Below are 115,343 nucleotides of genomic sequence, written 5' to 3' on the forward strand. Positions count from 1 at the left end.
AACTGCCGCCCACGACCAGCACGAGCACACCGAACCGGCGTCACATCAGCACCCTGACCAGCTACTTCAAGATGGCGCAGCTTCAGTGCTCAGGAGAGTCGATCAGGGGAGACCACAGTGGGAGGGCGCAGTGACGCCCCGAGGAAGGGAGACCTGCGCGAGCAGGCACTCCTGGACGCCGCCGAAGCGCTGCTCGAGCACACCAGCCTCGAAGAGCTCACAGTCGAGGCCATCGCCAAAGGCGCCGGGATCTCACGCGGCTCCCTCTACTTCGCTTCGGCAACAAACACGAAGTCCTCGCCGCTCTCGTCGAGCGCACCATGCGCACCATTCGAACCGAGGCCGACACCACGGCACGGGATTCGCCCGGACCATGCCCCAGGTACTCCAGCGGGCCGGAATCCCCGATGACAACGGCCCCGACGGAGCCGCCGCCCTGGCACACGCACTGTGCTGGATGACAGAACGAAACTTCTACCGCGCCGCCTGCTCGCCCGAGAACGACTTCGCCCGCGCCACCGCGACCACCGCCGAGACCTGGCGCCGCGTCATGAACAGCTGAACCCGCCCGGTCAAAGCCAGGCCGAGAGCACCACGCACGGCCAGGCCGCGGACCAGGCGCAACCACCGAGCCGTGTCCGTCCCGAGTTCCCGCCGGCTTTGAAGGGCGTATCGGACACTTCAAGGTCGCTTGAACTGCACAACATACGTCGGCGCACCTCAACCGCCGTGTGCCAGCTCCCGTTCGGCGACCGCGCGGAAACTGTGCGGCGGGCGGCCGGTGAGGCGCAGAACGGTGTCGGTGGTACGGTCCTCGGCTCCCTCGGCAATGGCGCGGTCCATTCCGGCCAGCATCGTGGCGAACTCCAGCGGTATCACTGCGGCCAGCCGGTCACGCATGGCGTCGTGGGTCAGGTGGTGGTGGGCCACGGGGCGGCCGGTGACCTGGGCGACGATCGTGGCGATGTCGTCGTGGTTGAGTGCCTCGGGTCCGGTCAGCACCAGGTCGGTATCGGGCGCGTCGTCGTGGGTCAGGGCATGGACGGCGACGGCGGCGATGTCGTCCGCGTCGACGAATCCGACCCGGCCGGTCCCGGCGGCGGTCAGGATGACGCCGTGCTCGCGGATGCTGTCGGCGTGGGCGTGGGTGCCGGTGAAGTTCTGCATGAACCACGAGGGACGCAGCACCGCCCACTGCTCGAACAGGCCGGGCAGAGCCTGGTGCACCACCCCCACCGCCGCGCCGCCCTCAGGAATCGCCGAGGAGCTCAGGAGTACCGCGCGCTCCACGCCGGCGGCGCGAGCCTGGCGGAGGAACGGGAGCATGACCACCGCCGGGTCCGGGTCGCCGACGGGCGGCACGAGGTAGACGCGGTCGGCTCCGGTGAGGGCGTTGCCGAAGGTGGCGGGGTCGTACCAGTCGAAGCGGAACGGCTCCGCGCCCGGGAGCGGGGTGGCACGACGGCTCGCGGCCTTGACCCGGTGACCGGCGGCACTGAGCCGCGCGGCGGTACGGCTGCCCGTGGTACCGGTGGCGCCGATGACCAGGATGGTGGGGGTGGCGGTCATCGAGCGCTGCTCCTGGTGAAGTCGATGGCGGGCTCGTGGACGGCGAGGGGGTTCCAGTAGTCGCGGTAGGAGGTGAAGCGTCCGTCCTGAACGGTCACGAGGGCGATGTAGGCCATGTCGAAGGGGGCGCCCGACTCGACCAGGCGGCCCACACCGCGCATCTCGACCACGATGGTCCCGGGGTCGGTTGTCCGGTGGATCCGCAGATCGGGGAAGTCGTGCAGGTCGATGTGATCGGGGTAGTCGCGCATGTAGGCGGCGATGGCTTCCCTGCCCTCCAGCCGCTCGGGCCAACCCGGAGGAGCGAAGGGGAACTCCATGACGCCGCGCTCGGACCACAGGCCGACCCAGGCGGGAATGTCCTTGTCCAACAGCAGGCGCAGGCTGTGGCGGTACAGATCTTCCGGTGAGGTGTTTGTGGGCATGGGTTCTCCGTCCCGTACGATACGGACCAGCGGTCCGCTTCCAAGAAAGATACGGACCGCCGGTCCGTATCGCAACCGGAGGCACCCCATGCCCGAGCGCAAGCCACGCAAGGACGCGGCCCGAAACCGGGCGGCCGTCTTCGAGGCCGCCGACACCCTCTTCGCCCACTGCCGGAGCCCCGAGGACGTGACGATGGCCGACATCGCGGCGGCCGCCGGCGTCGGCAAAGGCACGCTCTTCCGCGCCTTCGGCGACCGCACCGGACTGATCCGCGCGCTGTACGAGGCACGGCTGGCCCCCCTCGCGAACGCCGTCGAAGAGGGCCCTCCGCCACTGGGCCCCACCACCCCGCCGCTTCAGCGCGTACCGGCCCTGCTCGACTCCGTCCTGTGCTTCAAGCTCGACAACCGCCACCTCGCACTGGCCCTGGAGGGAACCGGCACGGGCAGCCCCTACCGGACCGCGCACTACGAGCGATGGCACGCCCTGCTCCGGGACCTCCTGGACCGCATCCCGGGTGCGGCCGACAGCGACTTCACCGCGCACGCGCTGCTCGCCGCCACCCGGGCCGACCTCGTCGCATACCTGACCGACGAGAAGCGGGCGCCACGCGAGGAACTGCGTGAACGACTGGCGGAGTTCACCACCGGAATCCTCGGCGCCAACGACGGTGCAGGAGGGTTGGCCGACGAACGGGGACCGGCCGACGCACCCTGACCGCCGCCCGACACCCCGCTCGATCCGCTCCTGCCCGGCCCACTCGGGATGCCGCTCGATGAGCAGCGCCCGGACCTCGGCGACGATCTCGTCCTCGCTCATCGCGGAGTCGCGCTGGGCGCCAGGTCTCGTCGCACAGTTCGCGCAAGTAGTCGCGGACGTCGGCGAACGCCTGCGGGCCGCCGAGGTCTCCGTGGCCCGGTCTATCCTCGACCACCTGGTATCGCCCTTGGTGTGGCCCCGCCCGGTGGGCCGCGGCCGTACGGTCCGGCTCCGAGGTCCAGGTTGTACCCATAGTCGTAGACGACTTCGGGGGGTGGGCACCGGGACGCCGTCGAGGCGGCGGGCGACGAGCTGGCCGAGGCCCCGGAACATGTCCAGGTAGCCCGCGACCCGCCCTCCTGGCCACCCACAAAACCGACCAAACTCAACGTCCGCTTCCTGCGGCCCGTCCGTCCGGGCCGGATCATCGGGAAGGGGCGGGTGGTGCACCGGGCAGGCGACATCGCCTTCCTGGAAGCCACCCTCACCGAGCCCGACGGAGTGGCCATCGTGCCACGGCCTGCGCCATCCCCCTCGACCGGGCACCGACCTCGGCGTGACGCTCACAGCGGTCACAGGCGCGCCAGGCTTCGACGGCGCGCCGGTATGCGCTGACCGCGTCGCGGTCGGTGTGACCCTTCGCCGTCCGGCCGCTCGCCGCGGATCGGCGTCAGGTCGCGTACTGATACGTCGGGTAGGTCAGGTAGCCCCCGTCGCCGCCTTGGTAGTACGTGGTCTCGTCGACGGGAGCGATCGGAAGCCCGTTGCGCAGTCGCTCGACCAGGTCGGGGTTGGCGATGAAAGCGCGGCCGAAGCTGATGAGGTCGGCACCCAGCCCGAGCCAGTGGTCGGCGTCATCCTGGCCGGTCTGCTTCGGGCCCATCGGAAGCACCGGGTTCATGATGAGGGCGCCTGGCCATGCACGGCGCAGGCTCACCAGCACCTCTTCGTCGACGGTGGCTTCGAGATGGACGTAGGCCACCCCGAGGCGAGTCAGCTCGGTCAGCAGGGTGGTGTAGAGCTCGGGAACATCGGTCTCCTCGACGCCCCAGAAGGTCCCGCCCGGGGAGAGGCGGATGCCGGTCCTGGCTCCGCCAACGGCTTCGACGGTTGCGGATGCCGCCTCGACGGCGAACCGGATCCTGTTGGTCACCGAGCCTCCGTAGCGATCCGTGCGCAGGTTGGCGTTCGATGAGAGGAACTGCGAGATCAGGTAGCCATTGGCGCCGTGCAGTTCCACACCGTCGAATCCGGCCTCGATCGCCCTGCGGGCGGCTTGGGCATACGACTGGGCGTGCGCAGGTACTTCGGCGGTGTCCAAGGCGCGCGGCGTGGGCGCGGGCTGGGGCCCGGCCGGAGTGAATACGTCGCCGGTGGCAGGGACACCCGAGGGGCCGATGGGCTGCACACCGGTGGTGTCGGGATGCGAAACGCGTCCGCCGTGCATGAGCTGGGCGAAGATCCGGCCGCCGTTGGCGTGCACGGCCGCGGTCACCGGGCGCCACGCGGTGACCTGCTCATCGGTGTGCAATCCCGGTGTGCCCGGGTTGGACTGTCCGATCAAGCTCGGCTGCACGCCCTCGGTCACGATCAGTCCCGCCGTCGCCCGCTGGGCGTAGTACGTCGCCATCGACGGTGTTGCCAGGCCATCGGCGGCGGCGCGGACCCGCGTCATCGGGGCCATGACTACCCGGTTGGGCAGCATCAGGTCGCCAAGCCGGTAGCTGTTGAAAAGGCTCATCACGCAAGAACTCCTCGTTCCGTGGCGCCCAGGTCTCGGGCACGGCAGTTACGCTAGAACCTCACATCGATGTCAGAGGCAAGAGTTGTGCCGCAGGTCACAGACGGGAGGGCGGCGTGCGCATCGGGGAACTCGCGTCACAAGCCGGAGTCAGCGTCCGGTCCGTGCGCTATTACGAGGAACAGGGGCTGCTCACCAGCATCCGCAGCACCAGTGGACAGCGGCATTACACGGACGACGAGGTTCAACGGGTCATGTTCATCCAGCGGCTGTATGCCGCGGGCTTGTCCAGCCGTACCATCGCCGAACTGCTGCCTTGTGTCGATTCCCCCAGCGAGGAGAACTCCGATGCCGCGCTGGAGCGGATGGCGCAGGAGCGCGATCGGCTCTCCGAGCACATCACCCACCTCATGGGCACGCGGGACGCACTCGATGAGCTGATGGCCGCGGCCCGAGCGCACCGGGAGATTCTGCGCACGACAGTGGCCGACTGATCCGTTTGCTTCCCTCTCCCCCAGCCTCCTGCCGACTCACCTCAGGGCTTGCTCACCGGGACGCACGCGCGGCACGGCGGTTCCAGGCCTCGCCGAGTTCGTCGGTCAGGGTGCCCGGTTCGGGCGGGCCGTCGCCCGCTCAAGGCCCAACGGGCAGTCGCCACGCGGTTCGACAAGCGGGCCTTCTTCTTCCACGGCACGGTCACCCTCGCATCGATTCGGGCATGGCTCCGCTAATGACCGCCGGCAGTCTTAGGGCCGATGGCAGACGGCCTCGATGTTGTTCCCATCGGGATCGCGGACAAATGCTCCGTAGTAGGACTCGTGGTACTCCGGCCAGAGCCGGGGCGCGTGCAGGACCTCGGCATCTACCGCGAGGGCCGCTGCGTAGAAGGCGTCCACGGCGGCGCGGTCGGCCGCGGCGAATGCGATGTGCAGTTCGCCCGCAGGCGCGGGGTCGGTCGCGGGGACCAGCCACAACGGGTGGCCTGTGACCCCGAAGCTGATGTTTTCACCGAACTGCTTCTTGCGCTCGCCACCTAGTGGAGCGAGTACGGCGTCGTAAAAGGCGGCGCTGGCTGAGATGTCGTTTACCTGGATGGCAATGTGATCCAACATGCGTCAACTCTGTACCACCGAAAGGGAGTTGTCGCGGCCTTTTATTTCAGACACTCCCCGGCTGAGCGCAGCAGCTCATGCCTGTGCTCCCAACCCATCGGACACGCTCCAGTGTGCGGTGGTCATGGATCCCATGAGCAGGACCGCACGACGCCTGCTGAACCCCCGGCCCAGGCTGGCCCTCACGCGGTTGAGTCGGCCTGAGACGACGCTCGGCAGTGGTGTGCGGCCGTCAAGGGACCGCAGCGCCGTCGCCACGACCTCCCCGGGGAACTGACGTCTGGAGCCGCCGTACGCGGCGTTGGTGCCGATGACGTCGAAGAACTCGGTGCTGGTCGCGCCGGGAGACAGCGCTATCACGCGCAACCCGGTGCCACGGGACTCCCGCCACAGGGCCTCGGCGAAGCTCAGCACGACCGTGCCGCAGGCGTGGCCCCGCCTGCCCCGGCGGAGCCGGAGGACGAACAGTCCGACACAGGTCCCGTGGCCGGGGCCGGCCGCCAGGGGGCCGGACCTGCACAGATCCTCCAGCGGATCTGTAATGGTTGTAATGCCTGGCGAAGTTACATCAGCCTGTTGGTATGACCAGGATGACGCCCAGCCCACAGGGCACTGATCCATCCCGCCCGACCAGCGGAGAAGTGGTTCCTCACCAGCACGACGCAGGTGCCGGCCGCCGCGCGAACCGGGCGGGAGCCACCGCAGGCCCGCAATCGGCCTGGCCCGCCTTTCGCCGGCTCGAGCGCGTGCGCTTGGCTCGCCGCGTTCCGACGGCCAGTCGTTGGCGGGGGTGCTGACCGTTGTCTAGTCGCCTCGAGGCACCTGCCGGTTCTCCGATCATGGAGATGGCCCGCCGGGCGGCCGAGTACCGTGCGGCCGGCCGTCGCATCATTGACCTCACGCTCGGCGAGCCGGACTTCGCCCCACCTGCGCACGCCGTTGCTGCCGCCCAGCAGGCCGCCGTCCGCCCGATGGTCTACACCCCTGCCAACGGGATACCGGAACTGCGCCGTGCCGCGCGACGTGCGCTGCAACGAGACCGCGCTCTGAGGTACTCGGATGCCGAGGTGGCCGTGGGGTGCGGCGCCAAGCAGGTGATCTTCAACGCGTTCTTCGCCACCCTGCGCCGGGGCGACGAGGTGATCATCCCGGCGCCCTACTGGGCGAGCTATCCGGACATGGTTCGCCTGTGTGGTGCCGTGCCCGTGATCGTTCCCTGCTCGGCCGAGTCAGGGTTCAGACTTTCTCCCGACGCGCTGGAAGCGGCCGTGACCGAGCGCACGCGCTGGGTCGTGCTCAACGCTCCCCGCAATCCGTCGGGCGCCACCTACAGCCATGACGCTCTGGCCGGCCTCGCCGAGGTACTGCGGTGCCACCCCTCGGCGCTGATCCTTTCGGACGAGATCTACGCTCACATCCGCTACCACGCCAAGGACTACAACAGCATCGCCCAGGTCGCGCCTGACCTGCGCGAGCGGATCCTGCTCGTCGACGGCGTCTCCAAGGCGTACGCGATGACCGGCTGGCGTGTCGGCTGGGGGTTCGGGCCGACCGAGTTGATCCGCGGCATCACCGCCGTGCAGACGCACAACTGCACACAGACCTCTGCCGTGAGCCAGATCGCGGCCGTCGTCGCACTGCAGGGACCGCAGGATCTTCTGGCGGAGCGGCGTGAGACATACCGTCGGCGGCGCGATGCGGGCTTGGCGATCCTGAAACGGAGCCGGCACCTGGACACGGTGGAACCCGACGGCGCGTTCTACCTCTTCCCGCGCCTTGCGGTCGGCGCCGACGTCGCAGTAGCGGACGCCCTCCTCGAAGCGGGATGCGCGACCGTCCCGGGCAGCGCCTTCGGCGCGCCGGGCCACCTGCGGCTCTCCTTCGCCACCGACATCGCCACCCTGGAAGAGGGCTGCCGCATCATCGTCGCCACGCTGGATGGGATCTCGGCGTGATCGCACTGACCGTAAGGGCGCTCGTTCCGATCGTCCTGCTGATCGCGTTGGGCTACGCGCTCAAGCGATCGATGATCACAGCCGAGAGTTTCTGGTCCGAAGCCGAGCGCCTCAGCTATCGCGTCCTGTTGCCGGCCCTGTTCCTGCACAGCCTGGCGACGGCCGACACCGACGATCTGCCGGTGGGGGCTCTGGCAGGCGCTCTGATCGCCTCCACGGTGGCAGTGGCCGTACTGGTCATCGCCTGCAAGCCTCTGATGGGGCTGAAGGGTGATGCCTTCACCTCGGTCTTCCAGGGCAGTATCCGGTTCAACAACTACATTGGTGTGACGATCGCCGCCGGCCTGTTCGGCACCAAGGGCGTCGCCTTCGCCGCGGTCTGCAACGCGGCGATCGTGCCCACCGTCAATGTGCTGTGCGTGCTGGTCTTCGCGTGGTTCGGGACCGCGCGCCTGCACTTCTCGGGCATCGTCAAACAGCTCGTGACCAACCCGCTCATCCTCGCCTGCGCAGGAGGCATCCTCCTACAGGCGCTCGGTCTGAGCCTGCCGCCAGGCATCGAACCAGCACTCCAGGCGCTGGGAGCCGCCTCGATGCCGCTGGGGCTGCTCTGCATCGGTGCCGCGCTGCGCTTCGGCACGGCACGGTCGTGGGTGGCCCCGATCCTCACGTCGTCGTCCGCCAAGTTCGCGCTCATGCCGACCGCGACGTTCCTGGCGGCGCAGCTCATCGGCCTGGGCTCCCAGGCGCTGATCATCGCCGTGCTGTTCCAGGCCCTGCCCACGGCATCGTCGTCGTACATCCTGGCACGGCAACTCGGTGGCGACGCACCGCTGATGGCCGGGATCACCGCGATGCAAACCGTCCTGGGCATAGCCGCTGTCCCGCTCGTCGTGGCGCTGGTCCCGGCATAGCGCCGGCCAGACGCTAGCGTTGCTTGTTGCGGTGGCGGCGGACCGCATCGGTGTTGGCGCAGCGGGCGCAACAGTAGGCACGGCGGCCGTTGCGGCTCGTGTCGACGAAAGCGGTCCTGCAAGAGCCCAGCGCACATACGCCCAGCCGTTCCCCCTCGGCCTCCATGGTGAAAATGGCCAGCCCCCCGGCAGTCACGGCTTTCACGCGGCTTTGGAGGTCCTGGCCGTCCGGAGCAAAGTGCAGATGTGGTCGCAGGTTGTCGTGCGTGGTCAGATACACACTCCCTGCGCCATCCGCGAGCAGAGCGTTGATGTTCTGGCACAGTTCGGTCTGCGAGGACGCCTCGAAGACCAGCCTCATCCGCCGCGACCACGCCCTGATCTCCTCACCACTGGAGCCAGTGACACGCGGACGACGGATCTGATACTCCCGCAACGCCCGTTCCAGCACCTCAGGCGCCCATGAACCACTCGAATCAAGATTCACCAGCGCCACGGCCAGATGAACCCCAACCATGTTGTCATGCTCAAACTGCATTTAACCATTGCAGCACAGAGCCTGTGCTCCGGCTACTCGCGCCACCACCTCCTGCTCCCGCAATCGGCCATCGCGTTCGGTGTCGATCCGCTCGGTGAGCTTGTCGGCGTGCTCGCCGAGCACGCTGTGCAGGAGGCGGGAGAGAACGGGCGGCGGTGCCGGAACACTGTTCTTGGCTGGCTTCTTGCCGGTGTACAGCTCCGGTCAATGTCCGCAGGCCGCGTGCGAGTGGCTCGGTCGGCACGCGGCGCCGGTGGCACTGCAACGTCTTCGCCGCGGTGATCGAGGCGTGCGTCGTGCGGGTCGCCGCCGTCGTCGCACTGGCGTCGTGGACGATCTCGCCCCCGATCATGGTGAGCGTCCGGCTGTCCGGCGGCACCACCGCACCGCGCGTCAAAGCGCGACCGCACCTGTGGATGCAGCGGATGATGACGAACGCGCTGCCCGCCCTCCGGACGTGGGCGGACCAGGACAAGGACTCGCTGAGGTCCATCACCCGGGCCGACGTCCTCGCCGTCCTGGCCGACAGCGGAACCCCACGCGTCGATATGCTCCAGGGTCTGCGGCACATCCTGCGGTCACTGAAGAACCAGCGGGTCATCTTCACCGACCCCACCATCCGGATCTTCTGCGGCATGCCGAGCACCACCATTCCCCTGCCCGTCGAGCCCGACGGCCTCCGCAGAATCCTGCACGGCCAGGAGGCGCCGAGCGCGGCCCGCCTCGGCCATCTTCCACGCGCTCGCCTCTGGGCAACTGCGCAGGCTAAAGACCACCGACCTGCGCGATGGGCGGCTGTTTCTGCCGAACCGCACTGTTCTCTCGCCGAACCCGTGCGTACTCGTCTGGCGGCCTACTTGGACTACCGGAACCGGCGCTGGCCCCACACCGCCAACCCCTACCTGTTCGTCTCCCAGACCACGGGCTGCGGCGTTGAGCCGGTCAGCAGCATCTGGATCAACGACGTGCTCGGCATGCCCACCAGTCGGCTGCGGGAGGACAGTCTCCTGCACAAGGCCAAGGCCACCGGCGGCGACCCCCGCCGCATCTGCGACTTGTTCGGCCTGTCCGTCGGCGCAGCCCTGCGCTACACCGGCACCATCGACCAGCCCAGCTTCAAAGTTTTGACAGGCGTGATCCGGGCCGCGTCACCATGACGGATGCGTTCCGGCCCACCAGCTCATGGACGAGGGCATTGCCCTGCTCTCCGCTACCCGCTCCAAGACCAAATCCATGTTCCTGACCTACCAGGCCAGGCCTACCTCCGCGACGGTGAGCCCGACGTTGCCGCGGAAACAGTTACACGCTCCCCGACCTGGCCAGCCGGATCGACGCCCCCAGGAGCGTATCGATGATCCGTGACCTCGAACCGGAACTGTCGCGATGCGCGCAGACAGCTCCCGTCGCCGAGCTGTTCGAACGGCTCCGAGCCGTCGGCTGAAGCTTCGTCACCGCTGCCCCCTCCTGGAACAGGACCGACCCGGCCAACGCCAGCTTTGACGAGGACGACGGGGAGTAGGAGAGCCTGGGGGCCGCACGTCTCTGCGGCCCGCCGGATCGGCGGCAGAGGATGAGGCGCCAGGCTGGGAAAGCCCGGGAAGTGTTGGGCCGCCAGGCCTTTCGGTCCTACGCTTGAAGCCGGTCGGCGGCGGGGTGGCGTTCCTCCTGTCCCGTAGGGCGGATCAGGCTGCCCGCGGCGGGTGCAACCCGGGGAGCGCTGTGGACTGTGCGGTGCTGGCTGGGTGTGGTTCCGTAGTGGTCCAGGAACACCTGCCTCATGGTCTCGGCGGAGCTGAACCCGCAGCGCCTCGCGATCGAAGCCAACGGCAGTGCTGTGGAGACGAGGAGTTGTGAGGCCGCCTCGGCTCGGGCGGTCCGTACGAACTGGGCCGGTGTCTGTCCGAGGTGGTCGAGGAACAGCCGGGCCAGATGACGTCCGCTGACTCCCGCGTACGCGGCGAGCGCTGTGGCGCTGAGGTCGCTGTCGAGGTGCTCGGTGATGTGCTCGACGGTCTGTTGTACGGTCCGGTGCTCCGGAGCCGGCGCGTCGACGAACATGCTGATCTGTGCCTGGTTGCCGGGTCGTTGGAGGTAGGTCACCATCATCCGGGCCAGCATCCGTGCGAGGGCCGGGCCGTGGTCCTCCTCGACGAACGCGAGGGTGAGGTCGAGCGCTCCGGTGACCCCGGCCGACGTGCAGACGTGCTCGTCGCGCAGGTACAGCGGCGCGGCGTCGACGTGGACGGCCGGGTGACGCTGCGCGAGGTCGTGCGCGTACGCCCAGTGGGTCGTGGCGCGCCGACCGTCGAGCAGCCCGGTCGCCGCCAGCAAGCTCGCGCCCGTGCACACCGAGGCGACCCGGCGGCCGATACCGGCCAGACGGCGCACGTGCTCGACCAGCCGGGTGTTCTGCGCCGCCACGGCGTGGCCCGGCCCGCCGACGACCAGCAGCGTATCGACCGGGCCGCGGGTACGCTCCAGCGCCGCCTGCGCGCCCAGGACCAGTCCTGAGGAGCAGCGCACCGGGCGGCCCTGTGGGCTGACCAGGCGGACCTCGTAGGGCGGACTCACACCGAGGCGGTTCGCCCCGTCGAAGGCGCTGGTCACGCAGGCGACCTCCACGAGTTCCACATCGTCGTAGGCCACGACCACCACACGGTGGCGGACAGCTGTCGTCATGCCTGCGACACTACCCAATCCGTCTGGAGGACAGGTATCCCAGGATTTCGGACATGGACTCCGCGGGCTTCTGTCTCTGCTGGCGGCGGTGGGTGAGGGTTGTCAGGGCGGCAGCTCGCCGCCGGTAACCGGCCACCCATCGACATTCAGGAGTCCTGTCATGACCGAAAACTTGCCCGCACCGTCCGCGGCCCCGGTGAAGACCATCGCCTTCGTGCTGTACCCGGGGCTCACGCCGCTGGACATCGTCGGCCCGCTGCAGGTCTTCGCAGCGCTGGGTGATCTGGTCCCCGGTTACCTCACCGTCGTGGTCGGCGAGCGAATCGAGCCGATGAGCAGCGACACAGCGCTGTCCCTGGTGCCCAGTCACACCTTCGAGGACATGCCCGAGCCGCACACCTTGATCGTGCCCGGCGGCCTCGTCCCCACCCTTGCCGCGATGGCCGACGAGAGCCTGCTGCGGAACCTGCGCGAGACCGCCGCGCGGAGCCAGGTCGTCGGCTCGGTGTGCACCGGCTCACTGCTGCTCGCGGCGGCAGGGCTCCTGGAGGGCCGCCAGGCCACCACCCACTGGATGTACCGCGACTTGCTCGCCCGCTTCGGGGCGACGCCGGTCGTCCGGCGCTGGGTTGAGGACGGGCACTTCATCACGGCCGCCGGGGTCTCGGCCGGCATCGACATGGCACTGCACCTCGTCGGCCGCCTCGCCGGCAACGAGGTCGCGCGCATGGTCCAGCTGTTCATCGAGTACGACCCCGAGCCGCCGTTCGGCCCGATCGACTGGACGGCTGCCGACAGCGGCCAGTACGCCCCCTTCGCCGGGCAGCTGCTCGAGAACGCCCTCACCGACTACCCTGCCCTGCTGGCGCACCTGAGCAACTGAGCGTCGCGGTCCCTCGCCGCCCCCTCGGCGATCGACTGCGGGTCCGCCTGGTTGACCCTTGCCGGAGCGCGTCCTGCTGGGCCTGCCGTCGCTGCCGCGGGACATCCGGGCCTACGCCGCTGCGGAGCAGAACGCGATGAAGTGGACGTGGCGGATCCTCGGCTTCTCGCTTGTCGTCTTCTTCCTCTCTGCGATCCTGCAAGGCGTTGTGGGCGGCATATAGCTGCTGCTGCGCGGCAGCCCCCGCAGCACGCGCGGAGCCCTCTCACGCACCGAGGGGGCTCCACGCATCGCGAGCCGCCGACGCGACTCGGCTGAATCAGCAGGTGCCGTCAAAACTCGTTCAGAACTCGTCAACAAAGAAGTGATCGAAGCCATACGAGGTGCGGCCTGGCCCTCGGTTCGGCGGGCCCGGACGAACCCGAGCCCGCTCCGGTACCGTTCTGGACGCACCACCCGCGAGTTCGGCTACGAGCCCCCTTCGGAAAACTCGAACCCACTGCCTTTTGCCTTCTCCTTAAGTCGTTCAAGTAAGTGTCGGTTGTCGCGCTGCCGTCCGCCGTGGCGGAACACGGCCTCGTACGCGGTGAGCGCGGTACGTAGGGCGCGGTCGCCGATGACGTGCGCGTGCAGTTGCCAGCCGGCCGGGTCCAGTACGAGGGCCAGGTTGGTGATGGTGTCCTGGTCGAAGTCGAGCCTGCCGCGGCAGGTGCCGGGTTCCCAGTGCGGGTCGGCGTCGGTACCGGTGTTGACCAGGTAGGGGTCGAGCATCGCGGCCGTGTGCGCCGGGTACTCCATGACACCGTCCATGAACACCTTGGCGGTGCCCGTACTGACCAGGTCGGAGCCGGCCAGGTTCTTCTTGAAGGCCCGCAACGTGGCGAGTGCGGCTCGGGGATCCTTGGCCTGCTCGACGGAGAGGAGGTAGGCCAGGCCTGTGCGCAGTTTCAGCTTGTTCGCCGCGGCGAGGGCCGAGTACAGCTCGACGAAGCCGTCTTCGGCCGCGGCGTCCATGACCGAGGTCACGCCGACGGCGGCCAGCATCGCGAACGCCTCGCTTGCCGCCGCCATTGCCTGTGCCGGGGTGGGATGCGGGATGACATCGCGCACCAGGCGTCGGGCGGCGTCCTTCAGCAGGCTGGTGGGCTCACCGGAAGCATCGCGCACGATGGTGCCGCCGTCCGGGTCCGGCGTGTTCTTGGTGATCCCTGCCAGGGCGAGGGCGTGGGAGTTGACCCAGGCGTTGTGGCTGTCCGAGGAGTGGACGTAGAGGGGCCGTTTCGTGGCGAGCGAGTCCAGGTCGGCCTTGGTCACGACGGTCCCGGCCGGCAGGACGCCGCTGGAGTGCCAGTTGTCGATCTGGAGCCAGCCGCCGGGCTCCTGGTCGGCGGACGCCTTGAGGGCGGAGGTGATGACGGCCTGGATCTGCGGAATCGTCAGCTTGGTGTCCGCGAGACACACGTTGTGCAGGGAAGGGCCCGCGACAATGGGATGGGCGTGCCCGTCGTGCAGGCCCGGCATCACGAAGCCGCCCTTGAGGTCGATCGCTTCGGTGTCGCGGCCGGCGGATCTTCCCGCTGGTGGTCATGGGGATGGTGCCGACCCGCACGAGGTGCACGCCGGTCGGCCGAACACCGTGTTCGGCGGCCACCGCCGCCAGCAGACTGCCGCGCAGGGCGTCGAGTTCGGCCCGGTTCTGGCGGCTGTTGCGCACCTCGGCGACGACCATGACGTGTTCCTCGGACGTGCCCCGGACCCCGAAGGCGACCGACCGGTGGACGGACGGATGGGCGCGGTCGACCGTGCGCTCGATGTCCTGCGGGTAGAGGTTCCGGCCGGCCACCACGAGCAGACCGCTTATCCGGCCGGTGACGAACAGTTCCCCGTCGCGCAGATAGCCGAGGTCACCGGTCCGCAGATACGTCCGCGGACCGGTGCGGTCAGCAGGCGTCGCGCCGAACGTCGAGCCGGTCAGCTCGGGTTTGCGATGGTAGCCGGAGGCGACGTTGGGGCCATGTACCCAGATCTCTCCGACCTCGCCGACGGACAGCACCCGGCCGGAGTCCGGATCGACGACAAGCAGCTCGTGGCTCTCCGCAGGGCCCCCGCAACCGACAATGGGGACCGCATGGTCCACCCCGCCCACCACCCGGCCACGCGACAACTCCTCCCGGTCCACCCACTCGACGCTGATGGACGTCTCGGGCGCTTTGGCCGTCACGAGCAGCGTGGCCTCGGCGAGCCCGTAACACGGGATCAGTGTCTTCTCCCGATAGCCCCGGGGCGCGAACCGCTTCCGGAAGGCGTTCAAAGTCTCGAGCACGACCGGCTCCGAGCCACAGAAGACCTGACGGAGTGACGACAGGTCCACACGGGCCAGATCCTCCTCGTCCACAGTGTCTGCGCAGAGCTGGAAGGCGAAGTTCGGTGCGACGGTGATGGTCACTCGGTGCTCGGTGATCGCCTGAAGCCAGCGAGTCGGCTGCTGGACGAAGTGCTCCGGCGTCATCATCAGCAGCGGCCAGCCACCGTGAAGCGCCAGCATGATGGTCCCGATGAGTCCCATGTCGTGATACGGCGGCAACCAAGTCAACCCCACGCGATCGTCCTCCGCGCCGATGTGCCGGCCGATGGCGTGGCAGTTGCTCATCAGGTTGGCGTGCGTCAGCTCCACGCCCTTCGGGTCGCCCGTCGAGCCGGACGAGTACTGGATCAGCGCTGTGTCCGTCGGCCGCACAGGATCGTCCGGCGCCGTGGAGGGACTGTCAGCCGCCTTCGAGGGAGGTTCGTCGTCCAGCGGCATCAGCCGCGGCATCATGTCTCCACCGGCCGCCATCCCGGCGAATCGCGCCTCATGGCGGGAGTCGGCCAGGATCGCACCAGGCACACAGTCGGCCAGGATCGAACGCAGCCGGGTCACGGCTCGCCGATTGGTCGGAGGAGCAGCCGGGACAGCCGTCGCGCCGACCTGGAGTATGCCCATCAGCCCCGCCACGAACCGCAGTCCGGGCTGACCGGCCAACACCACGCGGTCGCCACGGTGTCCTCCGGACCTCAACCGCGCCGCCACAGCGTCGGAGTGCCGCTTCAGATCGCGATAGGTCCACGATTCAATGCGGTTACCCATCCCGTCAGCCAGAAAGCGGAACGCTGGGCGGTGGGGCGTGAGGCGTTCCCGAACACCGAGGATGCCGGTGAGTGTCGCATCCGGCCGGGACATGTACAGCGCGATCTGTGAGGACGCTCGATCCTGCTGACGTGTCGCGACCTCATGCTCCACCGAACCCCCTCCCAGAGCTGCCGGGCTGGGCGCTCACACTACTCAAGTTGAACTCGTGGAGTCCGATGATCTGGTCACGTTGCGATCTACGCCAAGGGCGGTGGCGAGAAGACAGCAGTCGATGAGCTGAGGCCATACTGTAACTTCTTCAAGTTCCGCCTGACTACACGGATGAAGTGGATCAGGTCGGCCAAGTCGCGTTCGGGTAGCGACCGGACGCCCTCAGCAGGGTCAGCTCAGCGCGCAGAGCAGCCGCATCCCGCCGCGTCGCCGAGAAGTTCGCGTACGAGTCCCACGGCGCGCGGCGTCGCCGTTGATCAGCGCCTCGTCGAATAACGCTGCTGCTTGAAGTGAACGGAGCCAGGCGGCGCTTGCGCCGCCGGACCCCCACCTGACTCGATCCCGGCACGCCACTGGTGTCCGGCGCGCCAACTGCCGTGCTTGCCCTGGCTCCGGTCGGCTGGTACTACAGCCGTAGATCGTGATCTTCAGCTCTGATTCGCGGCTTGTCTCCGGTAATGGCCGGTGCGGGCTCGGGCCTGGTGACGGCGTCGCCAGGCTGACCAGCTGAGCCGGTGGGCCACGTCGTGCATATGGTGGGCGGCGAGCATCGTGAACAGGCGCTGGATCTCGTTGCAGGTGAGCGGGATCAGCCCGTCCGGGGCGGGATGGCGAGTGTGTTCGTCGGCGCGCACGACGGCGAGGAAGGCTTGGGCGAGCATGGCCAGGGTGACCCAGCGAGACCACGAGGTGAAGCGGCGGAGTTGGTGCTCATCCAGTCCGGCCAAGCCCTTTCCTGACTGGAAGGTCTCTTCCACCCGCCATCTTGATCCGGCGACGCGCACCAGGGTGGCCAGGGGCACGGGGGGGCGGGCGAGAAACAGCGGTAGTAGGCGAGTTCACCAGTGGTGCGGTTGCGACGGATCAGCAGCCGGTGGCTGCCGGGCCGCGCTTCGGCCAGGTCGATGACGGCCCAGTCGTAGAAGCGGTGGCCTTTAGCGCCGGCTCCTGCCGACAGCTTCTGCCAGGCCCGTTTCGGTACCTTCGCGCCCAGGACGTCCGCGCGGAACCTCCCGGCACCGGTGGTGACTTCAGCGGAGCAGGCGACAACGAGCACGTAGCCGACCTTGCGCTCTTCCAGCGCGGACCGCAGCTTCGGGTTGCCGCCGTAGGCCTCGTCGCCTGCGACCCAGCCCACGCGGTGCCCAGCATCCAGGAACCGGCCGATCATGCGGGCAGCCAGTTCCGGCTTGGTCGCGAAGACGGTGTCCTCGCTCAGGCCCGCGGCCCGGCAGCGGTCCGGATCCGCAGTCCACGAGCGTGGGATGTACAGCTCACGGTCCACCGCGGCGTGCCCGCACCCTCCCGCGTAGACAAGGCAGACGGCAACCTGCACGTTCTCGATCCTCCCGGCGGTTCCGGTGTACTGGCGCTGGACCCCGACAGTGTGCGTGCCCTTCTTCACGTCCCCGGTCTCGTCGACCACCAGCACCGCATCCTCGTCGTGCAGCTGCTCCAGCACGTACTCACGCACGTCATCACGCACGCGGCCAGCATCCCACCGGGCCCGGCCGAGCAGGTGCTGCATGCCCTCCGGACTCGCCTCCCCGGCCCACTCGGCGATCGACCAGCAGTTCTTACGTGGCAGGTCCGACAGCAGCCCCAGCACCAAGTCCCTCACCCGGCGCCGGGGCTCAACCCGCACGAACCGGCCCGCTATCCGGCCCATCAGCGCCTCGAACGCCTCCTGCCAGCGGGCAAGGTCTACGGCTGGAGTGCTAGGAGCGCGTCCGGCACAGTTCTTGACCCACAAGTGCGGTCATGGCCTGCTGGGTGTCCTGGCTTCCGTCACTGGTGACGTACACCACGGCGGTCCGGGCCCCGTCTCGGGTGACGCCGCCCCAGGTGACATAGCCGAGGAGTTCGCCCCGATGGCCGAAGTAGCTGCCGCCACAGGGCAACGGGATCTCGGCAAGACCGAGTCCGTACCTCACGCCCAGCTCGGGCGCGAGCATGGTGGTCGTCATCTCGTCGAGCTGCGCCGGAGCCAGCAGACGACCGCCGAGCAGCGCGGCGTAGAACTGGTTCAGATCATGCGCGGTGCTGATGATCGAGCCGGAGCCGACGGCCATACTCGAATTGAGCTCCGTGACGTCGATGCCGGCGTCGGTGCCGAACGCCGCGTAGCCCTGAGCGTGCGGGCCCAGGATGGACGGGAAGACGCCGGGCGTACTGGTGTCCCTCAGGTCCAGGGGGCGGATGATCCGGTCCTTCACCTCCCGTGCCCAACTCCGGCCGGTGACCTTGCGGATGATCATCGCGCCGAGAATGTAGTTGGTGTTGGAGTACGACCAGCCAGCGCCCGGGGAGAACTTGGGAGGGTGCCGCATCGCCAGACCCACCAGCTCTTCGGGGGTGTACGTGCGGAACCGCTCGGCCCGATAGCCGTCCGCGCTTTGCAACGCGGATATCTCCGGCCCGACATCAGGGATGCCGCTGGTGTGCTGCAGCAGCTGCCGCACGGTGATCTGGCTGCCGTCGTTGCCGTTACCCCGGACCACTCCCGGCAGCCACTGCTCGACGGTGTCCTCCAAGGACATTCGCCCCTCGCCGACGAGTTGCAGCACAACCGCGGCGGTGAAGGTCTTGGTGGCACTGCCGATCCGGAACCTGCCGTCCCGCGGCATCGGTGTCCTTGTGTTCATCGCGGCCGTCCCGGCGTACGCGCTGTCGCGTGCGTCCGGTGACGTCACCTCGGCGTGCACACCGACGGCCCCGGTGGCGTGGATCGCCTCCACCTGCCGTTGGAGCGGATCGGCCGACCGCGGCTTCGCCGCCGCCGTGGACGCGGTCGATGAGGCGAGGACGGCTGTAGCCAGGCTGGTCAGGACGAGCAGGCCTCGCCGACGCCTTCTTAACCCATGCATGACAACCCCTTCTCTGTTCAGGTTGCGCGCGCGTTCAGGGACCGCGCAGGCTGTGGCCCGCGACTGTGTTGCCCCCGGAGCCGGCGGTCGGCGACCATCCCACCAGCGGAGGAGGGATCGCCCCATCCGGCTTTCCCGCTGACGTACCGATGCGCTGTCCTCAGGGCGGTGCCGGGGGTTACCCCCTATGGATGCCGAGGCTCCCCGGGTCGGCCCCGACCAGCAAGATCACGATCTACGGCTGGAGTACTAGGCGTAGTCGAGCTGGATCAGAGTGCATACAGTGGAGGCGATTTCATCCGCGGTGCGCTGGTCCTGGCGGTCCATGGAATGCAAGTAGCTGATGATCGCCATAATTCCTTCAGCCTGCGAACGAGCGTCGTGGCGCGATGGCAGAATCCCCTCCTCTCTGGCCGCTGCGATGATTCCACGCATGCGGGTGAGAAGCACCTGCCTTTGTATCCCGGCTTGGCCTCCGGCTTCGGCATGGCTGGCATCGCAGAGCGCCCTGGAGTTGGCAAGGGTGTAGACCAGGACCGACAGTTGATGGCGTACGGAACCAAGTGCCTCGTCGAGCGAAATGGTGAATTCGATGGAAATTCGCTGGGCGATTTCTCCCATCATCTCGTGCTTCTTGAAGTACTGCGAGACGAGAGGCTGGGCTACGCCTTCGCGGTCGGCGATTTCCTTGGTCGTACCTGCTTCATATCCGCGTGCGAAGAAAACGCGGGCCGCTGTGTCGAGGATGCTTCGACGCCTCCCCTTCCATTCCCGTGCAGCTATCCCGGGATACCAACGGCGGGGGCTGTCAGGGCTCACAAGATCTGCGACAGTGGCGGCGACGTCCGTCGCTGTCTGCTGAACAGGGCGGTAGCGTTCTTCCACCCATTCCAGCAGTCCCGTCAGATCGTTCTGCACGTCATCGGGATTCTGGCTTTGCGGTGGATCCTGTTCGCCAGAGCGCAGCTGAGCTGAGTGCGCTGCTGCCGGGTAGTGGTCCGCCAGCCCTACCAGGCTACAGAATGCGGCGATCACCTGGTCGGGGCTGTAGTTGTACTGGTCTCGCTGGTACCACCAATGGGTCCAGCTCAGCATCCCGAGGATTCCCTCGGCGAGTAGGTAAGGGGAATGCTGCGGAGGAAGCACTCCTTGATCTTGTGCCGATTCCACCACGCCTACGACGCGGGCTACATAGGCGCGCTCGCGGGCGCGGGCTGCCTCAGCGTCGTCAGAGGGAATAGATCTGAACTCCTTCCAGTAGACTGCGAATGGACGTTGGTTGACATCCATGGAGCGGATGAATGACTGGATGATCGCGGCGAGTTGGAGCCCTGGGGGGTCGAAGGTGTCCTCTTGCTGCTTGGTCTCGCTGTGTCGGACGAGGGGGTGCGTGATGCTCTCGGCAGGCTGTCGTTCCGCTATACCGCAGCCGATGAGGTCGCGGAATGCGGCGGCGACTTGCTGTGGGGTGTGGAGGCCCGGCCGGTACCACCAGTGGCTCCACGAGAGCATGCCCAAGATTCCCTCAGTGAGGAGAGCCGGGTCGTGATCTGGAGGGAGGATCCCCTGCTGCTGGGCTGTGGCGACCACGCGGCTTACCCGCGCAACGTAGTTCTTTTCAAGTGCTTGCGCCTGCTCGGCCTCCGCTTCCGGGATCGATCGGAATTCCTTCCAGTAGACCGCGAAGGGTTTCCGGTTGATCTCCATGGACTCCATGAAGGAACGCATGATGCGTGCCAGTTGCTCTTCGGGTGCGTAGTCACCTGCCAGCGCCTCTTCCAGCGACCTGGTGAAGTCGGAGGATACCTGTCGGGCGATTTCCCCCATCAGGGCGCCCTTCTTGAAGTAGTGGCTGACCAGACTCTGGCTGACGCCCGCAAGGTCCGCGATCTGCTTGGTGGTTCCCCGTTTGAACCCGTTGCGGAAGAAGACTTCAGCGGCGCAGTCGACCAGCTGCCGACGTATCCCTTCAAGGGAGTCAGGCTTAGCAGCTGACGTAGATGCAAACGAATCCGGCTGCATTTAGGCACCGCTTCCAGGGACGTGGCCGCTTGAGTGGGCGCGGGCTCGTCGGACCGGCAAGCGGCCGGTCGGAGGAGACGACTGTAGCTGTGGCATCGGTGAGTCCGTGGGGGGCGTCGGCTGGTTCACGTCGCTTGGATTTCGCACAGTGCTCTCAGCGTGCGTTCGCCTGCAGGATCCTCGTCAGTGGAACACGGCAGAACCACTACCTCCATGTCCGGGCAGGTCACTGCATAGGTCTGGAGCTTGTCCCGGACGGCCTGCTGGTCGCCGAATATGCCGATGCGTTCCACCAGTTCGAGTGGTACTGCGTCATGCACCGCATTGAAGCCCGGACGGCTTTGTGCGAACTCGACGAGATCGCCGAACCCCTCGCGGCGGAACATTTGTGCGTACCCCGGAGCCGCCAGGTACCCGGCCACCAAGCGGCGGACCTGCGCGACGGCCGCCCGCCCCGCCTGAGCAGGCACGTCAGGGCCTTCGGTGAGGGCTGCCGGAACCCAGACGGCACAGGAAGGCACCTTTGGACCCCGCACGGCCACAGCCTCCTGGCGCACACGCTCCACCAGGTCCGCGGCCGTCTCTGCGGTAATCAACGCGAAGACGACGCGGTCCGCGTGCGCGGCCGCGGACCGAAGGGTGCCGGGGCCGAAGGCGGCGACAGTCACAGGGAGCGGCGTGGTCCTGGCGGGTCGAGGCAGGCGCGGTCGATAGCCGCGGGTCCGGATGACCTCGCCCTCGAACGTCGCCGATCCCGATTCCTCGAACTCCCGCAGGACCTGCGCTGCCTCTCGCAGGGCGGTGGCAGCCTTGCGGTGCTCACGGCCGTGCCAGTGCGTGACCATCAGAGGGCTCCCCGCCCCGATCGCGATGCTCACGGGCCGTCCGCTTCCGAGGTGGGAGACGCTGCCTGCTGCTCTCACCAGCATCGCCGGATCCCGCACGGCGACCGGCACCGGACCCATCGTCAGGGGAATGCTGTCCGTGATCAGCACGATCGCGGTAGCGAGAGCGACGACATCCCAGGTCTCTCGCTCCCCAATCCAGAGGCGAGAGTACCGGAGCTGGTCCGCCACCCTGGCAGTCTCCAGGGCCTCCTCCGGCGGCCGGTCCGGCCAGAGCCCCAGCGCGACAGACAGGCGCGGCATCTGCCCGTCCCGTAACGGGGTGTCTGGACGTGGCCTGTCGGCCGAGCCGGTCGGGTCACTTGAGTGCGGCATGGCATTCCAGCGGTCGGTCGGTCAGAACAGGGTACGGATGGCGCCCGTTGGAATGACGGTATGCCCAGGAAGGATGGTACGACGGACGATACGTAGGGTCTGGTCGTCACCACGGCGGACCAGGTCCTCCCGGCGCGCCCACAGTGTGAAGTTCTCGTCATGGCGGGTGCAGTGGTAGGCCACTACTGAATGCACACGCAGATCCCGGGCGTGCTCGGTGTGTGCGACCTGGATGTTGGAGATGACACGCACGTGGTGCGGTGCGGGGTTGCCGGCCGGACTGCTGGGGTCCACCAGTGCCCTGGAATGCGCCACGAGCTCTTCCTTGGCGGTGAACTCCAGCAGGGCTGTGTCGCCGCGTTCGTAGGGAGGGAGGGGGTCCTGTCGGTACCGGGATTCGATGACGGGCATCCAGTAGTCAAAGTCAGGATCGTCTGCTGCGATGAGGCCAAGCCATTCGTCGAGGTCCTCGGCGTCCAGGAGCCGCGCCTCCTCATAGAGAAGGTCTTCAACCTCTGCCCGGAGTGCGAGGTTCGCAGGCCGGGGGTGGCGCTCGATTCTTCCGGCGGTCACTCTGCGTCTCCTGCGGCGTGGTCTCGTGCGTCCTTTGGTGGGGAGGGCGCCGTCATCAACTGCGAGTAGTGCTCCAGATAGCCCCGGGTGTTGGCGTCGCTGATCTGCCCCTCCGTGATCCGCAGACTTTCCGGGAATGCCGGGTGGGCGACTCGTTCGCGGCTGCCGAGTCCGCAGTAGAGCCGGTGCGAGCGAGTGGCCCTGCCTTGGTGCGAGCGAGTCACACCCTGAAAGAGGGAAACGTCGTCGGGCTCGAAAGCTCCGGTTGGACTGAAGGTCCGCTGGTTGCCCCTGCGCCACGCAGCCTTGACCTCTGGTGGGGCGTTGCGATTGACCAAAATGAACGTCTCGAGCATGGTGATCCCCGGCCCTCGTGGGTGCCACACCCTGAACGTGTTGATGCCCGGCGCGAAGGAGAAATTCGGGAAGATATTTGCGGAACTGATGGCAGCGACCATCTTGCTTCGTTCCGGCCCCAGCCGCTCTTCAAACTGCTTCTGATGTTCCTTCAGGTATTGCAACACAGCGGGTGAGTTCAGCGTGGCCGCGCCTCCGAGAGGGTATCTCTCCGACCACTCCCAGCCGTGCCCGTTGGCCATCGCCTGGTAGCTGGGGTTGTCCTGGCCTCCTAGCTGAGGGACCTGGCGGCGCATCATGGCTCGCGCTCCAGCTACGTGTGTGGGCTGGGCGTGCAAGGCATCACCTACGAAGTTGAGGGCGCCCTCTTTCCAGTTGCATTTGATGACGGATCGTACCGGCATGGGTATGAATTCTGTACCCCCGGGGTCATTGTCGAGGATTGCGTCCAGCAGGAAGGTGAAATCTCCCAGGTAGGACTTGAGTGGCGGAGCGGCAGGGTCGAGGGTCCCAAACACCAGCCCCTTATAGAAGTCGACTTGCGCGACTGGCACCAGGCCGAAGTTGGAGGGATCAAAGTCGGGGGAACAGTCGAAGGCGTGCCTTTCGTGTGTGCCGGTCAGTTCCCCCGCCAAGTTGAAGGACCAGCGGTGGTATGGGCATATGAAGCTCTTGGCCCGGCCGCGCTGGGGGCCCACCAGGAGGTTGCCCCGATGAGGGCAGGTGTTGAGGAACGCCCGGATCTGGTTGTCGTCGCCGCGGACGACCACAACGCTGTCTTGCCCCATGAGAGTCGTGCGAAATCTCCCGGGCTCAGGAACCTGCGACTCGTGAGCCAAGAAAAGCCAGCAGCGTGCGAAAATATTCTTCATTTCCCGCTCATAGATGCCGGGATGGTGGAATATGTTCCGGTCAAGCCGGCCGTTACTCAGCCCCTCCAATGCCAGGATCTCGTTGAGATCGCTCGCTTCACTCACAGTCTTCCCCTGTCCCTTCAGGATCGGCGTCCACGGCAGCCCGATCCCGGTGGCTCCAGTGCGTCGTCGGCTCATATCGCCTGTGATGGCGGCTGGGTGCGGGTTCGCACACCGTCGGATTCGCGCCAAAGAGCCAGTTCGTTCTGCCGTCGACTCGGCTGCCCCGTGGATCGATGGACAACTCGCCGCGGTGGTGTCTCCTTGTGACCAACAGCGGCTGTTGGTCGTCCCTGTTGTGTCGCCTTCATGGCGCCGATGGAAGGGGAGAGCAGGATCTGCTCCGCTTCGCCCGCGGAAGGGCAGGTACCGCGCTGGCCTGCCGCTTCATGCTTTCACCCTTCCGTCGACGTGCCCCGGCAGAGCACGATGGCCACCTGGGCACGACTCGGTCGCATGCGGGAGAGGCGAGGCTGGCCCGAGAATGTGACCTCCAGGGCCTCGCTGAGGTTGTTGGTCAATCAATAAGGGGATCCTAACCAGCCTCCCAAGCGCCGGGAAGGCCGTCGGCAGACCACTTGTGGCCAACGTGGCAACGTCCTGTCGTCGCTTGCACCACGGCTGGGTAGGGTGCTGATCATGACAAGCTCGCAGCGGCTGCCTCCGGCGATCTCAGTGCGGCGGGATTACGGACGAGACGACTGGACCATCGCCCACAGCTTCTGTGAGGCGGTGACCGCCGCACCTGGTCGCATCGCGCTACGCTGCGGCGACCGATCGCTGACCTACCTGGAATACGGCCGGTGTGTGGCAGGTCTGACCGCCCACCTGAGTCGACTCGAGGTAGCCGACAAGCGGGTGGCTATCGTCCTGCCGAACGGGCCCGAGATCGCCGTGGCCATCCTGGCGGCCTTCTTCGCTCGTGCTCAAGTCGCTCTCCTGAACTCTCGGTACCCCGAGGCAGAACTGAAACCGCTCCTGGACGATGCCGACCCGGCAGTGTTGATCACGGGCTCTGACACGACGAGTGCCTCCACCGCGGCCCGGAGACTCGGCATACCTGTACTCACGCTGGGCAGCGGAGACCTCAACCTCACCGCTTGGTCCGCGCAACCCGAGCTGCACGTCGACAAGCTGCCACGACCCAGGCCATCGGATTCCGCAACGCTGATGTACACCGGTGGCACAACCGGTAGGCCAAAGGGCATCGTGCACACGCACCGGACCCTGCTTCTCACCGTCGAGGCCATGGAGTACTGCTGGCCCACGGACCGCACCACCCCGGAGGTGTGGGCCGCGATCGCCCCCATGACCCACATCTGGGGGCTGCTGATGGGCGTGCTCAATCCCCTCTACGGCCAAGCCACCGTCGTGGCCTTCACCGGACCCTTCCAGCCCGACCAGGTGGTCGCGGCCCTGGAACGGCACAGGGTCACTGTGCTGGGAGGCGGGCCCGCAGCGATCTACAGCGCGCTCCTCGCCGTCGAGGGAATCGCGTCTGCCGACCTGTCCAGTCTTCGGGTGTGTCCGGGCGGCGGGTCCGCCTTCCCGCAGGAGCTTCACCGCGCCTGGGCGAAGACCGTCGGGGTTCAGATCCGCGAGGCCTACGGCATGACGGAGCTCGCGCCCATTACGTGCCCGGCCGGCAGTGCTCGCGAAGGCTCCGTGGGGCAGCCCGCCCCTCTGATCGAAATGCGGATCTGTGACACCAGCAGTCACCAGCCCCTCCCCGCGGATGAAGTCGGCGAGGTTCATGTGCGCGCTCCCCACATGCTGGTGGCTTATCACAACGGGGCCCCAGCGACCGCGCGCGCTGATGGATGGCTGGCCACTGGTGATCTCGGGCGCATGGACGACGAGGGCTACCTGTACATCGTCGGCCGTTCCAAAGACATGATCATTGTGGGTGGCTTCAACGTTTACCCGCGTGAGCTTGATGAAGTGCTCGCCGCTCACCCGCACGTGGAGTATGCCGTGACCGTGGGTGTGCCGGACCAGCGGAAAGGCGAACGGCCTGTCTCGTTCGTTGTGCCCGCTCCTGGGCGGGCCCTCGACGTCAGGGAACTGCACGCGCTCTGCGCGGACAAACTCGCCAGCTACAAGCTCCCCATAGAGATCATGGTCGTAGACTCCATTCCACTCACCGCGGCGAACAAGCCTGACTACCAGGCCTTGCGGGCACGTTGGGCGGCGGCTTCGCGCGCGGCCGCGCAGCCAGGCTCGAGGGACACCGGAAAGTGATGGAGGCACGACTCGGCCACGGCCGCCGGTCGAGTACATCCATCGCGGAGGAGGTGTTCGGCCACGCCTGCTCAGGTGCGATCCGGCATCGTGATCGGCAGGAAGGTGACTGACCGGTACCCGAGGTGCTCGAAGCGCTGCGGTTTGCTCACCACGACACGAACGAGCCACCTGTTGCGGGACTCCAGAAGAATCCGCTCCACAGATCCGCCCGATGGTCCATGTGCTGATTCCCGCCGCCGCTACCTGCCGCATGGGCAGAACGCGCACGTTCCGCGCCTCAGGCCTCCTCTGCATCATCTGGGTCTGCATTTCTCGCCTCGACATGGTATCGAAACTTGCGGAATTGCAACTTTGGAGCATGCGGACAACCCCCGTTGGTCCCCCGCTGGCGTGCAGGAGGGCACGTATGTCCTCCGAAGTCCAGACTGTTCAGCTGCGGCTCCGCCTACCTCTGCGTCTCAGGTGCAGTCTGGAAGGGCAGTTGCTCCCGGCCCGAATGGTCGATGCGCGAGTCCCAGCCGAGTCCCCCGCACCGCCCGGCGCCGCCAACTGCCGGGCGGCCGCCACGGGGTTGAAGAAACGTTCACCCCCGTGGCCAGGTGCCCAATGGCTCGGACGTGATGTGGCGGCGTGAGCGCATGCAGTATCGGTCACCGCTGCGCCGCGAGACGGAGGCAGCTCTGGTGAGCGACATCCACTCGCGGCGCATCGGGTTGAGTCGACACCGTACCCCCGTCACGGTGCGACACATGTCGAGCACGACAGTTCACCCCCTCACTCCCGTACTCGTCGCGTTGGCCCAGCGCGAGGGTCTCAGTCGCGAGCCCCTCGGGCCTTATTGGTCAACCAATAACCGAATGTAGCAGTAGCCTTCGATCCCGTAAACCTTGTGACACGCAGCGCATCGAGAGGAAAGAGTCCGATGAGGAGCGGATGTGCGTCGGCCCGAAGGCCAAGGTGATCCTGGGGAGCGCATGCGGTGTCCGTGACCAGGTACGGAAGGGGTGAGAGCCAGTTCAACTACCGTGTCTACGGTGCCCGGAAGAATCTGGCGCAAGCTGACCGTTCCAGCTGCCGAGCGGGCCCCGAACCTCCTCGACCGCGACTTCTTCACCAATGCTCTCAGCCGCTGCTGGGTCGTCGGCCTCATACACGTCGCCACCTGGAGCGGGGTCGTCACCGCCGAGTGGGTCGACTGGTACTGCCACGGTCGGCCCCCGCTCCCGCCACGCCTCGATCCGCTCCATGGAGCGGTACGCCAGCCCCGGCGTCGTCGCGGTCGCCCAGCGCATCGCCGAACGCGACCAGCCGCACGACGGCAGATGTAACGCCCGTGGTTCGACTACGCGCGTCCCCCAACAGCGCCCCCACCGTCGCTGCCGAGACCCCGCCTTTCAGTCCTTGAACGGGTGCAGATCAGCTACTGCGAGGGTTTGCTCCGCGCCATGCGCCTCGAAGGTGCACATGCGTTGGAAGCCGAGGCGGGTGGCGAGCTTGAGCGAACGCTCGATGGTCGTCCCGGGGCACCACCAGGACCGGCTGGTCGGGCAGTTCGCCGACGGCGGCGCGCGGTACAACCGCAGCAGCCTCGAACGCCAGACTCGCACCCCAACAGCCGTGCCGGAGCAGGTAGGTCAGCTCCAGCTCCGCGCCTTTCCTGGTGACGTGTCCGGGAAGGTCGACGGAACGTCGGTCGAGCATGGCTGTCCCGATGAACCGGTCGGTTGCCCTGTCGGCGATGACGCTGATGCCGTTCGCGTCGAAGTACTGCTCGACGACGCTACGGGGTCACGGGCCGCCGAGGTGGGCACGGACCTGTGAATCGGTCTGGAGCTCGATGAGGCCGTCGATGTCGGCGTCGTGCGCCTTTCGCAGCCGGAGACGATCCGTGGTGAACTCCGAGGCAGACAGTGCGGGCAGCGCGTTCATGAGATCCATCATGGTCCTGCGAGGTGAAGGCGCTGTCCAGGGTGGGGCCCGTGATCAGTGCTCGTTCACCCCTGCCCCGCGACGACCGCCGCACCGAGTTGCAAGGGTTCTGCGCAGCCACCGAGCCCGGGGGTCGCCGGCCGATGTGGGAATGCCGGACGGCGGTCGGCGGCGCACGCCGGGCCTTCGGCGCGAGGAGGCCGCGGTGCTGGCAGGGGTCGGAGTGTCCTGGTACACGTGGCTGGAGCAGGGGGGCGACATCAAGGTGTCCGAGCAGGTTCTCGACGCGATCGCCCGGGTGTTGCTGCTGGATGCCTGGTCCCCGCGTCCCGGCTCAATTCGTGACCGCCACTGGAATTTCACCGCCGTCAACGACGCGGCGCTGGTGCTTTGATGCCACGCTGCTTCCCCTGCTCGAGCACCCCGGGCATCACCTGGTCCTGCGCAACCCACGCCCCGGCCCAGAGACCCAGAAGCGGCTGGAGACCTTGATGCGGCAGCACAGCCTGGTGGTGCCACACCCAGGATAAGCGGGCACTGCCCGGTGCGCTGCGATGGCCCCAGGATCGATGGCATGAACGGCAACAACACGCAGATGACGGCAGTGACCATCCACGAGTTCGGCGAGGCCGACGTGCTCCACGTCGCCACCATGCCGATCCCCGAGCCTGGGCCGGGCCAGGTCGCCATCGACGTGGCGTACGCGGGCGCCAATTTCGCCGAAGTCCTCTACCGGCGCGGCGTGGTCGACGTGCCGCTCCCCTTCGTGCCCGGCATCGAAGTGGCAGGCCGGATCCGAGCCGTCGGCGAGGGCGTTGAGAGCCTGATCGTCGGCCAGCCGGTGGCCGCGCTCACGATCGTGGACAGCGGTGGCTACGCCGAGGTGGCGGTCACCTCCGCGGACCTTGTCACACCGCTGGACGGCCTCGGCATCGGGATGGGTGTCGCCGCGGCGCTGCCCTCCAACAGCACCACCGCGTTCCTTGTGCTCGACCGAGTGGCCCGGATCGAGCCTGGCGAGAGCGTCCTGGTCCACGCGGCGGCAGGCGGCGTGGGAAGCCAGCTCGGCCAGGTCGCCCACCTGCTGGGCGCGGGCCGTGTGGTCGGCACCGTGGGCAGCGAGGCCAAGATCGAGGCCGCCAAGCGCTTCGGCTACGACGAGGTGATCCTGCGCGAGCAGATCGCCGACGCCGGCGAGTTCGACATCGTGGTCGACATGGTCGGCGGCCCGACCCGCCGCGCCGGCCTGGACCGGCTGGCCCCCAGGGGACGCCTGGTGGTGATGGGCAACGCCTCAGGCGCCGACGACATCGGTATTCCGGCCAACGAACTGTGGTTCACCAACAAAACCGTCTCCGGCTTCAACCTGGCCGCCTACTCCGCCGCCTTCCCCCAGGAGACAGGCCAGGCGCTGCGCCGCGCGGTGGCGGCCGCGGCCACGGAGGATCTGCGGGTGCAGGTCGACACCCTGCCGCTGGAGCAGGCCGCCGATGCCCACCGGCGCATCGAGTCGGGCAGGTCCACGGGCAAGCTCGTACTCGAGGTCGCGGTGTTGTGACGTGGGGTCACACCAGCTGCCGCGTTGGGCGGTCTGGTTCTGGGGATACAGAGCCAGCTACGCCACCCGGGGCATTGATTCACAGTGCCCGCGACAAGTGCATCTCGTGCGGTAAGGAACACGTGCACGGCTGCGACGAGTGAGTGGGAGATGTACATGCCGAAGTACCTGGTGACGGCCAGTTACAGCATCGATGGCACCAAGGGGCTGCTCGCCGATGGAGGTACGGAACGCAGGGAGGCTATTAAGCGGGAGCTCCAGTCGTGTGGGGGGACGCTGGAATGGATGTACTTCGCCTTCGGAGAACACGATCTATACGTCGTCGTCGACATGCCCGATAACGTGTCGATGGCCGCTACCTCCATCGCGGCACGGGCAAGCGGCGCTGTGCACTCCAAGGCTGTACCGTTGCTCAGCCCCGAAGATCTCGATGCCGCGACGAAAATGCAGGTCGACTACAGGCCCCCCGGCGCCTCAACCTAAGGCGACGCAACTAGCCACTGAGGTTCTCGACCCAGGGTGACGGGGATCATCTCGCTGGTGGGTGAATCCCGGTGTCATGCGGTATCCCGATGTGGGCGGTCTGACCGCGAAGCAGCGGGCTCAGCGGGAGTGCGCTTCGAGGCTGCCGAGCTATTCGCGCAACGGGTGACGCCAGCTCAGGTCGCACGGCGACTACGGGCCTCCCGCATGTCCGCCTCTGCCTGGCGCGCCTGCTGGCGGGAGGCCGGCATGAAGGCGCTGCGGTCCAAGGGGCCGTCCGGGCGGCCATCCTGGATGAAGCCTGGATGGCGGGAGTGGCTGGCCGCCGAGCTGGAGAAGGGGCCAGCCTCGCATGGCTGGGTGGAGGATCAACGGTGGACGCTCGCCCGCATCGCCGCGGTGATCGCGCGGCGTTTCCACGTGCGGTTCAGCCCGGCGCAGGCATGGCACATCCTGCCCCAGATGGGCTGGAGCGTGCAGGCCCCGCAGCGCCGGGCGGCCGGACGCGATGAGGACGCGGTGGCCACGTGGATCAAAGAGACGTGGCCGCAGGTGGAAAGAGGGTGAGGGGCCAGGACGCATGGCTGTGCTTCGCGGACGAGTCGGGGCAAGTGCTGCGACCCCCGAAGGCACGGACCTGGTCCCTGCGCGGTCACACACCTGTGGTCACGGTCCGCGCCGCCGGCTCGGGACGTATCTCCCCGGCCGGTCTGGTCTGTCGCAAGGCCGGTCAGCGGACCCGGCTGATCTTTCGCATACTGGTGCACCACAGCCGCAAGGGCGATAGGAGGGCTTTCGGGAGAAGGACTTCGCTGCCTTGCTGGACGGGGCCCACCGGCAGCTCGGCGGCTCCGTCGTGCTGGTGTGCGACAACTACACCCATCACGTCGACGCTGTGATGCGTGAGCTGATCGCGGCGCGCAGCTGGCTGACGGTGTTCCACTTCCCCTCCTGCACACCGGACCTCAACCCGGCCGAGGGCGCGTGGGCGCACCTGAAGAACAGCCTGGGCAACCTGGCCCCGTGCAGCATCGATGAGCTCGCCGCACTGTCCCGCACTCGCCTGAAACGGATGCCGTACCCGCCAGGCCTGCTGATTCGGGCTCATCGCGGAGACCGAACTGGTGTCGGCCCCACCATGACGTCACCCCGAACCGAAAGCCTCCGTAGCTGGTGCAGTCACCCCGGCGGCCTCCCGCACACCGCCAGCGAGCACCGCGCACGTGAACGCGATCACAGGGGCCTTCCAGCCCCAGGAGGCGAACACAATCACTGGTACGACGAACATCGAATGGACGGCGGAGACAGCAAACGCCCCCCGCGCCCAACCTCCGCCGATCACCGGCCGACGTACGGTCGCCCAATGGCACCACCACAGTCCGGCAGCCACCGCCGCGATGCCGGCCATCACAACAGCGCCCAGCCGGGCCAGATCAGCATCGGTCACACTGTCAGGGTCCAGTGCAGTCGAGCCGGTCGTGTGCACGCTCAGTGCAACCGCAGTCCATCCGAGGGCCGCCGCACTCAGCAAGGAAGCCAGAACTGCTGCGCGCCGCCGGTCCCAACTCGTTCCAGAATGCATAGAGTTCGATTTCATGACTCATTCTAGCCACCGCTCGGAACAGGGACGCGATGGCGGTAGTCCTGACCCAACCCTGGATGGTTGCGGCGCTGCCAGGGCGCGACCCGGCCGCGTGAAGTCCTGTACACACGGTGGATGACCTGCTTGGACAGGTCCCCGACCTTCGGATAGGGCAGCACCTGCTCGTGGGCGCGACACCTTCCGAGCCTCTCAGGGGACACCGTCCCGGACAGTGTCCCCTGACAGTGGTGCCGACCACGGTCGAAGGACAAGGCTCCGCGCCTTGAAGTGTGACGAGGCCTGCGGTCAGCCTTGGCGTCGGCCGCACCGACCACACGTCAGTGACGGTGGTAAAGGGTCAGCACTTGACTTCGCCGTAACCGCTCAGCTGCCTGGGCCCACTGCCCCGCCGTCTACTTGCTGCGACTCCATCGCTCTTCCCGGTACCAGAACGGCAAGGGTGCTGCGCGCTTCACGCCGCAGCGTGCGGCGACGAGCAAAGGTCGCAGTAAGGGCGAGGATGGAGATCGTGCCCCCGTAGAACACAGCAACAATCGTGGAGAGGAGCCCGATCGTCATCGGGCACGCACCTTTCTTCCCCCGTTCGGCCCACCCAACTCACGATCCGGGGGCGGGCGTTGATGCGTTACCTCTCCACCATACGGGTGCTGTCAACTCTCCGTCCCGCTGGGCGGCGAACTGGACGGGCAGTGCGGTCGAGGTGCGGATGAACGGGTTCTTGCTGTGGCTGATCTCGGCGGCGGGGACGGCCAGCCAGCTCGTATGAGTGGCCGGGCCGGAGGACCCCTATGAAGGGCCGGGTGGCTCACAGGGTCTGTCCTGTGGATCTTGACCACATAGCGGTCACACTCCGATGAAGCTCACTGTTTCTGTCACGTCCGCCCGCCCGGTACGCAGCCGTGGCACGCCTTCCTTCTCGAATCCCACCGCGACGCCGCAGAACAGTACGAGCCCGTCATCGGCTCCGACTATCTGGCTGACAGTCTTGCGATACATCGTCCACATCACCTGCGGACAGCTGTGCAACCCTTCCGCCCTTAGCAACAGCATGACGGTCTGCAAGTACATCCCCGCGTCCCCCCACTGGCCGGGCCCCATCGTCCGGTCGAGGTAGCAGAACAGGACGACCGGCGCCCCGAACGCCTCCGAGTTCAAGGCGGCGATCTTTTTGGGCCTGCCGAGGTCATCGCGCTCGATTCCCAGCGCTTTGTACCGCTGGTCGGCCGCGGCGGAAAAGCGGTCCAGATACGGCGAGGTCAGTTCGGGCGGGTACATCGGGTACTCCCGCTCATCACCCGTGTCGCCCGCCAGCGCCCTGGCTGTCGCGCGCCGCTTCAGTTCGGCCAAAGGCTCGCCGGTCACGACATACACATGCCATGGCTGGAGGTTCCCACTCGACGGAGCCCGTGTCGCTGCAGCCAGCACTCGTTCGAGTATCTCTTTGGGTACGGGCTCATCGCTGAACGCCCGCACGGCCCGGCGACTGTCCACGGCCTCATATACATCCACGTCTTCTCGTCCTCTCGCTCAACGACGAACACCTCTCCACCGTCTTCAAGCGGTCCGTATGGGGGCGTGCACTCCGGGCCTCCGGGCCTCCGGGCCCATCTGACGCGCGTTTGGGCCCGGTGTCCGGCCGAAGCCACTCACATTCGGTGAGAAGACCTAGCTGTTGCGGGACATCACGTTGGTGACACAGGGCAATGGAGGCGAAACCGAGGTGCCAGCCGGCGTGCTCACCTCAGCCTTCGCGATCAGCATGATCGTCGGCGCCCCCCTTGTGGCCGCGCTGGCCCGCAAGTGGCCCAGGCGCTCCAGCCTTCTCGGGTTCATCCTCGCTTCTTCGGCACCGTCACCGCTGCCGCACTCCTCATCTGGCTCCGCTCGTGATCGAGGAGACAAGGCATTGAGCGTCGCGGTATTGATCCCGGACCTCGGGGCGTTGCTGGAAGCCGGCTGACGTGTAGGTGGCGACGGCGCCGACATTGGAACTCGGGGTACAGACGATCGCGCTCGACGAGCCCAGCTCCTGGAGTGCGGCCGCCGCGGCGACGGTGATCGCCCCGCCATAGCCGTGACGTCGATGTTCCCGGTGCACGCCCATCGGTTCGAGCAACCCGGGCCTACCCGGACCTGCCGACCACACCGTCACCGCCGCCACCGCGTTGCCCTGGTCGTCGAACGCGACCAGACCCCGGGCGTCGGCGTACGGCAAACCGGCCGCCATCGCGTGCCAGCGCTCGTCCGTGAACCTCGACCCGTCGAACGCTGCCCGATGTACGGCGGCATACACGTGCGCCTGCTCCGGCCCGACCACCTCGATCCGCACGCCTGGATCCTTCACCGGCTCCGCGAGGTCGCGGCGCAGCGGCGTCCACGGCTCATCAGCATTCCAGCCATCCTCGAACAGCAGATCGTGGACCAGTGCACCCCTCGGCGCCTCGACGTTCACCTTCCCCTCGGGCAGTACGCCGCGCTCCGGCTCGGTCACATCGTCAACCAACTGCTGCGCCAGCTCCTCGTCCCGCTGAGCGTCCGGTGCGATCGTCAGCCGCAACAGCCCGGGACCGTCCAGCAGCCCAACGGCGAGAATCTGTCCGTCCCGGCTCCACGTCCTGACCGCCGCGGCGGTCGCTTCCGCACCTGACCGCCAGAACCAGCCCAGGTCCCCCGGATGCAGTTGCATCGGCGCCCCCTCGTACTGCCACTCCCGCAGCACGCCCACAGCCTCGCTCAGCCCGTCGACTCCCGGCTTGCCCAACACAATCGCCATACCTCCGATCACACACCACCGCACCGACAGTCCGCACCCGGTTTTCGACGGGTCGGCGTGGTGCGGGTTCGAGGACTCGGGAAGGCAGCCGACGATCGAAGAGACACGGCCCAGTCATAGTGCCCACCTGGTATCGCAGGCATTCCCTGTGCTCAGGCTGGGCGGGACGAGTTGTCAACCGTTTTGGTGCGCCCGCCGCCCCGGGTATGGGGCGGCGTGCGCGGGTGAAGCTCGCTTCAGTTCCTCAGCCAGGACCTCGGGACCGGCCTTGCTCCCGGCGTTCTCGCCGCTGATACGGCCGCCGGATTCCTCGTCCTGGAAGACCTGGCGCCCCGCGTGAGCCTCGACCAACTGCTTCGACGGGACGGCGCGCCAGCGCACGGCGACCGACTGGCCGCGTTCGCCCGCGCCCGCGGTGCGCTCAGCGCGGCCACCGCGGGGCGAGCTGCGGCCTACTACGTCCGCCGGGCTGAGCTGGGACCGGTCGACCCTGCGGCAGACCAGGCAGGACGGCTCGCCCCGTTCCGGGAGGCCGGAGTCAAGCACGCCTCGGCCCTCGGGGTGCACCTCGAAGGCCGGGCCGCATATGAACTTGCTGCAGTCACCGATGAGTTGGCTGTGCCCGGCCCCTTTCTCGCCCTGAGTAACCAGGATGCGGAAGCCAACAACATCCTGCTCCACGCCTCCGGACCGGTCGACGCCCGCCTCATCGATTTCGAATTCGCCGGCTTCACACACGCATTGACGGACGCCGTGTGCCTGTATGTACCGGGCCCAGCCTGGCTGACGGTGGGCGATCCCACGACTACGGGGCTTGCCGACCAGTACCGTCACGCCCTGGCCCTCGGCATCCCGGAGGCCGAGGATGACCAGCGGTACGGAGACAGCCTCGCCGCTGCCTGCGTCTCCTGGGCGCTGGTTCGTCTGCAACGGTTCCCTCTGCTCGACACCCGCTCACCAGGTGACCACAGCCGACTCCAGCTCATCGCAACACTCGAAGCCGCTGCTCACACCTCCGAAACCCATCAGGCCCTGCCCCGCCTCACTGCCTGGATCCGCCGCATCGCCGCCGTACTACGCCGCCGCTGGCCCGACGCGGACCAGGACTTCACCGACCCGGTAGGGTTCCCGCCCTACCGGGCCCGGCTCTGACTCCGAGCGCTCTCGCACGCTTCGACCGCGGCTGGACGACCGGAATCGAGCAAGCAAGGAGCCGATGCTGGGCGGGAGGCGATGAAGACAAATTCCCTGCCCGGCCGACCGGGGGCGTCGCGCACGTCATCCACCACAAACCCGTGGCGACCAGATCTTGCTCGACTTCCTGACGGTCACGGAACCTCAGCGTCGACTCCGACGTCAGCACCTGCCCGTCCGCGGCGCATACGTAGTTCCAACGGAAGCTCACGAGCGGCCCGGCCACCTCCAACAGCTCCACCCAACTCTTCACGGCACCAACGCCAGGCACATCTGTGACCTTGTGGCAAGCCTCGCGGTTCCATGCCTCCCAGGCACGCCGCGCCCGGTCTCGCGTCTCGAACACCAGATGCCCGCCCGGCCGCAAGGCTTCGTAAGGACCGTGCAAGGTCGCCTGCCATGCCTCGGGCTCAGCGATCTCTTGTGTAGTGCGGCGATTGCCTAGTTGCTCCTCGCGCCACTGCCGCCTGGGCGGCGCTGGCAGCGACGGTCAAGGAGGTCAGTCCGCGATTGTCCCAGTAACCACCCAGGCCACGATGACGAGGACGACCGCGGAGGTCCAGGCGACCGGCGCCACTCCGGGCCGCCGGGAGAGGCAACCCCAGGTTCCCACGAGTGCGGCCAGCGGGGCATTGATGGCCGGGATGGCCATGACGAGGTTGAGAGTGGACTCGTCGCAGAGCGCGTGCTGCTCGTAGTCGCAGTTGGCCGTGCCCATCGGGGACAGCATGCCCATCATCAACAGCGCCCCTGACAGCAGCCACAGCACGAGGACACCGAGGACCCGCAGCACGATGTCAGCCGCGCCGGGCCGACCCTCGCGTGCCACGTACGCCGCGGCGTCCCGCTCCGCCTCGACCTGCCATCCCCTTCGATCGTTCATGGCCGCCATGCTAGGAAGCCGCCCGCAGGACCGACATCCGCTCTCGTACTCAGACGAGCCACATGAGGACGTACCCACCTAGCTAGGGAGCGCCTTCGATCATCCGATCGTTCGGCCCGGTGGAGGGGCTGTTGGGGAGGCGGCCCGGGAGGCGGGCGCGTGGCACCGCTCGTGATCGCCGACCGCTCGCCGTCCTGGCCGTGGGCACCGCCGCCGCTCTCGCGGTGGCCGACGACTCCATACGCCCCGTCGTACCGGGCTCCGGCGGTACGCTCAGCCACGGCGTCAGCGACCACGCCGCTGAGATCAAGCCGGTTGCCGGCGCGAGCCGGCTGATTGCGTCGGGGGCCGGACTGCGCCGAAGGCTCTGACCGTCCTCGCGAGCGCGGGGCCCCTCTCTGAGACCTCGGGGCGGGCGCCGTGACATGTCAGCCGTGGGCGACTTCGTGAGCGGGGTCGTTGCCGGGCCGCATTCCCGAGGGGCCAGAGGGCTTCAGCTTCGCTCGAACGCTTCCGTCACTACGGCGGTGGAGCTGCCGGAGGTAGCTCCACCGCCGCAGCCGGGCGAGCATTTACTGGTGGGCGCTGATCACACCGCCGGAGCTGAGCACGATGTCTACGCCGTTGGCGTCGAGCCCGGCGTCGTGCTGGTTCGCTTCCAGCGTGCCGTACACCGCGCCGTCGTTGCCGAGGATCTGCGCACGGTACCGGAGGTCGCCGATTTTCGTGACCTTGGCCGTCCAACCGCCCGCGAGCTTGAATGTGCCCGGTCCCTGGTGTCCGCCGCCCATCCAGGAGTGGACCTGGCCGCCGAGCGTGAGCACGACGAACATGTCGTTGGCGTCGAGCCCGGCGTCGTGCCCCTTTGTCTCCAGGGTGGTCACATCCGTCTAACACGGGTGTGAGTAGTGGAAGGACGCGCACGTTGCCTGTTCCCTCTCGTGCGGGGACCAGGAGGCCATGGGGGCGGCGTGCAGGATCGAAGTTGGTGCGAACAGCCGACGGAATACAAGGCCGGTCGGCCGCCGGTGTGGCACCGGCGGCAGCTACGTCGACTCCACCGTCACCGTCATCGTCGCGGCCATCGCGCCATCAACGAGTGGCTCACCGCCCTGATGTAGCGGGATCCACGTTCCACACCTCGGGCAGATCACCGCCGCAGAAGACGCAAACGAAGTCGTCCTCGCGCACGATGTTGTGCTCCTGGCAGCTAGGACAGCGCCGGAACACCACTTCGTGGGTGAAGCCGGACGGATGCCCGAGCGCTGCGCGATGCAGAGCCTGAGCAACCGCGGACCAGGAGCTGATGTCTGGGCAATACCCGGTTGAGTGGTTACTGACGTCGCCCACAGCCCATCGGCCTGCCACGCGGGTGAAGCTGACCTCGCCGGCGCTCAGGACCGGCCCTCCGCCGGCACAGGCCACATGTTCGCTTCGCCACGGCGCCAGCCGAAGCACGCCGTCCGTGCCGACTACATAGGTGAACGGCTCGACCAGCTCCGCCGCCGACCGCTCAGCGATCCAGTTGTCGAAGTCAGTCGCCGAACCGATACGGCACCCGCCGCTGCCAGGCCGGACCGCAGCTTTCAAGTCGGCCGGTCCCACATAGCGATAACTCCGTTCGCGCACGCTCACATGAGCCAACCTAGAGCACCTCCGATACACGCTCCAGCTAGTCACCGGCGACCGGTTCCACCAGGTCGTCCAGCGCATGACCAGAGACCTCATGGCCACCAGCACCATGGCCCAAGGCACGCCCGGGCGTTTCTCATGGGCCGCTCCTACAACCCTGTGCCCAGCTGCGCCCTGCACTACAAGAGCAAGCGCACGCCCGAGGCGATCAGCACTTGACGGAGCGTGCCCCCAGACCATCGGGCCTCTCTGCACCATCGGGACGACAGGATGTGAACCTGCGCCCCCTTGCCCCCAGCGGCGCGCACATTCTCCAGGACTCGTCCAACACGCAGATTCCAACGACACAACACGACCTGCTGCAGCACCAGGAACGTCAACGGAACTTCGGCGTCCCGACCCTTGCAGCCCCTGCTGAACATGCCTTCACACGTCCCACTCCTATCCGCCCTGCGGCACAAGGGAGTTATCCGGGGGCCGCCACCGGCCCGCCTGCCCCACGGCTTGTCACACCCCACTGACAGATGGGGCCATGAGCAGCGAGAGGGGTCAACTGACGGACGCCGTACCGGCCGGCTTGGCGCGGCCCCTGGCCATCGGCCGGGCGGCGGTACGGGCAGCACATCGAGGGCATGACGCCCGGACACCACCTGCGGATTGAGGTGTTCCGGCTGGCCGAGGCGATCCTCGGCGGCGCGGAGGTACCACGCGCGGAATTCGCGGCATCGCTGCATGTACGGCGCGAGCTTCTCGATCGAACCCTGATCATCAAAGAGGCACACGCCCACGTACAGTCGACAGGGGCGGGGGCCGCTGCCCTGACAGCCGATGACCGCCACACCCGGGGCAGCCGACGCCCCGCCGGTTCCGAGAGGAGTCTCCCTTGCCGTACGCCACGACCCCGGATGGGCTCCGCGTCGCCTACCAGGTTCGCGGCAACGGGCCCCCGCTCGTCCTGCTGGCGGGCCAGGCCAACAGCCACCACTGGTGGGACGGCATCCGCGACGACTTCCATGCTGCGCACAGCACCGTGACGATCGACTATCGCGGCACCGGCGAGAGTGACGAGCCCCGAACTGCCTACAGCACACAGGAGTTCGCGCGGGACGTGATCGCGATACTCGACGATCTGGACATCGACCGTGCGGACGTCTACGGCACCTCGATGGGCGGGCGGGTGGCTCAGTGGCTGGCCATCCGCCACCCGGGACGGGTCGGTGGGCTCGTCCTCGGCTGCACATCCCCCGGTGGCCCGCTCAGCTTCGAACGCAGCAACGAGATACGCCGGTCACTGGCCGTGCCCGACGCGGCCGCGGCACAGCAGGCCCTGGCCGCGTTGATGTACACCCCGGCCTGGCTCGCCACCCACTCCGGCCCCTACCAGACCCTGGGTGACCCCACCATGTCAGCCCGTGCCCGTCGCGGGCACCTGACCGCAAGCCGCGACCACAACGCGTGGGAGGAACTGCCCGCCATCAGCGCACCCACACTGATCCTGCACGGCAGCGATGACCTCCTCAACCCAGCCGCGAACGCCGCACTACTCGCCGACCGCATCCCTGATGCCCGGATGACGCTGATTCCGGGGGCCCGGCACGCCTACTTCGAAGAGTTCCGTGCCAGCGCGAGCCCCCTCGTCCTGGACTTCCTCACCCGGAAAGCACCCGAGGCGTGACCAATCGATCATGGCCGAGCTCTGCACTGGATACGCAATTGCTCGGCCAATGAGCTGAGGACGCTACCCACTCCGAAAGGTGAGCAGCGCCCTGTGAACGCCAAAACGGTCCAACCCTCTACAGAACTCAGGCTTTAGGGCCGCTTCGACCGGCCGAGCCCGGCATCTTCCACAACACCAGAGCGTATACACCGCCCATGATAAAGGTGCCAAGAAGTTGCCCCCACAGGGGCTCGATGACCTTGTTCACCGCTATCAGGCTGATACCCCATGCGAGGGTGAGGAACACTCGACCAGCCATCATTTCAACTCCCAACTACGCGAGCGCCCATAGGCATCCAGTCCTGCCAGAGACAATTTTGCACGGCAGCTCTCTGCAACCTTGCCAGCCAGGTCCTTGTTGACGAACTTGCCGACCGCAAGCTACCCGCTCCGGTTATCGCACCCTTGACCAAACGTTGTGCATTAACTGCCCCCGATCTCAAACACAAGTGAGTCGCGCGATGAGAGCACCTCGCGGCCGCGGTCACAAGCGACCCTAATGATCAAGGGAGTAGACGTAAAGGATCTTGAGGAACACTTGAGGCCCGTTTTACATGCGCTTAGGGCTGTTGCCGAATGCAGTACTTATTCTTCCCATTCGGGAGCGATGCAGAACAAACCACTCGGCGCACCAGACCTCGCCGCCGCCTCCCACGCAGCAGCCCGCAGAGCATTCGCGATCCTTGACGGCACGCTGCTGCCCATCGACCGCATCACCGCAGACCAGCCGTACTACTCGGGAAAGCACCGCAAGCACGGGATGAATGTGCAGGTCATCGCCGACCGTTCGGCAGGCTGCTACGGGCCTCGCCAACGCTGCCCGGTGCCGTGCACGACATCAAGGCCGCCCGCACCCACGGCATCATCGACGCCCTGACGGACGCCGACATCCTCTGCTGGGCTGACAAGGGCTACCAAGCGCCAAGATCCTCCTGGTACGGCACGTAGTAGTCCCAAGCCGAAGCACCCATCCTGTACCCCCTCCGAGTCAGCTGCCAACGCGGCACTACGACACAGGAACGTTAGCGGTCGCCGCCGACAGGCCATGAAGGCTGACGACAGTCCTCCTGCACCGACTGCGGACACATACCGAAGAAGAGAGCAGTTGATCACGATTGCCGAGGGCCGGAACAGCGGCAACAGCCGTGACGGGAAGCGGGCCGAGACGGTGCTGACGGACGTCGGTCCGGTCGAGTCAGGTCTCAGGTTGCCAGGATCGTCACCCTGTCGAGCCGGACCACCGTCGGTGCCGAGGCAATGGCGCCGACCACGTCCTTCGACCGGTCGTCCGTCACCTCTCCGAAGATCGTGTACTGCCCGTTCAGGTGGGGCGCCGAAGCGAGGGTGATGAAGAACTGCGAGCCGGTGCTGTCCGTGCCGAGATTCGCCATGGCGAGTTGGAAAGGCCGCTCGAATCCCCGATCCGGATGGATTTCGTCGGGTATCCGGTATCCGGCGCTGCCGTGCCCGGTGCCCAGCCGGTCGCCGCCTTGGACGACGAAGCCGGGCACTCGCCGGTGGAAGACCGTGCCGTCATAGAAACCGCCCTCGCCGGTGGCTCCCGTCACAGGGTCGGTCCAGGTGCGGCTCCCGGTCGACAGACCGACGAAGTTGTCCACCGTGTAGGGGGTTTCGTCGGGGCGCAGGGCGAGGTGGATGTCGCCGTGTCCGGTGTGCAGGACCGCGGCCAGGGATCGGTAGGTCCTCAAGGAGGAGGAGAAGGGTCGACGGGCAGGTGTCCGGCGGACCCGCACCGGAGAGTCGCGCAGCGGGTCGTTCAGGGGGGCGAATGCGTTCCGATCGCTGCGGTCGCCGCATCCGACCGTGCCCGGTGCGCTGATGTGCAGGCCGGTCGCGCCCCATCCCGATGGGTCCGCAGGGATCTCGGCCGGGGCGGCCGAGCGCGAACCGAGCCATACCGGATGGCCCTCCACCGAGTCGAGGCGGTGTGCCTGTCTCAGCTCCCGCACCTCCGCCGAGGCGTGAGTCAGCAGCGTATCGAGATCGGTCGCTGCCTGGGCATCCAGCACCGTGCGCATGGCCGTCGTGTCGTGGTACTTGTCGAAGAGCGAGCCGTTGTTGTGCTCCAGGGTGAAGCACTGGTCGACGAAGACCCCGTCGGGCAGCTCGTGCTGGACGTAGCGCCGCATCATGGCGGCCACCGGTGCCCACGCCTCTCCGCCGAACTCGACGCCCGGACCGGCGAACGCGTCCGTGGCGAGCCGCAGCGCCAGGCCGTGGCCCCTCTCGCGACGCAGCCGCTGCCAGGTCACGCGGCTGTCGCCCTGGTTGATCTCCGTGATGAAATCCGCCAGTTCCTGCGGGTAGTGCTGGGTCCGGGCTCGTTCGTAGTGTCCGAGCTCATTGCCGATCACGTTGTCCAGGTGGCCCGCCAGTTCGGCACACAGGTGGGGCAGCCAGCGGAACAGCCGTGCTCCGGCCGTGCGGTCGCCCGCCGCGGTCAGCCACTCCAGCAGGTAGAAGTCCGCGGCGAGCGAGGACGGGTCGACGGAGTCGACGAACCAGCGCGGGCTGTGGGCGGAAAGGTCCGCGGCCATCAGGGTCAGGGCTTCGTTGCGGTCGATGTCGCCGTCGAGGTGGCGGGGCCAGTGCCGTTCGGCCACGGAGTACAGCCGCGCGTAGCGCCACTTGGCGCCGAGTACATCGACACAGGGACGGTGCGTGGGGTCCAGCGCGCGGACCAGATGGCCTGCGGTCATCTCCACGAGGATCTTGGTAAGGATGACGCGCAGCCGGCGCTGGTAGGGAGCGCTGCCGGGCAGGCGGCGGACCAGCTCGGTGGACAGGTGGCCCTCGGGGATGGCCCCGGATTTCAGCTGTGCCCAGCCCACCATGGTCAAGACGGCGTCCGCGAGCGTCGATCCGCGGAAGCGGCGGCAGTCGACGTAGATGCCCGTGACCTTGCCCGCGTCGATCAGGAAGCCCGTGGCGGGTGGGGCGGGGGCGAGCGGCACGAGGTGGAGATCCAGCGTCCGCTCGGTCTCGGCAGTGCCCAGCGCCGCGCAGAGGGGAGCCAGGTAACGTTCGGGCGCGAGGAATTCGTTGATCTCCGCCGACGCCTGTTTGCGGATCTCCTCGAACGCGGGGAGCGCCTCGGCGAGGGTCGGGGCCGCCGCGGTCAGCGCGGTGGTGACGAGTTCCGTCCCGGGGCGAAGGCGGTCGTCGTCGACGAGGGTGGTGAGGTCTTCCGGCCGGCGGGCGGCGGCCAGGAACGCGGGGAGGCCGGAGCCGACGGTCCTCGCCCATGACCGCAGTCCGTCACGGAACAGGTCCGTCTCCGCAGTGACCGGTCTGGGCAGGAAGTTGGGTTCCCAGGAGCCGGTGCGTCCGATCAGCTCGCGCTGCAGAGCGAGAGCGAGGTCGAGGGTGGTGCTGCGCTTCTGATGGAATTTCACATCGCTCCCCACTGTCCGCCCTGCTCGGTGAGCAGACCCGCTTCCCGCAACTCGGTCGTGATCCGACGGCACCGCTTTTCGGTCAGTGCGGCGAAGGCAGACGCCTCCTTCGACAGGCCCAGCGCGTACTCGGTGACCGACGGTGCGGAAAGTCCGTGACTCAGGCCCCAGACCAGCGCCACGTCGGGCGGCAGGCGGAAGTGCCGGCCGGCGGGCTCGACCAGCGTCACCATGTCGTCGTAGGCGCGCGGGAAGAACGTCGGGGACCTGCGCAGCGGACCGCTCCCCGCCGGCCAGGCCGGCCAGTGGGAGACGCCGACGCCCTGCCAGCCGAGGGTGGCTGTGGCGATCAGACAGGTCTGCGCGAACGACGTCAGCGCGGTCAGGCCGGCCTGCGGGTCGACGGCCAGGGGGTCGTCCCGCAGAAGCCGTTGGAACTCTGCGAAGGGAAATCCGTCGGGGCCGCTGCGAGCAAGCTGCCGCCACACCCACTTCTCGCCGAAGTAGAGGTCCCCGCCCGCCGCGGCCAGCGCCTTCCCCGCGCACACCAGGGCGCGCCGGCCGGCGAGCGCGGCCCCGTCGAGGTCGTTCGGGTGGTCCGAGCGTTGGAGTCCGAGGCAGTCCTCGATCGCGAAGAACGCGGCGAGTATCCAGACGTTCATGACCAGCCGGGACAGCCGCAGGGGATGTTCGTCGAGCCGTTTCCGCAGCGCGGCCAGCGCACCCGAGTCGGTCACGATGTCCCCGGTGAGCAGTCGGACGGTCAGCGCGATCTCTCGGTCCGACAGTGTCCGGCCCGCATGGTCCGAGCGCAGGTCCGTGCCGAGGACCCGGTCGACGAGCGACTCCAACGTGTCCAGCCGGACATGCGTGACGTCGACACGGATGGTGTCGGCGAACATCTGCTGCCGTTCCTCCCCTGCCGGGGAGCCGACCAGATAGACGTCGATGTCGCTGGTGGCGCTGCCCAGTCCGACCACCGAGCTCCCGGCGACGAACGCGGCGGACGCGTCCGTGGACGCGGCCAGGCGGGACGCGATGCTCCTGCCCAGGCGCACCCTGTCGCGGGCCGATGCCGCTGCTGTCATGCGCTCTCCTCCCTTGGCACGGTTCCGCGACGGCTACCAGCCGGGGTTCTCCGGCAGCGCGAGCCCGAGGTACTTGCCGTCGTCGGACACCATCACGCCCGCGCGACAGCACTGTTCGAGGAAGGCCGTCACCTCGTCGTCGGTGACGGACAGGCCCAGCGCCGCCAACTGGCGCCAGACCGCCGCCGCTGCGCGGGGTGCGTCGCCGCAGGCCTCGTAGGCGTCCGCCTTCCAGCCCGTGAGGACGGCCCGCCGGGGCTGGTCGGTCCTGCGGTCGATCAGCGTCAGCTTCCCGGGCAGCCGCTGGTAGACGAGGCTGGGCTTCGCCTCGGTGAAGCGGGTCTGCCAGTGCGAGACGGCGGCGTTCAGCGCGGCCACCGTCTCGTGGGACACCGTGCCGGACGCTTCGTAGTCGAAGAAGTACGCGATCTTCTCGAGGTCCAGCGAGGCGGGGTAGACGTGGCTGTAGCTGGCCCGGGGCCGGAGGTTGTCGATGGGGAAGGACGGATCGGTGAAATAGGGGCTGAAGCGTTCCAGCCAGATCCTCCCGCAGCCTCCGGGCGGCTGCAGATGGTGCAGGAGCGGGAGCAGGGACAGCTGCTCGGCGTAGTCCTCCTCGGTCTCTCCCGGGAATCCCGCCAGGATGTTCCACGCCACGTCGATCCCGTAGTAAGCGGCCCACTTCAGCAGCCGGATGTTGATCAGCTTGCTCGCGCCCTTACGCATCAGCTGGAGCACATGGGTGCTCAGGCTCTCGATGCCGGGCTGAATCCGCAGGATCCCGGCGCTCCTCAGGGTCGCGAGCTGTTCCCGGGTGAGATTGGCCTTCACCTCGAAGAAGAGGTTCACATCCCAGTGCTCCTCGGCAAGCTGCGCGCACAGCGAGGAGAAGTACCCCATGTCGAGGATGTTGTCGACCGTGTCGACGTGCACCACCGGGTAGTCGCGCAGCAGCGCTCTCAGCTCGGTGAACGCGCGCTCGCCGGACTTGGAGCGGTACGCCATGCCGAGCGCGTTGAGGCCGCAGAAGGTGCAGTGGTGTTTCTGGCCCCACCAGCATCCCCGGGAGAACTCGACCGGCAGCCGTATGGGGGTCCGGCCCAGCAGCCGAGCGCGGTCGAAGCGCTCCAGCCAGGCGAAGTAGTCGCGGTAGTCCGGGGTGGGAAGGTCGTCGAGGACCTGCGGGCGCTGGGCGTCGGCGGTCGGCGGCGCGTCCGTGGCGGGATGCCGCAGGACGCCGGGGATGGGGTTGTCCGTGCCGTCGGCGATGTTCTTCAACAGCGCGGGGAGCACGAGGTCGCCCTCGCCGGTCACCACGTGGTCGAGCCAGGGAAGCTTTCTCGCGTACTCGGCTCCCATCTCCCCGTCGAAGTTGGCGCCCCCGTAGACCAGGGTCACGCCCGGGTGGAACTCCTTGATCTTCCTCCCCAGCGCAAGCGAAGCCGTGTTCTGCAGGAAAGTGGAGGTGAACCCGATGACGTCGTACTCCCCCCACACCGGCCTGGCCGCGCATTCGGCGATCCAGTCCGGCAGCCTCTCGCGGCGCAACTCCACGAGATCCTCAAGGCCCTTGCCGGTGAGCTCGTCCCAGATGGACTTCACCTCCGGGTACGCGGCGAAGTAGTCGTCGTCCGGGGTCACTTCGCCGAATGCGGCGTAGGAGAACAACCACTCCCCCATCAGGTGGAGCCGCTCGGAGGCAACGTTGGCGATCGTGTCGTAGGCCTTGCTGCCGAAGAAGGAGGCGAACTCGATGTTGAGGTAGTGGCTGTCGCACTCGTGGCCGGCCCGGCGGGTGATCGACTGCAGCAGTCCGCACTGGATGGAGGGCGCGTGGATGCGCGCCCAGGGCATGTTCACCAGGGCGACGCGCAAGGCTCTGCCGGGCGGTGAAGCGGACGCCGCGTGGTCCGCTTCGGTCCGCACAGCCAGGGGCAGGCGGATGATGCTCATCGGTTCCCCCTCGGGTATGGGCACATCGGTCACTCGAAGTCGTCGTGGCCGTGTCTGCTCGCGCGCCGGGCCTGGACGAGGATCGACAAGGCGGCCAGGACGGTGAACCCGAGACCGGCAGCGACCTCGAGGCCCAGGTCGCCGAGCCAGGGCCGGCCGTCCATCCCCGCGCGGACGGCGTCCAGGCCGTGCCGGCCCGGCAGCACCTGACCGATCGCGTCCACCCATCCCACCCGGCCGGGCGGGACGAGCGCGCCGCTGCACAGCATGACGAGGTAGGACAGGACGTTCGGGGCCACCACGTCGGCCCGTTTGCCGACGGTCATCGTCGCTCCGGCGAGCCCCAGCACGCTCAGCGTCAGCGCGATCAGTGCGTACACCCACGCCCAGGGCAGCAACCGCAGGGCGAAGTCCGTCATACCGACCAGGGGCGCCGCGATCGCGCCCTGGACGACGAGGAGGCCCCAGCCCATGACGGGGTAGGGCAGCACCCGCGCGATCTGGGTGATGGTGGGCGACAGCGCGCCGGTGCGCACCCGCGCGAAGGTGGCGTACTGCTTGTCCAGGACGGGCACAGCGACCACACCGTTGACGTTGGTGCCGCTCAACACCAGTACGAGCGATCCGGCGAAGGCGTACTCGCGCTGTCCGGGACCGGCGAGGACGCCCGTGAGCGTCGTGAAGAACAGGATCTGCAGGACCCCGCGCGGCAGCGTCGCGCCGAGCAGGCCGGCCGGCGTCTCGAGCGCGCGGTACTCCAGCCAGCCCATACGGGCCGCCTCGGCGGCCCGCCAGGCCAGCGAGGCGCGGGCCGGGGCGCCACGGTGCGCCGGGGCGGTGTCAAGCGAGGTCAAGGGTGCCCTCCTTCCGAGACCTCTCGACGGAACGGCGGTAGGCGAAGCCCGCGGCGGAGAAGTAAGCGAGCGTCAGCAGCGCCGCCACGCCCAGCGGGGCGACCGTGACGCCGCCGGTGGCCCCGTCGATCAGACAGTCCTTGATCCAGTGCAGGCTGAGCAGATCAGGCGCCCAGCGCAGCCAGGCGGGCAGCGCGTGGGGCGGGATGAGCAGCCCGCCCACGGCGAAGACCGGGTACATCAACGCGTGGGACCACACCAGCCCGTTGCGGGTCACCAGGAACAGGCAGGACACCAGCGCCCCGAGAGCGGTGCCGGAGCACACCAGCACCATGAGCGACACGGCGATCCACACCGGATGCGACACGCTCAGCGGCAGCCCCAGCGCCGCCGCGGTGACGCCGGTGCTGACGAGGATCGCGCCGACGCTGGTGACGGTCGCGCCCAGGCTCTTGCCCAGCAGCACCAGGTACGGCGACCAGACTCCGGAGACACAGCGGGCGAGGGTGCCGAAGCTGCGCTCCCGGCGCAGGACTCCTCCGCTCATCCACACCGTGGAGCCCCACAGCGCGGTCAGCATGACCGCCACGATGAGCTCGGCCGCGCCGTCGGGTTCGGGACGGCCGGTCTCCACCGCGATGACCAGGAACACGGCGGGGAGCATGCCGGAGTTGACCAGCAGCAGCGGATTGCGCTGCATGGCCCGCTGCTCCATGCGGAACGCGGTCACGAACATCCACAGGGCGCCGCTCACCGCACTCCACCGACCTGGCTGCCGTCGGCCAGGCGCGCGGCCACCTGTGCGTAGACGTCCTCGAGCCGCACCGGGTCGATGCGCACATCCAGGACGGTGACATGCGCCAGCGCCTGCTCCAGCAGGCCGAACGAGCCGACGCTCCAGTCACGGACGTGCAGCCGGAGGGTCCACGACCCGTCGGCCACGTCGACGCCGCCGACGGCGATGTCGGGGGACGACACGGCGCCGCCGTCGGGCGGGCGGCCGGTGCCGCGTACGGTCACCGTGGCGGTGTAGCCGGCCTGCCGGGCGAACTCCTCGACCGGCAGGTCCGCCGCGAGGGTGCCGTCCGCGAGGATGATCACCCGGCTGGCGAGGCGTTCGATGTCGAGCAGATAGTGGCTCGTGAGCAGGACCGACACGCCGGTGTCGCGCAGTGCGGCGACGGTGCCGCGCAGCCGGTCGGCCTCCACCGGGTCCAGGCCCACGGTCGGTTCGTCGAGCAGCAGCACGCGCGGCTCGGCGATCATGCCGATGGCGATGTGGAGCCGCTGGCGCATGCCCTTGGAGTACGTCTCCACCGCGCGGTCGGCCGCGGCGACCAGGCCGACCTCCTCCAGCGCGGCGTCCAGCTTGGCCTTCAGGCCGGATCGGCCCACGCCGGCGAGCATGGCGAAGAACCGCAGGTTGTCACGGCCGTTCAGCTTGGCGTAGAGGCCACGATCGCCGCCCAGCACGACGCCCGTCATCCGGCGTACTGCGCGCAGATCGCGTGTGACGTCGTGCCCGAAGATCCGGGCGGCGCCCGTGGTGGGCAGCAACAGGGTGGCGAGGATCTTGGTCAGGGTGGTCTTGCCCGCACCGTTGCTGCCCAGCAGGCCCACGATCTCGCCGACCCCTACCTGGAAGCTGACGTCCCGCAGGGCCACGATCTCGCGTCCGCGGTCGGTGAAGGTGCGGCCGAGCTGTTCCACGACGATCGCCGGCTCGCTCAACGTCCTGCCTCCGCCCGGTGCATGTCCGCCGCCCCGTGGGCGAGGGCCGCCCGCGCGGCGGCGAGTCTGACCAGGGGGACGCGGGGCGGCGAGCACGAGATGTGGTCGAAGCCCGCCTCGGCGAAAAACCGCACGGCCGCCGCATCGGCCGCCTGTTCGCCGCAGACGCCGAGCGTGATATCCGGACGTACGGCTCGTGCCTCATCGGCGACCTGGCGCGCCAGGGTCCCGACCGCCTCGACGTCCAGCAGGGCGAAGGGGGATGCGGCGAGGAGGCCCATGTCCTGGTAGGCGGGCAGCAGATGCTGTTCGGCGTCGTCGCGGGACAGGCCCCAGACGAGTGCGGTGAGGTCGTTGGTGCCCAGGGACAGGGAGTCCGCACGGCGCGCGATCGACCGGGTCAGCAGCGCGGCCCGCGGGGTCTCGATCATGGCGCCCAACGAGATGCCTGCCTCGGCCGGGGAGGTTCCCAGGTGGGCGCAGACGTCATCCAGCATGCCTCGGACGAAGTCCAGTTCCGCCGACGCGCTCACCATGGGAACCAGGAGTTCGGGTCGCGGGTTGCGGCCGGCGCGACGCAGCGCGAGGGTCGCTTGCGCCAGCGCCTTGATCTGTACGGCCGTCAGCATCGGGAGCAGGACGCCCATCCGCACGCCGCGGACGCCGAGCATGGGGTTGCGCTCGTGCAGGCGACGGGTGATGTCGAGCCGGTCCCGGTCGGCCGGCGCGGACGTGGCCGCCGTGGTCAGAGAGAGTTCTGTCAGGTCAGGGAGAAATTCATGACGCGGCGGGTCGAGCAGACGGATCGTGACGGGCAGTCCGTCCATCGCCGCGAGGACATCCGTGATCTCCGCCCGCAGGAGCATGTGCAGTGTGGCGAGGTCCTCCGTCATGTCGGGGCCGGGCCGGGCCATCAGGACTCGTTGGAGCACCTGGTGGCGCTCGCCGAGGAACATGTGCTCGAGCCGGCAGAGTCCCACCCCGCTCGCGCCCAGCGCTCGCCCGGCGGCGGCGTCGGCGCCGGTGTCGGCGTTCACCCGCACCGCGATGCCGGGCAGCGCGGACAGCGCGTCGCCCAGCCAGCCGGGCAGCTCCAAGGCCGCCCGCCGTTCGGCGGAGGACCGCTTCCGCCCGCCGAGGTGGAGCACTCCGGCATGGCCGTCCACGGTGACCAGATCACCGGCGCGGACGCTGTCGCCGCGCGTGGTGCGCAGAACCTTGGCCTCGGCGTCCAGGACGCCGTCGACGAGGGCGGCGACGGCCGGCAGCCCGAGTCCGCGCGCCACGACCGCGGCGTGCGACGTCTGTCCGCCCCGCTCGGTGACCACGGCCGTCGAGGCCAGCAGGCCCGGGAGGTCGGGCGGCCTCGACTCGGTGAGGACGAGCACGGGCTGTTCTCCATCGGCCCGCGCGGCGACTGCCTCGGCCGCGCTGAAGACGACGGTGCCGGAGGCAATGCCGGGAGACACACCGAGGCCGCGCGCCGCCGCGGGCAGTTCGAGGGATGGCACGGCCGCGGAACGCGCCTGATCGACGTCCCGGGGCTCGACCAGCGACACGGCCTGCGCCCGGGTCAGCCGACCCCGTTCGTATCGGGTGGCCACGGCGTGCAGGAGTGCGGCGCCGTGCAAGGAGGCTCGGGTGATTCTGACGATGATGGGCCTGCCGTGTTCGACGACGAACTCCACCCTTGCCGGCCAGTCGAGTTCGGTCTCGGCGGCCTGCACCGCTTCCCGTAACGAGCGGCCCCAGGGCCGCGTCTCGAGGAGTTCGTCGAGATCCACGCCGCCCGCCGTCAGCAGCTGGGCTCCGGATCCCCCGGCGAGAAAGGAGCCGGTCACGCCGGACCGGCCGGTCGACGGATCGCAGGAGTGTGCGAGGCCGCTGCCCGAGTCGGGGCCGCACCACAGCGGCTGCCGTCCGAGTCCGACGTGGGCCGCGTTCGGCTCCGCTCCGGTCAATGCCCGTACCGTGACGATGACTTGCTCGACAGGATCGTCCGGCAACGCGGCGTCAGGATCGGCGAGGGCCAGGGCGGCGGCCAGGGCGGCCCTGCGTTCGGCGGCGAAGCCGTCACCGGCGAGCCCTGCCAGCCACTGTTGGCTGGCAGGGCTCATACCGAGAAACGACAGGCAGCTTCCCTTCAGGCAGGGAAGCCATGCTGTCAGGAAGAGGGGGCGATCCGCACTCCCGAGGCGATGGTCGGGATCGAGCTCGGCGATCGCCTCATGGAGCGTGGCGTCAGCGGCATCGACCGGCAGCCGGAGCACTGAATCAGCAAAAAGACCGACCGGCAGATGATCCATGACCACGTACTGAATCCCCATCCCCCAGGGCAAGGTCCGGCACCGATTCCGGTGGTGAACCTCTGGTGACAACGGCCCCCTGCCGAGCCGGGGGCGGGTCGACGAGTGGACGCTACCGCTTCACGAACTCCGGGCGGACACCGAGCAGGTACACCCGGTCGTCCAAATCGGCGGCATCCTCCGGGATGATCGGAGAGAATTCCAGCTCAGCCAGGTCGGCGAGCTCCTCTGCGTTCGAGCTTGATATGTCCATCATTTGACGCTAACAGCGAGCCACTCCTGCCACAAGGTCAATTCTGCGTCGTCGCAAGGAAGTTGACGAAATATCGCCTCCCACGGGGCACACACACCAGCCACATATCGCTGCGTACCCAGGAACACACCAAGGGTGTGACCCACCGACATTTTCCGGCCATTCCATGGAGGGATCCACAAGCCCTCCGGGCTATGCTCACGTGGGTGCGGATTACCAAGTACGCCCACTCCTGTGTCCGGTTGGAGCACGACAGTGGCGGCACCCTGGTCATCGATCCCGGCGTCTGGAGCGAGCCCGAGGCACTCGCCGGCGCGGACGCGGTCCTGGTGACCCACGAACACGACGATCATGTTGACCTGTTGCGGCTGAAGGGGCTGGGTGCGCCCGTCTACGCCCCCATGTCAGCGCGGATCCCGGGCCTGGACTTCACCGGAGTCGTCGCCGGTGAGGAATTCACTGCGGCGGGCTTCCGGGTGACCGCCCAGGGCGGGCGGCATGCGCGCATCTACGGCGATCTGCCGGACTGCGCCAACCTGGGCTACCTCGTGGAGGACCACCTTTACCACCCCGGGGACTCCCTCCACCCTCCCGACCGGCCGGTGGAGACCCTGCTGGTCCCCCTGCAAGGGTCATGGATGAAGACGGACGAGGCCATCGACTTCGTCCGCGCCGTCGACCCGGCACGGGCCTACGGCATCCACGACGGGCAGGTCAACGAGCGGGGTCTGGGCAGCCTGAACGGCTGGCTCGCCAACGAGTGCGGCGGCCGCTACCGCTGGCTCGCGCCGGGGTCGTCCGCCTGATGACCGAGCCGTCCGCCCCCGCCGTCTATACCGTCGCCGGTCCGCGAGGACCGGGACGCCTGAGCACCATGGCCCGACCTCGGGGCCACGGGCGTCTGGCCGGCGACATGGCGGCCCTGCGCGGCGCCGGCGCCGACGTTGTCGTCTGCGCCCTCCCCGACGCCGAACGCACCGAACTGGGGCTCGCCGACGAGCCCCGCCTCGCCGAGGCCGCCGGGCTGCGGTTCATCGCCCTGCCCATCCCCGACTTCACGGTCCCATCGATCCCCGTCGTGCTGCCGGTACTGCGGGAGCTCACCGAGGAGCTGCGGGCGGGCGCCCATGTCGTTGCGCACTGCCGCTGTGCCATCGGACGGTCCTCCCTGATCGCGGTCTGCCTGATGATCCTGGAAGGCATGGCACCGGAGACTGCTTGGACGGCCATGGAACGGGCTCGGGGGACGAGGGTGCCGGACACCGAGGAACAGCGCGCATGGACACTGGAGTTCTACCGCCTCGTCTCCCCGGGCGGGCAGCACCCCGGCCAGGACCGCGTGGCCGCACCGCTGGACCAACTGTCCCCGGCAGACCCTCAGCCTCCGGATCGTTGATCGTCGGCCTCGGGGCCGCCGACGGCCGACGCGTACGGTGAGGGGATCGTCGGCCGCCGCCGAGCGGCCGACCAGGGAAGGGGCGCCGCGCATCTCGAATATGCCGTCAGGAGCGGGGCGAAGCTCGCGCCGGGCAGGTCCTGGACGGCGGCGTAGCGGGTGGGCGCAGGCCTGGCGATCCTGGGCGATGAGCCGGGTGCTCAGGTGGAGGAAGACGCCGAATCGGAAGCCGATGTCGTGCCCTGGAGGTTGGTGGCGGCCCAGCCGGAATGTGCGGCCAGGGCGCGCCGAGTTCACTGCCCGCTTCCGCCGTGAGGCAGCCGGTCGGGCGCCGTGCGCAGATGCGAACGCACCCCTTGCAGGCCGAACAGGATGAGAAGCTCGACCGCGCCGCCATCAGCGCTGCCCAGCCAGTGGGACAGGGACGTGTCGAACTCGGCTGCCTCACCGGGCGGCAGTGTCAGGTCGCGGTCGCCGATCACGAGTCGCAGGCGTCGTTGCAGGTCCGGACAGCCGCAGTGCCCTCAGACACGAACCTGCTCGGCCTGCTCAACCACCTGACTTTCGCCGAGCGCTCGCTGTTCCTCGAGGACAACATCACCGACTGGCAGATGGACCCCGGCTTCGCCGAAGGGGTGATGATGTCGCCGATGCTCTCCGGGTCGGGCCCGGCGTCCATGACGGTGTGCCGGCACGGGTGCAGCCGGCGGAAGGCGAAAGACCACAGCCGGAGCGCCTAGAGGTCCCGATAGAGGCGTTGGACTGTGTTCGGCGGGTCCTGGCGGTCGGCTGCGAACAAGAGCGGACAGGAGCGGACAGTCTCAGGCACCTGACTGGCCTGGAAAGTGGACACCGGCTCGCACGACGGTGTGCGCCATGAACCTCAAACGCGCACGTCCGGCCCTGGCGCCGCCCGCCCGTCGGCCGGGAGTTGTGCTCGCGGCGCTCGCCGCGGGCCAGTTCATCATCATGGCCGCCACCTCGATCGTGAACGTGGCGCTGCCGCACATCCGTGCCGGGGTGGGTCTGTCGGACAGCGGAACCACCTGGGTGGTCAACGCCTACAGCCTGGCGTTCGGGGCGCTGCTTCTGGCGGGAGGGCGGGCGGCGGACCTCCTTGGCCGCCGTCGGGTGCTGATCGCTGGTCTCGCGCTGTTCGCGGGTTCCTCGCTGGCGGCAGGACTGGCCGTCTCCTCAGGTGTGTTGCTCGCCGCCCGAGCCGTCCAGGGTATCGGCGCCGCCGCCATCGCCCCGGCCTCACTTGCCCTGGCCATGGATCTGTTCCCGTCCGGCCCCGGGCGGGGCAAGGCACTGGGGGTGTGGGGCGCGGTCTCCGGCGCGGGAGGAGCAAGCGGAGTCCTGCTGGGAGGTGTCCTCACACAGGCGTGGGGCTGGCCCTGGATCTTCCACTCCGTCGCCCTCGGGACCGTACTGGTGCTGGCCGCCGTGGCGGCCCTCGTCCCGCGGGCGGCCGGCCGGAAGTCCGGGCGGTTCGATCTGCTGGGCACTGCCACTGTCAGCCTCGCTCTGACCTGCCTGGTCTGGGGCCTGACCACCGCACGCGGCACCGGCTGGACGGACGCCCGGGTGCTGGGCGCGCTTGTCGGCGCTGCCGTGCTGCTCGTGGCCTTCGTCGTGATCGAGCGTCGTCGGCCGAACGCGCTGGTACCGCCGCGGCTGTTCACCACCGGCCGGGTCACGGCGGGCAACCTGCTGATGGCGCTGATGGGATCCGTATGGATCGCCCTGTTCTTCTTCCTGTCGCTCTACCAGCAGCAGGTCCTGGGAATGGATCCCCTGGCCACGGGGGCGGGCCAACTCCCCTTCGCCATAGCCAATATGCTCGGCGCCACGCTGGCACCGCGGATCTCCCGGCGGATCGGCGCCAGGGCGACCGTGACCGCGGCCCTGCTCACCGAGGCCGGTGGAATGCTGTGGCTGTCCCAGATCAGCGCCCACGGCACCTATCTCACCGACGTCCTCGGCCCCAGCAGCCTGATCGGCCTGGGCCTGAGCATCGCCTTCGTCCAGATGACCGCCCTGTCCATCGAGGGCGTCCCTGCGCAGGACGCCGGGCTGGCCGGCGGGCTGGTCAACACCACCCGCCAGGTCGGCGGCGTGATCGGCCTCGCCGCTCTGACCACCCTGGCCGGCTCCGTCACCGCCGCCAGTCACCAGTCCCAACTCGAGGCCGTCACCGCCGGCTACCGCACCGCCTTCGGCGCCTCCGCCGCGATCCTCGCCGCCACCGCAATCCTCGCGCTGCTCCTCACCCGCTCCGCCGGACGCCGACGGATCGCGACCGCCACCGCCACCCCCGCCTCCCAGCTGCAAACCTCCGACATCTGAATCCCCCGACCCAATAGCTCAGCCGTACCACCGGCACCTGTCCAACAGAAGAGGGAGCACCACCCTGACCACCATCGACGAAACCGCCCCCGTCATCGTCCGCCTGAGCACCGAGATCGACGCCCCGATCACGACGGTGTGGGAACTGCACACCGACATCGCGGCCTGGCCCACCTGGAACACGGACATCGAGCAGGCCGGGCTCGACGGCCCGCTGATGCCCGGCACCTCCTTCCGCTGGCGAACCCACGGCATGGATATCACCTCCACCGTGCTCGAACTGGTCCCCGGCGAGCGGATCGTGTGGGGCGGTGACGTCGACGGCATCACCGGCATCCACGTGTGGACGTTCGAGCAGAGCGACGGCCGCGTCGTCGTCCGCACCGAGGAGCCCTGGAGCGGCCCGCCGGTCGAGGCCGCGGCCGACGACCTCGGAAAGGCCCTCCACGACTCCCTGAAGAACTGGCTCTGCCACCTCAAGGCCCGTGCCGAACAGCTTGTCTGACACCACATCACATCGACTCAAGAGAAGAAGTTCCCACCATGACCGCTGAGAAGAAGCCGTACCTGACCGGCCACTACACCCCCGTCGCCGACGAGATCACCGCCACCGAACTCACCGTCGAGGGCACTCTGCCCCCCGAACTGACCGGCCGACTGCTCCGCAACGGCCACAACCCCAAGCCGGGCGTCACCCCGACGCACTGGTTCAAGGGCAGCGGCATGGTCCACGGCATCCGTCTCCGCGAGGGCCGCGCCGAGTGGTACCGCAACCGCTGGGTGCACACCCCCGCCCTCGACGGCGCCCCCTACATGACCGAGCACGGGCCCGACCTGACCGCCAGCACCGCCGGCACCCACATCATCGAACACGCCGGACGGCTGCTCGCGCTGTGCGAGGCGAACTTTCCCTTCGAGCTCACCCCGGAGCTGGACACGGTCGGCGCGTATGACTTCAACGGCAAGCTGCGCACCGCCATGACCGCGCACCCCAAGGAGGACCCGGTGACGGGCGAACTCCACTTCTTCGGGTCCTCGCCGTTCCCGCCCTTCCTGATGTACCACGTCGCCGACGCCAAGGGCGAGATCATCCACAGCGCCGAGATCCCGGGGGCGACCGCCTCCCTCAAGCACGACTTCGCCATCACCCGCCACCACGTGGTCTTTATCGAGGGCAACGTCACCTTCGATCCCAACGAGCACTCCGGCATCCCCTATGGCTGGAGCGACCAGCAGCCCGCCCGTATCGGTGTCATGCCGCGAGGAGCCGACGGCGCCCGGCACATCCGCTGGTTCTCCATCGAACCGGGCAACATGCTCCACGTCTCCAACGCCTACGAGGACGGCCAGGGCCGCATCGTCCTGGAAGGCCCCACCGTCGACCGCGAAGGCTTCCTCCTCTCCTGGAACTGGTGGATCGGCGCCCCCGGGCGCGGTACCGAGCCCAACGCCCGTTCCTACACCCGCCGCTGGGTCATCGACATGGCCGCCAGTACCGTCGACGAGCAGATCATCGACGATCTCGCGGTGGAGTTCCCGACCCTCAACGAGGACTACCTGGGCACCGAGAACCGCTACCAGTACGCCATCTCCTTCCCCGACGAGAAGGGCTCCGGCGGCTACGGCATCGTCAAGTACGACCGCACCACCGGCGCCCGCCGCATCCACCAGGCCGGCGACGCACGGCTGCCCAGCGAAGCCGTGTTCGTCCCGGCCGCCGGAGCCACCCGCGAGGACGACGGCTACCTGCTCACCGTCGTCTCCGACCTCAAGCAGGACGCCTCGCAACTGCTGGTCCTCGACGCCTCCGGCCTCGACCAGGTCGCCACCGTCCACCTGCCCCGACGGGTGACCGCCGGGATCCACGGCTCCTGGATCCCCGACACTGCCCTGGACGGCATCGCGGGCTGACCACCATCCCGCCAGTGAACAGCGGGCGGCGCGGTGCGCGCCGCCCGCGCCGCCCACCGGTCGGGGCGCTCCATAAGGGCGCGCCGGCCGATCGACGCGCCCAGGCGCGTGAGCCTGGCTGGAGGCCCCGGCAACGGAGCACGGCAGGGAAGAAGGCGGCGGCCAAGAAGAGTGCGAGGCACAAGCCGGCGTCGTGAGCTGCATCGCCCCTCCCCCTGATCCCGGGCCTTGCCCTGACGGGGCATGGTCCAACGGGCTCACCCGCGGTGCCGTGCCTCAGCTCGCTCGGCGATTCCTCAGGAAGCCGGTCCCGTCTCCGGTGGCCATGTGGTCCATCCACTGCTGGATGAGGTCCGCGACGAAATCGCTGTTGCGATCCATCATGAGCATATGGCTGTTACCGGGGTGGCCCATAGCGGGAAGGTCGAAGTAGTCGGCCCGCGTGCCGGCACTCGTGACCCTCTCGAGGTACTCCGGCCAGCTCGGAGACAACTTCGCGTACAACGGCGACTGTTGGATGAAATCGCCTGCGACGATCAGTCGGGGCGTCGCTCCGACTTCCTCGGCCCCCAGCGGGACGGGCAGCCCGTTCGGTTCGAGAAGAACCAGTGCGGCCACGAGTTCCGGGTCACGTGCCACAGCGCGGGCAGCTATCCCGCCCCCGTGGCTGTGAGCAATGACGGCGCAGCGACCGGTTTTCGCGATGAGCGCTTCCAGAGCCTCGACGGCCGGATCTGTCGTCGTCGTCCAGCGAGGCACGATCTGGCAGCACGCTTGGTCGAAGTGACCGAGGGGGAACAAGCAGCCGGGGTATGGCTGCAACGCGTCGTAGCCTCCGGAAGGGCCGACGCGGAATACGTCCCATGCCTCCTCAGCTGAACGAAGGAGCGGGCGCTGCTCATATGCCATACCGGGCAGCGGCCACCACCCTGCCCGTCCCCGCTCGGAGGTGTCGATCACGTAGACGGGATGACCGTCGCGGAGGAAATGTGCTGCCCAGCCGTCACGGCCGTCGGGGGTGCTCTCCCAGCAGGAACCCGTCATCCCGCCGCCGTGCACCAGAATCACCGGAAGATGGCGCTCCTCGGCAGGAATGTAGTACTGGACATAGGCGTGTTCGACGCAGTAGGTCCCGTTCGGATCGACGATGTACTCGGGAAGGTTCTCCGACAGGGCAACGACGTAAGTCGGCTGCCCGCTGACCCGAACTTGCCGCCCGCCCACCGTGAAGCTGCCCATGGCCGCCAGTGACAAGGGTCCGGCTGAGGCCGCGCATCCCATCACCCTCGACCTCCTTGTCGAACCATGATCAGCGACCGCGCAGCACACATCACATACTGACCACCGACGCACGCTCCTACCACCTACGATCGCACTGTCATGCGTCCGGCACATCATGAGGCCACCCTCGGCGCGCAGCTGTAGGAGACCGTCGATGGCGGCGTACGCCTTCACGGCAACGCTGCGGGTCTCTCAACAGTGCCGATCTACACGGAAAGACCTGGTTGCCGAAGGCAGGAGTTGAGTCCGCGAACGCGGCCACGTACGACGCCACGCACTGCCACGGTGTGATCACTGGCGTGACGACGTGGCCGTCACCGGCCACCGGCGGGTCGAGGAGCAGCACCTGAAGCAGACGCTCGGAACGCGCCCTGGTGAGCTGCTCAGCCGGTATCGGTGGCCAGCCCTCGAGATCCCGGCCCACCTCGAACAACACGTTCAGCATGTCCCCGGCGGGAGGCCGCAGTGGGGTCACGGGCAGCACGGCAAGGATCGCGTCGTGCCTCGGCGGGCCACTGTCACGGAGGGGACCGTCCGCAGCTGACCTGGTCCGACCGCGCACTCCTCGCGGCCCTGCTACACCGCCTCCCCGAGCGCGGCTCCGCCTGATCATCTCTCCGCCTGTCGGCCCGAGCAGGCAGGTCCGAACCCCCCGATCCTCCGCCTACCCGGCGCGGTAGCGACTGAGGAACATGGCGATCGCCTCCTCGACGACCACGTCGGTCGCCGGGATGGCCGGCCGGTCGGCGGGGATCGCCATGACGTGGGGCCACAGGACGAACTCCTGGATGAGTCCGAGGAACTGGTGAGCAGCCAGTTCGGGGTGGGGGCACGCGATCGATCCGGCCTCGTCCATTCCCCGCAGGCAGGCAGTGAATGCCCTGATCAGCGGCTCCTTTCCGATCCGGTAGAACTCCTCGGCGATCCATGGGGCGCGGCGGGACTCGGCGATCACCATCCGGGTGAAGGAGACCTGGCCGGTGGTGTCGATGAACTCGAGCAGGGCCTGGGTGAACTGGCGCAGGAACACGGCCGGATCGCCACCGTTGTCGGGGGCCGCCAGGCGCGACGGCAGGGCGCCGGGGTCGAGATTGCCCCAGTGGTACTCCATGACGGCACGGAAGACAGCGTCCTTGCTGCCGAAGCGGTTGTAGACCGTCTGCCGGGCGACCCCGGCCCGGGTGGCGATGCGTTCGAGGTTGACCCCGTCGTACCCGTCCTCCAGGAAGAGCTCCTTCGCGGCCGAAAGGATCTTCGCACGGCTACGCGCGCGCACCGCGCTGTTCACGGAGACCGGCCGCGAAGAAGTGGGACTGGCCACTGTCGAACACCTCCATATGGACTGTACAGACCAGTCCAGGTTATGCCTCCGACCTCTTGTGGGTCCACTTTTTAGATTGTACTGTCCAATCTAATTTTTCGGGGAAGGCCCTCCTTCCGCACCCCGAGGGAGATCAGATGCACCCTCCGCAGAACCCCGACGTCCCCTCCATCGCCGCCCGGCTCGACCGGCTCCCCGTGACCTCGCTGCACCGGCGCTTCACCCGCCTCATAGCACTGGGGAACTTCTTCGAGATCTACGAGCTCTTCCTGTCCGGAGTCCTCGCCACCACGCTCAAGACCACCTTCGCGCTCAGCGGGCTCGGCCTGTCGCTCGTCCTCGCCTCCGCCTTCGTCGGCGCCTTCATCGGAGCCGTGCTCATCGGCCGGTGCGCGGACCGCATCGGACGGCGCACCGCCTACATGATCACGCTCAGTCTGTACTCGGCGGCGACTCTCGCCTGCGCCTTCGCCCCGAGCCTGTGGACCCTGGTCGCCTTCCGCTTCGTCGCCGGGATCGGCCTTGGCGGCGAACTGCCGGTGACGGACTCCTTCCTGGGCGACCTCCTGCCACCGGCCCGGCGCGGCCGGTACACCGCACGGGCCTTCACCGCCGCATACCTCGCCGTACCCGTCGTCGGCCTCCTCGGCACCGTGCTCGTCGACGGCGCGCCACTCGGCATCGCGGGATGGCGGTGGATGTTCGCCATCGGCGCCCTGGGCGCCCTCCTCACCTTCCTGCTGCGCCGGGGGCTGCCTGAGTCACCGCGGTGGCTGGAGTCGGTCGGGCGCACGACTGAGGCCGACGAGATCACCACGCTCTTCGAGAAGGCCGCCGAGGCGGAGGGCTGGACGCGTCCGGCCGGGACGGAAGGCGCCGCCGCGGACCATGCGCTCCCGAACCAGACTCCCCGCCCCCTGCCCGTCACAAGCCTCTTCCGCCCGCCCCTGGCGCGACGCACCGCCCTCATGGCCGTGCTGTGGATCCTCGCGCCCATCGGCTACTACGGGTTCAGCAGCCTCGCCACGCTCGTCCTCGCCTCGAAAGGGCTCGACGTCAGTAGCTCACTGACCTACCTGACCTTCTCGTTCATCGGCTACCCCCTCGGCTCGTACCTCTCGATGCTCGTCATGGAAAAGGCCGAGCGGAAGTGGATCCTGTGCGCCTCGCTGGCGGGGATGGCGCTGTCGGGGCTCGCCTACGGCAACGCGACGACAAAGGTGGCGATCATCACGGCGGGTTTCTGCTTCACCATGGTGGCCAACGTCATGTCCAACGCCGGACACATCTACCTGCTGGAGCAGTTTCCGACCAGCGTGCGCACCACCGGGACCGGCTGGGTGTACTCGCTGAGCCGGCTGTCCACCGCGGCGGCCCCCTTCTATCTGATCCCGCTCCTGGACTCCTTCGGAGCGGGAGCCGTCTTCGCCCTGGTGGCCGCCGCGATGCTGCTGGCTTCCGTAGCCGTCGCGTTCGGCGTCCGCACGACAGGTCTGTCCGTGGAGACCATCGCGGGCCCCGCCCCGTCGACCGCCCCGTCACCGGCCCCGGCGCAGCCCGCCACCCCCGCCACACTCAGCGCCCACGAAACGCACTGAGCCTCAGGGCCCCTCACCCGCACACAAGGAAGGGATACCAACATGTCCGAAGTCCACTGGAACCGCCTGACCGCCCCGGTCCTGCGGGACCTGGCCGCCCAGGACGCACCGGTTCTGCTGCCTGTCGGCGCCACCGAGCAGCACGGACCTCATCTGCCCACCGGCGTTGACGACTTCCTCAGCGCCGAGGCGTGCCGCCGGGCGGCCGCCATCATGACGGCCCGGGGGTGCCCGGTGGTCGTCGCACCCTCCCTGTGGTGCGGGCTGTCCGACCACCACATGGAGTTCGGCGGCACGTTCACCCTGACGCTGCCGACCTACCACATGCTCCTTCGCGACCTGTGCCGTTCCATCCTCATCGCCGGATTCACCAAGGTCCTCATCGTCAACGGCCACGGCGGCAACGTCACAGCCCTCAACGCCCTCAGCAATGAGCTCTCCCGAGAACTGTCCGCCTCCATCGCCGTCACCAGCTACTTCACGGCCGGCCAGCAGCGCACGACGGAGGTCCTGGAGAAACAGGACACGCTGATGCACGCCTGTGAGGGCGAAACCTCCATGCTGATGGCCATCGCCCCGGAACTGGTCGATCTCGACCGGCTGGAGGAGGCCACCGGCCCCGACATCGCCCTCCAGTCGGCCCCGGACCACTTCGTCCACCTGCCACGCTCCTTCGCGAGCGTCACGGCGACGGGCGTCGCGGGCGACGCCCGGCCCGCCTCACCGGAGAAGGGCGAAGCCATTCTCGATGCCGGCGCTGCAGCCATCGCACAATGGCTGATGGCTTGGGACTGAGGGGGCCTCGCGATCTGCCGCGACTTCGGCACCGCCACGACATGGTCGACGTCGAGCTGTTCGAGCAGTTGCCGGAAGGACCAGTCCTGTCCATAGGCCTCATCAGCGGTCACCCATGCGGCGGGCAGCCCCGCGGCGATGCAGCGGCGAGGCCCCTGGCCAGCTCGTCCTGGGACGCGAAGGCGCGCTTGTCGGGGTCGTACAGGCTGATGCCGAGGGCGGCCTGGACTGGCTCGGTCGTCAACTGCCATCCGCTCGGCAATGCCTGGCAGGAGTGACACCGCCGAGCAAAATGCCATCCTGTAGCGCGTGTTGTCTACGTACACTGACGGGCATGGCATGCCGCATCAGTGAGCTGGTCCTCGACGCCGCCGACCCCGACGGGCTCGCCGTGTTCTGGAGCGCGGTCCTCGGCTACGTCGAACTCGGCCGGGAGGACGACGGAAGCATCGAGATCGGGCCGCCCGACGCCGGCTTCGGCGGCCCGCAGCCCACCCTCATCCTCAGCCCCAGCAGCGACCCGCGGACCGGGAAGCTCCCACTGCACATCGACGTCAACGCCACCGACCGGGACCAGGACGCCGAGCTGGAGCGGCTGCTCGCTCTCGGCGCCAGGCCCGCCGACGTCGGCCAGACCGGCACCGAGAGCTGGCGCGTCCTGGCCGACCCGGAAGGCAACACCTTCTGCCTCCTGCGCCCCCGCCTCCAGCCCCTCTGACCACGCGCGTGCTGGCGTCACCGCCCTGCGCTCCGCCTCCGAGGCCCAGGTGTGGGCGTAGAGGAATTCTTCGGCGAGGCGGTTGCAGCGATCGATCTTCCCGCTGTGCCTGGGTGTTTACGGAGTGAAGCGCTGATGGCGGCTGCCGGCGAGTGCGGCGGTGAAAGCCGCCACATGGCTCCTCGCGACAACCGACGGTATGGATACTTGACTCACAACGGCCACGCTGGAGCGTGATCAAACAACCGATCCTCGGCGAGTCACAACGATGAGTTGTGCACGCCTAAGATGAATCAGTGGACACCGAGGCATTGCGATCGTTCGTCCGGGCGGCCGAGTTGGGACAGTTCCAGCATGCGGCCGATGAGCTGGGCGTGACACAGCAGGCAGTCTCCAAGCGGATCGCCACCCTGGAGCGCGAGCTGGAAGTCCGCCTGTTCACACGTACCGCCCGAGGAGTTGAGCTGACGCTCGATGGTCAGGCGTTGCTCCCCCACGCGCGGAGCATCGTCGCGGGTGTCGAGCGCGCCATCACCGCGGTCAGGCCGGGCTCCCGGGCCCTTCGGATCGACGTTCTCGGGCTGCGAAGCGCGCAGGCCGTTGTTCTGCACGACTATTGGCGGTCGCACCCCGAAACCAATCTCGACGTGGTGACCCTCAGAGTCAACGACCCTCGCGCAGCGGTCGCCGCCGTCGAAGCAGGCGATATCGACGCCTCGTTCCGTAGCGTCACCGACCCGGCCACACTGCCGCCCGACGTGCAAATGATTCACGCCTTCGACTCCCCGCTGGAACTTCTCGTCGGCCCGAGACATCCGCTCGCCTCCGCGCGAAGACTGACGCCGACGCAGCTGCGCAAGCACCGGATATGGGTGCCGGGTATCGCACCCCGAAGCGAATGGGCAGAGTTCTACGATCAGCTCGCCACTGACTTCGACCTACGCATCGATGCGGCAGGCCCGCACTTCGGAGACGAAGTACTCCTGGACACCCTCGCGGACTCCGCGGGCGTGGCCACCCTCGTCGGGGCACGCGACCGGTACATCTGGCCGACGAACTACGACCTACGCCGCATCCCTATCGTGAATCCGACCCTCGCATACCCACTCTCGCTCATCCTCCCCAGACTGAATCCACATCCAGAACTCCGTGGAATCATCACCCACCTTGGGACCCTGCCAAGGCTCCCTGAGACGGTCTGGCTCCCGTCCTGGGCAACGACGCCACAGCGCGGCGACAGCGACACCGCGAATGCGCGCAGGTCCCAACCCCGGCAAAGGTGACTCGACCAGCTGCTGACAGCAGCCTCCACCAGCGCCTTAGAAAGCCTTATCCAATTTCCGGTACTACAGAAGGATCGTGGCATGTCCAGCGACCGTCTCATGCGCATCCACAGCGCCGAGTTCCAGGCCATGGCCGAGAGGGTCCTGAGGGTCACCGAGCTCACCTCCCGCCTGAACATCCTGCCCTTTGAGGATGAAGCAGGCAAAGCGGAACTGTTCGAACAGATCCTCGGCAAGCCGCTGCCGACGAGAGTCACGATCTATCCGCCCTTCTTCACGGACCACGGCCTCCACCTCGACCTCGCCGAGCGCGTGTTCATCAACCAGAACTGCACGTTCCTTGACTACGCCGGCATCCGGCTCGGCGAGCGCGTGATGGTCGGCCCGAAGGTCACGTTCATCACCGGCGGCCACCCGGTCGATCCCGAGGAGCGGCGGCTGTACCTCACCGGCGCGCCCATCGACGTGGCGGAGAACGTATGGATCGGCGCCGGTGCCACGATCCTGCCCGGCGTCAGCATCGGCCGTGACGCCGTGGTCGCCGCCGGCGCGGTCGTGGCCAATGACGTTCCGCCGGCGAGCCTGGTGACCGGCACCAAGGCAACCGTGCACCGGCGGTGGTGACGACTCTCCGTAGCCACACCAAGCCCCGGGCTACGGGCGGAGTGACCACGTCGTACCACACCCCCGAGCGGTCCCGACGCCCATGGCTCACCGCCGCTCGGGCGCTGGATCTCATCACGCATTTCGCACATATGCGCGATTCCAGCGGTCCAGAGCCCCTCGTCGAACGCTGAATCGTCACCAGCCGTGGGCAGCGAGCCGCGCAGCGTGCGCAGGCACGCGGTGATGCCGCTCCCCCCTCGCGCCGGCCCGCATGTCAGCGCACGGTAAGGGGCGCATCAGCCCGCCGGTGAAGCATGGCTCGTGTCCGCAGCCCAGGATCACGAGTATGGGGAGGCAGCGGAAATGAGTGACGGGGTGAACACAGCACTTCCCGTGGATGAGTCCGTGCCCGATGCCCTCCGCTGGGAGAGTGGCACGGCATCGTCCCCGGTGCAGCGCCCTTCGGCCCAGCCATGGCGGAACGTGGACCACCCCGGGCAGAGGGCTCCCCGGGCCATGCTGGCCGTGCCCTCGCGGGAGCCATTTGTGCGCACCTGCCGCGCCTTCGCGACGAAGGTGCTCTGCCGCTGGGGCGTTTCCGGAGCAGCGCGGGACTCCGCCGTACTGGTCATCGACGAGCTCGCGGTCAATGCCGTCCAGCACGGCCACGCCGACACCACGGTCGTCCTGAGCCGGGTCGGGGACATCCTCTTGATCTCGGTCACCGACTCAGGGACCGCGGTGCCCCATTCCTGGGACGGCACGGACAGCGATGAGCACGGGCGCGGTATGGCGATCATCGAATGCCTCACGGAGTGGACCGAGGTGCACCACACCACGGCAGGGCGTCGTGTGCGCGCGGGACTGCGTCTCTAGCGGGACCTGGCGCGACCCGGCCGAGCCGGTCGAGCCGGTCGACCGGGCAGGACTCCGCGTCGTCAGCCACACGTCAGTGCCGCGTCAGCGCTTCCTCAGGCCGGTCCTGACGATAGGGGTATCAGATCTTGCTCGCCCATGCACCGGTCACTGGTGGATGGGCGGGCTGCTGGCTCCGAAGGAGAGGGCGACGATGGCGATTGATCCGGTCAAACTCAATTTGCGGCGTTGGATAAGCGACAACGCCGAGAGCTTTCAGCCCCCCGTTGGCAACAGGGAGTTGTGGAAGGACGGCTCCCAGTTCATTTTCATGGTGTCCCGGGGGCCCAACTCGCGCAACGACTTCCATATCAGCCCGAGCGATGAGATTTTCTATCAGCTCACCGGTGACATCCAGGTCGACTATCAGGACGAGAACGGACACTTCGAGAGCGTGACCGTCCACGAAGGCGATGTCTTTCTGATGCCTGCGATGGTGCCGCACTGCCCGCTGCGTCCCGCCGGGACCTGGGGAGCGGTCATCCAGCGGGTGCGCACCGAGCAGGAACCCGATTGCATCCTCTGGTACTGCAAAGGCTGCGGTGACCGGCTCAATGAGACATGGTTCGGTCTTGAGGACATCGAGATCCAGGTCAAGGCCGCAATCGAGCGGTTCAACGGCAGCGAGGAACTGCGGACCTGCGCGAGCTGCGGCAGGGTACACGATGTTGCCGGGCCGTTCGTGATGCCGCAGAGTGCCGCAGCAAGCGGCCCTCGACCGGACGGAGAACGCGGCCATGACGCGTAGTCAGGGAAGCCAGGGTGTCGTCGCCGACCAAGCGGTGCCACGTGGCAGGTATCCGCACCTCCGCCGAGTCGGCGACTTCGTCTTCGTCTCGGGCATCAGTTCACGACGTGCGGACAACACTCATATCGGCGCGGAGGCCGATGAGTTCGGCACCGTGAAGCTGGACATTCGCGCACAGACTCGCGCAGTGATCGAGAACATCGAACGGATACTGGCCGCCGAGGGCTCGGGTCTCACCGACATCGTCGATGTCACCAGCTTCCTGGTCAACATGAACGACTTCGCCGGATACAACGAGACCTACGCGGAGTTCTTCGACTTCGACGGTCCCACTCGTACCACCGTGGCCGTCCATCAACTCCCGCACCCGCACCTCCTGATCGAGATGAAGGTCATCGCCTTCAGCCCGGCCGAGGGCTCGCGGTAGCACATCCGGTTCATCAACGAAGAACGAAGGAGGAGCGACCCCATGGGTGCGCGCACTGCACAGGAGTATCTCGAGGGCCTCAACGACGGCAGAGAGGTCTGGATCGGTGGGGAATCGGTCAAAGACGTCACCTCCCACCCCGCCCTGCGCCGCGGAGCGAGCTCGATCGGCGCCTGGCTCAACCGGCAGCACGAAGCGGAGCTGCGTGACGTTCTCACCTTCGCCTCACCCGAGTCCGGTGATCGCGTCGGAACGTCCTTTCTGCGCCCCGTGACCCAGGAAGACCTGGGCAGGCGTTCCGCCGCCTTCCTGGAAGCCGCACGGTGGAGTGGCGGAATGCTGGGGCGCACCCCCGACTATCTCAACTCATCGTTCATGGCGCTGGCTTCCGCCTCGGAGTTCTTCACCGCGGTCAACCCCGAGTTCGGCCGGAACATCCAGGCGTACTTCCGCCACCTGCGGGAGAACGATGTCGTGCTCACCCACACCCTGGTCAATCCGTCGGTCAACCGACGGCTCACCGATCAGGGAATCCCCAGCGCGCAGGTCGCCTTGCACATCGTCCGGCACACCGACCGTGGCATCGTGGTACGCGGGGCGCGGCTCCTTGCCACGCTCGGGCCGCTGGCCGACGAGCTTGTGGTGTTCCCCTCCACCTCGCTCAAGGACGACCCGTCGTCGACCCGTTATGCATTCGCCTTCGCCGTGCCCTGTGCCACCAGCGGCCTGCGCTTTCTGTGCCGGGACAGCTACGACACGGGTCGGTCGGTCTTCGACGCCCCACTCTCCGCCCGGTTCGAGGAGATGGACGCCGTCGTCGTGTTCGACGATGTCGAGGTCCCCTGGGAGCGGATCTTCCTGCTGGAGGACCCGTCCTCGTGCAACACGGTGCATTCCGCCACGAATTCACTGATCCACATGATGCATCAGGTCGTCTGCAAGAACATCGCGAAAGCCGAGTTCATGGTGGGGCTGCTGTGCGCGATGACGTGGGCCAACCAGCGTGACCGCGCCCCGCAGACACAGGCACAGATCGCCGAGGCGATATGTGTGGTGGAACTGATGAAGGCATGTCTGACCGCGAGTGAGGCAAACGCCAAGGCCGACCAGTGGGGCACGATGACGCCCGACCGGATGCCGCTGGACGCCGCCCGCAACGTCTTCCCGCAGCAGTACCAGCGGTTGGTCGAACTGGTCCAACTCCTCGGCTCCAGTTCGCTGATGGCCACCCCCGGCCAGGCCGACCTGACCTCGGCGATCGCCGGTGACATCGACACCTACTTCGCATTGGACAATCTCGAAGCCCCGCAGCGCATCGGGCTGTTCCGGCTCGCCCAGGACGTCGCCGTATCGGGCTTCGGCGCACGACAGGCTCTCTACGAGCGCTTCTTCTTCGGCGCACCGGAACGGGTGGCCGGCATGCTGTTTCAGGCGTACGACAAGGAACCCCTCACCAAGAGGATCTTCGACTTCCTCGGCCGCCCGGACAGCATCATCGACCTCGCCGAAGGGCAGCGGGACACGGCATCGGAGGCCGACGATGGACGCTGACTCCTTCCGCCGGGCTCTGGGCAACTTCCCCAGCGGCGTGACGATCGCGACCACCACCGATGCGGACGGCGAGGCGTGGGGCATCACGGTCAGCGCCTTTTGCTCCGTGTCCCTGTCACCACCACTGGTGCTGTTCTGTCCGGCGGTGTCCGCACGCTCCCACGACCTGCTGCGACAGGCCGAGCGGTACGCGATCAACGTGCTGCGCCCCGAGCACCGCACGCTCGCCATGCGGTTCGCGACGGCCGGCGCCGAGAAGTTCGCCCGAGCCGGATTCCGCACCGAGGGCGGAGTTCCCGTCCTGCACAGCGCGCTGGCCAGCCTGGTCTGCCGGGCATCCGCCCGGTACGACGCCGGCGACCACAGCATCCTCGTCGGCGAGGTCGAAAGCGTCCAGGTGAACGACGGGCTGCCCCTGGTGTACTTCGACCGCGAGTTCCGCGAACTGTCAGCCGCGCCGCTCCTCGCGCCACCCGGCCGGGTGGACCGCTACCGCGACCAGCCGCTCTTCGACACGGACGGTAACGACGGAAGCAATGCCGCGTGACAAAGTGACCGCTGACCGGGGGTGTTACCCTTCCCACATGCGAGTTCAGCTGCTCGGACGACTGGAAGTCCGCGAGGCGGAACAGCTGGTTCCTCTTGAAGGGCCCCGGCAGCGGACCTTGCTGGCCCTGCTCGCGCTGCACAGCGGAATGGTGGTCTCGACCGATCGCATCCTCGACGAAGTCTGGGGCGAGGGCCCGCCCGCTCACCCGGCGAACACCATCCAGGCCCAGATCTCGCGGCTCCGGGCGCTGCTGGGCAGTAAGCGGATCGCCACCGCAAGCGGCGGCTACCGACTGGACGTGGACCGCGAAGACGTCGACATCTACCGGTTCGAGGCCCTGGTGGCGGCCGGCCGCATGGCGCAGAAGTCCGGTGAGCCGACAGCCGCTGCCGCCACCCTGTCCGAGGCGCTCGCCCTGTGGCACGGGCCCGCCCTCGCCGATGTCCTGGACATGGACTGCGCCCGGGCCGAGGCCGGTCGCCTCGACGAGCTGCGGCTCATCGCGCTGGAGAGCCGCATCGAGGCAGACCTCGCCGTAGGCCGCCATGCCGAGGTCATCCCGGAGCTGTCCGCACTCACCGAGGCACACCCGCTCCGGGAACACTTCTTCGCCCTGCTCATGATCAGTCTGTACCGCGCCGGCCGCCAGGCCGAAGCCCTGCGGGTGTTCCGGAAGGCCCGCGCCCAGCTCGTCGACGAGCTGGGGGTCGACCCGAGCGAGGAACTGCAACGGCTGGAGCAGCGGATCCTCATCCACGACGCGGGCCTGCTCGGCCCCGCTTCCTCGCCGGTCCCCCGGCAAGCGCCCGCAGCCTCGCGCGCCACAGGCAATCTGCGAACCCCCCTGACGAGCTTCGTCGGACGTCATGACCTGCTCGACCAGGTACGGCAGTTCATCCGTTCTTGGCGGCTGGTCACCTTGACCGGGACCGGCGGGAGCGGGAAGACCCGCCTTGCCCTGGAAGCGGCCGGCGCCGCCGACCTGCCGCTGCCCGACGGCGTATGGGTGGTGGAGCTGGCGCCGGTCTCCGAACCGGACCGGATCGCCAGCGCGATCTTGCAGGCTCTCGACGTCAGGTCGCAACCGCCTCCCACCATGCAGGCGGCGCCCGCTCCGGGCACCGTACGGCCCGCCGTCGAGCGTCTGCGGCAGTACCTCCAGGAAAAGCAGCTGCTGCTGGTGCTGGACAACTGCGAACACCTCGTCGAGGGCGTCGCCGAGCTGGCGGAAGCGCTGCTGCGGGACTGCGGACGACTGCGCATCGTCACCACCGGCCGGGAGCCGCTCGAGGTCCCCGGAGAGATGCAACTGCCCGTACCGCCCATGCGCTACCCGGGCCCGGCCGAACAGGACCCCGAGGCCATCGCCCGCCACGAAGCGGTACAGCTCTTCGTGGAGCGCGCCCGTGCCGTCAGTCCCGGCTTCTGTCTGTCGGAAGGGAACGCCGTACAGGCCGGGGAGATCTGCCGCCGACTGGACGGTATTCCGCTGGCCATCGAACTCGCCGCCGCCCGCACCAAGACGATGTCGCCCAAGGAGATCACCCGCGACCTGGCCGACCGCTTCAGCCTGCTGACGGGAGGCTCCCGCACCGCGACAGCGCGCCACCGCACCCTGGCGGCGATGGTCGACTGGAGCTATGAACTGCTGTCCGCGGCGGAGCGAGCGGTCTTCGACCGGCTGTCGGTGTTCTCGGGCGGTTTCACCGTGGACGCGGCAGCGGCCGTCTGCGCCGACCTCCCGGAGATGGACGCGGCGGCCGTGCGGGACTGCGTCGACCGCCTGGTCAACAAGTCCCTGGTCAGCGCAGAGGTGGGAACGGGCGACCGCGCGCGTTACGAGATGCTGGAGACGATCCGGGAATACGGCATCGCACGGCTGCACGCCACCGACGACTACGGAACGGTACGCGATAAGCACGCCGCGTACTTCCTCGCGGTCGGTGAAGAGGGCGGCCGCCGGGTACGCGGGCCCGACCAGCCCGAATGGCTGGCCAACCTGCAACGCGAGACGGGCAACCTCGACACCGCCCTGGACTGGCTGCTCGAACGAGGGGAAGCCGAGCCGGCGCAGCGGATGGCAGGCGCGCTCGCCTGGTACTGGTGGATCCGCGCCGAGCATCAGAGCGGCACCCGGCGACTCCTCGCCGCCCTCGAGCTGGACGGCAGCGAAACATCGCCCACCGTCCATACACTCGCTCTCGCCTGGGCGTCCCACCTCGCGCAGAACGCACACGACCTCGATGCCGCCGTGCGCCTCGGCCGGAAGGCCCTGGACGTCGGGACCGCGGCCGGCAGCTCCGACTCCGATCTCGCCCTCGCCTCGGCCTTTCTGGCGCACGCGCTGATGCGCCAAGGCAAGCACGCCGAGGCCGCACCCCACATCGCCCGTGCCTTCAACGGGCTGAACGAGGCCACCGACCATTGGGTACTGGCAAGTTCCTATATCGTGGCCGGACTCGGCGCCTTCTGGCAGGGCGATGTCGAACGCGCCACCGAGCTGTTCACCAACGCCCTGACGCACTACCGCCGCAGCGGCGACCAATGGGGAGTCCTGCGAGCCCTGTTCCGCCTCGGCGCGGTCAACGAATGCCGCGGTCACTACCGCGAGGCGACGGCGCTCGCCGACGAGGGGCTCGACCTGGCCCGGCGCCTCGGGCTGGCCGAGATGGTCGCGGCACGGCTGGCCGACCTGGGGCGGCTGGCCATCCTCCGCAGCGATCCGGACACCGCCCGTGACCTGTTGCACGAGTCGTTGAACACCGCTGCCTGGATCGGCGCCGAAGAGCCCGCCGCCGGCGCCCGCAACAGTCTTGGCATCCTCGTTCGTGCCGAGAAGGACCTGGAACGGGCCAGTGCCCTGCACACCAGCGCCCTGGAGTCCTATGAACGCATGGCCCTGTCCAGAGAAGCGGGGCTGTCCCGTATCTGCCTGGGCCTGGTGCTGGTCGACCTCGGGAAGACGGCGGAGGCGCGGGAGTGCTTCGAGCGCGCCATCGCTACCGGCGAGTCGGTGCACGACCCCTGGATGCTGGCCATGGGCGCCGAAGCCCTGGCCCGGGCGGTCTGCCGGACCGACCGGCAGCGCGCCGCCGACCTGCTGGCCCGGGCGCGGCAGATCCGCGACGAGACGGGAATGCCCACTCCGACCTGGCTGGCCGACGACGTGGACCGCACCGCTAAGGCCGTGGAGAGCCCGGCGCCACCGCCACCGACGCCGAACCGAGTGACTCGATCACCGCACGCACCTGCGCCCCCGGACGCAGCGGAACGGCCGCGGTAGCACCACCAGCGAGTACCACCCACCCCGCCCGCAGCGGCATCCCGGCCCGCCCGGTCAGCCGTGCCGCGGCCACCAGCGAACGCCAGGGGTCCCCCAGGATCGACGCGGTGGCCCCGACCTCGACGGTCCGGCCGTCCACCTCCAGAAGCACGCCGAGGCAGTCCAGCGACGGCGGCACGGCCCGCCAAGCGCCGAGGACGAAACCGGCGGCGGAAGCGTTGTCGGCCACCACGTCCGCCAGGGTGAAGCGGAAGTCCGCATAGCGGGAGTCGATGATCTCCAAGGCGGGGGCGACCGCAGTCACCGCCGATGTGATCGTCTCCGGCGGTGCGCCGGCAGGTACGTCGCGTCCGATCAGGAACGCGACCTCGGGCTCAACCCGCGGATGAATGTAGTGGTCCGGTGCGATCAGGTCGCCCTCCGGGACCAGCATGGCGCTGGTCAGACGTCCCCAGATGACCTCGTCCACGCCCATCTGTGCCATCTTCTGCCGACTGGTGAAGCCCATCTTCACCCCCACCAGACGTTCGCCGCGGTTCAGCCGACGGGCGACGGCCAGCTCCTGCACCGCGTAGGCGTCCGCGACACTCAGCGGAGCCCCTTGTGAGGGCTGCGAGGTGACCTCACCCCGCCGGGCCGCCTCATCGAGCTGCGCGGCGAGCCTTTCCCCGGGAGTCAATTCACTCATGGCGACCTCTCACTCGTCGTCTGCGGTGTGTGCCTGGTTGCCGCGGTCGCGTGAGGGATTTCCCTTCGCGAACACCGCTCGTACCGAACCGAGCCCTGAGACATGTGCTTCGTAGACGGTTCCGGGCGAAACGCGGACCATGGGGCCGAGCGCACCGGAGAGGACCACATCGCCGGCGGAGAGCGGGTGGTCGGTGGTGGCCAGTCGGCGGGCAAGCCAGGTCACGGCGTTCACCGGGTGTCCCAGACACGCCGCACCGGCGCCGACGGACACGGGTTCGCCACCAGCCATCAGGACCGCTCCGCTCTCCCGCAGATCCAGTCCCTCCAGACGCCGTGGGACCCCACCGAGAAGAAACAGGCCACTGGAGGCGTTGTCGGCGACCGTGTCGACGATATCGATGTCCCAGTCGGCGACCCGTGAGTCGACCACTTCGATCGCCGTCGCCACGTATGCGGTCGCACGCAGCACGTCGGCCGTCGTCGTCCACTCATCGGCGAGGCCGGTTCCCAGGACGAAGGCGACCTCCACCTCGATACGCGGGTCGATCAGCCTCGTGAGATCGATTTCCTCCGCGTCGCACACCGCCATATCGCCGAACAGCACCCCGAAATCCGGCTGATCGACACCCAGCTGCTGCTGAACTGCCGGTGAGGTCAGCCCGATCTTGCGCCCGACGAGCCGTCGTCCGTCGGACAGCGAGCGCCGCGTGTTCGCTTCCTGCACCGCATACGCGGCCTCGATGTCTCCAGCACCCAGCAGTGTGCGGATCGGCGCACAGGGACGATTGCTCACACGCGCGTTCCAGAGCCGTTGTGCCGCTTCCGCGATGCCGTCGCTATCAGTGCTCGGAAGCATGCTGAGGGCTCCTTTCAGCCTTTCCATGGCTGCCCGGATCCAGGATCGGACGCCGGACATCCACACCCTGCTCCCCGGCTCTGCTGCCGGCCTGACAAGGCGCTGACACAGCGGCCCGGCTGCGCGCCCGGGTGCGTCAGCCCGTCGTCAGGTGCACCTCAGCCAAGGGGCCGACCATGGTCGCCACTCTCGACGCGCACAAAGGCCAGGGACGGATTCCGACCACGTGGTCGTGAGGTCTCGCGTCAAGAAGGAGGAGATGTGCATCCGTTGCTACGCCTGAGTGATGAGGTCGAACAGGCCCTGCGAGAAGGGCGGCCGGTGGTGGCGTTGGAGACCACCGTCATCAACCACGGACCACCGTACCCGGGAAACCTGGAATTGGCGCTGGCCACCGGCCGGGCGGTACGCGAGGGGGGCGCCATACCCGCCACGATCGGCATTGCCGACGGGCACTTCGTGGTCGGGATGAGCGAGAGCGAACTCGAACGGTTCGCCGACACCAAGCACATTCCCAAGGCCAGCACGCGGGACATCGGGCTGATCCTGGCCTCCGGCGGCCTCGGGGCCACCACCGTGGCTTCCTCGTTGCTCATCGCCGACAACGCCGGGATTCCGGTGCTCTCGACCGGAGGCATCGGAGGAGTGCACCGCAATGCCTCGGTCACCTTCGATATCTCCCCCGATCTAGTGGAGTTGACGCGCCATCAAGTTGCCATGGTGTGTTCGGGCGCCAAGAGCATTCTCGACGTGGGGCTCACCCTGGAATACCTGGAGACGCTGGGGGTGCCGGTCATCGGCTATCGGTGTGCGGACTTCCCGGCCTATTACTGCACCTCCAGCGGGTTCCCCAATCCGCAGCGGGCCGATGACCTCACGACATTGGCAGCGGCCATCGACGCGCACTGGGAGGCCGGGGCGGCGGGATCGGTGGTTGTCACCTCGCCCATCGAAGCCGAGGACGCGCTGGACAGCGACCGCATCGAGCAGGCGGTCCGAGGCGCCGTGCAGCAAGCCGAAGCCAACGGTGTGCACGGCGCGGCCATCACCCCATACCTGCTGAAGGTCGTATCCGCCGCGACCGAGGGACGGAGCGCGGCGGCCAGCCGCTCCGTGCTGATCAGCACGGCGAAGCTGGCCGGACAGGTGGCCTGTGCTTTTGCGGACCGCCAGACAGCTGAGCGCAGTACGGACCGTGCTCGTGGAACAGGACGGCAGGCCGGCCGGGCCGGCAATGTGTGGAAGCGAGTGAGATGATGACCAGCCCCAGAACCAAGGCCGTTGTGGACCAGCGCCGACGTCTCCGGCACGCCGACTCCACCCGTACGAGAACGCTGATCACCAGCTGCCTGGCGGTGTGTCTCGCCCAGATCGCGCTGGCCATGCCCGCGACCCTGAACGGGCTGTTCCAGGAGAGCCTGCACCCGGTCGGCTCCCAACTCACCTGGATCTCCGACGCCTTCTTGTTGCCCGTGACCGTACTGGAGCTGACCTTCGGTGTGCTGGGCGACCTCTTCGGCCGCAAGCGGCTGCTGGTCGGCGGCGCGGGACTGCTGGCCGTCGGCGAGGTGGTGGCGGCGACTGCCGTTGGTGTCCCCCAGCTGTGGGCAGGCCAGCTCCTCGGCGGCCTCGGCGCCGCGGCGTTGTTCCCCACCACACTCGCCATGGTCGCGGTCGGCACCCACACGCCGCGCGACCGGGCCCGGGGCATCGCGGTCTGGACCGCCTCACTCTCCACCGGTGGCTTTGTCGCCCCCGTTCTCGGTGGCATCTCCGGAACGTACGGTTCATGGAAGCTTTCCTTTGTGATCGTCGCCGCACTGGCCGTGATCACCGCGCTGGTCTGCTGGCTGCTCGCCGAAGACTCCCGCTCGCCGGAGGGCCGCTCACTGGACTGGGGCGGCCAGATCACCATCCTCATCGGCCTGTTCGCCCTGCTCTATGCGGTGATCCAGGGGCCGACCGACGGCTGGGGTTCCCCAGCGTTGATCGGTGCCTTCGTCATTGCCGCGGTGTTCCTCGCACTGTTCGTCTTCACGGAGCGCCGGGCCCGCACGCCTCTGCTGCGCCTTGACCTGTTCCGCAACCGCGCCTTCTCCATCGTCTCGCTCATCACCGTCGTCGGGATGTTCAGCTTCCTCGGCACCGCCTATGCGACCAGCATCCGCATCGGGGTGATCCAGCACCAGAGCCCCCTGCGGACGTCAGTGGCCTTTGTCCTGCTCGGCGGGTTCGCGCTGGTACTCACACCGCTCATCTCACGGCTGCTGGAGCGGGCGAACCCGCGCTGGCTGCTCTCCGGCGGCCTGCTGCTGATGGCCACGGGCGACTTCTGGATGGCGACCCTGGACATACAGGAGACGTCGCTCGGCGCGCACCTCGCCCCCCTGGGCCTGGCGGGCATTGGCTATGCGTTCAGCATCGCGTCGCTCACCGCCGTCGCCGTGAACACGGTGCCGATCCGCTACGCCGGTATGGCCAGCGCATCGACCAACCTGCTCCGGGACTTCGGTTTCACCCTCGGCCCGGCGCTCATCGGCGCGGTCGCCCTTGGCCATGCCGCCTCGGCGTTTCAGTCCCACCTGTCGGCCTCCTCGCTTGACCCAGCGGTGAAATCCGCTGCCACAGAGGTGGCCCAGGCCGGCGGCCCCCTGGCGGTGAACTCGGTTCCGCTGGACTCCGCACCAGGTCAGGCGGCATCCCTTGCCCGGGAGACGCTCGGCCAGGGCTACTCGCTCGGGTACGTGGTCTGCGGGACAGCCGCGTTGGTGGCGTGCCTGCTGGCCGTGACGGCCCTGCGGGGTGGCTGGAACGACACCCAGAACGCAGAGGGAGCGCTCGCGTAGCACCGCAGCGGCTGTGGCCCACGATCCACTGGGCCGGTCAGGTGGTGTGTACCTGAGGTACGCACCCTCCCTGGGGTGACGTGCGGGGCCGCCACGGTCGTCCCCGGCGCGAACCTCGCTCTGCTCCTGGGCTCGGTGAGCAGTGGCCGGCCGTCTATGACCAGACCGGCCCGCGCCGGCGAAGACATAGGAGAACCCGAATGACCACATCGGCAGCGTCCTCCTCCGAACCCTCCCGCAACGACAAAACGGCCCTGACGAACGTACGGATCTTCGACGGTCGGCAACTGCAGGCTCCAGGAACGGTGGTCATCGACGGCGACCGGCTCGGCACCGACCCTGCGGGCGCACGGGTGGTCGACGGTGGCGGTGCCATTCTGCTGCCCGGCTTGATCGATGCTCACGTCCACGTGTCCGGTGCCGAGGACCTGCGGCGACTGTGCGAGTACGGGGTCACCACGGCCCTGGACATGGCCGCTTGGCCCCCGGCGCTGGTCGACTCCCTGCGGAACATGCCGGGGCTGACCGACATCCGTAGCGCGGGCATCCTCGCCATCAGTGCGGGCGGTACGCACGCCACGATGCGTGGGATGCCCGAGGACAGCATCGTGACCGGGCCCGCCGACGCGGAACGGTTCGTCGTCGCCAGGGTGGCCGAAGGCTCGGATTACATCAAGGTCGTCGCTGATCGCCCCGGCGCCGAGGGACTCGACCAGCCGACCCTCAACGCATTGGTGGCGGCCGCCCACGCTCACCGCAAGGCAGTTGTCGCACACGCGGCTGACTCCGGTGCCTACGCGATGGCGCAGGAGGCGGGCGCCGACATCATCACCCACGTACCGATGGACCAAGCACTCGACGCGGAAGCCGTGGCCCGTATGGTCGCTGACGAGCGCGTCACCGTTCCCACCCTCACCATGATGGAGGCGATCGTCGAAAAGGCCGGGAACATGGCTCCGGCCTACGGTCCGGCGCGTGCCGGCGTCACTGCCCTCTACCAGGCGGGCGTACCCGTCCTCGCAGGCACCGACGCCAACCGCACCCCCGGCTCGCCCGCGAACGTCCCGCACGGCATGAGCCTCCACCACGAACTGGAACTCCTGGTGGACGCCGGACTGACCACTGTGGACGCCCTGCGCGCCGCGACCGGACTGCCCGCACTGCACTTCGGTCTTGCGGACCGAGGCGTCATCGAACCCGGCCTGCGCGCCGACCTCGTACTGATCGACGGCGACCCGGTCGCGGACATCCGTGCCACTCGACACCTGCAACGCATTTGGTGTGGAGGTGTTGAACACGGTCCGGCGCAGGGGTGATCGAGCCGGTGTGCTGCTCGCCGTGGGGCCCTGCCGGTGGCCCATCCCACTCACGGGGGCCTGGCGTTGATGGGGTTACCGGAACGTGGTCGCCGGCTGTGTTCGCTTCGGCCTTGATCGCACCCAACGCTTGTTGAGCACGCAGAGCCTCATCTCGCTCCCCGCGCGAGCCGAACGTGTACTCCCATCCGCTCCAGGTCGCGAACCTGTTGCAGCGAGTACCCCGACTCTCTGGCGACATCGACTGTCCGGAGCAGTACCCGTTGTGAACCGCTCACCGGCCCGTCCATCAGCCAACCCCACATCAGCACTTGAAGGTGATGCTTGAACCATGAGTAGGGAACGGCCGCCGACCGTGTGCTGCCGCACCCGGTATACGGCGCGCTCAGCTGGATCTCTTTCGTCAATCCCGGCGAGAGGACAACGGACACCGTTGTACAGCTTCTGCGCGCCGCTCATAACGCCGCTCGTGCCCGGTTCGCGCGGCGACACGAACCGGGGCAGCCGCCACGCAGTCGGGACACTCCAGCAGGATGAGACGAGGCCTCCCCGCCCCTCCGGACAGGGCCACTTGCCCTGCTGACGGGTCCGGCTGGCGGTCGGAGGCGAGCGTCATCATGAAGCCGCGCAGCAGGAAGGCTCCTTCGGCCTTGACCAGGAGCTGGCCACCGTGGTCGAAGCGGTAGAAGTAGCCGTCGGGACCGGCGTTGACGCAGCTCGGCGAAGGTCGTGATGCCGAGGTCCTTGTGTACGGCCACGACCCAGACGGTCCCGCTGCAGAAACCACACCCAGGGCCCACAGGTCCGGTGAGGACTCGTCCGCGTAGATACCGCGTCCGTCCAGCGCCGCAGCCGCGAAGGCGGCCGGCGTGGTCAGCCTTTGTCACTTTGGAACGGTTGGCAGCAATAACGTCGTCAAACCCCGGTCACGGGGTGCACCGGGCCTCGATGAGCTTGTCCTGACCACCATGCAGTGTGCACTCGGGTCATGATCCAAGAAGTGCGCGAGCCTGCACGGCCAGCCACAGCTCGGCGATATCGCGTGTATCGGTCACATTGTGTCCGGTGATCGCCTCGACCTTACGGATCCGGTACAGGACGGTCTGCCGGTGCACATGGAGTACATCGGCCGTCTTCTGCCAGGAGCGCTGGTTCTCGAGGAATGCCTCGAGCGTCCGCAACAGCTCCGTCTCGTGCACCCGCTCGTACTCTATGAGCGCGCCTAGCACGCGCGTCACCAGGGCGGTGGCGTCGTCGATTCCCGCGACGCCCAGCAACGGCGTTGCGTCGCCGTACCGGACGGTGCGCGAGGTGACCGAAGTCGCCGCGCGGGCCGCCCAGCTTGCCTCACGCGAGGCTTCCGGGACCCGTTCGACGGTCCGGATCGGGCCACTGATCCCTGCCAGGGCTTCTCCGCCGAGGTTCGAGCGGATCAGCGCATGGACCGTGTCGTCTTCGACGCAGAACACGTAGAGCACGCCTGACCGGTGTACCACGAGATGGGGTACTCCGTTGCGCCAAAGCGCGATGTGGAACTCTCGCAGCTTCGCGATGGCATCGGAGGTGATCGCAAAGAGGGTCGCCTTGGAGACGTTCAGGTCGAAGGCCTTCAGCTGACGACGTCCGCTGCGCTCGTCGAGCCGCCCCTCCATCAGCTGCGCCAGCAGTTCGGCACCCAGCCGACGACGGTGCTCGATACTGATCAACGACTGGGACAGCTCCAGAGCGATCACGGTCACCGCGTGCTGCATGAGTATGGCGTCGAGCGCGTTGCGCCCACCCGAAACGAGGACGAGGACCGCGCTCGACTGTGTCGGGATATCCATCAGTCTCATCTCACGCCCGTCCTCGAGCGGGACTGCGAAGGCCCCCGCTCGCAGGTCTGAGGAATCGGACGTGGATCGGCGCAGCGCGTCGGTGAGTGTGGGGTCGAGGCGCGGGTCTTGCGGGTACCAGGGCTGCGCGGACCCGCGGTGACAGACGTGGACCTCGCAGCCCAGTTGCTGGGAGAGTGCCTGCGAAAGCGCCGAGGACTCCCGGTGACTTGTCAGCGTCCGCTGCATGAGGTGGTAGATCCGCTCCGTACGGATCAGCCGATCGGACTCCTCGAGAAGGTTGGCGACCGCAACGGCGCGGGAGATCGCGACGAACGGCATGGGAAAATGAACGGTCAGGACGCTGAACCCCAGCTGCTCACTCGCCTCGGCGAGCTCGCTGGTGAGTGGCGGGCAGTACATCCGCTCCCCGATCGCCAAACCGCTGGCGCCGACGTCCGCCAACCGTTCGATGAGGGCCCGCTGCCCGGCGCCGTCGGCGGGAAACGACATGCCGTTGGTCATCAGGAGCTCGCCACCGGCGAGCCACCGCCAGGGCTCAGGCAGGTCGGATGTATGGGTCCACGAGACCTCCCGATCGAGCCCGCCCGTACCGGATTGCAGGTGCAGCCGCAGATGTGGCATCTCCAGCAGATCCGCGATCGTGATCGCCACGATGTAATCGTACACAGGCACGTTACAAGAATGCTTGTGCGTCTGCACAATCGGGAGAGGCCGACCGAGCCGACCGTCGTGATCACACCCTGGGGCGAGACGCTGCTCGGTGCCCCCGCGACGGCAACGGTCCTCGATACGAAGCCTCGGGCGCAGCGCTGAGCTGTCCGCATTGCGCCCCCGTGTTCCGGCTGTCCCGGTCTGCCTCCCGGAATCCACATGAGGAGGAGCCTGCCCGAGCTTCACTCGGGATCGGCGCTCGCACCCCTGATCTGCGGTCTGCGTCGGATGCCTCCGATGCCCGGCGACGCACCCTTTCGTCCGTCATCGACGGGGACCTCGGCCATACCGGCGCGGAGGCCTTGAGTCCCATCGCAGGGCACCGTTTTGGATATGGCACGTTGTGCATTTGCTCAAAACAGAGGGGCTCGCTTGTGGCGGATGCACCTGGTGCCGTTGGGCTTGGGCCGAAGCATTCTGGGGGCGGGTCATCCGACCCCCTGGTCCGGTCGGCACCGGCGAGTCGACCGGACCGGCGGCGTCCACCGACATGGGTGCGAACGCACCCAAAGCGGACTGAGCGAGCGGGAGAGTTACTGATGAACACGCAGCATGGTCACGGGGATGCGGATGTGCTCATCGTGGGGGCCGGCGCCTCCGGTGGGGTGGCGGCCCTGGAGCTGGCCGGCCGCGGGTTTCGTGTGGTCTGCCTGGAACAGGGCGACTGGGCTCTTCCCGATGACTTCACGGGCGGCAAGCCCGAGTGGGAGCTGACCCGCCTCAAGCAGTGGCACCCCAGCCCGAATGTGCGCGGGCGGGAGAGCGACTACCCGGTCGACACCAAGCAGAGCCCGATCGAGCCGTTGATGTTCAACGGCGTGGGCGGCAGCACCATCATGTTCTCCGGGCACTGGGTCCGGGCACTTCCCTCCGACTTCCGGGTCCGGACTCTCGACGGGGTCGCGGATGACTGGCCGTTCAGCTACGAGGACCTGCGGCCGTTCTACGACGAGGTCACCCACCACATCGGGGCGTCCGGACTCGACGGCGACCCGGCGTACCCGGACCCGCACACGTTCCCGCTGCCGCCGATGCCGATCGGCAAGTACGGCCTCGCCGCGGCGAAGGGCATGGACAAGCTCGGCTGGCACTGGTGGCCCGCCCCGAACGCCATCGCGTCGCGTAAGTTCAAGAACCGGCCCGCGTGCCTGCGGTACGGCGCCTGCGAGTCGGGATGCCCGACCGGAGCGAAGGCGAGCACCGACTTCACACACTGGCGCGACGCGATCGCCGCCGGTGCTGTGCTGGTGACCGGGGCCCGGGTGCGGCAGCTCACGGTCGACAACCGGGGACTGGTGACCGGCGCCGAGTACGTCGACCGCACGGGAGTCGTGCGCCACCAGGCCGCAGGCGTGACCGTGTTGGCCGCCAACGGGATCGGCACCCCACGGCTGTTGCTCAACTCGGCCTCCGCGCAGTTCCCCGACGGTCTGGCAAACTCCTCGGGGCTGGTCGGCAAGCGGCTGATGGTGCATCCCTACGCCTCGGTGTACGGGACCTACGAGGACGAGCTCGAGAGCTGGCTCGGCCCGACCGGGCAGGCACTGCAATCGATGCAGTTCTACGAGACCGACACCAGCCGCGGGTTTGTGCGCGGGGCGAAATGGAACCTGATGCCGACCGGCGGCCCACTCACCCACACCGTGTGGGAACCGGGCGAGGACTGGCGCGAGGCCTTCGGGCCCGCCTTCCACACCCGGTTGCGCACAACCTTCGGCCGGTACACCGAGTGGGGGATCACCACCGAGGACCTGCCCGAGGACCACAACGAGGTCGTCCTCGACCCGGGCGGCGCCACAGACTCCGACGGCATTCCAGCGCCCAAGATTCGCTACACCATCAGCGAGAACACCGAACGCATGCTCACGTTCCATGTCGACCGGGCGGTCGAGGCCCACCTGGCCGCGGGCGCGACGTCGGTGAACCCCATCCCCGTCGTCCGGGAAAGCGGCTGGCACCTCCTGGGCACCACGCGCATGGGCACCGATCCCGCCACCTCCGTCGTCGACGAGTACGGCCGCGTGCACGATGTGCCCAACCTTTTCATCATCGACGGGAGCGTGTTCGTCACCTCGACCGGCGTCAACCCGACCGCGACCATCATGGCGGTCGCGCTGCGGTCGATGCGCCACCTCGCCGACAACCGCCACCACCAGACCACCGCCGAGTGAGGACACCGTGATGCTTGATTCCGACCAGCGACGTACCTTCGCCGCACTCGCCGACGTACTGATTCCCGGGTCCGATCTCGGGCCCTCGGCTACCGCCGCAGGTGTGCCGGACGCGCTGCTCGACCAGGTGCTCGGCTACCGGCCGGACCTGGTCGAACGGTTCGCCGAGGCGGTTGCCTGGTGCACGGACAAGGACCCGGAAGCTGCTCTGGACGCGCTCTCCGTGCAGCAGCCCGAGCAGTTCCAGGCCCTCACTGTGCTGACCGCGGGCGCCTATTTCCTGAGCCCCCAGGTGAAGGCCGCGCTTGCCTACGACGCTCCGCCGCGCACGGCCCGCGACGACGTCGACTCCTACATCGACATATTGGCCACCGTCGTCGATCGCGGCTTCGCGACGCGTTGAGCTCGCGGCCTGTGCATGCGCACAACCAGGTCAGCGTGGTTCTGAAGCAGTGAAACCGGTGTGCCCGAGGTGGCCGCACCGGGCGTGAACCCAGGAACACGAATGAAGGATTCCAAGATGATCGAGGCGCAATCACAGAGCCCGGTGGTTTCCCTGGGAGACGGCCTGGCATCAGCCGGTGGGGAGACCGCGGTGTTGACGCACTTCGTCAACGGTGCCGGCTGGAAGGGCACCGGGACGCAGACACATCCGGTCTTCAACCCCGCGACGGGACAGCCGATCGCACAGGCGCTGTGCGGCACGTCGGCCGATGTCGACGAGGCGGTGGCCGCTGCCAAGGCGGCGTTCCCCGGCTGGCGGCAACGGACACCGAAGGACCGCGCCGACGTGCTGCTCGGGGCCGCGGCGGTGCTGGAAGCCAACGCCGAGGAGCTGGCGCACCTGGAGTCGGTCAACGCCGGCAAGCCGATGCCGCTGGCCCGCGATGATGTCGCCGGGACGATCGACACACTGCGGTTCATGGCTGGTGCGGTCCGGGCGCAGCTGAGTCTGAGTGCCGGAGAGTACGTCGCCGGCCGCACGTCGATGATCGTGCGGGAGCCGGTCGGGGTAGTGGCCGCGATCACGCCGTGGAACTACCCGCTGCTCACGGCGGCGTGGAAGATCGCGCCGATCCTGGCGGTTGGCAACACCTGCGTATTGAAGCCGTCGGAGCAGACACCTCTGACCGCGCTGCGCATGGCTGAGCTGCTTGCCGAGGTGTTCCCGGCAGGGGTGCTCAACGTCGTCACCGGTACCGGATCGGTGGTCGGCGAGGCGCTCGCCACTCACCCTGACGTCGCGTTGGTGTCGGTGACGGGCAGTGTGCGGAGCGGACAGGCGGTGGCCGGTGCGGCCGCGACCACGCTCAAGCGTGTGCACCTCGAGCTCGGCGGTAAGGCACCGGTCATGGTGTTCGCGGACGCCGACCTGGACGCGGTCGCCGAAGGCATCCGGTTCGCCGGCTTCGGCAACTCGGGCCAGGACTGCGGCGCGGCCTGCCGGATCCTCGTGGAGCAGTCCGTCCACGACGAGTTGCTGGAGCGTCTTCTGCCCCGGGTGGAGTCGCTGGTCGTGGGTGACCCGGCGGCCGGGGACCACATCGAGATGGGACCGCTTGTCTCGAAGACCCACCGCGACAGCGTGCTCGGCTTCCTCGACCGTGCCTTCGCGGAGGGTGCGCGGGCGGCGACCGGCGGGAGGGCCCCGGAAGGCGACGGCTACTTCGTGCTTCCGACGGTGCTGGTGGACCTCCCGGACGGTGCCGAGTGCACCCGAGAGGAGATCTTCGGGCCCGTGGTCACCGTGGAGACCTTCGCCGATGAGGATGGAGCGGTCGAGGCGGCCAATCGCACCGCCTATGGGCTGTCCGCCTCGGTCTGGACCGAGAACGCCCGCCGCGCCGCCGATCTGCCCGGGAGGCTGGACTTCGGCACGGTGTGGGTCAACGACCACCTCGCGTTCGCCACCGAGATGCCGTGGGGCGGGTTCAAGTCCTCCGGCTACGGACGCGACCTGTCGGCGTATGCGCTCGATGACTACTCGCGTACCAAGCACGTGATGTTCAACCGGGCTGGAAACGCCGACGCACGGGAGCAGTCATGAGTGAGCACAAGGCCGGGCGGCCAGAGTCCGCCTCCGGCATCGAGTCGGAGACGATCCAGCCGATCCCGCTCGACCAGCGGCATGGCACGAACCGGGACATGTTCACGATCTGGTTCGGCACGAACATCATGATCCTGGCCATTGTCACCGGAGGTCTTTCCACCACTCTGCTCGGCCAGCCGGCCTGGTCGGCCGCGCTGGGGATCATCGTCGGGAACCTGTTCGGTGCGATCTTCATGGCGCTGCACTCCGCCCAGGGGCCACGGCTCGGGGTCCCTCAAATGGTCCAAACCAAGGGGCAGTTCGGTTCCTGGGGTGCGCTGCTGATCGTCCTGATCGTGGTGGTCATGTACGTCGGGTTCTTCATCTCGATCCTGGTCTTCGGAGGACAGTCGCTGGCGTCGGTGGTTCCGCACCTGAGCAGCAAGGCCGGCATTGTGCTGCTCGCGGCGGCCAGCGTCGCGGCCACGATCTGGGGCTACAGTCTGATCCACGCCTATGCGCGGATCATGAGCTACGCCTCGGGTGCCGTCCTGCTCCTGGCGTTCATCTGGGCGTTCGTCGTCCATCCGGTGCCGCACACCTTCTTCGGCACCGGTGGGGCCACCCTGTCCGGGTTCATGAGCACCGTGTCAGTGGCCTCGGTCTGGCAGATCGCCTACGCGCCGTACGTCTCGGACTACTCCCGTTACATGCCGGCCAAGACCGGCTCCAAGCCGGCGTTCTGGATGAGCTACTGGGGCACGAGCATCGGCTCGATCCTGCCCATGTTCCTGGGCGCGGGCATCGGGCTGCTCATGCCCGACGCGGACCCCATCGCCGCCTTGACCGAGGCAACCGCCGGGATCAGCCTGCTGGTCGTGGGCGTGTTCAGCATTGGGGTCGCCGCGACGAACGCGATGAACCTGTACTGCGGCACCCTGTGCACGATCACGATCGTGCAGACCTTCCTGCCGCGCTTCACGGCTCGCAGCCGCGCACGTGCGGTGATCGCGACCGGACTGTGCACCATCGCACTCACCGTGGCCCTCACCTCCGGGAGCGACTTCGTCGCCACGTACAACAACTTCCTCACCCTGCTGCTCGGCTCCCTGGTCCCGTGGACCGCGGTCAACCTGGTCGACTTCTACCTGGTGCGCCACGGTGACTATGTCGTCGAGGACTTCTTCGAGCGCGACGGCGGTCGCTACGGCCGGGTGAACTGGCCCGCGGTGCTCTGCTACCTGATCGGTGTCGCGGTGCAGATCCCGTTCATGATCATCGGGACCGCCTACACCGGCCCGATCGCCAAGGCGCTCGGCAACACCGACATCTCCTTCATCGCGGGCCTGCTCCTCGTCTCGCCGTTGTACTACTTCACGGTGAAGGCCTCGGCCCGGCTGCGGACGGCCGTGGCTGTCGAGGAGGTCCCCGCGCTCGTCCACGGCGAAACCGGAGCCTGAGCACACCGGTGCGCCGGGCACCTGACCCGGCTCCCCCGTCGCAGCTTGCCCCCCATCTTGATCGGAGTCACTCCATGAGCGAACACAAGCCGGTCGGTGCCCTCGAAGCCACCACGGTCCCGCGCTTCGCCGGCCTCGGCACCTTCGCCCGGATCCCTTCCCTCGAGGCCGTGCCCGACTACGACATCGCGGTGCTCGGCGTCCCCTTCGACGGCGGTACGTCGTACCGGCCGGGCGCCCGGTTCGGGCCGATGGGCATCCGGCAGGCGTCCCGGCACCTGCGGCCACGGTTCCACGTCGAGCTCGATACGGCGCCATTGGAGGCGGTCCAGGTCGTGGACGCCGGTGACGTGCCGTGCACGCCGTACTCCATCGACGATGCGATGGGCCAGATCGAGGGGTTCGCCCGCGAGGTCGTCGGCCGGCGCGAGCGGCGCATCGTGACGCTCGGCGGTGACCACACCGTCGCGCTGCCGATGCTTCGCGCGGCACGGGACAAGCACGGCCCGATCGCTCTGATCCACTTCGACGCCCATCTCGACACATGGGACACCTACTTCAAGGCTCCGATCACCCACGGCACGGTGTTCCGCCGCGCGTTCGAGGAGGGCCTGCTCGTCGAGGACAAGTCGATCCACGTCGGCATCCGCGGTCCCATCTACGACCAGCTCGACCTCGTCGACGACGCGTCGTTCGGCTTCAGGGTCATCCGGGCCGGGGACCTCGACGTCCTGGGCATCGACGGAGCCGTCGATGTGGTGCGGCAGCGGGTGGGTGACACCCCGGTCTACCTCTCGATCGACATCGACGTGCTCGACCCCGCGTTCGCGCCGGGCACGGGTACGCCGGAGATGGGCGGATTCACCAGCCGCGAGCTCCTGCACCTGCTCCGTCGGCTCGACGGTCTCAACCTCATCGGGGCCGACGTCGTGGAGACCGCACCGGCGTACGACCACGCCGAGATCACCTGTGTTGCGGCCGCCACGGTGGCCTTCGACCTCATCACCCTGATGAGCAAGGCCGATAAGCGCAATCCTGACCGCGCGGCTGCCGCCACGGCCTGACCCGCGCCCCGGTCACCACCCACCACGCGCCGGTCAAGCGGCCGATCTGGCCTCGCCTCGCGTGTCTCCGGTCCGCAGCACCCGGCCGAACCACGTCGTCACATCTGCGCCGTCCACCTGGACGAGCGCTTCACCGTACTGGCGACCCTGCTGCACCATCCCCCTTTGCCCGTCCCCGAAGGCACCCGGGTCCGTCCCGCATCAGCGGCGCACGGATTTCCCGCCCTCGAGTTCGCACCCTGCTGAGCAGCATGGCGCCCAACGAAATCACCCGCCCCTACCGTCAAGGCGATAGCTATGAGTCTCAGGATCATTGTCACTGTGAAGTACGTGCCCGATGCAACCGGCGATCGACGGTTCGTGGAGGACACGACGACCGACCGGGAGTCGGTGGACGGGCTGCTGTCGGAGCTCGACGAGTACGCGGTGGAACAGGCGCTGCGGATCGCCGATTCGCACGCGGATGCGGAGGTGACAGTGCTGACCGTGGGCCCGGACGACGCGATGGACGCGCTGCGCAAAGCGTTGTCGATGGGTGCGGACAAAGCCGTGCACGTGAACGACGAGGACATCCACGGCACGGACGCCATCGGCACCTCCGCCATTCTGGCCAAGGCCATCGAACGTACCGGCTACGACCTGGTTGTCTCCGGCATGGCCTCGACGGACGGCACCATGGGCGTGGTGCCGGCGCTGTTGGCCGAGCGGCTGGGCGTGCCGCAGGTGACCCTGCTGTCGGAGGTGACCGTAGAGGGCACCACGGTCAAGGGCCGCCGGGACGGAGACGCCGCCACCGAGCAGTTGGAGGCGCGCCTTCCAGCTGTGGTCTCAGTCACCGACCAGTCGGGTGAGGCGCGTTACCCGTCCTTCAAGGGGATCATGGCGGCGAAGAAGAAACCGGTCGATTGCCTGGACCTGGACGATCTGGGCATCGAGGCCATCGGGGTCGGCCTGGGTGGAGCGTGGACTCAGGTCGAGTCCATCGCCGCCCGCCCTGCGCGTACCGCGGGCACGATCGTGAAGGACGAGGGCGCGGGTGGCAAGCAGCTCGCGGAGTTCCTGGCGACGCAGAAGTTCATCTGAGGCGACCGACCTAACTTCTTGCAGGAGATGGTGACGATGAGTGAGATCCTGGTTGTGGTCGACCACGTGGACGGCGCTGTCCGCAAGCCGACTCTGGAGCTGCTGACCCTTGCCCGCCGGCTGGGCGAGCCATCCGCCGTGGTGTTCGGCGCCGGTGATGCCGCCGCGAACATCGCCGCCAAGCTGGGCGAGTACGGTGCCGCCAAGGTCTACGCCGCCGACGCGGCCGAGTTCGCCGACTACCTGGTCGTGCCGAAGGTCGATGGCCTGGAGCAGATCGCCAAGGCCGCGTCCCCGACAGCTGTGCTGATCACCTCCTCCGGCGAGGGCAAGGAGATCGCCGCCCGCCTCGCGCTGCGCATCGGCTCGGGCATCATCACCGACGCGGTGGACGTCAAGCCAGGCGACAACGGCATGGTGGCGACACAGTCGGTGTTCGCCGCCTCGTTCACGGTGGACTCCACGGTGTCGCACGGGATCCCAGTTATCACGGTGAAGGCGAACGCGACCAGCCCGCAGCCCGCCCAGGCCGCCGGGACAGTGGAGAACGTCACCATCACCTTCTCCGACACGGCCAAGAGCGCCAAGGTGGTCTCGCGCACCCCGCGCCAGTCGTCGGGGCGTCCGGACCTGACCGAGGCCACGATCGTGGTTTCCGGCGGCCGCGGCGTCGGCTCCGCGGAGTCTTTCTCCGTGATCGAAGAGCTGGCTGACGCACTCGGTGCGGCGGTCGGCGCCTCCCGCGCAGCAGTGGACGCAGGCTGGTACCCGCACTCCAACCAGGTCGGCCAGACCGGCAAAACCGTCTCCCCGCATCTGTACATTGCAGGCGGCATCTCCGGCGCCATCCAGCACCGCGCCGGCATGCAAACCTCCAAGACCATCGTCGCGGTCAACAACGACCCCGAAGCCCCGATCTTCGAGCTCGTCGACTTCGGCGTCATCGGCGACCTGTTCGACGTCGTCCCCCAGCTCACCGTGGAGACCAAGACCCGTACAAGCTGAAGCGACCGACTCTTGGACAGGTGCAGCTCCGAACGAGCTGGACAGGCCGTCACCGCCCAACGCCACCGCGAGCGCGCCGTCCAGCAGGATCAACGATTGGCGATCACGGCTCCGTAGTAGTTGGCGTCCACGGTGGCCCGCTCGAACTTTGCCGTCGTCACCGGTAGGCCCCAAGTCCAGTACGTCATCTGCAACAGGTCGCCCGGCACTGGCTGTACCCGGGCAGTCAGAACGATGAAGTGGTTCGGGAAGGCGTTGAGAATGAACTCATCCGACTTGTTGTCACCGTGGATGACGTCGGCTTGAGCGAGGATGTGGGCGTTGATGAGCAGAGCGACGTCCTGGTTGGTGCTGGGGGACAGATCCAGCAGGTGGTCGATGCCTTTGGTGAAGAAGAAGTTCCCCTCGTCCGACACCTCGCGATAGAGCCCAGTCGCATGCAGCCAGTCGGCGACCTCACCGGAGGTGGTGGCGGCGGAGACGTCCTCGTCCGGGCGGCCCTCGAAGTCGAAGAAGGCATTCTCCGCATCTCGTAGTGATCCGAGGATCATCCAGTCGGCCGACGGGCAGAAGTCCGGTCCTGCCGCGGCCCTGAGAGCGGCATAGTCTTGGCCGAGTAGCGAATCGTCGTCCGGCTCGACCGCGTAGTCTCCGCCGATGCGGGCCTCGCCGCTGTCAAACAGCTCAGCGGCGAACCGCACCACGGCGAGCGGGTCTCGTTGCAGCCAGAGACGGACGAAGGCCGCGGGGCCGCAGAGGTTGAGTGCGTCCTGATGCACTGTGTCGGGGTCGTTCACCAAAACGGCGAGCCGGTCGGCTACCTCGCCTCGGTCCAGCCGCCAGGGGCCGGTGACTGTGCGCCCGCGGAACGCTTCGATGGCGGCGAGCGCCTCTGCCCGCGTGGATCCGGCCCCGGGGAGTACCGGCGGCCGGGCGCCTGCGCCCAGGGGACCGGCGCCGTTCGTGGCCGGGCGCCGCACCTCGACCCGTTCACCGTCGCGGCTCACACGTGTCTCACTCGATTCCACGCCGGTCTGGGAACGGATGAGGTCACGCACCTCCGGCTCCTCGGTCAGCTTCTTCTCCTTCGAAGGCCGACGTTCACCGATCAGCCCGCGAATGGCGCTCTCCGTGAGTTCGCCGGCCTGTGCGTCATCGATGAGATTGGCCGCCCGGGAGTTGCGGATCGTGCGCATGGCCTTGTCGATGTCCCGGGCCATCTGCCCCTGCATGGCAAGGTCACCCGCCTTGCCGCCGAAGAACTGCGCGGCGGACATTGCTGCTTGCAAGGCGGCCGCGGCGTTCTGCTGGGTCCCGGCCAATCCGGCCATGTCGCGGAAGAGGTCGGGCCGTCCCAGCAACGCCAGCACCTGGGCGAGCCCGGTGGGATCGGGTGCGGCCGGGGCGTTCTGCATCGCGATAATCGGGGCAGGGAGGTCCTTGGCCTCCAAGCCGGGAGGCTCAGCGCGGCGGCTCTCGGTACTGACAGGCTGGATCGTCGGCAAAGCGTCGGGAACCGGCGCTTCCTCCCAGCGCCAGAACCGCTCCTCTTCCTTGAATTCACAGGAATTGCAGGCTCCCTGGACGGCCTCCGCGTACACCCCCTTGGTAGGGATGGCAATGCGCATGGGCTCGATGGGGGTCTCGGGCTGATAGTGCTCGATCAGATCGACCCGGTCGCCGTTTACGGTGGTGGCGTCGAACGTCGGGTCGAGGTGGTAGCCACGAGAGACTGGCATGACCAGGCAGTTGCCTACGATTCCGATCAGTTCGTTGTCGACCACCGATGCGATGCTCTTGCCACCCGCGTTGGGGGCTTCGAACCCGTCGAGCAGCAGATAGCGCCGGTTCGGGCTCATCTTTGCCCAGATGAGGTGGTGGTACCGCTCGATTCCCTCATTCAAGTGTTCCAGCAGCATGCGGGAGAGCTCCAAGTCCTCGTTGCGCGGATTGCGCAGTTCCCTGCCGCTGAGCCTGGTGGAGATGCGCACGCCGTCGTCCGCTCCACCCGCCAGATCGTTGCGGATCATCGCATCCTGGAACAGGGCATGATCGATGTGTGCGGTGCGGTAGCGCATGGTTCCCGAATCGACGATCACCCGGGATCCCGCGGGCAGGATCGTGCCAAGCAGCACGCCGAGAAGCCCCGACAGGCCGCTGATCCGAATCTGCTTGATATCGCGGCGTACCAGCGGCGGGAGGCTCGCCGCCCCCATGCGCAAGGAGACGTACAGGGGTCGGTCGTTGGCGAACGTGGTGAGGAGGGTGATGTCGATGGGAAGTCTGGCTTCGCTGTTGTCCTCTCGCACCGCGAAGAATTGGAGGTGCTCGACGAATCGCTGGGCGATCCGTGGTCCGAGCTGCTCCAGGAAGACGCGATCCTTCTGAGCCTGGCCCCGGAGGAAGGTCTGGTAGAACTCTTGCGTATCGATGCCCAACAGGGCTGCCAGACCACCCCAGTTGACTTCGTGGTACTCGTCGTTCTCGTCCTTCGGACGTGCCAGCTGGAACCGCAGGTAGAGCTCACCGTCCACGCTGGTGATGGCGTCATCGGCGTACGCGCCCACCGGCAGATCGCTCCCGGCATAGCCGGCGTTGATGCGCGAGAGCGCGTCGATGCCGCCTTGCAGATGACGCGGCAACTCGGGACGGAGCGTCTCGCCCCAGCGGAGCACCTTGTCGGGCGTGAACCTGCTGATCAGCAGCGGCACGAAGAGACACTCCTGCACATCGGAGAGCCGCTGGCGGACCAGCAGATGCCGGAGGACCTGAAAGTACTGCACCGTGAGGGTGTGGCAATGGTTGTAGTTGGCCACCACTTCGGTTTCCGCGACGGTCCGCTCCCCCTGCGTCACCGTCTGGACCACGCTCGAACGCTGACTGCGCACTGCGGACGCCCCTTGCAGGGTACGGTCGCGCAGCTGGTTCAGGGCATAGGCAGTGGTCGTCCTCGACGCGGTCTCCCAGGACGAGGAGTTGGCACTCGACGTACCGCCGCCGATACCCAGGAGCCCGCCCAGGAGTGGAATGCCGAACCCGCCGCCGATCGCACCGGTATCGGCATGGGATCCGCCCCGTGCTTCCTCGCTGAGCGTGGCGTTCACGATGTCAGTGACATCCCGGTCACGAGTCAATGAGGCGCTGAGCTGCTCGGCGGCTGTGGTGAACTCCTCGCGAGCCGCGCTCTCGCGCCGCTCCCAGTCCACGATCGCGATCATCTTTCGCTGTGCGGGGGCCAGCGGCAGGCTGTACAGCAGATCGCCCATCGAGTATCCGTCGGCCACCCACTCCTGCTTGAACCGCAACAGATGTCCGTGCGCTACCGTCACCGCCTGATAGATGGTTGGATCGTCGTCCCAGTCCACGGCAGTGTCGCCCGTCAGCTCGGTGCGCTCGGAAGGTGCCGGGGTCACCCGGCCGAGGAGCTTGAGCAGCTCGGCATGGGCGGAGAGCTTGATGGTCGCCTCGATACGCGTCAGCGGCATGGTGTTCGGGTCGGCAAGCAGGGTCTTCGCCAGCTTGGCGCTGACGGCTCTTTCCGCCAGACCAGTGGAAACCGCGGTGGGATTCCCTTCGTGGCCACCATCGCCGGCCTCCAGAGCCGGAATCTCACGAGCCTGCCCAAAGGGCAGATGCGCCGGAAATGCCGCCAGAAGCGTCCCGACGGGGACGGTGGGCTCGTCCTCCAAGGTCAGACCCCGGATCTCGGGCTCGGTAGTGCGCACAGCATACGAAAAGCTGTACTCCTCCAGGGTACGGTCCGGCCGAGTGAAGTCCGTGCACCGGCCCCCGCCCGGGTCGGCCGCGAAGGTGCCTTCTGCCGTGGCCAGGTCGCGGGCATCAGGATTCCGCGGAAGATCCGGGCTGCCCGTACAGCCATGGTCACCACCGTCCGTGGCGGCGGGAAGGTCGACGACGAGGAGAACTCGCTCCGGGAACGTACCGTCCTCTCCCAGATGGATCGGAACGGTGGCAATCTGTCCGTCTCCGAGGGCCACCGTGCCCTGGGCACGTTCGAAGGCTCCCAGCGGGTATGGACCGGAGAAGTAGCCCGTGAGATCAGTCTCCACAGCGAGCAGCGGGGTCAGGTCCCCGTCCGCCGGTTGCTCCTCGGTACTGCCCCACAGGACGACCAGCCGGCGGCCGGTCTCGGAAGTCCCTTTGGCGTCGACCACTCGGCCGCGGACACGAGGCGGCCGGCCGAAGGAGGGATCGGAGGTCCTCGCGGGAGTCTCGTAGCTGACCGGCCGCACCGAGAGCGTCAGGACGCCGTCCAGGCCGGCTGTCTCGACGCTGTCCCTGTGGAGCACCCGCCCATCCGGAGTGGTGACGACCGCCGTGAGCCGGGGCCCAAGGTCCTCCTTGGGCGGAAGCATCAAGGTCGCACGCCCCTGCGCGTCCGCACTGGCCGCCACGGCAAACGGTACGAAGAGCACATCCCCGCCCGGACCCGCCTCCTTGCGCTCCGACAGGCCCCGGATGGCATAGCCGGTGAAGTCCGCTCCCGCGCCACCGGCCGCGCTGAGCCGGACTTCGAGTGGGAAACCGCCCTGCGTGTCGCCCGCGGAAGGCCCGGGGCCGACCACCGCATGCTTCTTCAGATCGGCGACGATCTCATCGGTCACCCCCGCAACGGCCGCGAGCTCCTCGACCGTCCGGAAGTACCCGACGTCCGCCCGGTAGGCGACGATACGCCGGGCCAGCCCGGGGCCGATGCCGGGAAGCTCCTGCAATTGTCTCTCGTCGGCTGTGTTGATGTTGATGCGCGTGACCATCCGAGCGTCTCCTCACCGTGACGTTCCCAGGTGTACGTACCACCGAGCCGCCCTCATCGCTGTCGGCCATCAGGGGCTTTCGCCAGGGACACGACGGGAACGGCGAGGCCGTCACTACCTGTCCCTGGGCGTACAGCTGAACATTCTTTGCCCCCAGCCGGGAGGGACCTGGAGGAGGGCGGCCGGTCACCTCCGTCGCACACTGCCGGGGGCAGCAGAACCGCTGCCGCGGCCGGCGCTCGGCGGGACGGGCGGGAGCGCTCAGAAGACATGCGGTTCGCGCTCTCACTCGGTGGGTTTTGCCTGGTCCGCGCCTTTTCAAGGAAGTTCGCAAGGTTTCCCCAGGGTCGGACACGCACCGTACTCCCATCGCCCCAGCGCGGCCCTGCTGCCGCACAGCGGATCGAGGAGAGAGCCTGTGACCGTCCCGGATGACGAGTGGGAAGTATCCGACCACTCCTACGTCGACCACTTCTTGCGGATACGGGACGAGCGGGTACGCCTGCATGGCTGGCGGCACCGTCCTGACCGCATCTGGTGTTATGTGTCCCCGCCCGGCGTGGCCACCCAGGTACAGGGCTGGAAGATCCATGTGTCGGCAACGCCCCGGTCCGCGGTGCAGGTCCTGACCGCGGCCAGCCGGGTCCTGCTGGACCGGCGGGTCCCTTTCAAATTCGCCTGCGGACTGCGGCAGTTGCGGACGCTGCTGTCCATCCGGATGGACCGTGGTTCCGGAGGGAAGTTCATCACCGTCTACCCGGAAGGGCCGCAGCAGTTCGCCGAGCTGCTGGAGGCGCTGCACGAGGCGACCGCGGGTCTGGAAGGCCCGGCCATCCTCTCCGACCGCCGCTACCGCCCCGACAGCCTGGTCCACTACCGCTACGGCGGCTTCAGCGCGGAACAGCGAGTGCTGGACGTGGACGGCTCCTACGCCTTCATGCTCGTCTCCCCCGACGGACAATGGACGCGAGACGAACGCAAGGCCTGGTACAGCCCGCCGGCCTGGGCGCCGGCGCCGCTCCCCGAGAACGAGCCACCGCCCTCCTCCCCCGGGAGCGGCAGCCGGGGCCCAGCCCGTGTGAAACTCCACGATCGCTTCGTGGTCCATGAAGCGATCCGGCACTCCAACCGCGGCGGTGTCTACCGGGCCCTGGACGAGCTGACCGGGCGCACGGTGGTCATCAAGGAGGCCCGGCCCTTCGTGGGCGCGGAGCTGGACGGCACGGATGCCCGTGACTATCTCCGCAACGAGCACCGGACACTGCGCGGTCTGGAGCCACTCGATATCGCCGTGCGTCCTGTCGCCTTCTTCGAGTACCAGAAGCACAGCTTCCTGGCCGAGGAGGAGGTCCCCGGAGTCACGCTGCGCGCGTGGGTGGAGGCGGTGCTCAAGTCCGAGCACACCAGGACGATGCCCTTCGAGCGGGTGCTGCCGGTGGCCAAACGCCTTGTGGAGCTGGCCGCTGCCGTCCATGACAAAGGTCTGGTGTTCCGGGACTTCACCCCGAACAACGTGATGGTCCGGCCGGACGCCGAACTGGTCCTCATCGACACGGAGTTCATGGCCGTCCCCGGTGAGCGGGTGACCCGGGTACAGACCTGGTCGTACGCGGCCCCGGAGGAAACGGCGGCGGGACCCGTCCGCGGCCCCGCGCCACCGCAGACCGCAGACCTGTACAGCATCGGAGCCTCGCTGTTCTACCTCTGTACAGGGGTGCACCCGGTGGTCCCGTCCGACGGACGGCTGGAGGAGCACGCGTTCGGTGGCGGCCCACCCGGCGTCGGTGAGCCGCGGCGCCCCTACGACACCAGGGTCGACTTCCTGGTACGCGCGGTCTCCAGCGGTCACCCGGCACTCCGCGTGTTCGCCCCTCTCGTGCTGGGGCTGCTCAAGGAGAGGCCGGAACAACGGCTCACGCTGCACCAGGTCCAGGAGTTGCTGGACGGGATCGATCCACAACCCTCCCACGAGGCTGCGGAGCCACTGCGGCTGCCAACCGCCGACCAGGACCGTCTGCTCACCGACGGCTGGGCACAACTGGTGGCCGGCATGACCCCTGACGATCAGGAGAGCCTGTGGCCCGCACCTCCCATGGAGGGGCGGATCTTCGACACCTTGGCTCTCCAGGCCGGCTCCGCAGGGGCCCTGGAAGTCATTCGCCAGGCGGCCCGGGCCACCGGCCGGCAGCGGCTGCGTGAGGTGCTGCGGACCGGCCTGGAGTGGCTGGACGCAAGGGCCGACCGGTCCCGGCGGGAACTGCCTGGGCTGTATTTCGGGCGGGCCGGTACCTACTGGGCGATGTACGAGGCGGCTGACGACCTGGAGGATGCGGGGATACAGGCCCGCAGCCTCGAGCGGATCAAGCGTCTGCCGGTCGCCTGGGCCAACCCCGACATCACCCATGGCGTGGCCGGCGGCGGACTGGCACAGCTCCACCTCTGGCGCCGTACCCGCGATGACGACCTCAGGGAACGCGTGCTGATCTGCGTGGACTCGGTGATGGCCACGCGGGCGCCCGATGGGCTCGTATGGCCGGTGCCCGCCATGATGGGCGCGGCCGGCGGGCTGACCCACTACGGCTTCGCACACGGCGTCGCGGGGATCTGTGCCTTCCTGCTGAGCGTTTCCCGCGAGCTGGACCGCCCTGACGCCCTGGCCTCGGCCGTCGCGGGCGGGGATTTCCTCCTGTCGCAGGCCCGGAGCCACGGCGACGGAGTGCTGTGGCCGACGGCGCAGACCGACGACCCGGAACCGGGTCCCGCGGACGGTGTGTGCTGGTGGTGCAGTGGCGCCGCCGGTATCGGCACCTTCCTGATCCGGTTGTGGCGGGCAACGGGGGACGGGCGCTATCGCGACGCCGCCCACCGGGCGGCCGTCAGCACCCGCAAGGAGAAGTGGTTCCTGACCGCAAGCCACTGTCACGGCCTCGCCGGCAACGGTGAGTTCCTGCTGGATATGGCCGCGGCCACCGGAGAGCGGCGCTACCGGGAGTGGGCCGAGGAGTACGCCACCGCGCTCTATCGGCTGTGCGCACTGCACCAGGGGCGCCTGGTCGTGCCCGACGAAACCAACGCCGGGATGACCTACAGCTACAACCTCGGCATGTCCGGCCCGATCGCCTTTCTGCACCGGCTGCGTTACGGCGGTGAACGCTGGTGGATGGTCGACGACTTCGCCCTCCCCGGGCGCGACGAGCGATGAGCGCAGCCACCGGCGTCCGGCCGGACGAGCCGGCTCTCTGGCCCCTGCTGACGACGCTGCGGTCACGGCTGTCCTTCCGCTTCTCCGGCACCGGGCGCAGCGCGGCCGCCCTCGTGGCCGACGGACGAGGCTTCCTCTACGGCGAGTTCTGGGACCTCGGCGCTCCCCGCCCGGTGTGCCGGACGGTGCCCGGTCTGCGATGTACCGCCGACGACGACGGCCATGACGCGGTGCCATACGACGCCGTGCCGTTCGACACCGGCGAGGTTCTTGTGCTGAGCCCCGGGGGGCTGACCCTGCTGACCCCGGACGGCGGACGGCGGCCCGTCGGCCGGTTGCCCGGCAAACCCGCGGTGGTCGCGCCCACTCCGGACGGGCTGGGTTCGGTTCTCTTCCTCACCCGGGAACACCCGCGGGAGGAGTGTCGAGCGTGGCTATGGCCAGGCCCTGACGGCCTGGTGAGCCCGCTGGGCACCCTGCCTCCCCTGCTCGCCCGTGGCGGCGGATGGCTGGACGGCACCGGCCGTCGCTACCTGGTCAACGTCCGTGAGGCTGACCGTACGGTGCCCACCGTCCACGACCTGCGGACGCGTGACCGGACGGCGCTGTCAGTGGACTCGGTGAGCGGCTGCGACACCGCGTGGTTCACCGCCCCCGGGGACGGTGAGGTCCTGGTCGCCACCGCCGGCCCCTACGGTCACCGCCTCAGGTCGCTCCGGCCGGGCGGCCGGATCCGGGAGTTGACGGCGCCCGACCGACTATCCGGGACCGTGACCCCGGTCGCCCTTCACCCGGCCGGCGGGCTGGTGGCACTCCAGGTGGCCGACGGAGCGAAAGTTGCGCTGGTCACGCTGGACACGGCGGCGGATCGGATCCGGCCGCTGCCGACGCCGAAGCCCTGCGCACTCGGTGCCGGCGCCTGGTGCACCGGCCCCTCCGGGGCTCCGCGCTTCTGGAGCCTGGGCATCGGCGCCGGTCTGCCCGCCCGGTTGGTCGCCCACGACCCGGACGGCTGGTCCGAGGTGCTCGACGGCACACCGGCCGGGGAGTTCACCGGATGGGCGCCCAGCCGTACGGAACGCCTGCCGGGTGCCGAGGGCGAGATCGAAGCGATCATCTGCGGTCACCAGGATTGGCGCTCGGCGCGGGAGGTGGCCATCTGTCTGCACGGCGGACCCGCCGACCGGTGGTCGCTGAAGTTCAGCCAGCTGTTCCAAGTGCTGGCCGACCAGGGGGTCACGGTCATCGCGCCCAACCCGCGCGGCAGCACCGGCTACGGCACGGCCTTCCACCAGCACATCGTGGACGCCTGGGCCGGTCCCGATCTCGCGGACGTCCTCGCCGTGGCCCGCCATATCCACGGCACTCGCGGAGGCCGCCCCCTGTCGCTGTACGGCGCGAGTTACGGTGCCTTCCTCGCCCTGCTGGCAGCCGGTATCTCCCCACAGCTGTGGTCGCGCGTGGCCGCCATCGCCCCCCTCCTCTCCGGTCGACGGCTCTACCCCGAAGCGTCACCCGAGGTTCGAGCCATGATCGACAGGCTGGGGGGCCGCACGGTCCTCGTGGACCGGAACGGCCCGCGCGATGCGCTCGCTCAGCTTCCGAGGCTCACCTCCCCTCTCCTGATCATCCATGGTGAGCGGGACCAGACCATTCCGGCGAGCCAGTCTCGGCGGCTCGTCAGGGAACTGACACGTCTCGGCCGCCGTCCCGGCGCCGACTTCCACTACCTGGAGGTCACCGGGGCGGGCCACGCCCCACTGGACGGCTCGGCCGAGCTGCACCAGGCGGTGGCCCTCTTCCTCGCCCACGGCGAGTGGAGCCCGCCGCCCGTCCCGGTCCACGCCGGACAGCGAGAGGAGGTGAAACGATCATGACGTTGGACGTCGCGTCCCTTCAGGAGCTGGAAGCCACCGAGGAGCCCGGCCTGGGCGGCTGCCCCATCTTGGGCAGCTGCTGCAACCCCGGTGCCTCGCTCCCCAGTGTCCTTACCTGCTTCGGCTGCACCTTCTTCACCAACTGAGGCTGCTGCCGCCACGCCACCCCTCGGAGAGGAGGTGAACCGATGTCGCTCTCTGTCGAGATGCTTCAGGAACTGCCCTCCACGGAGGAGGCAGCCCTCGCAGCGGCCGACTGCTGCTGGAACAGCCTCGTCGACGGCTGCAACTGGTGGTCGCTGACCATCTCCAGCTGCCACAGCTGCACCAACACCGCCTGACACCTGCCCCACAGCGGTCACGACACGACGAAGAAGAAAGGAGGGAACACGGTGGACATCTCCCTGTTGCAGGAACTTCCGGCCACGGAGACCGAACTGGCGCCGATGGGATGCTGCGGATTGGCGTCCTTCATCACCTGCCCCACGCGCACCTTCGACTGGTGACCACCGCACCGCGCGCCTGAGACCTGACGCGCCGCGGTTCCGACCATCACCGGAGGCCGATGACCGTCCCGCCTCATCCCGTCACACGAGTACCGGGCGAGACGGTCATCGGCCTCCTCCGCCAACTGTCCCCAAGGAGTTCCTTGCCGTGCGGACCGGACACCATCTGCTCAGCCGCCTGCTGCGGTCGGCCCCCGGCTGGAACGCGGCGTATGCGACGGCAGCCATCAGCTCCGCCGGCGCTTCGCTGCTCCTGCCCATGACCCTGGGGAGCACGGTCGACTCGGCCCTCACGGGGCGGCCCTTCCCGGCCTTCCTGCTGTGCGCGGTGCTTTTGCTCGCCGCTCTCGCGGAAGTGGCCGGCGAACTGCTCGACGCGCGCTCCACCGTCCAGGGCACCGCCTGGCTGCGCTATCGCGTGCTCCGCCACATCCTCTCCCTGGACCTGGGAGGCCAGCGCCGCTTTCTCCCGGGTGAATTCCTCAGCCGTCTGCTCCAGTCCACCGCCGAGACGGCCCGGCTGATGCCCGCGGCCGTAGGGTCGCTCACCTCACTGGCGACCGCCCTCGGCGGCATCGTCGGGCTGCTGCTCATCGACCTTTGGAGCGGTGCCGCCTTTCTCCTGGGCGTCCCCCTGATCTTCATCATCGCCAAGGGACTCCTGCGCCGGTCCACCCAGCTGACGGAGGACTACCAGCAGGCGCACGGTGATCTGGCCGCCCGGTTCATGGACGCCATGCAGGGCATGCGCACCATCCGCGCCGCCGGCACCGTGGAGCGGGAGACGGCCCGTGTCCTCGCGCCCCTGGCCGCGCTGCGCACCAGCGGCGAACGGTACTGGCGGCTGCAACGCGACGCGGGGTGGCTGTTGTCCCTGATCGCCCCCGTAGTGCAGGTGGCCGTACTCGCCATCGCGGCGCGCGGCGTGATGACGGGTCGGGTCAGCCCGGGCGAGCTGCTCGCCGTCACCGGTTACCTCACCCACGCCTTCGGCATCTTCCGCCAGGTCGGAGTCCTCGCCCAGATAGGGCAGGTGCGCGGATCGGCGAACCGGCTGCGCGCAGTGCTGGACATCCCCCCAGCCCCTGCCGGCGGTGCGCCACTGCCGACGGGCAAGGGAACGCTGAGCCTGCGCGGTGTGCGGGTGGAAGCCGAAGGAAGCCCCCTTCTCGACGGCATCGACCTGACCTTCCCGGCCGGCAGTGAGGTCGCCGTCGTGGGAAGGTCCGGGGTCGGCAAGTCGACGCTCGCGGCCGTGGCGGGAGGACTGCTGCGTCCGGACGCGGGCACGGTCCGCATCGACGGTGCAGACATCGCCGACGTCGATCCCGCCTCGCTGCGGGGGAAGGTGGTCCATGCTTTCGAGCACCCCGTGCTCTTCGGCACCACCCTCCGTGATGCCATCGGCTGTGCCGACCCCGGGCTCGCGGACGCCGCGATCGCCTCCGCGCTTCGGGACAGCGAAGCCCAGCGATTCGTCGCCCGTCTGCCGCGGGGACTGGACACACCGCTCACCTCACTGCGGACCTCCGGGGGCGAGCTGCAACGCCTGGGCCTCGCGCGCGCTTTCAGCCGCGACGCCCGGATATGCGTTCTCGACGATGCCACGTCCAGCGTGGACGTCGTCACCGAACTACAGATCGCGCGGGCGCTACGAGCCAGGCCCGCCACCCGGCTGATCGTGACGCACCGGCGATCCACCGCGGCCCGTGCGGACCTTGTCGTCTGGCTGCGCGACGGCCGTGTCGCAGGTTTCGGTCCGCACCAGGAACTGCTGGCCGACCCCGGCTATCGCGCCCTGTTCCCGGTATGGCCCCGGGAAGTGGCCACGGTGCCTGCCGGGGCCACGAGCCCGACCGAAGGGAGGCCCGACCAGTGACACCCCGACGCACCGCGAGACCTCGTCCCGGCACCCCGCACGGACGTGGCTGGAGAATGATCCGTCCGGCCGTGCGTGCACAACGGCGGTCGATGCGCGCCCTGCTGGCCTGGTCGCTGCTGGAGGCCGTCCCGGTGCTGCTGTCGGGCCAGTTGATGGCCGCGGCCATGGACCACGGATTCCTGGCCGGAGATCCCGTCACCGGGCTGGCGTTGCTCGGCGCGTACGGCGCGGCTCTGCTCCTGGGCGCCTTTGGCACCCGCCAGGTGATGACGCCGATGGCCACGGTGGTGGAGTCCGTCCGCGACCGGCTGGTCCGGCTGGTGGTGTCCGCCGCGCTCCGCGAGTCGGTGGCCCGCCCCGAAGCGGCGGCGGACGACGCCGTCGTCGCCCGCACGACTCGGCAGACCGAGGCGGCCCGGCAGTTGACAGCGGGGCTGTTACTCACCGCCCGGCCGGTGGTGTTCTCCCTGGGCGCCGTGGTGTTCGGGCTGGTCACGCTGGTGCCGCAGATCGCCGCAGTGACGGTGGCCGCCCTGTGCCTGTCCGCTGTCCTGCTCCTGCGGCTCTCCCGCGGGCTGCGCGAACGGTACCTGGCCGCCCTGGCCGCCGAGGAACGTCTGGCCGCGGTCGCCGGGGAGGCCCTGTCCGGACTGCGCGACGTCCTCGCCTGCGGCGCAACCCACCACGTCGGCCGTCGGATGGAGCAGGCCGTCGATGCACAGGCCCAGGCCTCCATGGCCAGTGCCTGGTACGGCGCACGGCGGATCGGGGTCATCGTGATCGGTGCCAAGCTGCCTCTGCTGATCACCCTGGTGATGGGTCCCTGGCTCATCCGTACCGGAACGGCGACTCCAGGCGCGATGCTCGGAGCGGCCACCTATCTGATCACCGCTCTGGAACCGGCGCTGCGTCAGGTCGTGCAAGCCGTCGCCAACGTCGGCCTGCACCTGGGCGTCCTCCTCGGCCGCCTGGCCGACCAGGTCCGGGAACAGCCCCCCACCCGAGATGAGGTCACCTCGCCTCCGGGCGGTTCCGCCGAACCGGCCCACACCGGGCTGACACTGGAAAAGGTCACCTTCGCCTACGGTCCCGACTCCGAACCCGTGGTGGAGTCGCTGGACCTGACCGTCAAGGAGGGAGAACACCTGGCTGTGATGGGAGTCAGCGGAGCTGGAAAGTCCACTCTCGCCGCCCTATTGGCGGGCCTGGAGTCACCGGATGCCGGAACGGTCAGTCTGGGCAGCCGCAACGTAAGCGGCCTCGACGCGGCCTGGCTTCGCCGGACGGTGACCCTCGTGCCCCAGCAGTCCTATGTGTTCGCGGGAACCGTGAGGGAGAACCTCACCTACGCCCGCCCGGGCGCGACGGAAGCCGACGTGGCCCAGGTGGTCGACACCTTCGGTCTGACGGACCTGGTGGCGCGATGGGGCGGGCTGGACGCGGCATTGACGCGGCCCGGCGCGCTCTCCCAGGGAGAGCGGCAGCTCCTCGTGCTGGCCCGGACCCACCTCTCACCGGCGAGGGTCGTCATCCTGGACGAGGCCACCTGCCACCTGGACCCCGCGGCCGAGGCCGTGGCCGAACAGGCTTTCATGGCGCGCCCCGGAACGCTGGTGGTCATCGCCCACCGAGCCAGCTCGATCCTGCGCGCCCCGCGGGTCCTGGTGCTCCAGCCCGGCGGGGTCATGGAGGGGAGCCACCGCGACCTGATCGGCCGCTCACCGCTGTACACCGAACTGGTCGGGGAGTGGGGCGGAACGGCAGGACCACCACGCTGACCATGGTGGCAGACTGGCCATGGAGAATATTGAACAAAGCTTGAACCGCGTGGTCGAAGCGGCTATGAAGGTCCCAGGGGGCTGCGACCACGGGGGGACCGATGGTGACTTTCGGCTTACTTGGCAGTATCGAGGTGTGTGTCGACGGCACCGTGCTGAACCTGGGACATGCCCGGCAACAGTGTGTGCTCGCCGCGCTGCTGGTCGACGCCAACCACGTGGTGGCGATCGATCAGCTCGTCGACCGGGTCTGGGGCGACCACCCTCCGCGTCGCGTGCAGGGCACGGTGTACAGCTATCTCTCTCGCCTCCGCCAGGCACTCGCCCCCGCCGCCGACCGGGTCGTCATCGACCGGCGGTCCGGCGGCTACATCCTCCAGGTCGAGGATGGCTCGGTCGACCTGCACCGCTTCCGCCACTTGTCCGCGCAGGCCCGGGCGGCCGACCAGAACGATCAGGCATGTGCCCTGTTCTCCGAAGCGCTGGGGCTGTGGCGGGGGACGCCCTTCGCCGCCGTGGACACCCCCTGGTTCAACTCTCTGCGGGACGTCCTGCTGCAAGAGCGCATGGCAGCGGAGCTGGACCACACCGACGCTCAGCTCCGGGGCGGCCACCACACCCGTCTGCTGGCCGAGCTGTCCATCCGCTCGGAGACGAACCCGCTGGACGAGCGCCTGGCGGGTCAGTTCATGCTCGCGCTGTACCGCAGCGGCCGCCCCGCTGAAGCCCTCAACCACTACCAGGCCATCCGGCGGCGGCTGACGGAGGGACTGGGCATCGACCCGAGCCCCGCGCTGCGCACACTTCACCAGCAGATCCTGGCTGCCGATCCGGCCCTTGCCGCTCCCGCGCCCCCTCGCTCCACCGGAGTCTCCGGGCAGGCCCCCGTCCCGGTGCCCCAGCAATTGCCCCCGCAACCACCGGTGTTCGTTGGCCGGTCGGCCGAACTCGACGCCCTGGACGGCATGCTGGACGCCCAGGACGATCCGGGTGGCACGGTGGTCATCTCCGCGATCGGAGGCGTCGGAGGCATCGGCAAGAGCTGGCTTGCCCTCCGTTGGGCCCACAACCGGGCGCGTCACTTCCCCGACGGACAGCTCTACACCAATCTCCGCGGGTTCGACCCCTCCAACGCCCCCGTCCCCCCGGCGGCAGCAGTCCGCGGCTTTCTCGACGCCCTGGGCGCCGACCCGACCTCGATCCCCGCGGACCTGGACGGACAGGCCGGGCTGTATCGGAGCCTGACCGCCCGTAAGCGCTTGCTCATCGTCGTGGACAACGCCCGCGACAGCGCCCAGGTCCTCCCCTTGCTGCCAGGCAGCTCCACCTGCACGGTGCTCATCACCAGCCGCAGTCAGCTCACCGGCCTGACGGTAACGCATGGCGCCCGCTGCCTCGGGCTCGACGTACTCGCCGAAAGCGAGGCCCGCGAGTTGCTGATCGGCCACCTCGGCCGACACCGGGCCGCCGCCGAGCCGGAATCGGTCACCATCCTCCTGAGGCACTGCGCGGGACTGCCTCTGGCGCTCAGCATCCTGGCCGCGCGCGCTGCCGCCAGCCCGGACCTGCCGCTATCGGCGCTCGCCGAGGAGCTCCAGGAGGCGGCCACCCGCCTCGATGCCCTGGACACCGGCGACATGACCGCCGACCTGCGGGCCGTGTTCTCCTCCTCCTACCACGCACTCGAACCCGATGCCGCGCAGATGTTCCGGCTGCTTGGTCTCGCACCCGGTCCCGACATCAGCGCGACCGCCACCGCCAGTCTCATCGCTCTCCCCATGCCCCGGGTCCGGGTGCTGCTGCGGAAACTACAGGCCGCCCATCTCGTCCAGGAGCACGCCCCCGGCCGCTATCGTATGCACGACCTCATCCGCCTCTACGCCACCGAACAAGGCCATACCCAGCCGGCCTCGGTCTGGGAGACCGCGAGGCGCCGACTGACCGACTTCTATGTCCACACCGCCCACCGCGCGGCGGGTTTGCTGGACCCGCACCGTGACCCGATCCCGCTGACCGCCGCCCAGCCAGGGGTGGTGCCGGAAGACCTGGCAGATCATGGTGCGGCTCTGGACTGGTTCACCGCCGAGCACCGGGTGGTGCACGGCGCCCTCGATCTGGCGGTCGGCGCGGGTCTGGACGCGCACGCATGGCGGCTGGCCTGGGCCCTGGAGACCTTCTTCGACTACCGGGGGCACTGGCACGACTGGGCGGCCAGCCAACGCATCGCGCTCCAGGCCGGCCAGCGGCTCGGCGACAGATCCTGGCAAGCCGCCGCACACCGCAGTCTCGGCGTCGTCCACACCACGATGGACCGGCTCGACCAGGGCTACACCTACTTCGGCCAGGCCCTCGACCTCTACCGGGGGTTGGACGATCTGGTCGGTCAGGCACACACCCATCGCGGTCTGGGCTGGGTCCGCGACCGGCAGGGCCACCCCCGGGACGCGCTCGACCACAACGAACAGGCGCTGCGCCTTTACCGGAAAGCCGGCCACCGGGCCGGACAGGCGATGGCGCTGAACAACGCCGGGTGGCTGCACGCCATGGTGGGTGACTACGAGAAGACACTCGACTACTGCGCCCAAGCGGTGGCGCTGAACCAGGAGATCGACGACCCGCACGCCGAGGCGGGCGCCTGGGACAGCCTCGGCTACGCGAACCACCGCCTCGCTCGCTACACCGAGGCCACCCGCTGCTACAAGCGGGGGCTCGACATGGTCCGCGGTGTCGGTGACCGATACCACGAGACGGAGATCCTCAACCACCTCGGCGACACCCGTCTGGCCGCTGGAGACCCCGCGGCGGCCCGGGTCGTCTGGCGGCAGGCCCTGGAGATCGCGGAGGACACCGGCCATCCGGCCACCGACGCGCTCCGGGGCAAGCTCAAGGATGTCTCCGCGTCCCCCGGAGCGTGAGGCCGGCTGCGGCCGACCGTCCGCGGCCGGCGCTCACCGCGGCAAGATGAGTGCTGTGGCCGCCTCCCGGCCCAAGCGCACCGCGTGATCCGCACCGTCCAACTGCTGCGCTACCTCTCAGACGCCCCGCTGCGCCGACGGGTCACCGCGGCCACCAACAAGGTCAAGGCGTTCAACGGCTTTTCCCAGTGGATTGGTTTCCGCAACGGCCGCGTCATCACCGACAACACCCCCGGCTGGTGGCCGCTTCGTGCTTGACAGCGTGGCCCTGCTCCTGCCGGGGAGACGCCGATCGTGTCACCTTTGAGGCTCCGGAGACTCGGCCACGCCAACCGGGCGAGCGCCGTAAGAGGGCAGTGTGACGGTGAAGGTGCTGCCCTTGTCGGGCGCGGTGCGTACGGTCACCGTGCCGGCGTACGCTTCGACGATCGACTTGACGATGCTCAGGCCGAGTCCCGTGCCGCCGCTGCCCGGGGTGCGGGATTCATCGCCGCGGTAGAAGCGCTCGAAGATCCGGCAGGCGGTGTCGGGGGCCATACCGGGCCCCTGGTCGGTGACGTGCAGCTCGACGTTGTCATCGGGAAGCGAGCGCACCGCCACGGATATCGGCGTGCCGGGTGGGGTGTGCAGCAGTGCGTTGTCCAGCAGGTTCCGCAGCACCTGGAGCAGCCGGTCCTCGTCGCCGGACGCGAGCGCCTCTCCCTGCTCCTCCACGGTGATCGGTCTGCCGGGGCCGAGGGCGCGAGCATGGGCGACGGCGTCCTGGGCGAGCTTGCCGAGGTCGACCGGTGTGGTGGCGAGCGGGCGTCCCTCGGCCGCGGGCCTCACCGCGGCCGACGCGCTGCGGCGCGAAGGCTTCACGGGCTCCCTGACCATGGTCGGGGACGAACTGCGGCCGCCGTACGACCGCCCACCGCTGTCGAAGCAGGTCCTGGCCGGCGACCTGGACCCGCACCGGACCACCCTGCGCCAGAACGCCGACCTCCGGCGGCTGCGGATCAATCTCCGGATCTACGCGGCGGGCGACGTCGCCAACTGGCCGCACCCTCTTACCGGCGAACGAACCCGGCTGGAACAGCGCCCCAATGCCACCCAACAAGCCATCACCGCCGCCGGAAACCTCCTCGCCGGACCCACCGGCGCGACACCTTACGCACCGGTCCCGTTCGGGTGGACCGACCAGTACGACGCCAGGATCCAGTTCCACGGATGGTGTCCCACCAACGCCCGTATCAAGTATGTCGACGGCGACCCACAGGCACGCAAGTTCGTCGTGCACTGGTCACCCCGCCGGACCTCGAGACGCCGCTCCCGAAGGGCTGCCCCACCCCGGGGGTACTCCGCGAGAACGGCTGGGCCCCCGTCCCCGGCCCCGCTGCCCTTCCCGAGCATCGTCGCGAGCAGTTCCAACGACCCCCTGGGCACCGTCGAACGGGTCGTGGAGCTGTCCCGGAACGGGTGTGGCCGCCTCGTGGAACCGGGTCCGGTCGGTCACCTCAACCCCGGCTCCGGCCACGGCCCGTGACCCCATGCGGAGGAACTGCTCCACGAATTCGAGCTCGGCTGAGCCCCCGCCTTGTGCGGCCCCACCGGTGGGCCCTTACCGCCCAGGGCCGGGGTGTGCGGCGACGACGCGGCGGAAGAGGGCCTGTACGGCCGGTGTGACATCGGTGCCGGTCTGGTGGTGGCACGGGCCGGCATACGCATGGGTGAGGAAGTGCGCGGTCAGTTCGGGGTCGGGGACGTCGAACTCGCCGGCTGCGTGGCCTTCGGTGAGGATCGTGACAAGCAGGTCACGGGCGGCGGTCATGGGTTCCTCGCCGACCGCGCCGAGTTCGTGGAAGAGCCGGTGGTAGAGCTCGTGGTGGTCCTGTTCAGCGGTGACCCAGGCGGCGACGAGTCCATCGAGGCGGTCGGTCCAGGTCAGGCCGGGCTGCTGGATGAGGGCGGCGGGCCGCTGGAGCATGCGGTCCCACATCTCGGCCTGGAGGGCGGCGAGGAGTTCCTGCTTGGAGGCGAAGTAAAGGTAGACCGTGCCCTTGGCGACCCCGGCACGGGCGGCGACCTTGGCTACGGTCAGTGCCTCGTAACCGTCCTCCAGCAGCAGTGCGGCGACGGCGTCCAGGATCTGGCGGCGGCGCACGTCCGGGGGCTGGAAGCGGCCGATGGGCTGGGCGGGGGCGGGCCTGTCCGCGGGCACGGTCTCTCCTCATTCGTGGCCGGCTGACCGGCGATCGGTCAGCGGGTCGCTTCCAGGGTGTCATGCGGTTTGCGGGCGATCACGACGACGGCGTGGTCCTCGCCGGGCGGCTGTTCATGCCCGGGGTGCTGGTGAAGAGGTACGCGCCGGCGGTCGGCTCGCAGGATGTCCAGGCCGAGCCCCGCCAGGTCGGTACGCATTTCGTCGACCGTGACCAGGTCACCTGCCTGGCCCCAGTCACAGGCTTCCTCATCCCATTCGCCCAGGGACAGGATCGCGCCGGGGGCGAGGGCCGCCGCGAGGGAGACCAGGGTGGCGGTGCGGGCAGGGCCGCGCGGGGGCAGAGCGTAGGAGCTGAGGACGAAGTCATAGCCGGTCTCGGGCCTCCAGACGGCGCTGTCGGCCACGACCAGCTCGACGAGATCCGTCAGGCCGCGGGCGCAGGCGCCGGCCCGGGCGCCCGCGATGGCTCGGGGCGCGATGTCCACGCCGGTGACGCGCCAGCCGCGCCGGGCGAGCTCCAGGGTGTTGCCGCCCGCGCCGCAGCCCATGTCCAGAGCCTTCCCGGACGGAAGGCCGTAGGCCGGGGCGAGCAGGAGCGGGTCGGGGGCGGCGATGTCGCGGGCATCCCCCCGGTAGACCGAGTCCCAGTCGAACGGGGTCCGCAACGCGGGCGGACCGTCGGGGGTGGGGGCTGTGTGGTGCATCTCGTTTCCTCCGGTGGGAATGGACGACGCCAAATGACCGTTGGTCAGTAGTATGACTGCTGGTCATTTGATGTCGTCAACCCCACCTGGAGGCACCCATGACGCCCACCGCGCAGTACGACACCGTGATCGTCGGCGGCGGCCCGGCAGGGCTCACCGCCGCCCTCGCCTTGACCCGCTACCGCCACCGCACCCTGGTCGTGGAGTCGCCAGGGCCGCCGCGCAACGCCGCCTCCCGCGGCGTGCACGGCATGATCGGCCTGGAAGGTGCCACCCCGGCCCAGGTCCGCACCCGGGCCTGGGCCGAGCTCGACACCTACGGCCTGGCCGAGCGCCGCGAAGACACCGTCGAGAACGTCACCCGGGCCGACGACGGCGGGTTCCGGACCGTACTGTCCGACGGCACGGCCGTAGGGTCGCCCACCGTGCTCCTGGCCACCGGGGTGATCGACGCCCTGCCGGACGGCGTCGAGGGCTTCTCCGAGTGCTGGGGCCGCACCGTGATCCACTGCCCGTTCTGCGTCGGCTGGGAGAACGCCGACCGCACCTGGGGACTGATCGCCGACGACCCCGACTACGCGGCCATGGCCGCGTACGCCTTCAGCGCCTGGTCAGCGGATGTCATCGCCATCGCGCCGCCCGGCATGGACCGCCGCGCCGAGATACGCGCACAGCTGCGTGGCGCGGGCAGCGACCTCGTCGAGGGAGAGATCACCCGACTCCACCACCGCGACGGTGACCTGTACGCGGTGGAGTTCGCCGACGGCACGCACCTCGACCGGCAGACCCTGCTGTGGTCCCCGCCCCAGAAACAGGTCCCGCTCGTCACCCGTCTCACCCAGAACCTCGGCCTGGCTCTCGACGACGGCTTCGTCACCGTCGGACCCGACCAGCAGACCCGCGTGCCGGGGCTGTACGCCGCAGGCGACCTCACCACCGCATGGGAACAGGGCGCCATGAACGCCGCCGGAGCCGGTGCCGCGGCGGCCGACGCCATCCACTTCGCCCGCCGCACCTGAACCATCCGGGGTCTTCCATGTCCGAGCGAGCCTTCACCGACTACATCAACCACATCGGCGACCGCACCTCCCTCTACGCTGTCGTCGCCGCCCATACCGGCGCCCGCCGCGTCCTGTACCCCGGCAGCTACCTCGACCTCGCGCCCTCCTATGTCTGGGCCGACGTCACCTACCTCGATTCCGACACCCGCGCCCGCCGACTCTTCACCGGCTCCGGCGCCACCGGCCCCGCCCGACACCACAAGCGGTACGCCGGGGAACCATTGATCACCTTCGTCCCCGGCGACTACACCCACACCCTGCGGAGCCTCCCCGCATCCGCTTGGGACCTGGCCATCTCCCTCTACGCAGGCCCCGTCTCCGAACACGTCAAGCGGTGCCTTCGTCCGCACGGCTGGCTGCTGGCCAACAACAGCCACGCCGATGTCGGCTTCGCCCACCTCGATCCCGACTACCGGCTCAGCGCCGTCATCCACCACCGCAGCGGCCGATACACACTCACCACCGACCACCTGGACCAGTACACACAGCCACGACGCCCACCCCACCCCACCCGCGACCAGCTCCGAGCCATCGGTCGCGGCATCGCCTACACCCGAACAGCCACCGCCTACCTCTTCCTCCACCAACCCCGCGAACGATGACCCCCAAGACACTGCGTCCGGCCGCCCATCGCCGTTCTTGTCGTTGAAGGCGGCGTCGAAGCCGTACTCCTCGACCAGGAGCTTGACCTTCTCCTCGGAGCCGGCGGAGCCGATGACCCGGGAGGCGCCCTTGATCCTGGCTATCTGACCGACCACGCCGCCCACCGCACCGCCCGCGCCGGACACGCATACGGCCTCACCCGCCGTGAGGGACCCGACGTCCAGCAGTCCCGCGTACGCGGTCAGGCCCGTCGTGCCCAGGAGGCCGAGGCAGGCGCTCAGCGGGGCCAGCGACGGGTCCACCGTGGAGGCGTCCTTGGCGTCCATGACCGCGTACTCGCGCCAGCCGGTGAAGCGAACGTTCACCCACGGGCTGCCCGAGACCGAACGCAGCGCCGCACAACGAGCGCGCTCACGGTCGCGTCTGCAGTCCGTCGGCCACCCGGACAAACCTTGCCCGGGCCTAGATCATCTTATCGAGTTAATGCCACTGGCTTCTCAGGGCCGACGGGGCGCACCAGCCGCTAGTGTTCCTGGCCATCTGGACGGATTCCTGGATGTTTGCCCCTCCTTTCCTCTTTCCCGGTGACACGCACGCCGGCGACCGCCCTTACGAAGGAGAGCTCGCCCGATGACAGTTGAGACCAGCCCGGAAGCACCGCTGGAGCCGCCTCGGCAGTCGAGCCTGAGCACGGCGGCTGCCCGCAACCTTGCGACCACGACCAAGTCCGTCCCGCAGATGCAGGGGATCACCTCTCGCTGGCTGCTGCGGACGCTTCCCTGGGTTGAGGTCAGGGGCGGCACCTACCGGGTGAACCGTCGGCTGAGTTACACCGTCGGCGATGGGCGCATCGACTTCGTCCAGGACGGTGCGGACGTACGGGTGATCCCCCGCGAGCTCGGCGAACTGGCCCTGCTGCGTGGCTTCGAGGACCAAGAGGTGCTGACCGCGATCGCCGACCGGTGCGTCCAACGCGACTTCCGTGTCGGCGAAACGCTGGTCGTGCGTGGTACACCCGCCGAGCAGTTCCACCTGATCGCCCACGGCCGCATCAGGCAGACCTCCGTCGGCAAGTACGGCGACGAGACCGCCGTCGCCGTCCTTGCCGACGGCGACCGGTTCGGTGAGAACGCCCTGTTGGACACGGACGCCCGGTGGGACTGCACCGCCACCGCCGAGACCGCCGGCACCCTGCTCACCCTGTCCCGCGCCGACTTCGCCGCCGTGCTGTCCGCAGCGCCCAGCCTCCAGGACCACATCCGGGAGTTCCGTTCGCTTCTCGGCCAGCGGCAGAACCGTCGCGGCGAGGCCGAGATCGCCTTGTCGGCCGGTCACACCGGGGAACCCGCGCTGCCCGGCACGTTTGTGGACTACGAGCTGAAGCCGCGCGAGTACGAACTCTCCGTCGCGCAGACCGTTCTGCGGATCCACACCAGGGTCGCCGACCTCTACAACGAACCCATGAACCAGACCGAGGAGCAGCTCAGGCTCGTCATCGAGGCGCTGCGCGAGCGCCAGGAGCATGAGCTGATCAACAACCGGGAGTTCGGTCTGCTCCACAACGCGGACTTCAAGCAGCGCATCCAGACCCACTCCGGCCCGCCTACCCCGGACGACCTCGACGAGCTGCTCTGCCGCCGCCGCGGCTCCAAGTTCTTCCTCGCCCACCCAAGGGCGATCGCGGCGATCGGGCGTGAGTTCAACTCCCGCGGCCTCTACCCGACCCACGTCGACCTCGGCGGGCAGCAGGTCCCGGCCTGGCGCGGGGTCCCGATCCTGCCCTGCAACAAGATCCCCATCACCAGAGAGAACACCAGCTCGATCCTCGTCATGCGCACCGGAGAGGACAACCAGGGCGTCATCGGTCTGCGCCAGACCGGCCTGCCGGAGGAGTACGAACCGGGGCTGTCGGTGCGCTTCATGGGCATCGACGAAAGGTCGATCATCTCCTACCTCGTCACCGCCTACTACTCCGCCGCCATCCTGGTGCCGGACGCGCTCGGCGTATTGGAGAACGTGCAGATCGCCCGCAGCCACGACTAGAAGACCGGCGCAGCCCGGCGGCTACAACAGCCCGGCCCCTCTCCGGGCCGGCCGAGCACGCCCGGGATCCGGACAGCCACCCACCCCACCGAGGAGCCACGGATGCCCGCCCCTGAGCTTTCCCCTCCGCAATCGAGCCTGCCTGCGGCCGCTTCCCGCTCCGGGGCGTACGTCCTCGCCGAGGCCGCCGCCCGCGCCCGCGACATCAAGGGCGCCACCGGCGCCCGCCCCCTTGCGCCTCCCTTGCCCGCCCCGCCTCCCGTCGATATTCCTGCCGTCGAGGTGCGCACACCCAGCGTCGACCTGGAACGGATCCTGCGTGGTCCCAGCGGCCTGGGCACGGCAAGCCTGCGCTTGGCCCGGCGCGAGGAGCGGCCGACGCCGCCGGCGCCAGCAGAAGGCAACCCGATCCCGGGCCTCTACTACCACCCGGTGCCGGAGCCCGACCCCGTGCGAGTGGAAGAGGTCAGCCGCAGGATCAAGGCTTGGGCAGGGGACGAGGTCGACCTGTACCCCGAGGACTGGGAGGATCAGTTCGACGGCTTCTCCGTGGGGCGCTACATGGTCGCCTGCCACCCGGACGCGCCCACCGTCGACCACCTGATGCTCGCCACGCGCCTGATGGTGGCCGAGAACGCGGTGGACGACTGCTACTGCGAGGACCACGGAGGCTCGCCCATCGGCCTCGGCGAACGCCTTCTGCTAGCACACACCGCACTCGACCCCCTGTACACGACGGAGGAGTATCAGCCGCGGTGGGCGGAGTCGCTCCATTCTGATGCGCCTCGACGCGCCTACCGCTCCGCCATGGAGTACTTCCTCCAAGAGGCCAGCCCCTCCCAGGCCGACCGGTTCCGGCACGACATGGCCCGTCTGCACATGGGGTACCTCGCCGAGGCCGCCTGGGCCCAGACGGACCAGGTTCCCGAGGTGTGGGAATACCTGGCGATGCGCCAGTTCAACAACTTCCGCCCCTGCCCCACTATCACCGACACCGTCGGCGGCTACGAACTACCGGCTGACCTGCACGCTCAGCCCGCCATGCAGCGGGTCATCGCGCTCGCCGGGAACGCCACCACCATCGTGAACGACCTGTACTCGTACACCAAGGAACTCGCCGCGCCCGGGCGGCATTTGAACCTGCCCGTGGTGATCGCCGAACGTGAGGGCCTCTCCGACCGGGACGCCTACCTGAAGGCGGTCGAGGTCCACAACGACCTCATGCACGACTTCGAAGCCGAGGCCGCAGCCGTGGCCGACGCCTGCCCCGTCCCGAGCGTGCAGCGCTTTCTCCGGGGCGTGGCCGTCTGGGTCGACGGCAACCACTACTGGCACCAGACCAACACCTTTCGCTACAGCCTGCCCGACTTCTGGTAAGGAGAATGGACTTATCCATGACCAGCACCGAGCTCAGCACCCACATCGCCACCTCCGCCGGCAGCTCCCTGTTCATCCCGGCCCCGACGACGCCCTACCAAGGGGACATCGCCCGCTACTGGGACCGCGAGGCCAGGCCGGTGAATCTGCGTCTCGGCGATGTTGATGGCCTTTACCACCACCACTACGGCATCGGAGACGTCGACCACACAGCCCTCGGCGACGCCAACGACAGCACATACGAGAAGAAGTTGATCGCCGAGCTCCACCGCCTGGAGTCGGCACAGGCCGAACTCCTCCTGGACCACCTCGGCCCCATTGAGCGTGACGACACGCTCGTGGACGCCGGCTGCGGCCGCGGCGGCTCGATGGTCATGGCCCACCAGCGCTTCGGGTGCAGGGTCGAGGGCGTCACACTGTCGGCCAAGCAGGCCGACTTCGCCAACCAGCGTGCCCGCGAACTCGGCATCGAGGACCACATCCACGCCCGCGTCTGCAACATGCTCGGTACGCCCTTCGAGTCCGGGCGGGCCGCGGCCTCATGGAACAACGAGTCGAGCATGTACGTCGACCTGCACGACCTCTTCGCCGAGCACTCCCGCATCCTCGCGGTCGGCGGCCGCTACGTGACCATCACCGGCTGCTGGAACCCACGTTACGGCCAGCCCTCGAAGTATGTCTCCCAGATCAACGCGCACTTCGAGTGCAACATCCACTCCCGCCGGGAATACCTGCGCTCCATGGCCGACAATCGCCTCGTACCGCAGGCCGTCATCGACCTCACTCCCGCGACCCTGCCCTACTGGGAGTTGCGGGCGACGTCCTCACTGGTCACTGGCATTGAAGAAGCGTTCATCAATTCCTACAAGGACGGCTCCTTCCAGTACCTCCTGATCGCAGCCGACCGCATCTGATCGCCGGCCTGCTAAAACGCCTGCTGAAAGGCCGAACCGTCCCTTTCAGCAGGCCGCCGAGCCTCCGGTACCCCAGGTCGAGGCGTGTACGGATTCACGCCCAGGGGCATCACTCCTGTCTGTCGACGCACCACATCGGGGGGCACGTTGGACACGAGTGCAGGCAAGGGCCCTGGCAGACGCATCGGCCGGGCGGTGTTCCATCTCGCCATGACG

98 protein-coding genes and 11 pseudogenes (1 of these 109 running past the window's edge) are annotated in these 115,343 nt (G+C 68.4%); 65 read left to right on the forward strand and 44 right to left on the reverse strand.

Translation table 11 applies throughout. From position 1 onward, the window contains the following. The first annotated feature begins 117 nt into the window (after nucleotides 1–117). The gene (locus tag JK363_RS42940; protein WP_307821929.1) at nucleotides 118–411 is read left to right on the forward strand and encodes a TetR family transcriptional regulator; all 294 of its coding nucleotides are present in this window, start codon (nucleotides 118–120) and stop codon (nucleotides 409–411) included. Then, nucleotides 374–562, forward strand: a complete 189-nt coding sequence (locus JK363_RS42945) for a hypothetical protein (RefSeq protein WP_236076255.1) — start codon at nucleotides 374–376, stop codon at nucleotides 560–562. The genes JK363_RS42940 and JK363_RS42945 overlap by 38 nt, the downstream gene beginning before the upstream one ends. Nucleotides 563–720: 158 nt before the next feature. On the opposite strand, the gene JK363_RS30795 is transcribed toward JK363_RS42945, so the two are convergent. Both JK363_RS30795 and JK363_RS30800 read right to left on the reverse strand, forming a co-directional pair. Further along, on the reverse strand, nucleotides 721–1,569 hold the full coding sequence (locus tag JK363_RS30795) for an NAD(P)H-binding protein (protein WP_201880120.1): 849 nt from the start codon (nucleotides 1,567–1,569) through the stop codon (nucleotides 721–723). Then, nucleotides 1,566–1,994, reverse strand: a complete 429-nt coding sequence (locus tag JK363_RS30800) for a nuclear transport factor 2 family protein (protein WP_201880124.1) — start codon at nucleotides 1,992–1,994, stop codon at nucleotides 1,566–1,568. The genes JK363_RS30795 and JK363_RS30800 overlap by 4 nt, the downstream gene beginning before the upstream one ends. Before the next feature lie 88 nt (nucleotides 1,995–2,082). Between JK363_RS30800 and JK363_RS30805 the strand changes: the two genes are divergently transcribed. Together JK363_RS30805 and JK363_RS44760 are read left to right on the forward strand one after the other, a co-directional pair. Further along, nucleotides 2,083–2,712: a TetR/AcrR family transcriptional regulator gene (locus JK363_RS30805; protein WP_201880127.1), complete on the forward strand. Its 630-nt coding sequence runs from the start codon at nucleotides 2,083–2,085 to the stop codon at nucleotides 2,710–2,712. Between the two features lie 354 nt (nucleotides 2,713–3,066). Further along, on the forward strand, nucleotides 3,067–3,369 hold the full coding sequence (locus JK363_RS44760; RefSeq protein WP_372444891.1) for a hotdog domain-containing protein: 303 nt from the start codon (nucleotides 3,067–3,069) through the stop codon (nucleotides 3,367–3,369). A 55-nt stretch (nucleotides 3,370–3,424) separates the two neighbouring features. On the opposite strand, the gene JK363_RS30810 is transcribed toward JK363_RS44760, so the two are convergent. Then, nucleotides 3,425–4,495 (reverse strand): alkene reductase, encoded by a 1,071-nt coding sequence (locus JK363_RS30810; protein WP_215911443.1) that lies wholly within the window; start codon nucleotides 4,493–4,495, stop codon nucleotides 3,425–3,427. 116 nt (nucleotides 4,496–4,611) lie between these two features. Here JK363_RS30810 and JK363_RS30815 point away from each other — a divergent pair, with 116 nt between their 5' ends. Both JK363_RS30815 and JK363_RS30820 read left to right on the forward strand, forming a co-directional pair. Next, the gene (locus JK363_RS30815; protein ID WP_201880133.1) at nucleotides 4,612–4,989 is read left to right on the forward strand and encodes a MerR family transcriptional regulator; all 378 of its coding nucleotides are present in this window, start codon (nucleotides 4,612–4,614) and stop codon (nucleotides 4,987–4,989) included. A gap of 138 nt (nucleotides 4,990–5,127) precedes the next feature. After that, nucleotides 5,128–5,226 (forward strand): annotated as a pseudogene (locus JK363_RS30820) (IS5/IS1182 family transposase); the annotation flags it as partial. A 15-nt stretch (nucleotides 5,227–5,241) separates the two neighbouring features. Here the strand turns inward: JK363_RS30820 and JK363_RS30825 are convergent. Further along, a complete protein-coding gene (locus JK363_RS30825) occupies nucleotides 5,242–5,607 on the reverse strand; it encodes a VOC family protein (protein ID WP_201880136.1) in 366 nt (121 codons plus the stop codon). Between the two features lie 75 nt (nucleotides 5,608–5,682). Further along, on the reverse strand, nucleotides 5,683–6,021 hold the full coding sequence (locus JK363_RS30830; RefSeq protein ID WP_201880139.1) for an SDR family oxidoreductase: 339 nt from the start codon (nucleotides 6,019–6,021) through the stop codon (nucleotides 5,683–5,685). Between the two features lie 425 nt (nucleotides 6,022–6,446). On the opposite strand from JK363_RS30830, the gene JK363_RS30835 reads away from it, so the two are divergent. After that, entirely contained in the window at nucleotides 6,447–7,562 is a 1,116-nt protein-coding gene (locus tag JK363_RS30835; protein ID WP_201880142.1) for an aminotransferase class I/II-fold pyridoxal phosphate-dependent enzyme, read from the forward strand. Next, complete coding sequence (locus JK363_RS30840) at nucleotides 7,559–8,476, forward strand: AEC family transporter (RefSeq protein WP_201880145.1); 918 nt, start codon at nucleotides 7,559–7,561, stop codon at nucleotides 8,474–8,476. Before JK363_RS30835 ends, JK363_RS30840 begins: the two co-directional genes overlap by 4 nt. A gap of 13 nt (nucleotides 8,477–8,489) precedes the next feature. Here the strand turns inward: JK363_RS30840 and JK363_RS30845 are convergent, their stop codons facing one another. Continuing rightward, nucleotides 8,490–9,014, reverse strand: a complete 525-nt coding sequence (locus JK363_RS30845; RefSeq protein WP_201880148.1) for a CGNR zinc finger domain-containing protein — start codon at nucleotides 9,012–9,014, stop codon at nucleotides 8,490–8,492. Between JK363_RS30845 and JK363_RS30850 the strand changes: the two genes are divergently transcribed. Both JK363_RS30850 and JK363_RS30855 read left to right on the forward strand, forming a co-directional pair. Continuing rightward, a complete protein-coding gene (locus JK363_RS30850; protein ID WP_201880152.1) occupies nucleotides 9,000–9,296 on the forward strand; it encodes a hypothetical protein in 297 nt (98 codons plus the stop codon). The two genes, JK363_RS30845 and JK363_RS30850, sit on opposite strands and share 15 nt — an antisense overlap. A 14-nt stretch (nucleotides 9,297–9,310) precedes the next feature. Then, nucleotides 9,311–10,171, forward strand: coding sequence for a hypothetical protein (locus JK363_RS30855; RefSeq protein ID WP_201880155.1), 861 nt, complete (start codon nucleotides 9,311–9,313; stop codon nucleotides 10,169–10,171). Between the two features lie 469 nt (nucleotides 10,172–10,640). Here JK363_RS30855 and JK363_RS30860 read toward each other — a convergent pair whose 3' ends face one another. Then, nucleotides 10,641–11,693, reverse strand: a complete 1,053-nt coding sequence (locus JK363_RS30860) for a GlxA family transcriptional regulator (RefSeq protein WP_201880158.1) — start codon at nucleotides 11,691–11,693, stop codon at nucleotides 10,641–10,643. Between the two features lie 160 nt (nucleotides 11,694–11,853). Between JK363_RS30860 and JK363_RS30865 the strand changes: the two genes are divergently transcribed. Both JK363_RS30865 and JK363_RS30870 read left to right on the forward strand, forming a co-directional pair. Beyond that, nucleotides 11,854–12,576, forward strand: a complete 723-nt coding sequence (locus JK363_RS30865) for a DJ-1/PfpI family protein (RefSeq protein WP_201880161.1) — start codon at nucleotides 11,854–11,856, stop codon at nucleotides 12,574–12,576. A gap of 58 nt (nucleotides 12,577–12,634) precedes the next feature. Further along, nucleotides 12,635–12,799: a hypothetical protein gene (locus tag JK363_RS30870; protein WP_201880164.1), complete on the forward strand. Its 165-nt coding sequence runs from the start codon at nucleotides 12,635–12,637 to the stop codon at nucleotides 12,797–12,799. Between the two features lie 245 nt (nucleotides 12,800–13,044). Here the strand turns inward: JK363_RS30870 and JK363_RS30875 are convergent, their stop codons facing one another. From JK363_RS30875 to JK363_RS30910, 8 genes and pseudogenes are all read right to left on the reverse strand, one after another. After that, nucleotides 13,045–14,097 carry an amidohydrolase gene (locus JK363_RS30875; RefSeq protein WP_201880167.1) on the reverse strand — a complete coding sequence of 351 codons (1,053 nt, stop codon included), beginning with the start codon at nucleotides 14,095–14,097 and terminating at the stop codon, nucleotides 13,045–13,047. A gap of 526 nt (nucleotides 14,098–14,623) precedes the next feature. Then, a pseudogene (locus tag JK363_RS44765) lies at nucleotides 14,624–15,796 on the reverse strand (AMP-binding protein); the annotation flags it as partial. Between the two features lie 548 nt (nucleotides 15,797–16,344). Next, nucleotides 16,345–17,585: pseudogene (locus JK363_RS30885) on the reverse strand (IS701 family transposase). A gap of 49 nt (nucleotides 17,586–17,634) precedes the next feature. Beyond that, a complete protein-coding gene (locus JK363_RS30890; protein WP_201880170.1) occupies nucleotides 17,635–18,783 on the reverse strand; it encodes a serine hydrolase domain-containing protein in 1,149 nt (382 codons plus the stop codon). Nucleotides 18,784–19,032: 249 nt separating this feature from the next. Continuing rightward, nucleotides 19,033–20,805 (reverse strand): TetR-type transcription factor C-terminal domain-containing protein, encoded by a 1,773-nt coding sequence (locus JK363_RS30895; protein ID WP_201880172.1) that lies wholly within the window; start codon nucleotides 20,803–20,805, stop codon nucleotides 19,033–19,035. 125 nt (nucleotides 20,806–20,930) lie between these two features. Beyond that, a complete protein-coding gene (locus tag JK363_RS30900; protein WP_307821930.1) occupies nucleotides 20,931–22,025 on the reverse strand; it encodes an LLM class F420-dependent oxidoreductase in 1,095 nt (364 codons plus the stop codon). Nucleotides 22,026–22,046: 21 nt separating this feature from the next. Then, entirely contained in the window at nucleotides 22,047–22,598 is a 552-nt protein-coding gene (locus JK363_RS43925; protein ID WP_201880176.1) for an aromatic-ring-hydroxylating dioxygenase subunit beta, read from the reverse strand. After that, nucleotides 22,595–23,932, reverse strand: a complete 1,338-nt coding sequence (locus JK363_RS30910) for an aromatic ring-hydroxylating oxygenase subunit alpha (RefSeq protein ID WP_201880178.1) — start codon at nucleotides 23,930–23,932, stop codon at nucleotides 22,595–22,597. Before JK363_RS30910 ends, JK363_RS43925 begins: the two co-directional genes overlap by 4 nt. Nucleotides 23,933–24,508: 576 nt before the next feature. On the opposite strand from JK363_RS30910, the gene JK363_RS30915 reads away from it, so the two are divergent. Both JK363_RS30915 and JK363_RS30920 read left to right on the forward strand, forming a co-directional pair. Further along, a complete protein-coding gene (locus JK363_RS30915) occupies nucleotides 24,509–26,110 on the forward strand; it encodes a class I adenylate-forming enzyme family protein (RefSeq protein WP_201880181.1) in 1,602 nt (533 codons plus the stop codon). Between the two features lie 1,497 nt (nucleotides 26,111–27,607). Continuing rightward, a complete protein-coding gene (locus JK363_RS30920; protein ID WP_201880184.1) occupies nucleotides 27,608–27,934 on the forward strand; it encodes a hypothetical protein in 327 nt (108 codons plus the stop codon). On the opposite strand, the gene JK363_RS30925 is transcribed toward JK363_RS30920, so the two are convergent. Continuing rightward, a complete protein-coding gene (locus JK363_RS30925; RefSeq protein ID WP_201880387.1) occupies nucleotides 27,902–28,042 on the reverse strand; it encodes a GNAT family N-acetyltransferase in 141 nt (46 codons plus the stop codon). The genes JK363_RS30920 and JK363_RS30925 overlap by 33 nt on opposite strands. Nucleotides 28,043–28,052: 10 nt before the next feature. Between JK363_RS30925 and JK363_RS30930 the strand changes: the two are divergent. The 4 genes and pseudogenes from JK363_RS30930 to JK363_RS45060 form a co-directional block, all read left to right on the forward strand. Then, nucleotides 28,053–28,424: pseudogene (locus JK363_RS30930) on the forward strand (helix-turn-helix domain-containing protein); the annotation flags it as partial. Between the two features lie 192 nt (nucleotides 28,425–28,616). Further along, the gene (locus JK363_RS30935; RefSeq protein ID WP_201880187.1) at nucleotides 28,617–29,600 is read left to right on the forward strand and encodes a quinone oxidoreductase family protein; all 984 of its coding nucleotides are present in this window, start codon (nucleotides 28,617–28,619) and stop codon (nucleotides 29,598–29,600) included. A 156-nt stretch (nucleotides 29,601–29,756) separates the two neighbouring features. Further along, entirely contained in the window at nucleotides 29,757–30,083 is a 327-nt protein-coding gene (locus tag JK363_RS30940; RefSeq protein WP_201880190.1) for a GYD domain-containing protein, read from the forward strand. Between the two features lie 76 nt (nucleotides 30,084–30,159). Continuing rightward, nucleotides 30,160–31,225 (forward strand): annotated as a pseudogene (locus tag JK363_RS45060) (IS630 family transposase). A 2-nt stretch (nucleotides 31,226–31,227) separates the two neighbouring features. On the opposite strand, the gene JK363_RS30955 reads toward JK363_RS45060, so the two are convergent. From JK363_RS30955 to JK363_RS30965, 3 genes are all read right to left on the reverse strand, one after another. Continuing rightward, complete coding sequence (locus tag JK363_RS30955; protein WP_201880193.1) at nucleotides 31,228–31,680, reverse strand: hypothetical protein; 453 nt, start codon at nucleotides 31,678–31,680, stop codon at nucleotides 31,228–31,230. A 369-nt stretch (nucleotides 31,681–32,049) separates the two neighbouring features. After that, nucleotides 32,050–32,244, reverse strand: coding sequence for a hypothetical protein (locus JK363_RS30960; RefSeq protein ID WP_201880195.1), 195 nt, complete (start codon nucleotides 32,242–32,244; stop codon nucleotides 32,050–32,052). Nucleotides 32,245–32,529: 285 nt separating this feature from the next. Then, nucleotides 32,530–33,195: a nitroreductase gene (locus JK363_RS30965; protein ID WP_201880198.1), complete on the reverse strand. Its 666-nt coding sequence runs from the start codon at nucleotides 33,193–33,195 to the stop codon at nucleotides 32,530–32,532. A gap of 160 nt (nucleotides 33,196–33,355) precedes the next feature. Here JK363_RS30965 and JK363_RS30970 point away from each other — a divergent pair. After that, a pseudogene (locus JK363_RS30970) lies at nucleotides 33,356–33,535 on the forward strand (hypothetical protein); the annotation flags it as partial. Nucleotides 33,536–33,556: 21 nt separating this feature from the next. Here JK363_RS30970 and JK363_RS30975 read toward each other — a convergent pair. Then, complete coding sequence (locus JK363_RS30975) at nucleotides 33,557–34,459, reverse strand: GNAT family N-acetyltransferase (RefSeq protein ID WP_201880200.1); 903 nt, start codon at nucleotides 34,457–34,459, stop codon at nucleotides 33,557–33,559. 336 nt (nucleotides 34,460–34,795) lie between these two features. On the opposite strand from JK363_RS30975, the gene JK363_RS30980 reads away from it, so the two are divergent. Further along, complete coding sequence (locus JK363_RS30980; protein WP_201880202.1) at nucleotides 34,796–35,611, forward strand: hypothetical protein; 816 nt, start codon at nucleotides 34,796–34,798, stop codon at nucleotides 35,609–35,611. On the opposite strand, the pseudogene JK363_RS42965 reads toward JK363_RS30980, so the two are convergent. From JK363_RS42965 to JK363_RS30995, 4 genes and pseudogenes are all read right to left on the reverse strand, one after another. Then, nucleotides 35,593–36,077, reverse strand: a pseudogene (locus JK363_RS42965) (hypothetical protein); the annotation flags it as partial. The gene JK363_RS30980 and the pseudogene JK363_RS42965 overlap by 19 nt on opposite strands. Nucleotides 36,078–36,152: 75 nt before the next feature. After that, a complete protein-coding gene (locus JK363_RS30985; protein ID WP_201880204.1) occupies nucleotides 36,153–36,536 on the reverse strand; it encodes a hypothetical protein in 384 nt (127 codons plus the stop codon). Nucleotides 36,537–37,108: 572 nt separating this feature from the next. After that, nucleotides 37,109–37,420: pseudogene (locus JK363_RS30990) on the reverse strand (hypothetical protein); the annotation flags it as partial. Between the two features lie 220 nt (nucleotides 37,421–37,640). Then, entirely contained in the window at nucleotides 37,641–38,171 is a 531-nt protein-coding gene (locus tag JK363_RS30995; protein ID WP_201880206.1) for a hypothetical protein, read from the reverse strand. Nucleotides 38,172–39,051: 880 nt separating this feature from the next. On the opposite strand from JK363_RS30995, the gene JK363_RS31000 reads away from it, so the two are divergent. Beyond that, on the forward strand, nucleotides 39,052–39,843 hold the full coding sequence (locus JK363_RS31000) for an alpha/beta fold hydrolase (RefSeq protein ID WP_201880208.1): 792 nt from the start codon (nucleotides 39,052–39,054) through the stop codon (nucleotides 39,841–39,843). Nucleotides 39,844–39,970: 127 nt separating this feature from the next. Here the strand turns inward: JK363_RS31000 and JK363_RS31005 are convergent, their stop codons facing one another. Next, the gene (locus JK363_RS31005; protein WP_201880212.1) at nucleotides 39,971–40,132 is read right to left on the reverse strand and encodes a hypothetical protein; all 162 of its coding nucleotides are present in this window, start codon (nucleotides 40,130–40,132) and stop codon (nucleotides 39,971–39,973) included. A 381-nt stretch (nucleotides 40,133–40,513) separates the two neighbouring features. Here JK363_RS31005 and JK363_RS31010 point away from each other — a divergent pair. After that, nucleotides 40,514–40,803: pseudogene (locus JK363_RS31010) on the forward strand (transposase family protein); the annotation flags it as partial. A gap of 284 nt (nucleotides 40,804–41,087) precedes the next feature. Here the strand turns inward: JK363_RS31010 and JK363_RS44330 are convergent. The 8 genes from JK363_RS44330 to JK363_RS31050 form a co-directional block, all read right to left on the reverse strand. After that, nucleotides 41,088–43,301: a peptidylprolyl isomerase gene (locus tag JK363_RS44330; RefSeq protein ID WP_307821931.1), complete on the reverse strand. Its 2,214-nt coding sequence runs from the start codon at nucleotides 43,299–43,301 to the stop codon at nucleotides 41,088–41,090. Continuing rightward, nucleotides 43,298–44,389 (reverse strand): nucleotidyltransferase family protein, encoded by a 1,092-nt coding sequence (locus JK363_RS31020; protein WP_201880215.1) that lies wholly within the window; start codon nucleotides 44,387–44,389, stop codon nucleotides 43,298–43,300. The genes JK363_RS44330 and JK363_RS31020 overlap by 4 nt, the downstream gene beginning before the upstream one ends. 33 nt (nucleotides 44,390–44,422) lie before the next feature. Next, nucleotides 44,423–46,342, reverse strand: coding sequence for a RiPP maturation radical SAM C-methyltransferase (locus tag JK363_RS31025; protein WP_201880218.1), 1,920 nt, complete (start codon nucleotides 46,340–46,342; stop codon nucleotides 44,423–44,425). 29 nt (nucleotides 46,343–46,371) lie between these two features. Beyond that, on the reverse strand, nucleotides 46,372–47,196 hold the full coding sequence (locus tag JK363_RS31030) for an ABC transporter permease (RefSeq protein WP_201880221.1): 825 nt from the start codon (nucleotides 47,194–47,196) through the stop codon (nucleotides 46,372–46,374). Beyond that, on the reverse strand, nucleotides 47,183–47,950 hold the full coding sequence (locus JK363_RS31035; RefSeq protein ID WP_201880223.1) for an ABC transporter permease: 768 nt from the start codon (nucleotides 47,948–47,950) through the stop codon (nucleotides 47,183–47,185). The genes JK363_RS31030 and JK363_RS31035 overlap by 14 nt, the downstream gene beginning before the upstream one ends. After that, nucleotides 47,947–48,927, reverse strand: a complete 981-nt coding sequence (locus JK363_RS31040) for an ABC transporter ATP-binding protein (RefSeq protein ID WP_201880226.1) — start codon at nucleotides 48,925–48,927, stop codon at nucleotides 47,947–47,949. The genes JK363_RS31035 and JK363_RS31040 overlap by 4 nt, the downstream gene beginning before the upstream one ends. Next, entirely contained in the window at nucleotides 48,924–51,044 is a 2,121-nt protein-coding gene (locus tag JK363_RS31045) for a putative PEP-binding protein (RefSeq protein WP_201880228.1), read from the reverse strand. The genes JK363_RS31040 and JK363_RS31045 overlap by 4 nt, the downstream gene beginning before the upstream one ends. Before the next feature lie 301 nt (nucleotides 51,045–51,345). After that, a complete protein-coding gene (locus tag JK363_RS31050) occupies nucleotides 51,346–51,486 on the reverse strand; it encodes a hypothetical protein (RefSeq protein WP_201880231.1) in 141 nt (46 codons plus the stop codon). 194 nt (nucleotides 51,487–51,680) lie between these two features. Between JK363_RS31050 and JK363_RS31055 the strand changes: the two genes are divergently transcribed. From JK363_RS31055 to JK363_RS31080, 6 genes are all read left to right on the forward strand, one after another. Then, on the forward strand, nucleotides 51,681–52,292 hold the full coding sequence (locus JK363_RS31055) for an MBL fold metallo-hydrolase (protein ID WP_201880234.1): 612 nt from the start codon (nucleotides 51,681–51,683) through the stop codon (nucleotides 52,290–52,292). Next, nucleotides 52,292–52,882, forward strand: a complete 591-nt coding sequence (locus JK363_RS31060) for a phosphatase domain-containing putative toxin (protein WP_236076230.1) — start codon at nucleotides 52,292–52,294, stop codon at nucleotides 52,880–52,882. The genes JK363_RS31055 and JK363_RS31060 overlap by 1 nt, the downstream gene beginning before the upstream one ends. A 341-nt stretch (nucleotides 52,883–53,223) precedes the next feature. Then, nucleotides 53,224–53,622 (forward strand): DinB family protein, encoded by a 399-nt coding sequence (locus JK363_RS42975; protein WP_236076231.1) that lies wholly within the window; start codon nucleotides 53,224–53,226, stop codon nucleotides 53,620–53,622. A gap of 136 nt (nucleotides 53,623–53,758) precedes the next feature. Continuing rightward, nucleotides 53,759–55,231, forward strand: coding sequence for an MFS transporter (locus JK363_RS31070; RefSeq protein ID WP_201880237.1), 1,473 nt, complete (start codon nucleotides 53,759–53,761; stop codon nucleotides 55,229–55,231). A gap of 103 nt (nucleotides 55,232–55,334) precedes the next feature. After that, the gene (locus tag JK363_RS31075; protein ID WP_268981112.1) at nucleotides 55,335–55,736 is read left to right on the forward strand and encodes an SRPBCC family protein; all 402 of its coding nucleotides are present in this window, start codon (nucleotides 55,335–55,337) and stop codon (nucleotides 55,734–55,736) included. A 38-nt stretch (nucleotides 55,737–55,774) separates the two neighbouring features. Next, a complete protein-coding gene (locus JK363_RS31080) occupies nucleotides 55,775–57,142 on the forward strand; it encodes a carotenoid oxygenase family protein (RefSeq protein WP_201880243.1) in 1,368 nt (455 codons plus the stop codon). A 276-nt stretch (nucleotides 57,143–57,418) separates the two neighbouring features. On the opposite strand, the gene JK363_RS31085 is transcribed toward JK363_RS31080, so the two are convergent. Beyond that, nucleotides 57,419–58,381 carry an alpha/beta fold hydrolase gene (locus JK363_RS31085; protein ID WP_201880247.1) on the reverse strand — a complete coding sequence of 321 codons (963 nt, stop codon included), beginning with the start codon at nucleotides 58,379–58,381 and terminating at the stop codon, nucleotides 57,419–57,421. 706 nt (nucleotides 58,382–59,087) lie between these two features. Further along, on the reverse strand, nucleotides 59,088–59,744 hold the full coding sequence (locus JK363_RS31090; protein ID WP_201880250.1) for a TetR/AcrR family transcriptional regulator: 657 nt from the start codon (nucleotides 59,742–59,744) through the stop codon (nucleotides 59,088–59,090). 137 nt (nucleotides 59,745–59,881) lie between these two features. Here JK363_RS31090 and JK363_RS31095 point away from each other — a divergent pair, with 137 nt between their 5' ends. Both JK363_RS31095 and JK363_RS31100 read left to right on the forward strand, forming a co-directional pair. After that, nucleotides 59,882–61,342: an MFS transporter gene (locus JK363_RS31095; RefSeq protein ID WP_201880253.1), complete on the forward strand. Its 1,461-nt coding sequence runs from the start codon at nucleotides 59,882–59,884 to the stop codon at nucleotides 61,340–61,342. Between the two features lie 42 nt (nucleotides 61,343–61,384). Next, on the forward strand, nucleotides 61,385–62,137 hold the full coding sequence (locus tag JK363_RS31100) for a creatininase family protein (protein WP_201880255.1): 753 nt from the start codon (nucleotides 61,385–61,387) through the stop codon (nucleotides 62,135–62,137). Between the two features lie 109 nt (nucleotides 62,138–62,246). On the opposite strand, the gene JK363_RS43930 is transcribed toward JK363_RS31100, so the two are convergent. Then, nucleotides 62,247–62,381: a hypothetical protein gene (locus JK363_RS43930; RefSeq protein WP_268981107.1), complete on the reverse strand. Its 135-nt coding sequence runs from the start codon at nucleotides 62,379–62,381 to the stop codon at nucleotides 62,247–62,249. A gap of 90 nt (nucleotides 62,382–62,471) precedes the next feature. Between JK363_RS43930 and JK363_RS31105 the strand changes: the two genes are divergently transcribed. The 9 genes from JK363_RS31105 (at nucleotide 62,472) to JK363_RS31145 (ending at nucleotide 72,218) form a co-directional block, all read left to right on the forward strand. Then, nucleotides 62,472–62,855 carry a VOC family protein gene (locus tag JK363_RS31105; RefSeq protein WP_201880257.1) on the forward strand — a complete coding sequence of 128 codons (384 nt, stop codon included), beginning with the start codon at nucleotides 62,472–62,474 and terminating at the stop codon, nucleotides 62,853–62,855. A 296-nt stretch (nucleotides 62,856–63,151) separates the two neighbouring features. Further along, nucleotides 63,152–64,138, forward strand: coding sequence for a LysR family transcriptional regulator (locus tag JK363_RS31110; protein ID WP_201880259.1), 987 nt, complete (start codon nucleotides 63,152–63,154; stop codon nucleotides 64,136–64,138). An 81-nt stretch (nucleotides 64,139–64,219) separates the two neighbouring features. Continuing rightward, the gene (locus tag JK363_RS31115) at nucleotides 64,220–64,762 is read left to right on the forward strand and encodes a DapH/DapD/GlmU-related protein (RefSeq protein ID WP_201880261.1); all 543 of its coding nucleotides are present in this window, start codon (nucleotides 64,220–64,222) and stop codon (nucleotides 64,760–64,762) included. Nucleotides 64,763–65,119: 357 nt separating this feature from the next. Further along, a complete protein-coding gene (locus tag JK363_RS31120) occupies nucleotides 65,120–65,620 on the forward strand; it encodes an ATP-binding protein (RefSeq protein WP_201880263.1) in 501 nt (166 codons plus the stop codon). Between the two features lie 193 nt (nucleotides 65,621–65,813). After that, nucleotides 65,814–66,407: a 3-hydroxyanthranilate 3,4-dioxygenase gene (gene nbaC, locus JK363_RS31125; RefSeq protein WP_201880265.1), complete on the forward strand. Its 594-nt coding sequence runs from the start codon at nucleotides 65,814–65,816 to the stop codon at nucleotides 66,405–66,407. Further along, nucleotides 66,397–66,834: a RidA family protein gene (locus tag JK363_RS31130; RefSeq protein WP_201880268.1), complete on the forward strand. Its 438-nt coding sequence runs from the start codon at nucleotides 66,397–66,399 to the stop codon at nucleotides 66,832–66,834. Before nbaC ends, JK363_RS31130 begins: the two co-directional genes overlap by 11 nt. 42 nt (nucleotides 66,835–66,876) lie before the next feature. Then, nucleotides 66,877–68,385, forward strand: coding sequence for a 4-hydroxyphenylacetate 3-monooxygenase, oxygenase component (gene hpaB, locus JK363_RS31135; protein WP_201880271.1), 1,509 nt, complete (start codon nucleotides 66,877–66,879; stop codon nucleotides 68,383–68,385). Then, on the forward strand, nucleotides 68,375–68,932 hold the full coding sequence (locus JK363_RS31140) for a flavin reductase family protein (protein ID WP_201880274.1): 558 nt from the start codon (nucleotides 68,375–68,377) through the stop codon (nucleotides 68,930–68,932). The genes hpaB and JK363_RS31140 overlap by 11 nt, the downstream gene beginning before the upstream one ends. A gap of 37 nt (nucleotides 68,933–68,969) precedes the next feature. Further along, nucleotides 68,970–72,218 (forward strand): AfsR/SARP family transcriptional regulator, encoded by a 3,249-nt coding sequence (locus JK363_RS31145; RefSeq protein WP_201880277.1) that lies wholly within the window; start codon nucleotides 68,970–68,972, stop codon nucleotides 72,216–72,218. On the opposite strand, the gene JK363_RS31150 is transcribed toward JK363_RS31145, so the two are convergent. Both JK363_RS31150 and JK363_RS31155 read right to left on the reverse strand, forming a co-directional pair. Next, on the reverse strand, nucleotides 72,115–72,906 hold the full coding sequence (locus tag JK363_RS31150; protein WP_201880280.1) for a 2-keto-4-pentenoate hydratase: 792 nt from the start codon (nucleotides 72,904–72,906) through the stop codon (nucleotides 72,115–72,117). The genes JK363_RS31145 and JK363_RS31150 overlap by 104 nt on opposite strands. A gap of 9 nt (nucleotides 72,907–72,915) precedes the next feature. Beyond that, nucleotides 72,916–73,764, reverse strand: coding sequence for a 2-keto-4-pentenoate hydratase (locus JK363_RS31155; RefSeq protein ID WP_201880376.1), 849 nt, complete (start codon nucleotides 73,762–73,764; stop codon nucleotides 72,916–72,918). Between the two features lie 261 nt (nucleotides 73,765–74,025). Here JK363_RS31155 and JK363_RS31160 point away from each other — a divergent pair, with 261 nt between their 5' ends. The 4 genes and pseudogenes from JK363_RS31160 to JK363_RS42985 all read left to right on the forward strand — a co-directional run. Next, nucleotides 74,026–75,021, forward strand: a complete 996-nt coding sequence (locus JK363_RS31160) for a pseudouridine-5'-phosphate glycosidase (RefSeq protein WP_201880283.1) — start codon at nucleotides 74,026–74,028, stop codon at nucleotides 75,019–75,021. After that, nucleotides 75,018–76,610, forward strand: coding sequence for an MFS transporter (locus JK363_RS31165; RefSeq protein ID WP_236076232.1), 1,593 nt, complete (start codon nucleotides 75,018–75,020; stop codon nucleotides 76,608–76,610). The genes JK363_RS31160 and JK363_RS31165 overlap by 4 nt, the downstream gene beginning before the upstream one ends. A gap of 200 nt (nucleotides 76,611–76,810) precedes the next feature. Next, on the forward strand, nucleotides 76,811–77,926 hold the full coding sequence (locus tag JK363_RS31170; RefSeq protein WP_201880284.1) for an amidohydrolase family protein: 1,116 nt from the start codon (nucleotides 76,811–76,813) through the stop codon (nucleotides 77,924–77,926). Between the two features lie 354 nt (nucleotides 77,927–78,280). After that, nucleotides 78,281–78,463, forward strand: a pseudogene (locus JK363_RS42985) (DUF6194 family protein); the annotation flags it as partial. A gap of 449 nt (nucleotides 78,464–78,912) precedes the next feature. On the opposite strand, the gene JK363_RS31175 reads toward JK363_RS42985, so the two are convergent. After that, nucleotides 78,913–80,415 carry a PucR family transcriptional regulator gene (locus JK363_RS31175; protein ID WP_201880286.1) on the reverse strand — a complete coding sequence of 501 codons (1,503 nt, stop codon included), beginning with the start codon at nucleotides 80,413–80,415 and terminating at the stop codon, nucleotides 78,913–78,915. A 599-nt stretch (nucleotides 80,416–81,014) separates the two neighbouring features. Between JK363_RS31175 and JK363_RS31180 the strand changes: the two genes are divergently transcribed. The 7 genes from JK363_RS31180 to JK363_RS31210 all read left to right on the forward strand — a co-directional run bounded on the left by JK363_RS31180 (nucleotide 81,015) and on the right by JK363_RS31210 (nucleotide 89,287). Beyond that, the gene (locus JK363_RS31180) at nucleotides 81,015–82,646 is read left to right on the forward strand and encodes a GMC family oxidoreductase (RefSeq protein WP_201880288.1); all 1,632 of its coding nucleotides are present in this window, start codon (nucleotides 81,015–81,017) and stop codon (nucleotides 82,644–82,646) included. 10 nt (nucleotides 82,647–82,656) lie between these two features. Next, nucleotides 82,657–83,049: a gluconate 2-dehydrogenase subunit 3 family protein gene (locus JK363_RS31185; protein WP_201880290.1), complete on the forward strand. Its 393-nt coding sequence runs from the start codon at nucleotides 82,657–82,659 to the stop codon at nucleotides 83,047–83,049. A gap of 102 nt (nucleotides 83,050–83,151) precedes the next feature. Continuing rightward, a complete protein-coding gene (locus JK363_RS31190; RefSeq protein WP_236076233.1) occupies nucleotides 83,152–84,693 on the forward strand; it encodes an aminobutyraldehyde dehydrogenase in 1,542 nt (513 codons plus the stop codon). After that, complete coding sequence (locus tag JK363_RS31195; protein ID WP_201880292.1) at nucleotides 84,690–86,135, forward strand: purine-cytosine permease family protein; 1,446 nt, start codon at nucleotides 84,690–84,692, stop codon at nucleotides 86,133–86,135. Before JK363_RS31190 ends, JK363_RS31195 begins: the two co-directional genes overlap by 4 nt. A 74-nt stretch (nucleotides 86,136–86,209) precedes the next feature. Further along, entirely contained in the window at nucleotides 86,210–87,199 is a 990-nt protein-coding gene (speB, locus tag JK363_RS31200; RefSeq protein WP_201880294.1) for an agmatinase, read from the forward strand. A gap of 297 nt (nucleotides 87,200–87,496) precedes the next feature. Beyond that, nucleotides 87,497–88,282, forward strand: coding sequence for an electron transfer flavoprotein subunit beta/FixA family protein (locus JK363_RS31205; protein WP_201880295.1), 786 nt, complete (start codon nucleotides 87,497–87,499; stop codon nucleotides 88,280–88,282). Between the two features lie 36 nt (nucleotides 88,283–88,318). After that, the gene (locus JK363_RS31210) at nucleotides 88,319–89,287 is read left to right on the forward strand and encodes an electron transfer flavoprotein subunit alpha/FixB family protein (RefSeq protein ID WP_201880298.1); all 969 of its coding nucleotides are present in this window, start codon (nucleotides 88,319–88,321) and stop codon (nucleotides 89,285–89,287) included. 89 nt (nucleotides 89,288–89,376) lie between these two features. On the opposite strand, the gene JK363_RS31215 is transcribed toward JK363_RS31210, so the two are convergent. After that, nucleotides 89,377–94,062 (reverse strand): ComEA family DNA-binding protein, encoded by a 4,686-nt coding sequence (locus JK363_RS31215; RefSeq protein WP_201880300.1) that lies wholly within the window; start codon nucleotides 94,060–94,062, stop codon nucleotides 89,377–89,379. A 418-nt stretch (nucleotides 94,063–94,480) separates the two neighbouring features. Here JK363_RS31215 and lanL point away from each other — a divergent pair, with 418 nt between their 5' ends. The 8 genes from lanL to JK363_RS43935 all read left to right on the forward strand — a co-directional run bounded on the left by lanL (nucleotide 94,481) and on the right by JK363_RS43935 (nucleotide 106,480). Then, nucleotides 94,481–97,264, forward strand: a complete 2,784-nt coding sequence (gene lanL / locus JK363_RS31220; RefSeq protein WP_201880302.1) for a class IV lanthionine synthetase LanL — start codon at nucleotides 94,481–94,483, stop codon at nucleotides 97,262–97,264. Then, nucleotides 97,261–99,141: an alpha/beta hydrolase family protein gene (locus JK363_RS31225; protein ID WP_201880305.1), complete on the forward strand. Its 1,881-nt coding sequence runs from the start codon at nucleotides 97,261–97,263 to the stop codon at nucleotides 99,139–99,141. Before lanL ends, JK363_RS31225 begins: the two co-directional genes overlap by 4 nt. Next, on the forward strand, nucleotides 99,138–99,287 hold the full coding sequence (locus tag JK363_RS31230) for an ALQxL family class IV lanthipeptide (RefSeq protein ID WP_201880308.1): 150 nt from the start codon (nucleotides 99,138–99,140) through the stop codon (nucleotides 99,285–99,287). The genes JK363_RS31225 and JK363_RS31230 overlap by 4 nt, the downstream gene beginning before the upstream one ends. Nucleotides 99,288–99,329: 42 nt before the next feature. Then, nucleotides 99,330–99,482 (forward strand): hypothetical protein, encoded by a 153-nt coding sequence (locus JK363_RS31235; RefSeq protein ID WP_201880311.1) that lies wholly within the window; start codon nucleotides 99,330–99,332, stop codon nucleotides 99,480–99,482. 313 nt (nucleotides 99,483–99,795) lie between these two features. Beyond that, nucleotides 99,796–101,526, forward strand: a complete 1,731-nt coding sequence (locus JK363_RS31240; protein ID WP_201880313.1) for an ABC transporter ATP-binding protein — start codon at nucleotides 99,796–99,798, stop codon at nucleotides 101,524–101,526. A 71-nt stretch (nucleotides 101,527–101,597) separates the two neighbouring features. After that, nucleotides 101,598–103,307 carry an ABC transporter ATP-binding protein gene (locus JK363_RS44340; protein ID WP_201880316.1) on the forward strand — a complete coding sequence of 570 codons (1,710 nt, stop codon included), beginning with the start codon at nucleotides 101,598–101,600 and terminating at the stop codon, nucleotides 103,305–103,307. Nucleotides 103,308–103,408: 101 nt separating this feature from the next. After that, on the forward strand, nucleotides 103,409–106,222 hold the full coding sequence (locus tag JK363_RS31250) for an AfsR/SARP family transcriptional regulator (protein ID WP_236076235.1): 2,814 nt from the start codon (nucleotides 103,409–103,411) through the stop codon (nucleotides 106,220–106,222). An 84-nt stretch (nucleotides 106,223–106,306) separates the two neighbouring features. Then, nucleotides 106,307–106,480, forward strand: coding sequence for a Tn3 family transposase (locus tag JK363_RS43935; RefSeq protein WP_201880319.1), 174 nt, complete (start codon nucleotides 106,307–106,309; stop codon nucleotides 106,478–106,480). A gap of 39 nt (nucleotides 106,481–106,519) precedes the next feature. Here the strand turns inward: JK363_RS43935 and JK363_RS43940 are convergent, their stop codons facing one another. Next, nucleotides 106,520–107,083 (reverse strand): sensor histidine kinase, encoded by a 564-nt coding sequence (locus tag JK363_RS43940; RefSeq protein WP_201880322.1) that lies wholly within the window; start codon nucleotides 107,081–107,083, stop codon nucleotides 106,520–106,522. Between the two features lie 13 nt (nucleotides 107,084–107,096). On the opposite strand from JK363_RS43940, the gene JK363_RS44345 reads away from it, so the two are divergent. After that, a complete protein-coding gene (locus tag JK363_RS44345; RefSeq protein ID WP_307821932.1) occupies nucleotides 107,097–107,747 on the forward strand; it encodes an alpha/beta hydrolase in 651 nt (216 codons plus the stop codon). A 75-nt stretch (nucleotides 107,748–107,822) separates the two neighbouring features. Here JK363_RS44345 and JK363_RS31275 read toward each other — a convergent pair whose 3' ends face one another. Both JK363_RS31275 and JK363_RS31280 read right to left on the reverse strand, forming a co-directional pair. After that, entirely contained in the window at nucleotides 107,823–108,422 is a 600-nt protein-coding gene (locus tag JK363_RS31275) for a TetR/AcrR family transcriptional regulator (protein ID WP_201880324.1), read from the reverse strand. Nucleotides 108,423–108,460: 38 nt separating this feature from the next. Continuing rightward, complete coding sequence (locus tag JK363_RS31280; RefSeq protein WP_201880326.1) at nucleotides 108,461–109,129, reverse strand: class I SAM-dependent methyltransferase; 669 nt, start codon at nucleotides 109,127–109,129, stop codon at nucleotides 108,461–108,463. A gap of 98 nt (nucleotides 109,130–109,227) precedes the next feature. On the opposite strand from JK363_RS31280, the gene JK363_RS31285 reads away from it, so the two are divergent. Beyond that, complete coding sequence (locus JK363_RS31285) at nucleotides 109,228–110,148, forward strand: NAD(P)/FAD-dependent oxidoreductase (protein ID WP_201880328.1); 921 nt, start codon at nucleotides 109,228–109,230, stop codon at nucleotides 110,146–110,148. 17 nt (nucleotides 110,149–110,165) lie between these two features. Further along, the gene (locus JK363_RS31290) at nucleotides 110,166–110,792 is read left to right on the forward strand and encodes a hypothetical protein (RefSeq protein WP_201880330.1); all 627 of its coding nucleotides are present in this window, start codon (nucleotides 110,166–110,168) and stop codon (nucleotides 110,790–110,792) included. On the opposite strand, the pseudogene JK363_RS43005 reads toward JK363_RS31290, so the two are convergent. Then, nucleotides 110,754–111,140, reverse strand: a pseudogene (locus tag JK363_RS43005) (NADP-dependent oxidoreductase); the annotation flags it as partial. The gene JK363_RS31290 and the pseudogene JK363_RS43005 sit on opposite strands and share 39 nt — an antisense overlap. Nucleotides 111,141–111,423: 283 nt before the next feature. Here JK363_RS43005 and JK363_RS31295 point away from each other — a divergent pair. The 4 genes from JK363_RS31295 to JK363_RS31310 form a co-directional block, all read left to right on the forward strand. Further along, on the forward strand, nucleotides 111,424–112,836 hold the full coding sequence (locus JK363_RS31295; RefSeq protein ID WP_201880332.1) for a family 2B encapsulin nanocompartment shell protein: 1,413 nt from the start codon (nucleotides 111,424–111,426) through the stop codon (nucleotides 112,834–112,836). A 102-nt stretch (nucleotides 112,837–112,938) separates the two neighbouring features. Continuing rightward, nucleotides 112,939–114,213, forward strand: a complete 1,275-nt coding sequence (locus tag JK363_RS31300; protein ID WP_236076236.1) for a family 2 encapsulin nanocompartment cargo protein terpene cyclase — start codon at nucleotides 112,939–112,941, stop codon at nucleotides 114,211–114,213. 17 nt (nucleotides 114,214–114,230) lie between these two features. Further along, nucleotides 114,231–115,127, forward strand: a complete 897-nt coding sequence (locus JK363_RS31305) for a geranyl diphosphate 2-C-methyltransferase (RefSeq protein WP_201880335.1) — start codon at nucleotides 114,231–114,233, stop codon at nucleotides 115,125–115,127. Between the two features lie 210 nt (nucleotides 115,128–115,337). Continuing rightward, on the forward strand, nucleotides 115,338–115,343 hold the beginning of the coding sequence (locus tag JK363_RS31310; RefSeq protein WP_201880338.1) for a hypothetical protein. 702 nt of this gene lie beyond the right edge of the window; only the first 6 of its 708 coding nucleotides appear in the window; the start codon lies at nucleotides 115,338–115,340; its stop codon lies beyond the right edge, outside the window.

Origin of the sequence: Streptomyces coffeae (genome assembly GCF_016741875.1) — a bacterium.
Classification (GTDB): Bacteria; Actinomycetota; Actinomycetes; order Streptomycetales; family Streptomycetaceae; genus Streptomyces; species Streptomyces coffeae.

Coding starts and splice junctions, on each gene's coding strand:
- JK363_RS42945 (WP_236076255.1), top strand. CDS start 374: ATGCCCCAGGTACTCCAGCGGGCCGGAATCCCCGATGACAACGGCCCC.
- JK363_RS30795 (WP_201880120.1), bottom strand. CDS start 1,569: ATGACCGCCACCCCCACCATCCTGGTCATCGGCGCCACCGGTACCACG.
- JK363_RS30800 (WP_201880124.1), bottom strand. CDS start 1,994: ATGCCCACAAACACCTCACCGGAAGATCTGTACCGCCACAGCCTGCGC.
- JK363_RS30805 (WP_201880127.1), top strand. CDS start 2,083: ATGCCCGAGCGCAAGCCACGCAAGGACGCGGCCCGAAACCGGGCGGCC.
- JK363_RS30810 (WP_215911443.1), bottom strand. CDS start 4,495: ATGAGCCTTTTCAACAGCTACCGGCTTGGCGACCTGATGCTGCCCAAC.
- JK363_RS30825 (WP_201880136.1), bottom strand. CDS start 5,607: ATGTTGGATCACATTGCCATCCAGGTAAACGACATCTCAGCCAGCGCC.
- JK363_RS30835 (WP_201880142.1), top strand. CDS start 6,447: ATGGAGATGGCCCGCCGGGCGGCCGAGTACCGTGCGGCCGGCCGTCGC.
- JK363_RS30850 (WP_201880152.1), top strand. CDS start 9,000: ATGCTCAAACTGCATTTAACCATTGCAGCACAGAGCCTGTGCTCCGGC.
- JK363_RS30845 (WP_201880148.1), bottom strand. CDS start 9,014: ATGCAGTTTGAGCATGACAACATGGTTGGGGTTCATCTGGCCGTGGCG.
- JK363_RS30860 (WP_201880158.1), bottom strand. CDS start 11,693: ATGACGACAGCTGTCCGCCACCGTGTGGTGGTCGTGGCCTACGACGAT.
- JK363_RS30865 (WP_201880161.1), top strand. CDS start 11,854: ATGACCGAAAACTTGCCCGCACCGTCCGCGGCCCCGGTGAAGACCATC.
- JK363_RS30875 (WP_201880167.1), bottom strand. CDS start 14,097: ATGCCGGGCCTGCACGACGGGCACGCCCATCCCATTGTCGCGGGCCCT.
- JK363_RS30890 (WP_201880170.1), bottom strand. CDS start 18,783: ATGCATGGGTTAAGAAGGCGTCGGCGAGGCCTGCTCGTCCTGACCAGC.
- JK363_RS30895 (WP_201880172.1), bottom strand. CDS start 20,805: ATGCAGCCGGATTCGTTTGCATCTACGTCAGCTGCTAAGCCTGACTCC.
- JK363_RS30900 (WP_307821930.1), bottom strand. CDS start 22,025: ATGCCGCACTCAAGTGACCCGACCGGCTCGGCCGACAGGCCACGTCCA.
- JK363_RS30915 (WP_201880181.1), top strand. CDS start 24,509: ATGACAAGCTCGCAGCGGCTGCCTCCGGCGATCTCAGTGCGGCGGGAT.
- JK363_RS30925 (WP_201880387.1), bottom strand. CDS start 28,042: ATGAACGCGCTGCCCGCACTGTCTGCCTCGGAGTTCACCACGGATCGT.
- JK363_RS30935 (WP_201880187.1), top strand. CDS start 28,617: ATGAACGGCAACAACACGCAGATGACGGCAGTGACCATCCACGAGTTC.
- JK363_RS30940 (WP_201880190.1), top strand. CDS start 29,757: ATGCCGAAGTACCTGGTGACGGCCAGTTACAGCATCGATGGCACCAAG.
- JK363_RS30955 (WP_201880193.1), bottom strand. CDS start 31,680: ATGAAATCGAACTCTATGCATTCTGGAACGAGTTGGGACCGGCGGCGC.
- JK363_RS30960 (WP_201880195.1), bottom strand. CDS start 32,244: ATGACGATCGGGCTCCTCTCCACGATTGTTGCTGTGTTCTACGGGGGC.
- JK363_RS30975 (WP_201880200.1), bottom strand. CDS start 34,459: ATGGCGATTGTGTTGGGCAAGCCGGGAGTCGACGGGCTGAGCGAGGCT.
- JK363_RS30985 (WP_201880204.1), bottom strand. CDS start 36,536: ATGAACGATCGAAGGGGATGGCAGGTCGAGGCGGAGCGGGACGCCGCG.
- JK363_RS31020 (WP_201880215.1), bottom strand. CDS start 44,389: ATGACAGCAGCGGCATCGGCCCGCGACAGGGTGCGCCTGGGCAGGAGC.
- JK363_RS31025 (WP_201880218.1), bottom strand. CDS start 46,342: ATGAGCATCATCCGCCTGCCCCTGGCTGTGCGGACCGAAGCGGACCAC.
- JK363_RS31045 (WP_201880228.1), bottom strand. CDS start 51,044: ATGAGCCCTGCCAGCCAACAGTGGCTGGCAGGGCTCGCCGGTGACGGC.
- JK363_RS31050 (WP_201880231.1), bottom strand. CDS start 51,486: ATGGACATATCAAGCTCGAACGCAGAGGAGCTCGCCGACCTGGCTGAG.
- JK363_RS31055 (WP_201880234.1), top strand. CDS start 51,681: ATGCTCACGTGGGTGCGGATTACCAAGTACGCCCACTCCTGTGTCCGG.
- JK363_RS31060 (WP_236076230.1), top strand. CDS start 52,292: ATGACCGAGCCGTCCGCCCCCGCCGTCTATACCGTCGCCGGTCCGCGA.
- JK363_RS42975 (WP_236076231.1), top strand. CDS start 53,224: ATGCGAACGCACCCCTTGCAGGCCGAACAGGATGAGAAGCTCGACCGC.
- JK363_RS31070 (WP_201880237.1), top strand. CDS start 53,759: ATGAACCTCAAACGCGCACGTCCGGCCCTGGCGCCGCCCGCCCGTCGG.
- JK363_RS31080 (WP_201880243.1), top strand. CDS start 55,775: ATGACCGCTGAGAAGAAGCCGTACCTGACCGGCCACTACACCCCCGTC.
- JK363_RS31085 (WP_201880247.1), bottom strand. CDS start 58,381: ATGGGCAGCTTCACGGTGGGCGGGCGGCAAGTTCGGGTCAGCGGGCAG.
- JK363_RS31095 (WP_201880253.1), top strand. CDS start 59,882: ATGCACCCTCCGCAGAACCCCGACGTCCCCTCCATCGCCGCCCGGCTC.
- JK363_RS31100 (WP_201880255.1), top strand. CDS start 61,385: ATGTCCGAAGTCCACTGGAACCGCCTGACCGCCCCGGTCCTGCGGGAC.
- JK363_RS31105 (WP_201880257.1), top strand. CDS start 62,472: ATGGCATGCCGCATCAGTGAGCTGGTCCTCGACGCCGCCGACCCCGAC.
- JK363_RS31115 (WP_201880261.1), top strand. CDS start 64,220: ATGTCCAGCGACCGTCTCATGCGCATCCACAGCGCCGAGTTCCAGGCC.
- nbaC (WP_201880265.1), top strand. CDS start 65,814: ATGGCGATTGATCCGGTCAAACTCAATTTGCGGCGTTGGATAAGCGAC.
- JK363_RS31130 (WP_201880268.1), top strand. CDS start 66,397: ATGACGCGTAGTCAGGGAAGCCAGGGTGTCGTCGCCGACCAAGCGGTG.
- hpaB (WP_201880271.1), top strand. CDS start 66,877: ATGGGTGCGCGCACTGCACAGGAGTATCTCGAGGGCCTCAACGACGGC.
- JK363_RS31140 (WP_201880274.1), top strand. CDS start 68,375: ATGGACGCTGACTCCTTCCGCCGGGCTCTGGGCAACTTCCCCAGCGGC.
- JK363_RS31145 (WP_201880277.1), top strand. CDS start 68,970: ATGCGAGTTCAGCTGCTCGGACGACTGGAAGTCCGCGAGGCGGAACAG.
- JK363_RS31150 (WP_201880280.1), bottom strand. CDS start 72,906: ATGAGTGAATTGACTCCCGGGGAAAGGCTCGCCGCGCAGCTCGATGAG.
- JK363_RS31155 (WP_201880376.1), bottom strand. CDS start 73,764: ATGCTTCCGAGCACTGATAGCGACGGCATCGCGGAAGCGGCACAACGG.
- JK363_RS31165 (WP_236076232.1), top strand. CDS start 75,018: ATGATGACCAGCCCCAGAACCAAGGCCGTTGTGGACCAGCGCCGACGT.
- JK363_RS31170 (WP_201880284.1), top strand. CDS start 76,811: ATGACCACATCGGCAGCGTCCTCCTCCGAACCCTCCCGCAACGACAAA.
- JK363_RS31180 (WP_201880288.1), top strand. CDS start 81,015: ATGAACACGCAGCATGGTCACGGGGATGCGGATGTGCTCATCGTGGGG.
- JK363_RS31185 (WP_201880290.1), top strand. CDS start 82,657: ATGCTTGATTCCGACCAGCGACGTACCTTCGCCGCACTCGCCGACGTA.
- JK363_RS31190 (WP_236076233.1), top strand. CDS start 83,152: ATGAAGGATTCCAAGATGATCGAGGCGCAATCACAGAGCCCGGTGGTT.
- JK363_RS31195 (WP_201880292.1), top strand. CDS start 84,690: ATGAGTGAGCACAAGGCCGGGCGGCCAGAGTCCGCCTCCGGCATCGAG.
- speB (WP_201880294.1), top strand. CDS start 86,210: ATGAGCGAACACAAGCCGGTCGGTGCCCTCGAAGCCACCACGGTCCCG.
- JK363_RS31205 (WP_201880295.1), top strand. CDS start 87,497: ATGAGTCTCAGGATCATTGTCACTGTGAAGTACGTGCCCGATGCAACC.
- JK363_RS31210 (WP_201880298.1), top strand. CDS start 88,319: ATGAGTGAGATCCTGGTTGTGGTCGACCACGTGGACGGCGCTGTCCGC.
- JK363_RS31215 (WP_201880300.1), bottom strand. CDS start 94,062: ATGGTCACGCGCATCAACATCAACACAGCCGACGAGAGACAATTGCAG.
- JK363_RS31225 (WP_201880305.1), top strand. CDS start 97,261: ATGAGCGCAGCCACCGGCGTCCGGCCGGACGAGCCGGCTCTCTGGCCC.
- JK363_RS31230 (WP_201880308.1), top strand. CDS start 99,138: ATGACGTTGGACGTCGCGTCCCTTCAGGAGCTGGAAGCCACCGAGGAG.
- JK363_RS31235 (WP_201880311.1), top strand. CDS start 99,330: ATGTCGCTCTCTGTCGAGATGCTTCAGGAACTGCCCTCCACGGAGGAG.
- JK363_RS31250 (WP_236076235.1), top strand. CDS start 103,409: ATGGTGACTTTCGGCTTACTTGGCAGTATCGAGGTGTGTGTCGACGGC.
- JK363_RS44345 (WP_307821932.1), top strand. CDS start 107,097: ATGGTCGGGGACGAACTGCGGCCGCCGTACGACCGCCCACCGCTGTCG.
- JK363_RS31280 (WP_201880326.1), bottom strand. CDS start 109,129: ATGCACCACACAGCCCCCACCCCCGACGGTCCGCCCGCGTTGCGGACC.
- JK363_RS31285 (WP_201880328.1), top strand. CDS start 109,228: ATGACGCCCACCGCGCAGTACGACACCGTGATCGTCGGCGGCGGCCCG.
- JK363_RS31290 (WP_201880330.1), top strand. CDS start 110,166: ATGTCCGAGCGAGCCTTCACCGACTACATCAACCACATCGGCGACCGC.
- JK363_RS31295 (WP_201880332.1), top strand. CDS start 111,424: ATGACAGTTGAGACCAGCCCGGAAGCACCGCTGGAGCCGCCTCGGCAG.
- JK363_RS31300 (WP_236076236.1), top strand. CDS start 112,939: ATGCCCGCCCCTGAGCTTTCCCCTCCGCAATCGAGCCTGCCTGCGGCC.
- JK363_RS31305 (WP_201880335.1), top strand. CDS start 114,231: ATGACCAGCACCGAGCTCAGCACCCACATCGCCACCTCCGCCGGCAGC.